Genomic DNA, 111620 nt, shown 5'->3' with positions numbered 1-111620 from the left:
CGTGACCAAGCGGCGTGACGACGGCGTCCGGAACGCTCCAGTCACGCTGGGCGGCGATTTCGTAGGCAGCCGTCGCTGTCCCGGCGAAGAAAGCGGGATTCCAGGCGTGGCTGGCATACCACCCTGCCCCGTCCTCCACAGCGTCGATACAGGCTTCGGTTACGGACTCTCTACTCCCCTCAACCCGGACGACATCGGCCCCGGTTCGTTCGATGCGGCGAACCTTCGCGTCCTTCGCGCTCGCGGGGACGTATATCTCCGCGTCCAGCCCCGCTCGCGCCGCGTAGGATGCGACCGCCAACCCGGCGTTGCCCGAGGAGTCTTCGAGCACGCGGTCGGCCCCAACTTCGAGCGCTTCGGCGATAACTGTCGCCGCGCCGCGGTCCTTGAAACTCCCCGTCGGGTGGAGTGATTCCAGTTTGAACGTGGCGTCCCACCCGGGCGCGTCGACCAGCGGTGTCCAGCCTTCGCCGAGACTGACTCGCTCGTCCATCGGGAGGAACTTGGCGAAGTCCCAGACGCCGCTGGTCCGTGAGAACTGCCCCGGTTGGCTGTCGGGCAGCGGCTGCATGGCGTAGTCAAGCGGTGCTCCGCAAGAACACCGCCAGGGTTCCGCACGCGGATACTCCCGGTCGCAGACGCTACAGGTGCGCATAGGGGTACTGGGGCACTGCCCGTTCAAAAACTGGCGGCATCTTCGGTCGAAGTCGTCGGTGTCTGTGGCCGCGGCGGAGTGCGCAGAGCGGCGGAGCGAACACAGCGGTGGCCGGGCGGCCGCTCCGTCGGCCGCCACGGGGAAAGGCAGGTTTGCGGGCGGACATACGCGGCGTTCTGTGCCAGTGAGCAGCGGGCGGTGCCCACAGCGGCCCGTTGCGCCGCAAGGACACCCCTGCAATAGAAAGTGGTTCTCAGTAGGTATCGATGTTCGTCCCGACCGAGCAGACGTACTCGCCCGTTGCGACCTGTGGGAGCCGGCGCGCACGCCAGAATACGCCACTGGAGTCGGCAGTGATTTCGGCCTTCGGATCGCCGAACACGTCGGTCACTTCAAACAGCGTCTCGCCACGGGCGACGCGGTCACCGAGGTCGGGCTTGAAATCGATGAGGCCGCCGACTGGAGAGCCATACTGTTCGAACCCGGTAGCGCGGGTCTGCGGGCGCGTGTCGTAGTGGCCATCGAGGAAGCCGTAGTGGTGCAGGACGTTGAAGACGCCGTCGACGCCCCGTTGGATGGAGTCCTCGTCCCAGCCGACACAGCCGCCGAGTTCGGGGTCGATTGTTGGCACGCCCTCGTCCGGGGCAGCGCGGGCCAGCTGTCCGTCGGGGCCTTTCTGGTCGAGGATGTAGCCACAGCCGAACACTTTGGCGAGTTCGAGACACTCCTCGTGGAGGCGGTGGCGGGTGCCACACCGGACCCGCACCTCGTCGATCATCTGCGAGGTTGAGCCCTGATGCAGGTCGAGCACGTAATCTGCGCTGATGGCGGCGTTGAACGTCGCCGCAGCGATGCGCTCGCTCGAGGTCCCTGTCTTGTCGCCCGGATACGCCCGATTCATCTTCGTGTCGTCGACCGGGTTGCGGTGCTCGGCGACCTGAAACGCGTGGTAGTTGACGACGCCACAGACCAGAATCGTCCCCGATAGCTCCATCGGGTCGAGCTGTGGGAGCGTCCGCTGGATGACGCCGACACCGTTCAGTTCGTCACCGTCGCTGGCCGCCTGGATGTAGAGCGTCCGTCCGTCGTCGATACCGTTGACGACGGCGACCGGTAGCCCGAACGTCGACCCGTCGCGGGTCTCACCGACCTCCAGCCGCCCCGTGTCTTTTTCACCGGGGGCGGCGGTCGCCGTACCGAAAGTAACCATTGTTCTCACGTTTGCCTTGGGAGCCTTTACTGGTTCGGATTTCGCCAACAGTTGCGCCGGACCGACGGCATCTTGGGGCCGCCGACCCTACCAGTCGGTGTGTCCCAGTCCGAGCCACAGAGCGGCAAAGCGGCGATGGTCGCGGCGCTGAACGTACCACGCAACGCGAAAATCGGCTTCGTGCTCGCTGGCCTGTTCACGGCGGGGCTGTTCGCCCTGTTCGTCCTGCCGGGAGCCCAGCGACCGATTGGATTCTACGTGGCGCTGGCGTTCGTCCTCGCGACATCGCTGGGCGGGTTGCTGACAGCGCTGTTTACGGCCGTCTCGGCCGTGCGACTCGCCAGACAGTAGATAACGCTATGCGCTCTTTGTCAGGTCCGTAAGCCGGTCGCCGCCGGTTCGAGTCCCCTTCGCGATGAGTACATCGCCCGTCTGAATCTGTGTTTCCGGGCCGGGCGAAACGACCCAGTCACCCCCCTCGCGTCCGGTCCGCTCGCTCTCCCCGGCGCCGCGCCGTATCGCGATGATTCGCATGCCTGTCGCTGTCTTGACCTCCGCGTCGCCGATGGTCGTTCCCGCGAGGTCGCTGTCGGGGTACACTGTGGTCCGGACGATGACCTCGTCGGACTCCTGTACGGCCTCGGTGACGACCGGATGCGTCGATAGCCCACGCAGGACGCCTTCGCTCATCTCCAGTGCGGCGTCAGAGATGACCTCAGTCGACCGGGCCAGATGGACAAGCCCTCGCAGGGAGACGGGGTCGTCGATGTCGGCGGCAGCCCGGAGCGTCCAGGCCTCGAACCGTGACTGCAGCGCGTCGACCTCGGCTTCGAGTTCGACGACTTCCTCGGCGACCTCCGTGCTGTCGAACAGGACTGCACCATAGGCCAGGTCGACGGCCAACTCGCCCATGTCTTTCATCAGGACGATGGAGTCAACGGCTCGTTCGAGGTCGCGGACGCCTCCTTCCGGCGGCTCCGGCGGTTCGTACACCTCGCCCGTCGCGTCCTGATACACCTCGGCGATACCGTCCTCCGGTCCCCGGAACAGCACCACGTCGCCCGCTTCGAGGCGCGTTTCCCGCTCGGGGTTGAGCAACCAGTTCCCCTGCCGGCGGATCGCCAGCGCGCGGACACCCGTCTCGGTTTCGAGGTTCAGACCGCCCAGTGTCTCGCCGGCCAGCGCGGATTCAGAACTGATTGTCGCCCGCACGAGCGTCTCGACAGCCTCGGGCAGGGCCGCCCGCATTGTATCCGGCAGGCCGATGTCCTCTAGCACTATTTTGGCGATGTCGCCAGCGGCGTCGCTGATTTTCTCCGCGGCCCCAACCATTCCCAGAACCGGGGCGAGCGATTCTGCGTCCGCCGTCGACCGGCAGGCCATCAGGAGACTCATGCGTGCGCGCAACTGGAGCACGTCCATTTTCTCCTCTAATTCCAGCACCTCCGCAGCCACGTCGTCGCTACCCAGCAGGACAGCCGAGTACGAGAGGTCAATGAGCAACTCGGCGGTGTCTTTCATCTCGGCCAGCACCTGCTTGACGCTGACCGGTTCGTACTCGACCGTCCCTGTCGGGTCCATAGCCGCCGATTCGATGGCCCCGAGCAAAAACGTTCCTCACTGTGGGGCGAGATAGCGCGCCCCGATATGGGGCGTGACTGGCCGTTTGCACACTACTATGGGTGATGTGTTGGAACACCGCCCCGGATTTGACGGGAAGCTGCTGGACAGTCGTCCAATAACTGTTCTCTGACATTGTGCCACACACGCTCAGAAAGAAAATGTTTTTCCCGGAAGGTAGGGAACTGATTGCGTATGTCCGACGACCTCAAGAAGGGACTCGAGGGTGTCATCGTCGCCGAGTCCGAACTCAGCGTTATCGACGGCGACGCTGGCAAACTCGTGTATCGGGGGTACACCATCGAGGACCTCGCGAAGGGTGCCAGCTATGAAGAGGTGCTGTACCTGCTCTGGCACGGCCACCTGCCGAACCGGGACGAACTCTCCGAGTTCAAGCAGGCGATGGTGGACGCACGCGGTGTGGACGACGACGTCATCTCGACTGTGCGACAGCTCGCCGAAGCAGACGAGAACCCGATGGCAGCGCTCCGGACTGCGGTGTCGATGCTCTCTGCGTTCGACCCTGCGCCCGAGGACGCCGAACCGACCGACGAGATGGTCAATCTCGAAACTGGGCGACGGATCACGGCCAAAATCCCGACGATCATCGCGGCATTCACCCGCATCCGCGACGGCAAGGAGCCTGTCGAGCCCCACGACGACCTTGACCACGCGGCGAATTTCCTCTACATGCTCAATGGTGAGGAGCCAGACGACGTGCTCGCCGACGTGTTCGACCAGGCGCTCGTGCTCCACGCCGACCACGGCCTCAACGCTTCGACGTTCTCGGCTATCACGACGGCGTCGACGCTGTCGGACGTTCACAGTGCGGTCACCTCCGCTATCGGGACGCTGAAGGGACCGCTCCACGGCGGGGCGAATCAGGACGTGATGGAGATGCTAAAGGAGGTTGACGACGCCGAATCCGACCCGCTCGACTGGGTCAAGAACGCCCTCGACGAGGGCCGCCGCGTCTCCGGCTTCGGCCACCGCGTCTACAACGTCAAGGACCCGCGGGCGAAGATTCTCGGCGAGCGCTCGAAGGAACTCGGCGAGGCCGCCGGGACGCTCAAGTGGTACGAGATGTCGACCACCATCGAGGACTACCTCATGGAAGAGAAAGGGCTGGCCCCCAACGTCGACTTCTACTCGGCGTCGACGTACTACCAGATGGGCATCCCCATCGACATCTACACCCCCATCTTCGCGATGTCCCGCGTCGGCGGCTGGGTCGCCCACGTCTTCGAGTACATCGAGGACAACCGCCTGATCCGCCCGCGTGCCCGCTACGTCGGCAAGAACACCGACGAGACGGAGTTCGTGCCGCTGGACGAGCGATAGGCCCGCTACCGTTACTGTTCGTCTGAAGAGTGGATTACTGATGGCCGTGAGCGCGTTTCATCGCGCGAACCGGGGAAGGGCAGGGCGGCCAGTATCCGGCGGCGACGCCGCCGGTGCCCGGAGTCAGTATAGAATCCTTCTCCTGTCGAACCTCTCTGATATCGAACGTTGTGGTAACGGACGCGTAGTGACTGTCCGCGAACGGAGTGAGCGGTTCACCGAACGCGAGCGTAGCGAGCGGTCGGCCTTTTTCGCCACCGAAAGACTCGCGAGGCTCGTCTTTCGAGCCTTGCATTGCTCCGCTCAGCAAGACCACGTTTTTGCGCCGAGGGGTGCGCGAAGCGCACCCGAGGCCGAAAAAGGTGGCTAGCCAAACACCGACTTGAACCGCGTCACGCCGTCGTCGGTGCCGGCGATGACGAGCTTATCAGTCGGTTCAATAGTCACGTCAGGACTGAGGTCGGTGATGACAGCGCCGTTACGCTCGATGGCGACGACCGTACAGCCCGTCCGTGAGCGGACATCGGCCTCGCCGATCGTCGTATTTCCGAGGCCGTTAGCGGCGACGCGGATGACTTCGACTTGCTGGTCCATCGAGATAACGTCCTCGTCTTCGAGAATTGTGGAGGCGAGCATCCGGCCACTGACTGTCGACAGCGCGAGGACGTAGTCAGCGCCTGCCCGGTACATCTTCTGGACGTTCTCGCTTTCCTCGGCGCGGGCGATGATTTCGACGTCCGGGTTGAGATCACGGATAACAAGCGTCGCGAACTCGGTATCGGTGTCCGCTGACAGGGCGAGAATAACCGTCCTGGCTGTGCCGACACCAGCGTGACGTAGCTCTTCGGGATCTGTGGCGTCGCCGACAACGTCGACCCCCGGCTCGTCAGCCTGGTCGAGCACCGTATGCGGCACTCCGGCGTTCGTAAGCGCCGACGTAATCGTCTGGCCGACCTCGCCAGCACCGATGATAACCGTTTCCCCGCGGCGGAAGCCACGCACGCTGGAGAGGGTCATCTGCTTGAGCTGCTCCAGTTGGGACTCGGTCCCCGACACCAGTAGGACCGTACTGCCGTCGAGTTCAGCGTCGGGGTCGGGTGGACTCACGAACTGGCCGCGGAACCACGCGCCGATGACGTTGACGCCGGTCTGCTCGCGGATGCCGCTGTCGGCCAGCGTCGTTCCGACGAGGTCGCTCCCGCGGTGGATCGGCAGTTCGGCGATGTCGAAGTCCTCGCCGATTTCTATTGAGTCCCCGAGCGTCGTCGAGACGCCGGTCGTGACCTTGCTCGCGAGGCTCTCACCGAGCAGTCCACGCGGCGACAGGACGGCGTCGGCGCCGGCGAGGTCGTGATACTTCGCGCGGTCGGGCTCCTTGACGACGCTGATAGTCTGAACGGACTCGTCGACCTCGCGGGCGGTGAGGATGATGCTGGTGTTCACCTGGTCGGAGGCGTCAGCGACGAGTGCGCGAGCGGATGACAGATGGGCTCGTTCGAGTCCATCGACGGACTGTGGGTCGGCGTGGATGACGTAGTACCCGTCTTCATAGAGGTCGTTGGCCAGGTCCCGGTCCGGTTCGACGATGACGTAGTCAACGTCCCAGGTGTCGAGTTCGGTGACGAGCGTCTCACCGCGGGGGGAGAACTGACAGATGACGACGTGGTCGCTGAGGCCGTTTTCGACGGTGTTCGGGGCCTTCGTCGCCATCGCCTCTTCGAACAGCGGAAACAGCAACACCGGCAACGCGAGAAAGATGAGCACGACGCCGGTGATGTCCATCACGATGACGAGCAGCCGCATCTCCGTGGTGCTCCACGGCGCGTCCGAGCCGTACCCGGTCGTAGTGAACGTTTCGACCACGACACGAAGCGACCGCAGGAACGGTTGCGGGTTGTTTTCGAACACTGCCATTCCGTAGTCGTATGCGAACGCATACCCCAGAATGATGCCGCCAAGCGCGACGATATACAGCAGCGTCCGTCGCAGCCAGGTATCCATCTACTACTTTCTGGGATACCGAGTGTAAAACAGTTCTGTCCGGCTAGCGAACTCCACCTCATGGGACGAGCAGTAGCGGTGTGCAACTGTATCCGACTGCTGTCTTGAACTTTCACTTTCACCGCGCTACGACGGGATTTAAGTCAATCGCGTTCGTTCTCCCGCGTGCAGTCACACGCTCCCCCCTTTCCGTTTCAGGACACTACCCGGGTAGTTGCGACTGTCCCAGCCGTCGCGACCGCATAGTCGGCCCACAGTATAACATGGTCCGGTGAATAGCCACTCCCATGCTCTCATTTGAGGATGTCCTCGCGGCACAGGACACCGTCTCCGAGACGGCCAGACACACACCGCTTGATTACTCGCACACGTTTTCGGCGATGACGGGCGCGGATATCCATCTCAAACTCGAACTGTTCCAGCGTACGGGGTCGTTCAAGATACGGGGTGCGACCAACCGTATCGCGTCGCTTTCAGATGCTGAACGGGAGGCTGGCGTCGTCACAGCGAGCGCCGGCAACCACGCTCAGGGGGTCGCGCTGGCCGCCACGCGAATCGGCGTCGACTCGAAGATTGTGATGCCGGAGCGGGCCCCGGTATCGAAAGTGAAGGCCACCCGGAGCTACGGCGGTAACGTGGTCCTTCACGGTCGGGACTACGACGCGGCCGCCGAACACGCCCACGAACTCGAACGCGAGGAAGGCCGGACATACGTCCATGCCTTCGACGACGAGAAAGTGATGGCAGGGCAGGGGACCATCGGACTGGAGATCTACGAGGACCTCCCCGGCGTTGATACGGTCGTCGTCCCTATCGGCGGCGGCGGACTTATTAGTGGCATCGCCACGGCGCTCAAAGGCAAGGACGAACGTATCCGCGTCATCGGCGTGCAGGCCGAGGGAGCGTCCAGCGTGGCCGAATCCCTGGAGAAGGGCCACCGCATCGAGCGTGACAGCGTCGAAACTATCGCCGACGGTATCGCCACCCGCACTGTCGGCGAGCAGACGTTCGAGGTCATCAGCGACCGCGTCGACGAGGTCGTGACGGTGTCGGACTCGGAAATCGCAGTCGCGCTGACGACACTGTTAGAGCGCTCGAAAACGCTTGCCGAGGGCGCGGGTGCCGTCGCGCTGGCTGCCGTCATGGAAGAGAAGTTCGACTTCGAGGACGACGAGACGATCGTTCCCGCGCTGTGTGGCGGGAACATCGACCTGAACACCCTGACCAACGTCATCATGCGCGGCCTCGTTGAGACTGGCCGGTATCTCAAAATCCGGACCGTCCTTCAGGACCGGCCCGGCGCGCTGGAAGAGCTCGTCGAGGTCCTGTCACGCGAGCAGGTCAACATCTACGGCATCGAGCACGACCGGACCAGTCGCGACGTGGCGATGAGTTCGGCCGAGGTCGAACTGGACCTGGAGACCCGCGGCCACGACCACGTCGCCGAACTCATCGACGCGCTCACCGACGAGGGGTATGAGGTCGACGTGCTCGTCTGACTGTTCCGCTCGATGCACCAGATGGCCTGCATATGAAAGCTCTGTTGGGCCAATAGAACCTGACGTATCAGTTCCCGCGCCATAGTGACCCAGCGGGACCGCTTCCGACCGGTTCCACTACACACTGCCCCGCCCTCGCAAGCACAACACTGGCGCTGCAACGGCCAGAACAGGTGTGTATGTCATCACTGGCATCGCTGCACACTAGTACTGCGCTCCAGCTTTCCCGACATCCCCGTAACCGGTGGTATGGATGGTAGCGCTCCCGTTCGCTGCGCCATCGACTGTGACCGTGCCGCTGCAGTCCGGTGGCGGGCTGTTGTACTACGCGGTCGTCTTGGTGATTCTCGCCGTCGTCGCTGGGATTGCCGGGTTCCGTGGCATCGCCGGGCTGAGCTTCCGCGTCGCGAAGTTCCTCATCGTCATCTTCCTCGTGCTGGCGCTCGTCACGTTCCTGCTCTGATTCCGGCGATGTTTTAGCCACAGCGACCACCGTTTCGTGTATGGGATGGCCTGCACGTACAGTACCTGCCGACACAACAGCACGGAGCGGAGGGCGCTGATGGACCCGCGAACGAAGGCCAGTCTCCTGTGGGGCGTCGTCGGGGGCCTCGCGTTTCTGGTTCTGATTCAGGGCTACGAACTGCTGGCCGGGGTACCGGTGTCGATACCGGCCAAAGCTGGTGTCGCCGTAGCTGTCGGTGTTGGGGCGACGCTCACCTCATACCGCATGCAACCGCGGCTGTTCGGAAACGAAAGCCCTTAATCGCCCGCCCTCACACTCTCGAAGTACGTGCCAGAATGGCCGAATCTGGTAAGGCGCACGCCTGGAAAGCGTGTTCCCATTTGGGATTCTGGGTTCAAATCCCAGTTCTGGCGTAGCGAGGTTCGAACGAAGTGAGCCGTGAGCGGGCGTTTTCTGCGACTGACTGCGAGTGAGGAGCGCCCGCTTCTGGCACATTGGTGTGTCTCTCGCCATCGAACCACCGCACCGTTTTCCCGCCCCCAGTACTGATACTTGCTCGATGGTCGAACAGCGCGACGGTGACGAGATAGACCTGCTGGATTCCTCGATTCGGACAACCAGTGGGGCACTGGTATCAACGACGCTGTTCGTTCTCAGCGGCATCGTCTACGCGTTCGTCACGTCGCCTGCAGCGACCGGGACGTATTTTTTTATCGCCCTCTCTGTCTCGCTGGTCCTGCGTCCGATTCGGGGTATCAGCCAGGCGCTGAAGAAGGTCGGCAGCGAACGGGGCGAACTCGTCGGCCCGTATCTCGGCCTCGCCGCGCTGTTTGCCCTCGGATATCTCCTCATCGTCGGTGTAATCGTGGCCGCACTGGCCGGCGTAATCGTCCGAAATACGGTGGTTTCGCCGGGGCTGCTCGCCCCCATCGGCCTGTTTGCGGTTTCGGTCGCGCTGTCGATGATTGTGTCGAGCCTGGTCGGTGCCATCGGCTACCCGAGCGTGGAGACATGGCTCACCAGTACGCAGAGCGCTATCCAGCTCATCATCCTGCTGGCGCTGGCCCCGACACTGGCGACGGCTGTGGACTTGCTGCTTGTCGTCGCCGGAGTTCGGCTGGCGGTGCTCGGTCCTGTCGCTGTCGCGCTGGGTGTCGTCCCGACCCTACCGGACCGACACGCTGTCGAGCGCGCCTGGGACTTCGCCAAGTGGAGCATCCCGGACCAGATTTTCGACCGCCTGTCGTACAACATGCCGGTGTACGTGCTGGGTGTCGTCGCGACCCCGGCGGCCGTCGGTATCTACGAGGCCGCCGACCGGTTTGCTGACTTCGGTGCGACGATTTCCTGGCATCTCTCCTCCCCGCTGCTTACGAAGGTCAGCGGGGACTCCTCTGTTGGCGACACGCACCTCGCCTATCTCGACGGCGCGGTCACCGGCGGCACGGGTGTCACTTTCGTCGTTTTCGGCTACTTGCTGGCCGCCCACGATGTGGTTGCGCGAATCGCCTTCGCCGGTTCGGAGACCGTCTTCTCGGCGACAGTTTTGCTTGTCGGGGGCGTGAACATTCTCCGCGGCTTCTGGACGCTCACCTCACACGCCATCGAGGGTGTCGGGAAACCGAGCGTGAGCTTCCGCACGAAGCTTTACGGACTAGTGTTCAGCGTTCCAGTCCCAGCGATATTCGGTGCGGAGTTCGGAGCCGTCGCCGGGGCCGCCGGATACGCCGTGATGAATTTAGTCATCTTCGGGTACGTCCTTTACTACTCCCGGTCTGTCTTTGGACGGATTCCGATCGAACCCAAGGTAGCAACAGCCCTCACCGTCGGCCTCGGCGTCTCGTTTGTACTCACGACCGGCGCCGTTGCGGGGCTTTCGCGTGCCGGCCTCTCCCCGATTGTCGTTGCCAGCGTGGCCGCCGTGACGTGTCTCGTCGGTTTCGGCGGCTTCCTCGTTGCCGTGTCCACATCGGCTCGACTCGTCGCCGTCCGGGCGGCAACGCTGTGGCGCAGTCGCGCTCGCTCGCTGTTCGGGTGACTATCACCCGCTCGTTCGTACGGACGCCGCTACTCAGAGCCAGTGGTAGAACTCCAGCGTGTACCCCTCGGGGTCCTCGACGAAGGCGGCGAAAGCGTCGGCGGCGTCGACTTCAGTCGGTTCGAGCACCGGCGCAGCGCCGGCGTCGATGGCCGTCTCGAAGGTTTCCGCAACATCGTCGACGGTGAACGCGATGTGGTCCACGTCGGCGCGGTTCGGCGCGACCGGGGTGGTTCGGTCGGGGTCGTGGCGCAGTTGCAAGTCTCCGTCGCCGTCCCGGCCGAGATAGACGTTCTCCACGCCGTCTAGCGTGAACCGATTCGTCTCCTCGAAGCCCAGTGCATCGTAGAACTCCATTGCCCGGTCGAGGTCTGAGACGCAGATAGCGGTGTGTGCGAGGTCCATGCCGCGGCGTTGTGGACGGGGCGAAATGAGTGTGCCGGAAACCCGGCTGTCACGGCCACTTAGAGCAGGTCGCCACGAGCGACGGCGACGACGCTGCCGCCGACTCGGACGCTGATATCCTCGCCGCTGCCGTCAGTCGAGAGATGCAACAGCGACGGTCGCCCCATCTCGTAGCCCTGCTCGACACGGGCCTCGACGGCAGGGCTGCCGAGCATCTCGTGTCGGGCGAGATACGCGGCCAGACAGCCGTTCGAGGAGCCAGTCGCGGGGTCCTCCAGTACGTTGTAGAACGGTGCGAACACGCGGACAGCGAGGTCGTTGTCGTCGCTCCGCGGCTCTCGGCAGACCGCCAGAACGTTCTTTGCGTCGCGGTCGCCGGTCACGGCGTCGTAGGCGTCGCGGTCCAGGTCGATGGCTCCCAGCGCGTCGCGGTCGGCCACCGGGACGACAATCGTCGCCAGCCCCGTGGAGACGATTTCGACCGGCCAGTCGTGGTCCAGTCGGTCAGCCGGCAGGCCGAGAACGGCGGCGAGGTCCTCGTGGGCCAACTGCTCGCCGAACTCGGGGGCCTGCTGTGTCATCCACAGGGTCTCGCGGCCGTCGCGCTCTCGCACTTCGACCGGGACCTCGCCGACAGGCAAGTCCAGCGTCACCGTTTCGGGATTTCCGTCGGCCAGATGATCCCGGATGACCTGGGCCGTCCCGAGCGTCGGGTGGCCAGCGAAGGGTATCTCGGCCGCCGGAGTGAAGATGCGGACCGGCCACGCACCGTCGGTCGGCTCGCCGGTAACAAACGTCGTTTCGGAGTAGTCCATCTCGGCGGCGATGGCCTGCATTTCGTCCTTGTGGAGGTCGCCGGCATCGGTCACGACGGCGAGCTGGTTCCCGGCGTATCGCTCCTGTGCGAACACGTCGACAATGTGGAACGGGTGGGACATACCTACTCGCTCGGCGTCGCTCCCAAAGAACACTCCGGATGCCTGTCGGATGGTACCGAGTCGCTTGAAGCCACCGGGCTATTTCTCGCCGTCAGCCGTATCGAGGGCATGGACACTGTTGCAATCGCCTGCTTCGACGGATTCGACGAACTGGATGCCATCGGCCCCTACGAGGTGTTCGAGAACGCGGCGCGCTTTGGCGCGTCGTGGGATGTGACGCTCCGTTCAGCCCGAGAGAGTGACATCGTCACTGCGAGCCATGGGCTCCGAATCGAACCTGACGGGCCGCTCGCCGACGTGGCCCCGGACCTGCTCGTCGTGGCCGGCGGCGGGTGGAACGACCGAAGTGAGGCCGGCGTCTGGACGGAGACCGAACGCGGCGACCTGCCCGACGCCGTCGCGGCGGCACACGACCGCGGCGCGACTGTTGCCGGCGTCTGTACCGGCGGGATGGTCCTCTCCCGGGCCGGCCTGCTCGATGGCCGGCCAGCGGTGACACATGGCGGCGCAATCGAGGACCTGCGGGCGACCGACGCGACGGTTGTCGACGCCCGGGTCGTCGACGACGACGACGTTCTGACCTGTGGCGGCGTCACGTCCGGGCTGGACCTCGCTGTCCACCTCGTCGAACGCGAGTGGGGCGCGGACGTGGCCGCCGCTGTCTGTGAAGAGATGGAGTACGAACCCCGTGGCGACATCTTCAGGGGCGACTCGGCCTAAGAGCGCCGGTGGACGGGCGTCTCAGGCGCTTGAGCGGGCGTCGTCGAGCAGCGCCTGCACGTCGACGGCCTCGCCGGTCGCGCTGCTCTCGATGGCGGCGAAGACGATAGCCATCGACTGGAGGACGCTGTCGACGTTCGTCGGCATCGGCTCGCCGCCATCGACCCAGTCACAGAACTGCTCGATGAGCCAGGCGTTCTTCCAGTGGGGCCGTTCGGCCAGCGGCACCGCCTCGCCGTCGCCCTTGCCGATGCTCTCGAAGTTCCCGGTGTCGTACGCGTCGGCGTGGAACCGCTCGACATCGCGGCGGTCGAGGAGGACCGTCTGGTCCGAGCACTCGGCGCGGAACTGCTCGTGGCCCCAGCCGTTCAGCGTCGTCGCGTTGGCGTAACTGCCCTCGTACTGTGCACGGGTCCCGTCGGCGAAATGCAGCGTCACGAGGCCGCTGCAGTCTCCGTCGTAGTCGGCCTCCTCGGGCGTCCACGTCTCGGCGTACACCCGCTCGCAGGGTGAATCGGCCAGCGACGCGAGGATGTCGAGGTGGTGGATTGCGCCGTCGAGCAGGAGCATGTTGTCCATCTCGTAGACGTAGTCGGCGTAGAAGCCGCGTTCGCGGACGTTGCCCGTGTACCGGGCCGTCAGATAATCGATGTCGCCGGCTTCCTCAACGGCCCGGCGGAACGTCGTCTTGTCCCGGTCGAACCGGTGGCTCATGGTGACGCCCATCTTCTTGCCGGCCTCCTCGACCTTCTCGGCCACGCGGACCGACGCCTCCAGCGTGTCGGCAATCGGCTTCTCCGAGATGATATGCAGGTCGTGGGCGAGTGCCGTCTCCACCACGGCCTCGTGGGTCGACGGCGGTGTCACGATAGAACAGATGTCGGCCGGCCGCTCCGAGAGCGCGGTTTCGAGGTCGGTGTAGCACTCCTCGGGCGACAGTCCGAGTTCTTGCTCTGCCAGCTCGTGTCGTTCCGGGTCGGTGTCGACCGCGGCGACGACCTCGATTCGGTCGTCGTGAACGTTTGGCGGAATCGCGTCTGTCGCCCAGGTGGACCCCTGGCCCCCCAGACCGACGTGGACTAATCTGTGTGTCATGGCTTCGTTATCGCTTCGAGGAATAAATGCTGCACTATCTCATCAGTACTCGTCTGCGTCCGGGAACTCGACACGGCGCTCCATCCCGTCTTCGGCGAGCACGACCTCGCCGTCGAACGCGTCTCGGGCTTCGTCGACTAGCTCGTCGGCGCTCGCGGCGTAGCGGGTCGAAATATGGGTCAGTGCCAGCGTCGACGCGCCGGCCTGCCGCGCCACGTCGGCGGCTTCCCGGGCGGTTGAGTGCGCCGTCGCCTTCGCTCGCTCTTTCCGGTCCTCGGCGAAGGTAGCGTCGTGGACGAGGAGGTCTGCGTCCTCGCTCGCTTCGATGACGCTCTCTGTCGGCAGCGTGTCGCCGGTGTAGACGAATCGCCGGCCGGGACGAGCTGGACCGACGACGGCCTCCGGCTGGATAGTCTCACCCTCGTGTTCGACGGCCTCACCGCGGTGGAGCTTGGAGTACTTCGGCCCTGGCGGGATACCGAACTCCTCTTCGGCTTTCTCCCGGTCGAACTTCCCCTTCCGGTCGTCCTCATCGAGGACGTATCCGACGCTAGCACAGCGGTGGGCTGTCTCGATTGCCCGAATCTCGTACTCCGACCGGTCGAGGACTACGTCGCCGGCCGACACTTCGTTGATGCGGACGGGAAACGAGGGGGTCGTCCCGTTGGCCTGGATGAGCTGTTTGATATTCCCGCGTGTGCCCGCCGGCGTGTGGATGGCGATGGCGCGCTCCCGTTCGTTGAAATCCCACGTCTGGAGCAGCCCCGGAATCCCGAGGACGTGGTCGCCGTGGAGATGCGTGACGAACAGGTGGTCGATAGCGAAGCCAGTGCCGTAGCGCATCATCTGTCGCTGTGTGCCCTCGCCGCAATCGAAGAGGAGGTAGTCGCCGTCGCGGTTGACGAAGATGCTGCTCGTGTTGCGCTGGGTCGTCGGCACGGCCCCACTCGTCCCGAGAAACGTCACGCGCATGGTCATCGCATCCTCTACTGTCGACGGGTAAACCGGTGTCGAAAGGACGGCGCTACGGGTATGGTAGCACTCATCGTCTGGTGCGGTCGGGTCGCTGGGACGGGTGTTTGTGTGTCCAGCGGTGAGATAGCTATTCGTACTGATCGCAATAACGGCTGCTTTCCGCCGTCTCTGGCCGTCTAGTGCCCTTCTCTGCCGAGGGTTTAATCACCAGCAAAACAATTTACCACTGGGTAAGTGTCGACCATCCTTACGTTACCGACCCGGATGTAACAAGGGAACGGCTTAGCAGGTTATTATGTTCTGTTGAACTGTCTCGCCAGTTTATCTGTTACTCATTCGTTGCAACGTTCGCATTGCCTTCCGATCACCGCAGAACCGAATCATGATACGCACTCGCACACTTGTCGTTTTCGCTGCGTTGCTCGTCGTCGGCGGCCTCACCGCACAGGTTGGGGCTGTACCGGGCGTGACAGCGCAACAGGAATCGCCGTTAGAACAATCTGGGAACACAGGGGTCGCTGTCGACTCTCTGACCGCACCGCAGAGCGTCGCCCCGAACTCGACTGCTGATGTGGCCGCGACGGTCACGAACAACGAGAACGCCTCGGTGACTGAATCCGTGGCGTTCCGGTTCGACGGGGCTGTCGTCGACCGGACGCTGGTCACGCTTGCGCCTAACGAGAGCACGACTGTCCAGTTCTCCGCGGACACGACAGACATCGAACCCGGTGACTACCGCCACGGTGTCTTCACCAGCGACGACGGGCAGGTCGCCCCTGTTACCGTCTCCGACTCGTTTACGCTGGAGACACTTGACGCGCCGACAAACGCCACCGCCGGCGATAACGTCACCGCTGACGCAACCGTCGCCAACCCAAACGACTTCAACACGACACAAACCGTCGAGTTCCGACTTGGCGGCCAGCCGCTCGCCTCCGAGTCCGTGACCCTCGACGCGAACGAATCTACGGACGTGACGTTCACCGTCGACACAACTGATATCGAGCCGGATACGTACACCCACAGCGTCTTCACGCGCGACGACGGTGCGTTCGCCGAGATCACCATCGAGTCTGCTATCGACGCGCCTGAAGAGCCGACCGAAAACGAGACCGAGGAGCCGCCAGCGGACGAGACCGAAGAACCGCCGGCGAACGAAACTGAGGAGCCACCCGCGAACGAGACTGAAGAACCACCAGCGAACGAGACCGAAGAGCCACCCGCAAACGAAACCGAGGAGCCGCCAGTGAACGAGACTGACGAACCGCCAGCGGACGAGACCGAAGAGCCGCCAGCGAACGAGACTGAGGAGCCACCAGCGGACGAAACCGAGGAGCCGCCAGCGGACGAGACTGAGGAGCCGCCAGCGAACGAGACTGAGGAGCCGCCAGCGAACGAGATTGAGGAGCCGCCAGTGAACGAGACTGACGAACCACCAGCGGACGAAACAGAGGAGCCGCCAGCGGACGAGACTGACGAACCACCAGCGGACGAGACTGACGAACCACCAGCGGACGAAACCGAAGAGCCGACCGAAAACGAGACTGACGAAACGGACAACGCGACCGAAGAAAACGCGACGACAGAAGGCTAACCCGCGCCACCCTGTCACCCGTTCACATTTTTAATGGTGGCCGTCGTACCGTAGTCCATGAAGTTCGTTATCGTTGGCTATGGCCGCGTCGGCATCCGGACCGCACGGATTCTACAGAGCGAGGGGCACGAAGTCGTTATCGTCGACAACGACCCTGTGAAGGTCGAACGGGCCACGGAAACCGGGTTCGAGACGATCCAGGGTGACGGCAACGAGGAAAGCGTCCTCGTCGATGCCGGTATCGAAAGTGCGGACGCTATCGGCGGTCTCACGGGCGACCTGAACACGAACTTCACCGCCTGCATGATCGGCAAAGAGTTCGGCTGTCGGACGGTCCTGCGGATTGATGCCGACTACCGCGAGGAGATCTACGAGAAGTACGCCGCTGACGTGGATGAGATAATCTACCCCGAGCGACTGGGCGCGGCTGGTGCGAAGACGGCACTACTGGGCGGTGACTTCAACGTCCTCGCCGACCTGACCGAACAGCTTTCGGTCGCGAGTATCCGCATTCCCGACGACTCGCCGTTCGTCGGAAAGCGGGTCGTCGAGGTGGACCTTCCCGGCGATGCTCACATCTACGCACACGGGACGGACCACGAACCGATGACGATTCCGCTCCCACAGACTAAAATCGAACCCGGCGACAGTGTCGCGATCATGGCTGATCCCGGCGGGCTGGACGACATTCGAGCGACGCTCCGGGGCGACGCGTCCGCCTGAGACTCTGGAAGTCCGGCCCGCTCTGTCGCAGTTTCTCTCAGACTGACGGTACCAGCTGTCTTTGACGAAAGCCGGGGGGAGTAGAATATGAAAGGGAGGATCGCGGTGTCCGGGCGCGCCTGGGGAGGATAGGATGGCACGCAGTGTCACCGACATCCACTGGGGCCGTGGAAGCGCGCCCGTACCGGGTGGAATGCTACCGGTAGGGATAAATGCCCGTCAGACAGGCGACAGACGGATGACAGACGGCACGGCTTTTTGCCCGTTCAGCCACTGACTCCCCCTATGACTTGGGCGACGCTGTTTGAACGTGCGGCGGACCACCAGACTACGGTCGACGCTGTCTGTGCAGCGCTCGACGAACATCGGGTGGAGGACGACAGCGATGCGTGAGCCGTCGCCGGCGCGTGTCGTCGCTGATGCCGACGTCCTCGCTGCCGACCTGCTGTGTGGACCAGACAGCGATGCACGTGCTGCCATCGACCATCTCCGTCGGCACTCATGGGTCACGCTTGTTGCGAGTGACCACCTGTTAGACGATGCCAGCGCCGTCATCGCCGACCTCGCCAACGACACCCTGGCGGCTGACTGGCGGGCGCGAATTGAGCCCGACTGTGACATCGTAGATCACCCTGCCGGCGACCATCCCGCGCTGGCCTCGGCCTACCGGGGTGGCGCACAGCACTTGCTTTCCTATGCGGACGACCTGCGTAGCGCACAGACCAGCGCGTCGCTCAACCGTCATATGTCGCTGAGTGTCAGACCGCCGGACGCTTTCGCTCGCCTGTTCGACCCAGAATCACTGTACCCCGTTGTCGAGAACGGCGAGTATCCCGGTCCAGACCGGGATCCACGCGCGTAGCGAGTAGCCCTGCTTAGTCGTCAGCCGTCGTTACCGTGGCTGTCGAGACTGTCTTCGATGGTCCAGCGCCCTCGGCGATATCGAACGCCGCAAGCACCTCACGCAGGTCATCGGTCTGGGCCGCCATCTCCTGTACTTCGGTGGTCACTTCGGTAATCGTCGCTGTTTGCTCCTCGGTGGCAGCGGCGACAGCCTCGGACTCCTCGTTGGTCTGTTCGCTCACCGCCGCGACCTCGTCGACCATATCGACGACCTCCTGCGTGGTCTCTGCCTGCTCGGCGGTGGCACCCGATATCTCCTGAATCGAGGCGTTTACCTCGCCGAGCACGTCGACGATATCCTCGAAGTCTCGGAGCGCAGACTCGATAGTCGCGGCACTGTCTGTCACCTGCTGGTTTGTCGCTTCCACGTTGCTGACGGTTTCGCTGGCCTCGTGCTGGACCGCTTCGATGCGGTCCGACACATCCGTCGCGGCATCGTGGGTCTCCTCTGCGAGTGTCTTCACCTCGTCGGCAACGACAGCGAATCCGTCGCCGCTTCCGTCCGCACGGGCCGCCTCGATCGAGGCGTTCAGTGCGAGCATGTTGGTCTGCTCGGCGATGTCCGTGATGACCTCCACGATGTCGTCGATTTCGCTGATCTGGTCGACCAGACTCTCGACCGCAACGGCGATATCGTCGATACGAGCCTCCATCTCGTCGAGTTCGTCGATCGCCTGCTCGGCGTCCGCACGCCCCTCTCGGCCTCGCCGTGTCGCCTTCTCGGCGGTGTCGGCCGCGTTTTCGGCGGTCGCGGCGATCTCTTCGACGGTGGCAGATAGCGTGTTCATCTCGGACGCGACGTCGTCGTGGCGCGACGCCTGCTGACTGGCTCCAGCCGAAATCTCCTGAATCGACCGGGAGATCTCGTCACTCGCGTCGTTGATCTCCGTGACGCTTCGGGTGACGTGGTCGCTCGTCTCGTCGACGTCCTCTGCGAACGCGGCGACGGTTGCGACCGTCTCTCCCAGCGTCGTCACGAGGTCGTTGTAGTTCTCGACGACGGCGTCAAACTGCTCGTCGTCGGCCGCGAACTCCTCGTCGATAGTGGCTGTCAGGTCCCCGTCTTTCGCCTGTTCGGCAGCGTCACCGAAGGCGACAACAAGGTCGTTGAGTGCCTGCGAGCGCCGTTCGAGGTCGCTGGTCATCGTCTGGAGTTCGGTGGTGTACTCGTCCATACTGGCGGCCATCTGCTCCAGTGACTGTCCGAACGTCCCAGGCACGTCCTCATCGAGAACATCGGCGTCGAACTCCTGCCGAGAGAGTGCGTCGGCCTGCCGAGACACTGTCAGCAGATAGGACTGCATCGACCGAAACGACGAGAGCAGTTCGGCGACCTCGTCGTCGCGCTCGCTCTCGGGCAGTTCGACATCGAGTTCGCCGGACGCGATGTGGTCCGCACCCGCGGCCATCGCTGTGACGGGTTCGACGAAGTCTTCGCGGGTGATGAACACCGTGTTGGCGAACGCGACAATAGCGCCAGCGAGCAACACGCCAGTGACGACGAACCGGACCGTCCCGGTGGCAACAAGCGAGACAACTGCCAGCGCGACCGAAGCGCCAAACTGCAGACCGACGGCTGCGAGCACCTTCCGTTCGACCGAACCGGAGACGCCAAAAACATCAAGCGATCCACGTATCACCGCTTTGTATTTTCTGATGGGGTCTGTGAGCATACGCACCTTTTTCTTACAGTGTTTAATAAGGTTCGAGTCCAATTCTCGGATATTGAAAAGGAATCAGTCAATGAAAAATCGACATGAGTGGATATGGGCGGCGAAACCAATGACAGTCTCGGAACTGATTCTCTACCGGTCCTGATTGACCAGCGCTGCAACGCGCCGGACGGCCCAGCGCGGTGTCACCCTCACCAATCGGTCGATAAGCCGCATCGACCGGCGCGGGATAACGATAGTCTCGCCAGCGGCGGCCCCCTCGTAGGCCGCTGATGCGACCGCATCGGGTGTGTTCGTGGCGACCGACCCGACCGTCGAGTCCGTCATTCCCGCTCGTTCCTGAAACTCCGTGTCGACCGGGCCGGGACAGACCACCGTCACGTCGACCGATGTCTTCCGTAATTCCTCAGCCAGTGCTTCGCTGAAGCTGTTGATGTACGCTTTGCTCGCGTAGTAGCCAGCGAGGTTCGGCCCCGGCTGGAACCCGGCGACTGAACCCATGTTGATAACCGCGCCGCCATCGTCGAACTCGTCAATGAACAGCCGGGTCAGTTCGACCGGGAGCATGACGTTCAGGCGCAACTGCGTTCGCTCCGCGTCGAGGTCGCTTTCGGCGAACTGGCCGTAGGTCCCCACACCGACGTTGTTGACGAGCACGTCGATGTCCAGACCGCGCTCGGTCACCTCCTCGTACAGCTCTTCAGCGGCCGCCGGGCGGTCGAGGTCCATCACGACAGAGGTCGCCGTGACTCCCCTCGTTTCGAGGTCCTCGGCCAGCCGCTCCAGCTTCCCCTTGCTTCGGGCGACCAGCACCACGTCGTGCCCGCGTGCGGCGAACTCCTGTGCCAGCGCTCTACCGATGCCCGCCGACGCACCGGTTATCAAGGCGGTGCCACCGGTCCCGACGACCGGTACGTCGCTACCGCTCACCGTACCACTCCGCGACCGTTGTCGCTTCGGGTTCCAGCGCCGTCGGTCCCTCGCCGCTGGAACTTCCGAGGGATGGGTCCCATCCCTCGACGGACGGTTCGCTACCGCTCACCGTACCACTCCGCGAACTTCGCTAACGCCCGGCCGCGGTGGGAGATCGCGTTCTTCTGCTCGGTGCTCATCTCCGCGAACGTCGTTCCGTCGTGCTCGAAGATGGGGTCGAAGCCGAACCCTCCCTCGCCGCGCGGGGCGACGATTTCGCCGTTCACGCGCCCCTCGAACAGTTTGACCGGGACTGTCTCGCTGCTCTGGGCCGCGCTTCCGTCGTGGACCTGCTCGTCCGTCGTCGCCGTGCCGCGGTCGTCAGCCGACAGGTCCTGTCCACGCCGGTCCTCGCGGTCGATACCGCCCGGGTCCGGCGTCGCTTCGAAGCCCTCGCCGTCACAGTAGGCGATGACCGTTTTGAACGCTGCACCGCGGTCGTCCTCCGGTTCGGTCATGCGCCAGACGCGTTCCACGCCGACAGTGTCCTCGACGTACGAGGAGTACGGGCCGGGGAACCCATCGAAGGCGTCGATGAACAGCCCCGCATCGTCGACGATGACCGGCCCGTCAGCCGCGCGGTAGGCTGCTCGCGCTCCCTTGGCCGCGACCGTTCGCAGGTCGTCGGCTTGCACCTCCGGGTAGTCGAAGTCGAACTGCTGGACGTCGTCGTCGAGATACTCGGTCGCCTCCCGGACTTTCCCGGGATTGGTTGTGACAAAATTGAGCATACCGGCACACAGCGACCGGCGATAAAAGAGCCGTCGAAACTCCGCGCAGGCGGACTGCTGTAGATTATTTCCGGCCGTGCCAGGCACGTACCGGTCCCTCGCTACACCCCGTCTCAGTCGACGACGACTTCGACCGGTTCGTCCTCATTCTCGGACTCGAACTCCTCGCTGCTGCCGCCGCGTTCGAGATACAGCATCACGCCAGCGACCGCCAGCACGACCCACGAGCGCCAGTTCGCCAGGTTCAGGGTGTAACCGATCCCGAACGGCTTCTCCACCAGCATATCATCGCCTGGCTTCCAATAGGACGACACCAACCGCTTAAGACTCGGTCGTTCAAAGTTGTACGGCACGCCGAACAACGTTCCCGACTGGGGTTTTTCTGCCATACTGCGTTCTATTCGGGCCGAGGTTAAACCATTTGTCCACCACCTTTTTCGTCGTCGGGTTTCCTCGCGGCGCGAAGCGCCGCTGCGGGAACCCTCCTCGAAAAACGTGGGCGAAAAAGGCGCGAATCGCTCCGCGATTCGCGTGAAACCGCGGCCTTCGGCCGCGGTATGCTTGCTCCGCCGACCGCAACTCAGCACCGCCCTTGGTTCCTATCCTACTGATACCGACCCCGGCCCTCGATGTCGTCGAGGCTAGCGAACACCGCGTCGGCGTGGTCGCTCTCGGTCCGGTAGGCGTCCTCGGCGGCCGACAGCAGCGTCTCGGGGTCGTCCGCGGTCCCGGCGAGCGACTGGGCGAGGACGTGAAGGTCCATCGCGTGGTCCTCGGCCTCCTGCGTGTAGTAGCCGAGTCCGAAGTCGATGAGGGTGGTCCGGTCCGCCTGCTCGTCACGGCCACCCACCCGGACGTTCCGGGTCGTCGGGTCGCCGTGCACGAAGCCGGCGTCGTGGATGCGAGCGAGCCAGCGGCCAACGTCCGCGACCCGCCCCTCGGACAGCCCCTCGCGGAGGTCTGTGTCGCCCACGCGCTGGAAGACAATGCGCGACTCCTGTGGGTCGACATCTCGGACCAGCGGCGTCGGGACGCCGTTGCGGCGCGCCTCGCTGGTGAGCCGGGCTTCCTGCCGGGTCCGCTCAGTCCTGAGACGCTCGTCCAGCGTCGGGTGGCGGTAGCTCCGCGGCACGCGCACCTTGATCACCCGGTCCCCATCGAAGTGGACGGTCGCCTCTGCGCCCTGAACTTCGTCGCCTCCCATCCGGTAGCTGTCCACCGACTCCTCGGGTCCCCGCCAGGTGACGGCCACTTCGTCGGGCCGGAAGTTCGAATCGATGCGGGAGTCCTCGATGGCGATGGTGTCGCCAGCCGCGTACATCTTCGCGCCGAGCATCGCTATCATCCCGGCGTTGTCCCGCAGGAAGCGGTTTTCCGGAGCGTAGAATTCTGCCTCGCGTTGCTCACACATCTCACCGAGCATCCGCTGGAGACGGGCGTTCTGGCCGACGCCGCCGCCAAGCACCAGTTCGTCGGCCCCGGTCAGCGACAGCGCCCGCTCGGAGACTTCCGTCAGCATCGCGAAGATGGTTTCCTCCATCCCGCGGCAGACGTTCTCGACCGGGACGCCGTCGTCGACTGCCTGCTTGGCGGCGCTCATGATGCCCGAAAAGGAGAAGTCCATCCCCTTGACGACGTAGGGCAGTTCGTGGTACTCGCCGTCCCGGGCGTGCTGTTCGACCTTCGGCCCGCCGGGATGGGACCAGCCGATGTGGCGCGTGAACTTGTCGATGGCGTTGCCGACGCCGGTGTCCATCGTCTCGCCCAGCACGCGATACCGGCCGTTCCGGTAGCCCAGAATGTGGGCGTTCGCGCCGGAGGCGTTGAGGCACACCGGCGAATCGAAGCCCGAGCGGTGGCGGCCCACTTCGAGGTGGGCGACCATGTGGTTCACGCCGACCAGCGGCACGTCGAACCGCTGGGCGACCGCCCGGGCGGCCGTGGCGACGATTCGCAAGCAGGGTCCCAGCCCCGGACCGCGGGCAAAGGCGACGGCGTCGATCGGTGCGCTGTCGTCTCCGTCCCTGCCGGCGCGCCCGTGTGTGTGTTCGATAGCCGTCTCGACGACGGTCGGGATGGCTTCGCCCATATGCTCGGCGGCCTCGCGCGGGTGGATGCCGCCGCTGTCTGGCGCGTACGCGTCAGTTTCGATGAAAACGTGATCGTCGTCGGTTACCCGGGCCGGGTCCGGCGTCTCAAACACCGAAGCACTAGCTGCCCAGGCGGTACCTTCGATACCCAGAATACGCATCGGGCGGCCTTACTTCCACTCGGTGTAGCCGCACTTCCCGCAGTGCTGGCGGTCCTCGTGCTCGGCGAGGACGGTGTCACCGCACCGGGGGCAGGTCTCGCGGTCGAGTTCGCCATCGTCGTTGTAGTACTCGTTGTGTGGCATCTATGCTTCCTCCGCTTCCTCTTCGCCGTCGGCGACGATCTTGTTGCGTTCGAGCATGTGGTCCTGCTCGACGTCACGGGCGTACTCGGGGTTGTCGTAGACCTTCGCGTAGCCGACCGTCTTCCGCATGCCGAACTTGGTGTCGAGCTTGTGGATGACGACTTCCTCGGCGTCCTTGTTCAGCGTGGCCGCAAGAGAGTCGCGGACAGAGAGACGGGATGGGGTGGCTTCGTCGTGGACGACCTCGAACCGGACGTCCGTGCGGTGCAACATGGGATTCTCGTCTTCTTCGATGATGTCGATATCCATGGTTCGTTGTCCGTATCTACCCGCCGAAGCGCGTAAAAGGATTTCGAAGCGGTTGACGCCGTCTCCGTCCGCGATTCCGTGTCACCGCGCTATCCCGCGGTTCGGTGATGAGACGGGAACGTGCTGCAGCGGCTAGCTGTGTCCGGTACAGCACTTCCAGAGCGATAGCGGCTGGACGCCGTCCCTTACCGCTCGCCCAGCTGTGCGAGGAGGTGCGAGAGATGGATCCGCTCGTTCGCCGCGTCGACGAGCGCCATATCCGTCTCGCCGGCCATCGTGTGAATCTCGGCCAGTCGGTCTCCGGAGTAGCGCGACCGGGCCACTTCTAGCACGTCATCGAGGATGTCGGACGCGCCGTACCCCTCGTCGACGAGCAGGTCATCGAGTGTCGACCGGGCGTCGGTAAAACGCCCGTCTTCGGCCGCGTCGACCATCTGCTCGACCTGGTCGTCGGCTTCGATGGCGTTGAGCGTCTCGAACGCGGCGTCCATCGTCACCTCGCCCTCGGCTTCGGCGGTGGTCTGGGCGGCCAGCACTGCCGTCCGGAGGTCCCCTTCCGCGTACCCGGCGACGTACTCGATGCCGTCGTCGTCGTGGTCGACGCCCTCTGCGGTGACGATATCCTCCAGTACCGACGCCGTTTCCTCGTGGGTCGGCTCGCGCATCACGACCGGAAAACATCGCGAGCGAATCGGCGGGATAACAGCCGAGGGCTGACGCGTCGCGATGACGAACTGCGTCGCTTCGTAGTACTGCTCCATCACCCGACGTAGCGCCTGCTGGAAGTCTTCGCGCATCCCCTCGGCGTTGTCCAGCAGAATGGTCTTGTAGCTGCCCGACACCGGCGAGTAGCTGGCGGACTCCTTGAGCACGTGGTTGATGAGGTCGGCCTTCGAGGACTCGCGCCGTCGCTTGCTGTCGATGAACGACGCGAACCGCGGGTCGTTCGAGACCTCTTTTTTTGTCATGCCGAACACGTCGGCCATGTTGAGTTCGGTAAAGTCCGCGTCGGGATTCTCGTGGACCTCCCGGGCAAAGGCCCGGACAGCGGCCGTCTTCCCGCTTCCCTTCGGCCCGTGGACCAGAAGATTCATCGGCTCCTCGATGGCTCCTTGCAGGTGCTCGCGGGCCTTCGGCTGGCGGATATCCGACAACTCCGGGGCGTGTGTCTCCGTCCACAGCGGCGCGTCCATCTGTTGGCTCTGGGTATGCCCGGCCCCGACAAGTATCCCGCGGTCCGCGGGTTGTGTCGCTCATAGCGGTAAACGACAGAGTGGAGTGTGCCGGCCGGGAATTGAACCAGACTCAGACGTTCCGGGTCGCTCACTGCGTTCGCTTTCCGGGCTGCGACTGATAGGGTGCAATTCACGGCTACTGCATTTACTGCTCGCGAATTACTCGCAGCAAAATGCGCCGGCCGGGAATTGAACCCGGGCTATTGCCTTGGGAAGGCAATGTCCTACCACTGGACCACCGGCGCTCGTTGCAGTCGCGCCGAGGCTCGCGGTTCCTGCGGAACCGTTCACCACCGGCGCGCTGTGGTAGACTGCAGGTCGGTCGGACCTGCGAACCCCGTACCGAACTGTCAACAGCGACTGCACTTGAACGTAGCGTTTTGACTGGACGCGTGTCCGAAAATATCAGGTCGATAGATGGGTATTAGTTCCGTCCGTCCAACTAGAAGACATGGCAACGGCCGAATCCATTGTCCGTGCCGATGAGCCGCTGAACCTGACGTTCTCCGAGGCTGAGTTGGAGGCGCACCGCGACCATATCACCTCGTTCATCGAGGCACAGGTCGACGCCGCCGGTGTCGACACCGTGGTGATGGGGCTCTCGGGCGGCATCGACAGCACGCTCGTCTCGCATCTGGCCGTCGAAGCGCTTGGCCGTGACGCCGTTCACGGGCTCGTAATGCCCAGCGAGGTCAACCGGGCTGACAACATGAGCGACGCCGAGCGGGTGGCTAACGACCTGCTCGGCATCGAGTACGACGTTATCGAGATCAATCCGCTGGTCGACACGTTCCTCGATGCATACCCCGACGCCGAGGGCGACCAGCTCGCCGTCGGCAATCTCCGTGTTCGCTGTCGGGCGGTGCTAAACTATCTCGTCGGCAACCACGAACAGGCGCTGGTCCTTGGGACCGGAAACCGCAGTGAGGCACTGGTCGGCTACTACACGAAATACGGTGACGGTGCGGTCGACTGCCACCCCATCGCGGCGCTGTACAAGCAACAGGTCCGACAGCTGGCGAAACACGTCGGCGTCCCCGACGACCTCGCCGAAAAGACCGCCAGCGCCGAGATGTGGGCCGGCCAGACCGACGCCGACGAGATGGGGATGGACTACGACACGCTCGACTCCATTCTCGCCCTGCACATCGATGGCGGTGTTCCGGCAGCCGGGACAGCCGACCAGCTCGGCGTCCCGCTCGATGTCGTTGAGACTGTCCGTGAGATGTACGAATCGAGCGCCCACAAGCGAGCGATGCCGCCGGGTCCGGACCCGCTGTACTGAGTCTGTTTTCGTTTCAGTCGCTATCGAACCGGGTTCTCCGGGCCGCGACCCAGATACTCCGAGAGGAACGCGTGGACCGTTTCGGCGTCGTAGCTGTCTATCGTTAGCTCGTGCTGCCACGCCGTCACAACGTAGGTCGCCCGTGGGTCGTCGTTGGGGTTCGGAACGGCGACGACGCTCCGCCAGGTACCGGTATGAACACTGGAAAACTCCCGGAGGCTCTGTCTGGCTTCGGGGGAAATCTCGTCGGGGTCGTAGTAGACGATGACCGCGCCGTGTTCCAGCGTATGGACGAGTGAACCGAGCAGCGGCGTCGCTTCGTAGAAGCCTGCACTCACCGTTGACGCATAGTGTGTCCCGGAGAGTGGCGGGACTCGCTGGTAGTCGATAGCACTGCCTTCTTCGACATGGTTGTTCCCCCGGTCCGGGAACTGTTCCACACTGGACAGTCGGTCACTGTCGCCGGTGTCGTCCAGTGACGACGCTTCGACCCCGGTGGCCTCGACCGCGGAGAGCGGCTGTGCACCTGTCGTCCCGACCAGGTCCGCGTCACTTCCGCTGCCGCCGTCGCCACCGCTCAACTGAGTCACGTACACTGTGAGCCCAATAGCGAGCACGACGACGACGCCGATAACAATCGGCCCGACCGGGAGGGCGTTCCCCTCTTCGCCACCGGTGTGCTCTTCGACGCGCCGTCGATCAATCGCGCCCAGTTCGCCGTCGTGGGCGTCGGCGAGATGGTCAAGGTAGGCGTTGTCGCCGTCGAACGATTCCCCGCAGTACTCACAGTCGACCATTGGCGGTCCGTATGCGAGGCGTCGTCTTGTACCCTTTCCTACTCGGTCTTCGCGTTGAGGTCGGCGAAGGCCTGCTGCTCGCGGCGCTCCTGTGTTTCCCTGTCTGCATCGTCTCGCATCCGTGCTTTCAGCACTCGAAGCGCGTCCGCGTCGACGGCTGCTATCTCTTCAGCCACAGCCCGAGGCTCCGCAGTCACCCGTGAGACCAGCCCCATCTGCAGCGCCGTCTCGGCGTCAAGCGTTCGGCCGGAGAGTGCGATGTCGAGCGCGTCGCCGGTCCCGACGATGTCGGGGAGCCGCGCCGTCCCGCCCCACGCGCCGAACAGGCCGAGTTTGACCCCTGTTTCGGCCAGCGTCGCGTCGGGCGTTGCGACACGGATATCACAGGCCAGCGCCAGTTCGACGCCGCCGCCCCGTGCTGCGCCGTCGATACCGGCAACAACAGCCCCATCGTAGGATTCCAGTGCGTGAGCGACGCGCTGGCCCAGCGCCGCGAACGCTTCGGCGCTCTCTGCATCGAGGGCCTTGACCTCGTCTAGATCCGCGCCGGCACAGAACGCCTCGCCAGCGCCATGGAGATACAGCACTGGTTCGGTCGCTGACTCGACGGCTGCTTCGAGGTCACGTAGCGCCGCACTGGTGAGCGCATTGCGCTGGTCGGGCCGGTCAAGCGTCAGGGTCCGGATACCATCGCCGTTCGTGGTCTGTACCATGGCTGCTGTGACTCTGCGGTTTCCAAAGGTCTTTGCCCTTCCCGTCGCTAGACCCTCATAATGGAGGAAGTGGCGGCAGTTCGCCGAGCGGCGTTGGCGGCAGTCGACGATGTCGAGCCTGACCGGCTTCACGAGCGGATCGACGCTCGCCTTGACGACGCGTCGCTGGCGCCCGGCGTCCTGACGCTCGTTAGCGCGGGCGCAACCAGCGACCCACCGGTTGACCTGGCTGACGGCGTCGCCGACAGAGCCGCCGGCGTCCAGCTTATCTACGAGGGGCTCTCGCTTACTCGCCAACTGGCCCACGACGACCCCTGGGTCAACGGCAACCGCGATACGGCCGACTTGGATATTCTCATCGCGGACATCCTCGTCTCGCGTGGCTTCTACTTGCTCGCCAGAACCGAAGCCGCCGATGCTGCCGTCTCTGTCGTCCGTTCGTTCGGCCACGACCAGACCGTCCGTCAGACGACCGACGACGAAAGCCTCGACACTGCGCTTGAAACGGACATTCTGGAACTCGCCGTGGTTGCCGGCGTCACCGCCGCTGGCATCCGCCCCACCCCGACACTCCGGGAGTACGCGACTGAACTGGCCACTGACGGCCTCCCGCCGAACGCCGAGTTGCTCGGTGAGGAAGTCGCCGACGCGCTCCGAGCCCGCGCGGGAGCCGAACAGCCATCCGGGGACGGAACCGAGGCCGCCGCCGACCACTGATACTAATCGACACACCGGTCTCGAATCGAAACGACTTTAGACAATTGCCGGATACACACTGTTGCGTGCCTGGGTAGCTTAGCGGTAAAGCGCGTCCTTGGTAAGGACGAGACCCCGGATTCAAATTCCGGCCTAGGCTTTTTCCAAGCGACTGACCCAGAGCGTCAGCGATGGGTCCGGAGCGCGTGAAACGCCGGATGCGGGATTTGAATCCCTGGAAGACGACCACTGAGAGTCTTCCTCTGGTTCAACCGGCCCATGCTTTCTGCAACGAACGAGCTTCGCGGAGGTCCATCTCTGCGCAACCTCGCCGTGTGTGTCCCGCTGAGGCTTTTTACGAGGAACCAACTGCGCAGGCTTCTGGCGGTTCGTAAGTGGATAGTGTGCCAGTGGCAGCTATAATCCCGAATATCGGTCTCCTATGAGGTTTTGAGGCCGTCAGTTCTGCTGACCCCTTGCAAAGGGATATACCGGAGTAGGCCTAACGTTGCATGTGAGTACCACGCAGGGAAAGGGAGACGCGGCGTCGCAATCGGAAAGCGACCGCCGCTCCGGCGTCCGTTGCGCTGGCGCTGTATTTCTACGCTGTCCGCGGCGACAGACAGTCGGGCCAGCTCCTCGGTTTCTGTCCGACAACCGTCTTCGGCCTCCCTCACTTCGCACCGCGAAATCAAACGGCTGCTCCAAGCGGACGCTAACTGAGCAGGGGTTGCCGTCGATTCACAGCAGTGTAGCAAACGACGCGTAAGCACGGCCCGACCAGCCACCACCACATGAGCTCAACCTTCACACAGACCATCGCACGCATTGACCTCGACACACGAATCCAGTACGGCATGATGCTCCTCTTCGGAGGGCTCTGTCTGATAGCGGCGGCCTCTCCACTTGGCACCCTCACCAAAGCTGTCGTCGTCTCCGCTCTGTTCGGATTTACCGGCGGACTCTGGGTATCGCATCTCGTACAGATTATTCAGGAGGCAGCGACGGCACAGTCTGAGGCCGACAATGAGTGAAGACGTCGTTGAGGAACAACAGCCACAGACGTCGGGCTTCCTCAATGGCCTCGAATTTCTCACCGGTGAGGACCCAAGCGCAGGCTCGTTTCTCCTGGTCGTCGGGATGGTCACCTGCGTATTTATCGCTGGCTTCCAGTTTCTGCTGAACCCACCGATTTCGACGCTTCTCACCGGGCTTGTTCTGGTCATCAGTGTCATCAGCTTCATCATGGGTGCGGTGCTGGATATGCTCGATTACTTTGAAACCCCGTAGCAGTCGCTACTTGACTGCAGAAAGCCGTATGGCCAAGCGACGATGTTTTGCTATCGGTTTCCGGGTGCTACCGCTCCGGCTCTTCTGCAAGTGCCGTTTCGCGCAACCGTTTGCACTCCTCGCTTTCGGCAGTTAGCTCAGGGACCGGCGTTGGTTTCCCGTCGTCGACTGCGACGAAGGTGGCGTACGCGCTGGTCGTCTCCTCTGTTTCGCCCGTGTGTGGCTCCTCGCGTGCGACCTCGATGCGGACCCGGACGCTGGTTCGGCCCGTGGCGTAGGCGTAGGAGTCGATGAGAGCGGTGTCGCCGATGGGAATCGGGCGCTCAAAATCGACGCGGGACATCTGTGCGGTCACGCAGGTCTCTCTGGCGGCCCGCATGGCCGACATCGCGCCGATTTCGTCCATCCACTTCATGACGATGCCACCGTGGGCGCTCTGGTAGTTGTTCGCGTGAGTGGGCTGGACGCGCTCGCGGTTGATGATGTGCGTCTCGGCGATGGTCGGCATACCTGCCTGTAGGGTCTGTTCCGGCAAAACGGTGTGGTGCGCCGCTGACGGGATTCAGCAGCGACCGTGTGCGCATTCACACTGTCGCCGTGTCGCGTCAGTGCCAGCCAAGCAGTCGAACTGCCGGCGTTACCCGGTGAACTGGTGGTATTCGAGGCCCTTGTGTTTCATCTCGTTGTGTTTGCGTTCGAGGAACGAGTAGACGGAGCCATGTGGCGCGCCGTCGAGAATCATCTCGGCGGCTTCTCGGACGGCGTCGACCTGCTCGGGGCCGCCGATGATGCCAAGCGTCGACCCGTAGATGACTACAGCCGCGCCGGAGAGTTCCTGCATGAGTTCCCGCGTCCGGCCACCCTCACCGATGAGACGCCCCTTCTGGCGACGGAAGTCGTTCTTGTTGCGGGAGGCGGCCTCGATGTCGATGAGTTCGAACATCATCATGTCGTCCTCGAGTAGCGCCAGCGCGTCGTCGGGGGCGAACCCGCGGCCGATGGCCTTCACGATGTCAGGGCCTTTCAGCGCCGTCACGGGGTCGCCGACGGACTCGACTTTCACTGTGCCGTCCTCGGAATCGATATCCAGCCGGACCTCTGCGCGCTCCTCGATCTCGCGCATGGTCTCACCTCCCTCGCCGATCAGCACACCGATACGGTCCTGCGGAATCTTCACGTGTTGCATAAGTATACTACCCCGTAGGAGGTTCTGCCTGTTTAAAACTTCGGCAGTCGCGTGACTGACAGATGCCGGGCGGCCGTCCGCCGGCAGAAGCCATTTCAGTCCAGAAACTCGACGCCGGTGATTTCGAACCGCGCGCCGCCCGTGTCGCTGTCGGTGACGAGGATGTCCCAGCCGTGTGCGCCCGCGATGGTCCGGACGATAGAGAGTCCGTAGCCGCTGCCGTCTTCGGCGGTCGTGAAGCCATGGTCGAACACGTCGTCTTTGATGTCTGCCGGGATGCCGGGGCCGTCGTCCTCGACGTAGAAGCCGTGGTCCAGCGGGCCGACGCGGACGATAACGGTGCCGTCGCTGTGTCGGATGCTGTTCTGAAAGAGGTTCTCGAACAGTTCGATGAGACGGTCGGCGTCGGCGCTCACCGAGCCAACATGGTCGTAGTAGAGCGTGGCTCGTTCGGCAGTTCCGCCGGCTCCTTCCCAAGCGGTGTCGACAACGTCCTTGACGTTCGTCGTTTCCGGGTCGGTGACGACGTTTCCCTGCCTGGCGACAGAGAGCAGGTCGTCGACGAGGCGAGCCATCCTGTCGCTCGTCTCTTCGAGCGCGTCGAGGTGTTCTTCGTCACCGGTTTGGCGGGCCAGATGCACTCGTGAGGAAATGACGTTGAGTGGGCTCTTCAGGTCGTGGGCGAGGATGTCGGTGAACTCCTTGAGCCGGTCGTTCTGTCGTTCAAGCATCTTGTCGTACTGGTGTTTCTCTGTCGTGTCCTGGCTGACTGCGACGAACCCTGTCAGCTCTCCGTCCTCGAGTTGCGAGAGCGAGAGGGTGGCCCAGAACACGGACCCATCAGCCCGCCGGTGCCAGTGCTGTGTCTCGACGGGGCCGCTCGCCACCTCGATCAACAGCGATTCAACGGTTGTCTCCATCTCCTCGGGGTCGGCAAACAGCATGTCAACGTGCTGGCCGACTGTCGCGTCCCGGTCGTAGCCGTATAGTGATGCTGCCGGCTCAGGCCACGTCGTGATGGTGCCATCTGTGTCGAGCATGAACACTGCATGCGAGGACAGCCCCTCAATGAGGCGTTCAGAGACCGAGTCGTCGCTGTCCGCTGTCTGTTGGTCCGAACTGCTGTCTGCTGGGTCGGTGTCCATCAGTCGCACCTACTCGGGCCAAACCAGTGACGACTCACCCGGCATGAGAAGCACTGTGACAGGTCACCCATGCTGAGATATACAACATCTAACAACTTACATACTGTGGTTTTCACAATCAAAATAAGTTGTGAGGAAATGGGTGAAAACCGCGCAGTACTGCGATTTCATCTCCAGAAAGCGTCGGAATGACTGGTACTGATAGCAATTCGCTTATCGCTACGGCAATACGTTCTCACCTACCGAAACCGATCCGTGCGAACAGAAAGCTGGTGACTACTCGTCGTCGCGGCGGTCGGCTGGTGTTCCCTGCGGGACGGCGTCGTCGTCGCTGCCCGGCGCGGTGTCGGCCTTGTCTTTCGGCGTCGCGTACTCTCGGACGTACGCGAGTAGTTCCTCCGGCGTGGCGTCGACGCCCTGTCTGGCGAAGAAGTTCGCGACGTTGCGGCAGTCCCGTTCCAGAAAGTCGTCGGCGTTAGGATGGTGGATGGTCACCGCTTGCCCGAGGTCGATGATATACAGCTGACCTTCGTGGAAGACGATGTTGTACTCAGAGAGGTCGCCGTGGACGAGGCCGGCGTCGTACAGCCGGCGGGTGTACTCCTTGACAACCTCGTAGGCCGTCTCGGGGTTCTCGATGTGAACCTCGCTGAGACGTTTGCTACGGCCCTCCTCGGTCCCGAGATACTCCATCACGAGAACGTTCCGCTCGACGGCGATGGGTTCCGGCGTCCGGACGCCGGCCCGGCGGGCGCGCTTGAGATTCGACGACTCTTTGCGGACCCACGCGGTGACGACCTTCTTTTTGTCCGAGCCGATGCCCTCGAAGCGGGGGTCGCCGTCGAGATAGCTCCGCATATCCTTGAAATCGGATGCGTTGATGCGGTATACTTTGACTGCGACCTCCGTCTCGCCCGACAGCGCCGTGTAGACGTTGGCCTCCTTGCCTGTCGAAATCGGCCCGCCGAAGGCGTCGATGTGGCCGTCCTGCACGAGCTTGTACAGCGCGCCGTAGGTGGCATCGTCGAAGACGCTGGCCTCGACCTTGAACTGGTCTGCGTCCTTGATGCGCTTGCGGAACTCGCTGAACTCGCGGTCCCGTTTGCGGGCGATACGGTCGGCTTCCGTGTCGGAAACGTCGACCTCTTCCCATTCGTCACCCGGTGAGTCGACGTCGTCCGTATCGAGCAGGCCGAACTGCCCCTCTGTCACGCTTGTGCCTCCGTCGAGCGCGCGGCCAGATACATATCAGGCTACTCCTGAATGTGGCCCTCCTCGCGCAGTTGGTCGGCGTCCTGTTTCTCATAGCGCCACGTGATGTCGGCTTTCTCGTCTTGCCAGTCCCATGGTTCGACGAGGACCACGTCGTCTTCGCGTATCCAGATCCGCTTTTGCATCTTGCCCGGAATCCGGGCTGTGCGCTCGACGCCGTCCATACAGCGTACCTTGACGCGGTTCGCGCCAAGCATGTCCATGACGACGGCGAACACCTCGTCCTCTTCCGGCATCCGCAGGTTCTTCCTGCTGTCGTTGTCGCTCATAGACGGTACTTCGACGGGGAGAGGTTTAAGGTTTGGAAAAGTTGGACCGTGAACCCGGTCCATGGCCCCCGTCACGGTGTGGGACAGACGCTGGGGCCGTACAAAAAAGCGCGGTCGTCGCGTCAGTCAGCGCCGAGGCAACCGACCCACGAGCAGTCGGTGCACGTCTCGATGCCTTTCGCTGTCGTCGTCTCGCCGCGACAGCGCGGACAGACGGACCCGACCTCCGGCGACTGGACGGACTTACTCATCGGTGATGATATCGGCTGACAGACCCTGTGCCATCTCGATGTCCTTGGAGTTGTTCAGCGTCCAGGCGGTACGCTCGGTGACGGCCTCGATGACCTCGCGGCCACTCGGGAGGCCGTTCCCGGACTTCTTGACGCCGCCGAAGGGCAGGTGGACCTCCGCGCCGATACACGGGAGGTTCCCGTAGGCGAGACCGATTTCAGCCTCGTCACGGAACTGGTTGATCTGGCGGTAGTCCTCGGAGATGATGGCGCCGGCGAGGCCGTAGTCGACGCTGTTGTGCATCTCCAGCGCCTCGTCGAAGTCACCCGAGTACTCAAGCAGTGCGACGTGGGGACCGAACACTTCCTCGTTGATGCAACGCAGGTCCTCGTCGTAGTCGACTTCGTAGACGAACGGGCCGACCCAGTGACCCTCCTCGTGGCCATCGGGAATCTCCTCGGCACCGAGGTCGGCGCGGTCGACGAGCACGTTCGCGCCCTCCTCGCGGGCGAGGTCGTTGTAGCGCTTGAACTTCTCGACCTGATCCTCCTCGATGAGCGGCCCCATGAACGTGTCTTCCTCCAGTGGGTCGCCGACGGCAATGTCCTCGGCGATGTCGACGAACCGTTCCTTGAATTCGTCGTAGAGGTCTTCGTGGACGATGAGGCGCTCCGAGGAGACACAGCGCTGGCCAGTCGTCTTGAAGCTCGACATCACGGCCGAGTGGACGGCGACGTCGAGGTCAGCTTCATCTGTAACGACGACGGCGTTCTTCCCACCCATCTCGCAGGCGGCGATCTTGCCGGGCTCGCCACCGACCTTGGAGGCGATCTTGTGGCCGACTTCGGCGCTCCCGGTAAAGAGGACCGTCTCGACGCGGTCGTCCTCGACGATGGCGTTGCCGGCGTCGCCATAGCCCTGCACGAGGTTGAACACGCCGTCCGGGATGCCCGAGTCCTCGAACATCTCGGCGATGATGTGGGCACACCACGGGGTCTGTTCGGCGGGCTTCCAGACGACGGTGTTGCCCTCGACCAGCGTCACTGCGAGGTGCCAGAACGGGATAGCGACCGGGAAGTTCCACGGGGTGATACAGCCGACGACGCCCTTCGGCTTGCGCCGCATGTAGGCGTCCTTGCTGGCGATCTCCGACGGTACCACGTCGCCGTGGGGGTGGCGGGCGTTGCCGGCGGCCCACTCGACCATGTGCCAGGACTCGGTGACGTCGGCCAGCCCTTCGCTGATCTCCTTGCCACACTCCATGGTGACGATTTCGCCGAGTTCTTCGTGGCGGTCACGCAGCTCGTGGTAGATGTCCCAGAGGTATTCCGCGCGGTCGATGTGCGAGAGCGAGCGCCACTCGTCGTAGGCGTCCTCTGCCGCAGCCAGTGCGTGGTCGACATCGTCCTCCGTTCCGCGGTGGAACGAGGCGAGGGCCTCGCCGGTGGCCGGGTTCTGACTTGTGAACGTTTCGTCGCCGGTGCCTGTCGTCCATTCACCGTCGATGTAGTGTCGACGTGAGTCGTCTGTACTCATGATAGGTACTGTACGCGTCCCCCACCAATATGTTCCACCGTCCATGGTCAGGGGTCGGCAATAACCTGATATATCCTCTACAATCCGGCATTATCTCCCATGGTCGGTGTTCCCCTTATCAACCGCACCTTTATTTGCGTCCATATCGTGACTATCCTTAGCACCCCTTCATACGGAGGGCGCTCAGTATGAGTAACGCACAATCACAACACGGGGGACTCCAACTCACCCTGAGCATCTGGCATCCTGACTGCTGGACGCTCGAAGTCACCGACAAGACGGCGGCGGGTCTGCTGGCCCACGGCGTGTACAACACACAGAACGGTAGCGTGAAGGGTCTGTTCACCGCGTACGCCGACAGTATTAGCGACGTTGAGGCGCTCATCGACGCGACTCGTGACTCATCACTGACTGACTCTGTGCTGGAGTTGCGCGAGCGTCACGGCGCGACTGGAACGGGCTCGTCGCCGGGGAACACGACCCGCGAGTTGTTCGTCGAGTACGATCCGGACAACACTATCAGCGACAGCCTGCTCTCGCGCGGGTTCATCCACAACGACCCGGTTCGGGTCCGGCATGGTCGCGAGCACTGGCCGGTGTTTTTCCCGGACTCCCGCGACGAAGCGGAGTCACTCCTCGACGAGATCCGCGAGGAGCAATCGGCCGATATCGAGGTCACACGAATCACGTCCGCTGGCGGCGGCAATCCGAAGCAGCTTCGCCGGATGGACCGGCTTTCGGACAGCCAGCGCGAGGCGTTCGAACTTGCCCGACAGGAGGACTACTACGCGTGGCCACGGGGTATCTCGACGCGCGAACTCGCGTCGAAACTCGGCGTTTCGAAGACAACGCTGCTCGAACACCTTCGGAAAGCAGAAGCAAAACTGCTCGACCCGGACCAGTAGTTTAGCTCAGCACGGCTCGGACGGCGAACAGCGCGTTTTCCTTGCGCTCGCGGACGCGCCGATAGAAGTAGGAGAACCACTTGTCGCCGTAGGGGATGTACTGCCACATCGGGATGCCCTCGGCGGCGAGGTCGCGTTGTTCGTCGTCGCGGACGCCCATCAGCATCTGCACCTCGTAGTCGGTGCCGTACTCGTCGTGGAGGTCTTTCGCGTAGTCTATCATCGCCGGGTCGTGGCTACCGACGCCGATGCCGCCCTCAAACTCCTCGAACATCAGTTCGAGACAGTCCCGATAGGCTTCGTTGACGCGCTCTTTCTTCTTGTAGGAGACCTCTTCGGGCTCGGAGTAGGCTCCCTTGACTAGCCGGACCTTCCCGGGAAGGGGTGCAAGCCGTTCGAGGTCCTCGGGCGTCCGCTTGAGGTTCGCCTGCGTACAGACGCCGACGCCGCCCTCGTGTTCTGTGACGAGCCGTTCGTACGCGTCGAGGGTTACGTCGGTCGTGGTGTAGTCCTCCATATCGACCCAGACGAAGACACCGTGGTCGTCACCCGCCGCGACGATACGTTCGAGATTCTCGACGAACACGTCGTCCCCAACATCGAGACCGATCTGTGATGGCTTGACCGAGACAGCGCAGTCGAGGCCGCTCTTGTCGATTTCCTGTATCAACTCGACGTACTGGTCTGCGTCCTCGTCGGCTGGCTGGCGCTCGTCGTAGTGTTCACCTAACAGATTCAGAATGCCCTTGACACCGTCGTCATTGAGCGAAGCGACGTGGTCGAGCGCCCCCGGCGCTGTCTCCCCGGCGACGAAGTTGTTCGCTATCGGCGGAATCATTATCGAAACTACGCCACTATATCAGCCTAAACGCACCCCCTACCAAAAAAATCACACACCTGAAGCCTGAAATCAAGAGAGAGTGAAACTGCCGAGCGTATCGTCGTCGTTCTGATAAAACGTGTGCTCGCCCGTAATATGCGCTGTGCCCGAAACGACTGGACTGGTCACGGTGACACCGCTGTCGACGCTGGTGTCGGTAATATACCCCTCGAACGTCGACCCAACTGGACCGGTAACTTCGACACGCTCGCCGACGGCGAGGTCGCCGTCGACATGATGGAGCGTCAACCGCGCACACGTGCCTGTTCCACAGGGGGAGCGGTCGACGGAGCCGTCGGCGAACACCACACAGCTCCGGTCGCTGTCGTCGCTAGCGGTGAGTTCGACCGCTGAGACGGTTGCCCGCGTTCCGGTGACTGGGTCCTTGGGTGCGGCGTCGTTGACTGCTCGGCGGAGTTCCAGTGCGGGGTCGATACACTGCGTGGCGTCCTCGCTGTTGAGCACGACCCCGAGGCTGTCAGCGTCGACCACGGCGAAGTAGTTCCCGGAATAGACGATACGAGCCTCGACCGGGACGCCATCCTGTTCGACGGTAACCGTCTCACAGACGTAACTGTCGACGTTTTCGAACGCAACGCGACGGACGACGCCGTCAGCTATCTTGACCGTCACGTCGACGAGCCCTGCAGGGGTTTCGACGGTCAACTCTGGCGCTTCGGGAAGCTCGCCCCGCTCGATGAGTGCGGTGACGACCCCGATGAGGCCGTGGCCACACATATCCAGATAGCCGTCAGTGTCCATGAAGAAAACCCCGAGGTCGGCCCGGTCAGTCGGGACCGGGACCGCGCCGAACATGTCCGCGTGTCCGCGGGGCTCCTGCATGAGGAGTTTCCGGACGCCGTCAGCCGTGGCTTCGAACCGGTCACGCCTCTCTCGGACAGTCTCTCCGGCAAGCGTGTCGGCCTCGATACCGTCGAGTACGATGCGTGTCGGTTCTCCGCCCGTGTGCGTATCTACTGTGATGAACTCCGTTCGTTCCATAGCCGTAGCGATACTCTATGCGGCAAACGCGTTCCAGAAGTATTAATTCACGGCTTCTCGTATGCTGTCCAGAACATGGTGCCTACCATGGACGGGGACACGGTTATACAGGGACTTGCGAAAAAGGATATCAGTATACCATGAACGAACATGACACGCGTTCGATTGACAGGCGAAGCGTAATCAAAGCTGCTGCCAGTGCCGGACTTGTCGGCCTTGCCGGCTGTTCCGGTGGTGCTCCCGACGAAGGTGATGGGGGCGACGGTGGCGACGGCGGCGACGGCGAATCGACGGATTCCTCGACGGACTCAGGCTCCGAAACCTACACCATCGGGATGGTTGACAGCCTTTCCGGTTCACTGTCGGCGTTCGGTCAGCGGAACCAGCGCGGCAAGGAAATCGCGCTTGACGATATCAACTCCGTCGGTGTTAGTGGCGGCGAACTGGCGATCTCACAGCAGGACGACCAGAGTACGAGCCAGGGTGGAGTCAGTGCAGCCCAGACACTCGTCAATCAGGAAGAGGTTCCGCTGCTCATCGGTACTGTCGGGAGCGGCGTCAGCACGGCCATCCACGAGAGCGTTGTCCAGAACACTGATGTCGTCCAGATCAGCCAGAACAGCACCAGCCCGAACCTGACGAACTTCCCGGACCTGCTCCGGATGCCGCCGGCCGGCAAGGCTCAGGCGGAAGCGATTTCATCGCTCCTCAACGAGGATGGTAATGAGTCCGCCGCGCTGGCCTGGATCAACAACGATTACGGGCAGTCCGTCGGTGAGGCCTTTATCGAGGCCTACGACGGAGAAATCGTCTACAACGAACCCCACGACCAGGGTCAGTCTTCTTACAGCAGTACAATCTCCTCGATGTCTGACACCGACGCCGACGCGTGGGTGTTCATCACCTACCAGCCGGAGTTCGCGACGATGTCCCAGGAGGCGTTCGACCTGGGTGTTACCGATCAGGCCGCCTGGTACGGCGGCGACAGCGTCAAGGGCCCGAAAGTCCTCGAATCCGCTCCCGAGGGCAGTCTCGACGGAATGAAAGCCGTGGTTCCGAGCGTCCCGCAGGACGCCGAGAACTACCAGGCGTTCGTCTCGGAGTTCCAAGAGCGCTTCGGCGAAGAACCCACGTCGTGGTCGGCCTACGCCTACGACGCGGTGGTCGTCAGCGCGCTCGCTATCGAAGCCGCCGACGAGTTCACGGGCTCGGCGCTCATGGAAGTCGTCCGGGACGTGACCCGTCCCGAGGGTGAGGAGGCGACCTCATACGAGGACGCACACGAGATTCTGGCGAACGGTGGCTCACCGTCGGACGTGGATTACACCGGCGTGAGCGGCCCCATCGACCTCGACGAGAACGGTGATCCCGTCGGGTTGCTGCAGGTGTTCGAAGTCGTGGACCACGCGTACGAATCCAGCGGCTTCATCGAGGGCTAAGGCGGCCACGACCCTTTTCCATTTTCACCAATGGCGCAGATATTACAGTACCTGGCAAACGGGCTCGTTTTCAGTAGTATCATCATCCTCGGGAGTATTGGGCTCTCGCTGGTCTACAGCATCGCCGACTTCGCGAACTTCGCACACGGCGATACGATGACGCTTGGTGCCTACGGGGCGTTCGTCGCGTTCGGTGTGTTTGGCGGCCTTGGCGGCACCGTTCTCGGTCTCCCGATCGGGTTCTTCCTGTCTCTGGCGGTCGGGATGGCGCTTGCGGCGGTCGTCGCCGTCCTCACTCATATTCTCGTGTACAAGCCCCTCGATACGGACTCGATCGGGCTGCTCATCACGAGCATCGGCGTGGCGTTCGTCTACCGCGCAGTGCTACAGGCGACCTTCGGGACGGACTTTCTACAGTACGATATCAGCCGCAGCGGACCGATTCCGGTGCTGCTTGACACGCTCAATGTCGCAGTCACACAGCGAGACGTGGCGATTATTGTCAGCGCGGCGGTCCTCGTCGCCGGCCTGCATCTCCTGCTCCAGCGGACGACGCTTGGGCGGAAGATGCGCGCGACGGCCGACAACCCCGACCTTGCACGCGTGAGCGGTATTCGAACTGACCGCGTCATTCTCGTCATGTGGGTTGTCGGCAGCGCCCTGGCCGCCGCCGGCGGCGTCTTCCTTGCGCTGTACAGCCAACTCGACCCGCGAATCGGCTTCAACATCCTGCTGGTCGTGTTCGCCGCAGTCATCCTCGGCGGTATCGGGTCGGTGTACGGCGCGATGCTCGGTGGACTCCTCATCGGGATGCTCCACGAACTGACGCCGCTGCTCAGCGATGTCGGCCTTCCGGTCAGCAACGCCTACGCGCCGGCTGTCGCGTTCGTCATCATGGTCGCGGTCCTGCTTGTCAGGCCCCGCGGCATCGCGGGTGATATGACATGAGCACACTCGATGTCGGTACGTACTCGCCGCGCGAGAAGGGTGTCGTAGGACTGCTCGGCGCGCTCGCCGCGCTCCTGCTCGTCGCGGTTTTGACCGGCTTCCTTGCACCAGCGTACCTGCTGTATCTCATCGGGCTGTCGGCGATGTACATGCTCCTCTCGATGGGGCTGAACGTCCAGTGGGGGTACGGTGGCATGATCAACTTCAGCGTCGCGGCGTTCTTCGGCCTCGGCGCGTACGGGACCGCATTGCTGACGGCGTCCGGCTCGCCTATCTCCGGCGGCGTCAGCCCCGTCATCGCGCTGTTTGGCGGTCTCGGACTCGCCGCGGTGCTCGCGGTGATTATCGGATATCCGACGCTGAAACTCCGCGACGACTACCTCGCAATTGCGTCGCTGGGCCTTGCAGAGGTCGTGCGTATCTTCATCCTCAACGAATCGCAGTGGACGGCGGGCAGTGCCGGTCTGACCGGCATCCCGCTGTTTTTCTCCGACTGGCCCGTGCTCGGCGACCTGACCTATCCGTACGTGTTCAACGTGGGGGGGACGCCGGTGTTCAACATGAGCCAGTCGGTCGTCACCAGCCTGCTGAACGTCGTTCTCGTCACGGTGATTGTCGCAGCGGTCTATCTGTTCCTCCGGCGCATCCACCAGTCGCCGTGGGGCCGCGTCCTCCGAACGATTCGGACCGACGAGGACCTCGCGGAGACGCTGGGCAAGAACACCTTCGCGTTCAAGATGCAGGCCTTTGTCATCGGAAGCCTCATCATGGCGCTTGCGGGCGTGTTCTACTCCCACCTCGTGTTGTTCGTCAGCCCGCAGGACCTCCAGCCGATCACGACGTTCTACGTCTGGGTCGCCGTTATCCTCGGCGGCACTGGCAGCGACCGCGGCGCAATGCTGGGTGGGTTCACTATCGTCGCCATCCAGCAGGGGACGCGCTTCCTGACCGACACCGGGGCGCTGCCAATCGGCGCGGCACCGCTCCGACTCATGCTGGTCGGTTTGCTCATCATCTTTATCGTCAGGCTCCGCCCGGAGGGGATTCTCCCGCCGGAGCGCGAACTTATCTGGCCCGACTCGATGGGTGGTGGTCGCGATGAGTGAGCAGTCGCTCGTCTCCGACGGCCCGGTTCTCGGGAAAGACGACCCCGTTCTCCGTGCTGAGGGGCTGGAGAAACGCTTTGGCGGCCTCGTGGCAACGGACGACGCGTCCATCGAGGTCGAACGCGGCACGATTACGGGTCTCATCGGTCCGAACGGGGCCGGCAAATCGACGCTGTTCAACCTCGTCTCGGGCTTCTACGAGCCCGATGCGGGCTCCGTCTCGGTCAACGGCGTTGACGTGACCGGCCAGAAGCCCCACGCGATCGCCGATCAGGGGATGATCCGGACGTTCCAGACGCCGCGAAAACCGGAGGGCATGACCGTTCGGGAGGCGCTACTGGTCGGACCACACAACCAGACCGGGGAATCGATTATCCCGCTGTTCACCTCGCCGAGTACCGTCGAACAGGAGGAACGGCGCTCGCTGGAACAGGCCCAGCAGATGCTCGAACGCTTCGAAATTGGCGATCTGGCGACCCAGCCCGCGACGGACCTCTCGGGCGGGCAGATGAAACTGGTCGAACTGGCCCGCGGGATGATGGCCGAACCCGACCTGCTGTTGCTCGATGAGCCGGTCGCCGGGGTCAACCCTGTGCTGGCCGACAAACTGGCCGGGTTCATCGAGGAACTCAACGAGGAGGGCATCACCTTCCTCATTATCGAACACGACATGAACTTCATTATGCGGCTCGCCGACCCGATTATCGTCCTCAATCAGGGGAGTGTCCTCGTCGAAGGGCCGCCCGAGGCGGTCCGGAGCGACGAGCGCGTCATCGACGCCTACCTCGGAGGGCCGTCGGAATGACCGACCCTATCCTCACCGTCGACGGCGTCGACAGCGGCTACGGTGAAGTGCAGGTACTCGATGACCTCTCACTGACGCTCGGTGAGGGGGAGATCGCTTGCCTCGTCGGCCCGAACGGGGCCGGTAAGTCCACCGTCCTCAAGACGGTGTTCGGCATGCTGGAGCCATGGACCGGCTCGGTACGTCTTGGCGACCGCGAAATCGGCGGGATGGCCCCGGAAGATATCGTCCGTATCGGCGTCGGCTACGTCCCACAGACCGAGAACGTGTTCGGCTCGCTGACCATCGACGAGAACCTCCGGATGGGTGGGGTCGCCCGCGACGGCGGCCTCGACGAGGTCGTGGCCGAACTGTACGACCGGTTCCCCATCCTCGACGACAAGCGCACTGCGAACGCGAAGACGCTCTCGGGCGGCCAGCGGCAGGTGCTGGCCTTCGCTCGCGCGCTCGTGATGGAACCCGACGTGTTGCTCATCGACGAGCCAAGCGCCGGGCTGGCACCGAACACCGCCAAGGAGGTGTTCGACGACGTGGAGACGGTCAACGACCTCGGCACGTCGATTCTCATGGTCGAGCAGAACGCCCGCGAGGGTCTGGGCATCTCCGACCGCGGGTTCGTCCTCGACCAGGGGACAGTCAAGTTCGAGGGCGAGGCTGACTCACTGCTCGACGACCCCGAGGTGTCTCGACTGTACCTCGGCGGCGAATCCCGCCGCTAAGCCCTCGTTTCGCTGTTTTCCTCGCGTTCTTCGCGGAGCCACAGCGACGATTTCCCGGGGGTTGCACTCGAACGGACAAGGCAACACAGAAAAGCCCCCCTTGCATACCGCCTGCCAATGACTGTGACGCTGCCGACCGAGGCCGACGACTGGGCCGCTGCGTGGCGCGACCGAATCAACGAGCGTGCTGCGTTCGCCGACAGCGCTGACGACTTCACCGCCGTATTCTGTTTCGAAATCCGCGCTGACGACGCCTATACCGGCGAACCGATACAGTTCGTCGTTGTCATCAAGGATGGTGCCTGTACCGCCGCTGGGACGGTCGCGGACCCCGAGTACGACTTCGCGTTCCGTGGCCCCTACAGCGAGTGGGTCACGATGCTGCAGGGCGACCTCGACATCTCCGCCGCCGCGATGGACGGAACCTTCGACGTTGAGGGCGACACGATGCGGCTGCTTCGCCGGCAGGACACCATCGCCGAGATGGTCGCGGCGGCACAGAACGTCGACACCGAGTTCGAACACTGACCGACGGGCTTTTGTCCGCCCGCTTGGCCTACACGGGTATGTTGGATAAACTCGGTGCGGTTGGTATCGGCGGCATCGTCGTGTTGCTCGCCGGCATCGGTCTGGTCGCGTGGAAGGCACCCATCGTCGCCGTCGGCATCGCTCTCGTCGTCGGGGGCCTCGGACTGGTCGTCTACGGCCTCGTCACGAGCCTGCTCGGCGCGTTCGGACTCGGTGGCGGCATGGGCGGTATGGGTGGCGGCGGCATGGGCGGTGGCGGTATGGGCGGCGACGGCATGCCCTGAGGCGGAGACGACTAACAGGCGGTGTCCGCATCAATATCGAACTCGAACCGTGCACCGCCGTGTTCTCCTGCTGTGGCACGTACTGTCCAGCCGTGGGCTTCGGCGATTGCCCTGACGATATAGAGACCGAAGCCGGTCCCGTCAGCCGCCCGTGACGCGCCCGGTTCGAACACCCGCTCCCGTTCGTCGGGAGCGATTCCCCGGCCGTTGTCCTCGATTGCGAAGCCGTCGGGCGTCGGTACGACGCGAATCGTTATCTCGGTGGTGTCAACTCCACTGTCTTCGTCAGATGTGCGTTCGTCGCGTCCAGGCCCGTGTGTCACGGCGTTGATGAAGAGGTTCTCGAACAGTCGAAGCAGCCGCTCCAGGTCAGCTTCGACCAGTATCGGCGGCGGCGGTTCCAGCACTGCGTTGCTGGTTTCGACGTGAACCCATGCCGTCGTTGCCACGTCAGCGATGTCGACCGCCTGCTCGTCGGTTGCAAGCGTTCCCTCTCTGGTCGCGGTTCGCATGTCCTCGATAATTGATTCTAACCGCTGTAACCCGTCTCTGGCGGCGTCGATACGCTCGGGCGACAGCTCCTCGGCAGCGAGTTCGAGGTGGCCGCTGGTGACGGCAAGCGGCGTCCGGAGGTCGTGTGCCAGCAGGTCGGCGAACTCCGTGAGCCGCTCGTTTTGTCGCTCAAGATGCCACTCCCGCTCGCGCCGGTCCGTGATATCTCGACCGACACCGCTGAACCCCTGAACTGTACCGTCGTCCCCCGTGAGGAGCCGGCCGCTGAGTTCGAACGTCACTACCCCCTCTGTCGTCTCCGCCCGCGCTTCGACGCTCGTTTGACCCGACTCGAAAACGTCCTCGATGGCTGCTTCAACGGCTGCCCGGTCGTCTGCAACGAAGAACTCGGTCGGGTCCATTCCCGACAGTTCGCCGTCCGTCAGGCCGAACAGTTCGTTCAGCCGAGCGTTCCAGTACGCAAGTTTGCCGTCTGCGTCGTAGACGTAGAAGACGTCGTCGAGAGTCTCGACCGCGGCCGCCAGAACACGACACTGGTCTTCCATGCGAGACAAACGCACCCGAAGACCATAACTACTCAGTACGGCTGGCTCGCCGTTGTGCCACCGACACACCGAACGGAGTGCCATGTCGCTCCGTCCTGTTCGACGGACGCCAGCGTCTAGTTCTCGCTCGTCGGCCGGTCGGCCCGGTGTTCGCTGATGATCTGGTCGACCATCTCCGCGTTCTGCTCCTTCCGGCGGTCGGCGGCGCGTTCTTCCCAGTCTTCGATTGCCGCCTCGATTTCGCCTTCACGGGCGACAGCCAGTTCGTCCACTTCCTGTACGGTGACCATCTCGGCTGGCGCGACGGGGATATCGTTGTCGAACAGCACCTGATCGGCAATGTCGGAGAGGTTCCCGTTCCGGAGGACGATTTTCGGGTCGATATTCGCCAGTTGCTGGGCCGTCGACCGGCCCGCACCCGAGGCGTCCCGGAACATGACGATGTCGTCCTCAACGAGGCCAAACCGCTCGTCGGCGTCGGCGATAGCGTCCTTGGTGAACTGTTCGACCACCTTGACCGGGGTCAGCCCCTCCTGTTTCTCCGAGACATCGGCGAAGTTCGAGTGGTCGAGCTTCCACAGCGCTTTCAACCGTTCGAGCTTGTCAGCCAGCGCCTCGCGTTTCTCCTGTTCGTCATCGACTTTCCGTTCGAGGGCCTCGTTGCGCCGCTGGAGCCGCGTCACCTCGCGGTCTTTTCTGACCTCGCGCCGGCCCTCGCTGCGGGCCTTCTCCAGTTGTTTGTCCTTTTCGGAGAGCTGGTCGTCCTTGCGCTTGATAGTCTCTTTGAGGTCGTCGACGTGTGACTCAAGGCGTTCGATGCGGGCGTTCAGCCGCTTGATTTCCTTCTCGTCGTCGGTGAGTTCCCGCGGTTCGTGGGCCGTTGTGTCCTCGTCCTCGCTGTCGTCGTCTTCGAGGTCCCGCAGCACTGTTTCGACGCTCTCCTCGCCGGCGACGACACGGTCGATGACCGGTCCCACATCGTACTGTGGCGGGACCTTGCCCGCGACACGCTCGAACTGGTCGGCGTGGTGGTCGAAGGCGTAGAGCGCGGCGGCCATCGCGTCGCGTTCGTGGTCGTTGTCGTACGCCTCCTCCCGAGTCCGGTGTTTCTTCTCGTCGACCGGAAGGTCGGTGTCGGGTTCCCAGCCGGCGGCGCTAAAGGAGCGCCGGAGTTTCTCGACGGTTTCCGGCATCGGCGTCACGTCAGCAGCGACGACGACGGGCCGCCCGCGCTCGATAATCCACTCTGTCGTCGCGGCGGTGTCGTCGGTTCGCGAAGAGTACACGTCCAGGACAGTGCCGTCCAGAGAAACGATGGCAACGGCCGTCGTCGTTCCGGGGTCGACGCCGACGACGACGTGGTCGCGCCGCTTTGCAAGCGGCTTGAACTCGATACCGTCCCGCCGCTGGCGCTCGATTTCGACGCGCGTATCGCCCGAACGCGCTCGCGACACCGGGATGTCCTGTGGACGCGCCGAGACCTGAAACACGGCGTTGGAGAACCCGCCGTACTTCTCGGTCACGTCCCGCTCGTACTCCAGACCGGCAGCGTCGAGCTCGGACTCGATTTCGCGCGCTCGCTTCCGGACTGCGCCGTGGATGCGCCGGGTGTAGCGGTCTTCTGACCACCCTCCCTTTCCGGTCGAGCGGCCCCGCGAGACCTTCACCTCTGTTGTATCGGTGAAGGCGGACACCTCCTGCCCGACGTTGGCGGCGGCCAGCCGGGCCGCGGCCTCGGCCTCCTCCATCGGGTCCTTGCCGTAGGGGACCCCGTGGCGCTTGGCGACCCGGGAAAGCGGCTCCGGCCGCTCGTCGCCGGTCACCTGCACCAGTTTTGTTTCGTCGGGGAGGGACCCGAGGACGTGGATCAGGGCATCCTTGTCCTCGGCGAGTTCGTACATGTTATCCGTCGCGACGATGGCCGGCTCCTCGTCCTCGATACGCCGGCGGAGCTTCCGCCGCGAGACCACGTCTCGCTCGACTGATTCCCCGTCGAAGACCACCAGCGCGTACGACGGTGCGTCACCGCGCACGTCGCCGCTCTGGATGTCGACACCGAAGACGACTGCGTCGAGCGCTGCCGTGCGGTTCACGAACCATGGTAGGCGACGGTCGACTATAAATCCGTTCCGGGCTAGCAGGGTGGGTCGTGTTTCGGGACGCGATGGCGACTTCGAACAGTCAGAAAGCCCCCCGACCCAAACATCTCTTACCGGGGCGCTCCGACAGCCCACTATGACCATCCCTCGCCGCGCCGCGAGAGAGACTTCAGAGGTGGGTCGGAATGGCGTCTGAACGGGAGAAGATGCTGGCGGGCGAGCGCTACGACGCGAGCGACCCAGCACTCGTTGCTGCCCGAGAGCGTGCGAACGAACTCACCCGGGAGTACAACCAGACCGACCCATCTGAGGCCGACACCAGACAGGCGCTCATCGAGGACCTCTTTGGCTCGGTCGGTGCGGACTGCCACGTCGAACCGCCCTTCCGGTGTGACTACGGCGACAACATCCACGTCGGCGATGGGTTCTACGCGAACTTCGACTGCGTCGTACTGGATGTCTGCCGGGTCGATATCGGCGACGACTGCCTGCTCGGGCCGGGTGTCCACATCTACACCGCGACGCACCCACTTGACCCGGATGAACGACGTAGCGGCGTCGAGTACGGGAAGCCGGTGACTATCGGCGACAATGTCTGGGTCGGTGGGCAGGCGGTCATCAACCCGGGCGTCACCGTCGGCGACGATGCCGTCATCGGGTCCGGTGCGGTCGTCACCGACGACGTTCCTGCTGGCGTCGTCGTTCAGGGGAACCCCGCGTCGGTCGTACGTGAAATCGAGGATTGACAGCGCCGGACAGTAGTTGCGGCCGAACGGGTGTGACCCGTCGCGGGGTTCTTCGCGCTGTGGCACGTACCGTCTCTATGGACACGACGACGGAACACAGCGTTCGGACGGTGGAAACGCGAGACGAACTTGACGACGTGCTGGCCACGGCCGACCACGTCTTGGTGATGGTCCGGACGACTGGCTGTACTATCTGCAAGTCCATGGAGCCGATACTCGATATCGCTGCGAAAGCCACTGACGCCACAGTGGTCGTGTTCAATCCGAAACACGACCTCGATGCCGTCGACGCGTTCGATGTCCGGAGTGTCCCGACGTTCCTGCTGTTTGCTGACGGGGACCTGATTCACCGCCGTGCTGACGGGTTCGTCCCGGCGGAGGACCTTATCGAGTTCGTCGAACGCGGGCTGGAATCGCGTACGTGAACTGGGTTGGATTGTCACACTGAGGCAACACTTTTGTCATTGCTTGTCGAAGCGGTCCGACGATGGCCCTCCAAATCGGCTCCGCCCTCGAAGAGGCGGGGTACCGGCTGTTCAGTCGTACCGGCGCGATACTACTTGTAGCGTTTTTTGCCCTGATGGCTAGCTTTCAAGTCCTGTTCAATTCAATCCTGGCGACGACCTACACCAGGATGGGATACGGCGAAATTGCCGCAGCCCTCCCGCTCACCTTCGACATCCCGCTTACTGTTGCTGGTGCCGGTATCGCTGTCACCTCCGTCGTCTCACTGTATCTCACTGTCGTGTCCTTCCGGACGTTTGTCCCCGGAGCGCGCGAGAGCTTCCCTGAGGGTGCGTTCACGCGGAACGTGCCACTCGCGCTGGTGAACGTGTTCGTCGGCGGGATCGTCTACAGCCTGCTGGTGTTCATCGGGTCGATCTTGTTCCTCATCCCCGGCATCTTCGCCTACGTCGTGTTCATTTTCATGATGCCGTACGTCATCGTCGAAGACCGGAACTTCGTTGCGGCGCTCAAAGAGAGCTACCGGCTCACCAAGGGTGACCGGCTCGCGCTGTTCGGCCTGCTGTTGATTGTTGGTGCCGCCGCGGCGGTCGTTGGCGGGATCATCGGATTCATCGGCTCGCTGGCGCTTTCGGGACCGGTTTCGCAACTGCCAACTATCGTTATCCAACCCCTGGCGTCGCTGTATGGCACCGCGATTATCGCAGTCGCGTTCGAGCAACTGCGGACGGCTGACGGGCGGCCGCCGTCGGCCCCGAGCGAGGACGACACGACGATGACGGCGCTCTGACCGCTGTCGTCCCCATTCGGGACGACTCTGTCGGACCGTGACTGTCTTATCCGTCCAGTTTCCTACCGGGAGCAATGCGACGGCATCGGGTCGGGACGAGCCTGTACGCTGGCGTGCTGTTCGTCGTCCTCGGAACGCTCGCGTGGGCGAGCGGCCAGCCATTCATCTTCCCGAGTCTCGGCCCGTCTGCGTTCATTCTCGCATTTCAGCGGGACGGCGACCGGACGGGGCTGGCCAGTGTCGTCATGAGCCATTTCATCGGCGGTGTTGCGGGGCTGCTCGCGTACAGCCTGCTTGCTGGCGGTGTCTCGCTCGTCGCGGACCCAACCGCATTCTCGATGGCCGGGCTTCGCCTCGTCGCGAGTGCGACCCTCTCACTCGTCGTGACGAGCTGGGGGATGATTGCAACAGATACGGTCCACGCACCGGCCTGCGCGACGACGCTCATCGTCTCGCTGGGGCTGCTCTCGACGCCGCTGCAGGTCGCAGTCATCGTCGTCGGTGTCGGCGTTCTCGTCGCGTTCCACGCGCTCGTGCTGTCAGCGTACCACCGAGCTACTGATCCGTCCCGGACAGCCCTGGTCGATGGCTGATGCGTCACACTGGCCCCTGTACCGTGCTCACTCGTCCGACAGCTGGACGGTCAGCACCGGCACCGGCGATTCGCGGACGACCGTCTCTGCAACGCTCCCAATGAGATAGTGGTCCAGTCCGGTCCGGCCGTGGGTCCCCATCACGACGAGGTCCGCCGGAATCTCCGTGACGGCGTCGACGATTTCCGTCTTCGGGACGCCCTCTCGCTGTGTGGTCTCGACCGAAACGTCGTCGGGTAGCTCGGCGACGGTCGCGTCGATGGCCGTCCCTGCGCGCTCGCGCTCTGCTTCGAGCCACGCGTCGGCCGAGAGGCCGCTCGACGGGCTCTCGAACCGGTTTCGGCTGTCGACGACAGAGAGCACATGGACCGTCGCGTCGAACCGGTCTGCAATCGTTCCCGCGTGTCTCGCGGCCGCACCGATACCGTCGCTGCCGTCGGTCGGGAGGAGAATCGTGTCGTACATCGTCTTAAACACCACCCGTCGCCATCAGGAACAGCGCTGCGGCGATGACTGCGAACAGCCCGCCGACGAACTTCTTGATGGTCCCGGTATCCAGTGCGGTCGAGACGTACGGCGCAATCTGGCCGCCGGTGACGGTTGCGGGCACGGTCCAGACGACCATGTTCCACGGCGTCGATGCGAGGTCGATGGAGTGCGCGCCCGGAACGAGGCCGCCGCCGAAGACGTGGACCAGCGAGGCGAGGACGGCCGTCAGCGCCACGACGATGTGGTTTGTCCCGATGGCGACTCGGACAGGGACATCGGTTCGGAGCATCGAGATGATGCCCAGTTCGCCGACGCCGAAGCCGGCCAGTCCCTGGAAGACGCCGCCGATGCTGTAGTTCGCGAAGCGTTCGAGATAGCCGCCGCGCGTGTAGCCGTAGTCGTTGCCGTCGCGGTCGACGCGCGTCACTGCTCCGTCGTCGGCCGTTTCGACGCCGGCCGGGCCGAGCTTGTTGTCGTCGTCGGGGAGTGTCGCGTCGCCCCCGTCAGCCGATACTTCCGGGTCACTGTCGCCTGCCTCGCCCGGTTCCTCGTGGCCGAGGTCGGCTTTGAAAAGCAGGTACGACGCGGCCAGCAGAGCGATGCCGAGCAGCGCGTGAAACAGCGGTTCCGGGATGACAAACGACAGCAGCGCGCCAGCGATGACAAAGGGTACGCTCCCGAGGACGAGGCTCAGCGCGAGCCGTCGGTCGACGAGCCCGTACTGGATGAACGCGAGTGCCGAACTGGAGAGGCCGAACGATTCGCTGATGAGTCCGACCTTCACCAGTGTCTCCGGTGTCAGCGTCTCCCCGGCGAGTAACGGGAAGATGAAGATGAGAAACGGGACGAACAGCGCCGACCCGCTGATACCGACCGTGTTGACGGTGGTCGCCCCGATGACGAAGGCGATGCAGAGCCACCAGTACTCGAACCAGTAGCCGGTGCCCGCGTCCGCGGGCGTCGGTGCGGCGGTGTACACACCGACGACGAACAGCAGTGGTGCCAGAAACACGAAGACGTGCTGGTACTTGAGAAACCCCTTCTGGAGCCGACTGGACGGTGACGACGTGGTCATTGACGCGTGAACCCAGCATTGTGAACTATCGCTTAAATCCCTTGTTGTCTGTACTTATTTCAAAAATGATGCAAAAAATAGGCGAAGACGGCAAAAAGGCACGAGGTCTCCGGTGGCCTAATATCCCTAATATTTATTTCACAGCCCGTGGTAACACATATCGTTATGAGTTTTCCAGAGGGACCGATGGAGTCGGGCGGCCGGTCGAGTTACGACGAAGACGTTCCTGCCGACGCCGCGGACACGGACGGGCTCTTTGGACCCCTGCGTCGGTTCTCGAAGCGCTGGTCCCGCCGCTACATCGAGATGCGTGTCGACGCGCTCGATAGTCGCTGGGGCTGATCGGTTCGACATTTCGCCGCGTTCCGGAAAAGGACTATACTGTCCCCGCCGCAGGGACGGACATGGATATCGCTAGAATCGCCGTCCACGAGTCAGTTGCGAAGGCCTGTCCGCTGGAGGCGATGGTCGCCGCGCTACAGGGACCCGATGTCCGCGTCGAGACTGTCGGTGATGACGCCTCATTCGATGCCAGTGACTGCGTCGTCACGTTCTCTCCGCGGGAGGCGTTTCTGGACGCCGCCTGGGTCCACGGCATCCGCGCGGGCTACGACGAGTTCGACGTGGACGCCTACGAGGCGGCCGGGACGGTACTGACGAACAGCACTGGTATCCACGGCGACACCGTCCCGGAAACCGTCGTCGGCTATCTGACGGCCTTTGCCCGCCGCCTCCACGTCTATCGGGACCGCCAGCGCGACAACGACTGGACGCAGGAACCGTACGACGCGCCGTTCACGCTGACCGGCGAGCAGGTGTGCGTGGTCGGGCTGGGCACCATCGGTCAGGGCGTCGCCGACCGGACCGACGCGCTGGGGATGGATGTTGTCGGCGTTCGCCGCTCCGGTGACCCCGCTGAGAACGTCGAGCGCGTGTACACACCCGACGAACTGGACGCCGCCGTCGCCGACGCACGCTTCGTCGTGCTGTGTTGTCCGCTCACCGAGGAGACCGAAGGCATGGTCGACGCCGCTTTGCTCGCGCAGATGCGGGCCGACAGCTACCTCGTCAACGTCGCTCGGGGACCGGTCGTCGTCGAAGACGCGCTACTGAACGCCCTCGATACCGGGACGATTGCGGGGGCGGCTCTCGACGCCCACTGGGCGGAACCGCTTCCGGACGACCATCCGCTCTGGAACCACGAATCGGCCATCGTAACACCACACGTCGCCGCGGCCACGAGCCGGTATCACGAAGACATCGCGGCACTCGTTCGGGAGAACGTCGAACGAGCCACACGCGGCGAGTCACTGCGGAACCGCGTCGCGTGAGATCGAGCGCAGGCGATGCCGCCTTGTGCCACGTTCAGCTACCTTCGACCAGCCGTTCGAGCTGCTCGGGCGGGACCGCGCCGCGGGCGGCGTGACCATCGTAGGCGAACGTCGGGACGCCGGTGATGCCCTGGCGCTTGGCCGCCGTGAAATTCTCGCGGACCTCTGACCGGAGGGCGCCGTCCGCGAGCGCCGACCGGATCTCGTCGCCGTCGACGCCCGCGTCCTCGGCCAGCTCGACCAGCAGGTCTTCGTCGCCGATGTCCTGTCCGTCCTGCCACAGCGCCTCGAAGACGGCCACGTCGAAGGCCAGCCACGTCTCGTAGTCGTAGTGCTCTTTGACGTAGTAGGAGGCAATCTGGGCGGGCAGCGAGTCGATGTCAGTGGCGATGTCCAGGTCCATCTCGACGTCGTATTTCGCCTGCAATCGGCGGACACTCTCTTTGGCCTGCTCGTAGTACTCGTCGTCCTTGCCGTCGTCGACGGAGTGGTCGATGGAGCCGTCGGGGTTGCGCTTCCCGCTCCGGAGGTCGAAGGGGTGCCAGTCGACCTCCAGTTCGTCCTCGCGCGTCGACTGGTACTGCCTGAGCGATTCGCGTCCGAGATAACAGAACGGGCAGACGTAGTCCGAGAAGACCGTAATCCGCTCGCTCGACTGTGTTTCACTCATACGTCCGGGTATGCGTTGCTCGCGGTTAAACGCGGCCACCGTCTGTGTCGAACCAGCGCACGACCGACTGACCGGCTACACGCTGTCCTCAACGGTCCCGTGGACGGTCTCCATCCGGGAGACAAGGTCGTCGGCGTCCGCTGCGAACAGTGTCACGCGGCCGTCAGTACCCACGCCCTCGCGGCCGACGACGGCGACCGGTGTCCCCTCGCTGGTCTCGAAGGCCCGGTCGACGCCCCACGCGATACCGTCGTCGGAAACCGCGTCCGGGCGCTCGTCGGGGTCGTACGCAGCGACAGGCCTGTTCAGCGACGACAGCGCGTCCTCAATGGCGTCGGCCAGTCGGCAGTTGGCGGCGAACCGGACCGCGGGGTCATGTTCACGGGCGGCCAGCAGGGCACGAGCCACCGTCGTGGACGCGCCGAAGCGGACGCCGCGGTTCGGCCGGATACCGTCCATCGTGCGGGCGATGCGGCCTTCGACGGCGGCGACCGCGTCCGGTGTCTCTGCGTATGGTGTCGCACCAGCGATTGTCATCCCTCGCTCTGGGACCAGCGCCGACACGTCCGCATCGACGAGGGCCGACACGGCTCGCTCGACGGCCTCGCTTGTCGGACGGCGCGCGGCGTCGTTGCGGGTCTGGACGAGGTGGTGGACCGCGCCCGGACCGTCACCCACGTCAACGTTGTACCGGACCGCGCTCGCAAGCAGGTCGATACTGCTTCCGACCGCCGCCGGCAGGTCGTCGCCGTGGGCCAACTGCGTCGCGATGGCTGAGGAGAGCGTACAGCCGGAGCCGTGGGTGGCCTCGGTGTCGATGCGGTCGTGGCGGAACGTCGTCACCCCGTCACCGGTCACGAGGGTGTCGACGACGGCGTCGCCCGGGACATGGCCCCCCTTCACGAGCGCGCTGTCGGCTCCCATCTCAACGAGGTCACGGCCCGCCTGCTCCGCGGCCGCAGGGTCGTCGACATCGCGCCCGGTCAGGACGGCGGCTTCGTCGGCGTTCGGCGTGACGACCGCCGCTTCGGCGATGAGGGTCTCGTAAGCGTCTTCAGCCTCGGCAGCCAGTAACCGGTCGCCCGAGGCCGCCACCATCACCGGGTCGACGACGAGATTCGGCAGGTCGGCGGCATACTCGGTGACCAGATCGATGACCTCGCTTGTCGCGAGCATGCCCGTTTTGACCGCGGCCACGTCGAAATCTCCCGTGACCGCCCCAATCTGGGCCTCAATTTCGTCGACCGGGAGCAGATGCTGGCCCTGCACGCCCGTGGTGTTCTGTGCCGTCACGCTCGTGATCGCGCTGGTCCCGAAGCCGCCACAGGCTTCGATGGTCTTGAGGTCGGCCTGGATGCCGGCCCCACCACCGGAGTCGCTGCCAGCGACGGTCAGCACGACTGGCGGCGTTACTGGGGCGTCCGTTCGTGTCATATCTGATGCCTTTGCCGGCGGCCACATATCGGTGCTGGTCTCTCAGTAGGACTATATTATGCGGACAAATCCTAGTATGCTAATAATACTTCATACCACATCTGAGAAACATTTATGTAGCGCTGTGTCGGATGTGCCCTTGTACCACAATGGAACCAGCGTCGCGCGATACTACCGACTCCGACGAGCAGTACGGCAGCTTCACTACTGGCGGCGGCGACGTCGTCGTCTACGACACCGAGAACCCGACCGCATGGCTTCAATCGAGCTATGCGGTACAGGTTGGCTGCTCCTCGGAACGAAAGTCGGCCTGACCTTTCTATCCGACCGATATCATTGCGATACCGACGATAGCCAGCCCCGCAGCGGCTAGGCGTGCTCGGAACTGCGCCTCGTCGAGAATAATCGCGCCCAGAATAACAGCAACGATAGCCTGCCCGTTGACGATGGGGGAAACGATACTCGCCGGGAGCAACTGGAAGGACAGCAACACGATGTGGTTCGCGTAGGCGACGAACATCGCCGCGACGACGAACTTCGGGAGGTCTGCCTGCCACCCCGGCGGGATCTGATACCGGAACGCGAACGGCGTCATCAACGCGGCGATGCCGACAGCCATCACCGGGATGTATGTCGTCGGTTCGATAGCCAGTTCCTGCATCAGCACCCGCTTGCTTACATCGACGAGCGCGAACGCCGCAGCCGACAGTAAGGCCAATTGCGCGGGCCGGGACTGCTGGGCCCGTTTGAGTGGGGCCAGTAACGCTGTGCCTTGCCAGTTCGCGACATAAACGGCGGCGGTCGCGACGACGACGCCGCCGACCTGCAGCGGCGAGAGGTGCTGGCCCAGCAGGCCGACTTCCAGCGGCAACACGAACACAGGAACGATTTTGCTGATCGGCGAGACGTAGGAGACTTCGCCGACGCGGATCGCCCGAAAAAGGGTGAGCAGTCCCACTGCCGTCACCGCCGTCACAGCGAGTATCGACAAGAGGACATTGACGCGGTTTCCCGCCGGGAGGAAGGGCTTGTTGCTGATGAAGACGACTGGGAAGTAGACGATGGGGACCAGGCTGTACGTAAGCAGCAGGAACACCGGCGACGGGTATTCGGTGAACCACCGCTTCATCACGAACAGGTACACCCCAAACACCAGCGCCGACAGGACGGCGTACGCGATTCCGACGTTCACGGTTGACAACGGCCGGCCGACCTCAATAACTGTTCCCTTCGGGCTCGTGTCAGGAACTACGCTGACGGGCAATCAGCGCCGCAAGTAACATTGCGAGACCCGTCACGAGCGCAGTAAAGCCGTTGCCCTCTCCGGCTGTAGTCTGTGTCTCTGTGAGTATCTCTGTCGGAGTCGACGTTGGTTCCGACGTTTCCGTCGAGACGACTACGTCGACCGCCGTCGTGGTCTGTCCGTCACCCGCTGACAGCGACACCGTTCCGGGTTTGTCGAGGGTGACCGTCCGCGTGACCGTTGTCGTCGTCTGTGGTGGGAGATACAGCCGCTGCTCGGCGAACACGACATCGCTACGGCGGAACTCGACCGTTATTGTCCCCGGAATACCGTTGTCGTTGGCGACAGTGGCGGTCACGTCGACCTTGTCTCCCTGTCTGACCTCTTTTGGACTCGCAGTGACGTTAGTCACACTGGCGGCTGCCGGCTCCGTCACCACGACAGTGACGGTGTCGCCGTCGACGCTGATGGCGTATCGGCCGGGGTCGGCAAACGTGTGTGTCACTTCGACCTCGGTCCGTTCCCCCGGTTCGATCTGGCCCTGTTTCGCGGCGACGACGGTCTCGTTGACTGCGAGCGTCACGTTGTACGCCCCCGCCTCACCACCGGCGTTCTCGACGACCGCGTCGACCGCGAGCGTCTCGTTGGTCACCAGCCGGATCGGTTCGCTCCCGCCAACCGGTGCGTTCGGCCGGTAGAGACTATCTGCACGGTAGGCATCTGCCCGGTCGACCGGTGGCAGGCCGTAGCCGATACGGGCGGGAATCATACCGAACAACTGTCGGTGTGTCGTCCCGTTCCACATCGTCACCGTTGCTGTCGTTTCAGTCTCCGTCGCGGTCGTGTTCCGGACGGTTTCCCCGCCAGCGGCCTCGACTTCGGTGAGGAACTGCGATTGCGTGACCGGGTCACGGTAGCCGTTCAGCGACTGAAACACGCTCTGGAGTGTCTGGTTGCGGCCAGTAGCCGAGCGGATATGGACGTCTGCCCGCCCGGCGACGAGCGCGCCCTTCCTGTAGTTCGCGTTGCTCGTCCAGCTTGCCCTGTCAGTCAATGTCACGTCGCTGTAGACCGGCCGTCCACCCACCGCGAGTTGTTCCCGGAATTCGTCAAACCCGATTCGGTTCTGTTCCAGCGTCAGGACAGCGGCGTAGTACGTCGCCCAGCCCTCGACCGTCCACCGCGTCTCCTGTGTCGTCTCGTAGGCCTGCCGGCTGTGGACGTACTCGTGAAGCCAGACGTTGTTGGCGGTGTCCAGCGTTTGCCGGGACTGGACCCACATATCAGCGTCACCGATCTGATACCCCTCGACGCCCCACTCTACGGCCCCAGACGGCGCGGCGACGACGAACACCTGCTCGTCACGGTCGCCGACCCGGAGAGCGTTCGATGCGTTCGCCATCGAGTCGAGAACCGAAATTGGCGAGGCCGTCATTGCCGACCGCTCTGGCACAGCCAGCGTGAACGTCTGGTCGTGCGCTGTCTCCTCGAACGTCGCCACTTCGCCGAGGTACACGATTTCCTCGCCAGCCGCACCCGGGCCTGCCGTCCGGAGCGTGCGGTTGTACCTGACGGGGTCCTGACCAGTGTAGCGCCAGCGCGTCGGCGTCAGTGACCGTGTGAGCAGCGCCCACTCGCCCGTATCGACGCTGAGATATCGGCCCTCGGACCCCTCCGGACCACTCTTCTCGATGGTCTGGTTCGGGTTGATGCGGTAGCTGATCGTCGCCGTATCCGTCGTTTCTTCCCACTCATACACGGACTCGTTGACGCGCTCAAACCCGTCCGTTCCGGTCACCGTCGCCGCCGCCGGGACGTGCGTTTCGAGGTCAACGACCCGGTCCGGGACTTCGTAGGCCACGGTCACCGCGACTTCACCCGGCTCCTCAGGCACGCGCGCGTAGGTCTGTGTCTGCTGAATCACGTCACCGTCCTTGGTCTGTGTTGCACCCGACGTGGCCGTCCCTGTCTCCATGCTGGCCGCCGCTGGGGCTGCCGTTCCGGCTGTGTCCCCACCCTGTCCCCGCGGCTGGCGTCGATGCATGTCGGCGCTTCGTATCCGGACCAGCGAGCCATTCGACTCGGTCGTGGCTGTCGGCGACTGTACTGTCTCAACTGCCGGCCCACGCTGACCCGACGCCGTCTCGGCTTTGTACGTGCAGTTCTCACCGACGCCAGCCGCCGCTCCGTCGCTAGCCCCGGTCACCGCCCCGTGGTCGGCGGTCGCCGCCACCGGGAGCGACGCGATTCCCCCACCAAGGAGAAGGACCACGAGTCCGACGGCCACCACCCGCCGGGGTACACCGAACATTGCAAACAGTTACCGCCCCGTGGTTGAAATACTTGACCGCCGATTATGCGTGCTGGTATCATGCAACAAATTCTGTCTCTACCGGTCGCTACCTGAATCTCCCACGACGGTAAAAAGCAGCCAGACCTGAACCACTCATAGCAGATCGCAGCGCACACTCGCACGCAGACCGAGCTGAAAAGCTGGCGAGCAGGTCACAGCAGCGGCTTGCCACGGCGCTCTCACGAGAACCGTTGGCAGTCAGGAGTTCAGGCGACGTTGAAACCTTTGTCGCGGAGGAAATCCTCGACGCGGCCCGTGTGATTGCCCTGGAGCTCTATCTGCCCGTCCTCAACAGTGCCACCGCAGGCAAACTTCGATTTGAGGTCTGAGGACAGCGAGTCCATGTCGACGTCTTTCGGGTCGAATCCCTCGATAATCGTTACCTCCTTCCCGTAACGGCGCTCGTCGATGCGGATGTTAATCTCCTGGGACTCCTTAGCGACGTCCTCACAGACGCAGAGCTCCTCAGGCAGCCCGCACGTCGAGCAGACTTCCGACATTACAATCGCGCCTACGAACACGACCTATTAAACACTGTCGGGGACTATCGCTCGGAGACGATCCCGTCGGCGATTTCGACGGCCTCGTCGGCCATTGCCTCGCTCACTTCGCCGCCGTACCGGAGCCGTTCTCGTAACGTCGCCAGCCGCCTGACCCGGTCGTCGGCCCCTATCGCGTCGAGATACGCCCGTACCGTCTCGCCGCTTTTGCGGCCCCGGTGTTCCGTCGCAAGGACGTACATGGCCCGCTGGAACGCCCGCTCAACGTCGGTCTCGGGGTCCACGCGGCGCTGGTAGCGCAGCCACACCGCCCGGTAGGCTCGCTCGCTGAGGCCGGACCGGCGCGCGCCCGCTGCGATGCCGAGCAACGCGACGACGCCCAGCGTCAACTCCTCGCGCGACGGGAGGTCCGGGATGCTCAGCTCCGTCCCCTCGTCTGTGTCCGACGCCTCTGTTGTGCCGGTGGGTGTGTCCGTTCCGGTGGCCGTTGGTGTCTCCGTCGGCTCGGTCTCGGTACCATTGGTCTCGGTCAGTGGGGCAGGCGTTGACGTGTCGGGTGGCGTGTACCGTTCTACCGGGTTGCCGTCGCCGACAGTGGGCGACGATCCGTCCGAACTCGCGTCTTCGATACGTTGCTGTCTGACTGCCTCTCGCGGCCCGGACGGCGTCGGGTCGAACTGTACCCAGCCCTGACCGGGGAAGTACACTTCGACCCAAGCATGGGAGTTGAGCCCGCGCACGACCCACTGGTCTTCGTCGATGCGCTGGCCGGAGGTGTACCCGACGGTCATGCGCGCCGGGATGCCCTGGGTCCGGAGCATCGTTACCATCGTCGTTGCGAAGTAGACGCAGTACCCTTCGTCCATCTCGAAGAGGAAGGTGTCGGCGACGTTGAAGTCGGGTCGGTCGACATCGAGTGAGTAGCCCTTGGTGTCCTGCAGCCAGCGCTCGACGACCAGCGCCGTCTCGTAGGGGTTCTCGGCGTTCGCGGTGAGAATAGCCGTCCGTTCCGCCACCCGGGCCGGCGTGCTGTCGGGAAGCTGCGTGTACAGCTCCGCAGTCGTATCGTCGTAGTCAGTGCCGGCCGCACGCAGCCCGTCGGGCGTCGCCACGAGCAGTTCGCTCCTGACCTCGTAGGTGTCGCCAGTCGACAACGGGCCGTCTGGCTGGAACCCGCCCTCGCTTGAGACCGATACCGACGGCTCCCCAGAGTAGTGGACGGGCTTCCAGGCGGCCGGGACGGTCCCGATGGTCGACTCCGCCCGGAACTCCTGTCGAAGCGTCCGGGTTTCACCCGGTGGGCTGTCGAGGCGCTGGTCGTCGTACGGGCGGGGGTTGCCCGTCCGCACCCACCCGTTGCCGGTGTAGCGGTCGTAGGAGGCGACCCGCCAGTAGCGCGGTTCCTCGCTTTCGACCGTGTACCGGATCTCCGGCGTCAACGAGATGCTCCCGCGTACTGAAAGGGACTCCCCGGCGTCGAAGAGGCTCCCTTCGACGGTCTGGCCCTCCGACTCGTCGTCGTAGGACAGCAAACTGTCCCGGGTGATCGGCACCTGTGACAGCGCCGCCGGGACGACGATTATCGCCGCCAGCTGTTCGAGGACAGCGCGCCGCCCAGCGTCGATGCCGTTGTCGTCATCGTCCGCGCGCTCCGTCCCGTCACTGTCAGTCATCGCGTCCGGTCGCTTCGTCAGGTCCGCCGGCTCGTCCGTCGACAGCGTATCGAGCGTTCCGAAGCCGATCGTCGCTGCGATGCCGACCACACCCAGCAGTGTCGTCACCACACCGGCGTCAGTCGTCAGGGCGAAAAACGCGAGGGCCGTGCCAGCCGCCACCGTCGCCGTGACGTACCAGCGCCGCAGCGCGAAGTACCACGTCAGAAACACCGGTGCCGGCGCGAACGACAGCACCCACAGCCTGACCTCGGCTATCTGGAGCAGCGACCGTCCGGTCAGCAGGGCGACGGTGTCGCTCAGAAGCTCCGTTATCGCCGGATTCGTCGAGAGGTTCAGGATGTACGCCCCGAGCCCGCCGGCGAACAGCACTGCGCCGACAGCAACCGCGAGGGGCGGTCTGAGCACGCGGGCCAGCAAGGTCGCACCCACGAACGAGAGGGCGGCCAGCGCCAGAAACAGGGTGGGGTCGCCGACCACGTCGCTGAGATAGTACATCGTCCGAAGCGGCGCGCCGATTGCCAGCGCCGTCGCAAGCAACGCCAGTATTCGTGACCCGCCCCAGGGGACCCGGTCGCGGACACGCTCTGTGACCGGGGCGCTCATCCGTTCACCTCGCCTGCGATGGGGTTGTCCCGACTGGCGGTCACAGCAGCGAAGGACTGGCGGCGGCCGTCGACCGACACCGTGACCCCGTCGCCGTTGGCTGTGACAATCACGTCGGCGTCGTCTGTCCGGCCGGTCTGGCCCGCGTCAGCCCGGGCCAGCAGTTCGAGCAGTCGCGTTCGGTGGGTGTCGCCGTACCCCTGTTCGACCGCGCCGTTCGGGACGGCGAGTTCGACGGCGAGACCACTCTCCAGCGCGGCCATCGTGATCGTCGCCGCCGCGGCGGCCATCTCGTCGGCGTGGCCCCGCTGGGCTTCCGCGGCAACGAGCAGGGTCCGGTCGCTCCGGTTGTCAGTGAACTCCTTGACTAACAGGTCCTCGCGCTTGGCGCTGGATTTCCAGTGGACGTTCCGCAAGGAGTCGCCGCTGACGTACTCTCGCAGTCGGTCAAACGACTGCCGGTCCTCGTTCTCCGGTGTGAACGTCCGCGCGAACGCGTCCGTGCCGCCCAATCGGTAGACGGGCGGATACACCAGTACGTCGGCCTTGCTCTCGATGGTATAGCTCTCTTTGATGAGTCCCAGTGCGTCCGTCACCGTTGCCTCGATGGGGCCGACCCGTTGCTCACCCCGGGCCGTGTAGGTGACCCGGTATGTCACCGCCGCTGGCAGAGACTTGGTGACTGTCGTCTTTCCATCAAGCCCCTCGGAAAGCCGAGCGGTGACCGTCGCAATGCCACTCCCGTCGACGTGGAACTCCACGGGCTTCGTCTCGCCGGGAAACCCACGGCGGAGGTGGCCCAGTTCGACGGTCGGCGCGCCGCTCCAGCGAACCTGCACGGCGGCGGCGAACACGCCGGCGAACAGCGGGCCGGCGACGGCGGTGAGCCCGGGCTGGCCGAACCTGGCACTGACCAGGAGGCCGGCGACGGCGACAGCGAGGACGGCGAAGCCGCGTCGTGTCGGTCTCATTCGACGTAGACGGTATCGAGTGCCTCCGCGACGAGTGCCCGGGCGTCCTGCTCGCTGCTCTCAGTGCGGATACGGTGTGGGAGGACAACCGGCGCTTCCGTCTGTACGTCGTCGGGAATAACGTAATTGCGGCCGTCGAGCACGGCCCGGGCCTGTGCTGCCCGGAGCAGCGAGATGCTGCCCCGCGGGCTGACGCCCAGCTGTGCGTTCTCCCGCGTGTACCGCGCCAGCCGGGTCGCGTATGAGCGGATAGGCTCCTCAACGGCCACGTCGGCCACCGTTTCCCGGGCCGCGGACAGCGCATCGAGGGTGGCGACCGACGTGAGATCCTCGATGGGATGGTGGCCCACCACGTCACCCAGCATCTCCGTCTCCGCCGCCTCGTTCGGATAGCCGAGATGCAGTTTCGTCATGAACCGGTCGAGTTCGGCCATCGGCAGGTCATAGGCCCGGTTCTGCTCAACCGTGTTCTGCGTGGCGATGACGGTAAACGGCTGTGGAACGGGATGTGTGGTCCCGTCGACGGACACCTGCTGTTCCTCCATGGCCTCCAGCAGCGCCGACTGCGTCTTCGGCGGTGCACGGTTGATCTCGTCGCCGAGGACGACGTTGGCGAAAATCGGACCCGGCCGGAACTCGAACTCCTGTGTCTTCTGGTTGTAGATGTTGACGCCGGTCACGTCGGTCGGGAGGAGGTCCGGGGTGAACTGGACGCGCTTGAACTCGCCGTCGAAGGACGCGGCAACAGAGCGAGCAAGCATCGTCTTGCCGACGCCGGGGACGTCCTCAAGCAGGACGTGGCCGCGGCCGAGCAGCGCGATGACTATGTGTTCGATGGCGGCGTGTTGCCCGACGATGACCTGCTCGACGTTTTCGATCACCTGATTGGCGACGCGTGTGGCGTCGCGGAGGGGACTGTCCGACTGTTGACTGTGTGGGGTATCAGTGTCTGTCATAGTCGCGCTCTCGTGGGACGACGCCTCGGCACGGGGACTGGTGGGATACTCTGCCCTGTCGACCAGTAAGTGTCTTGTGTGAGTGCCACATCCTCCGGGCCGTTCAATTGTAGCTACGATTACGGCGTGAGCGTATGTAACTCTGTGGATGGGTGAGAACAACACACATCCGTTTGACGGCCGGTAGCGCCGTTCACCAGGACTTACAGGCCCCACAGACGAGGTGTCCGTCCTGTGTCCACCGCCGCTCGACGACCTCGCCACACTCGGCACAGGCCGCTCCGTCGGGCGACCACGCGTAGGTCGTCACGGCCGGGTCGACCGCGTCGGTCGAAGCTTCAGAGCCGGAGGCTTCGCTTTCTGGCTCTGTAGTATCGTCTCCCGCAGACGCACCACTCTCTTCCTCGTCCTCGCTTTCGTCGCCGGCGTCAAGAAAGTCCTCCAGCGAGGTTTCTTCGGCCATACTCCTTGATATTGCCCGCGGCTACAAAATACCCTGTCGGTCGTTCCACTCGTAGTCCGCGTTTTGACACGCCGTCCGGGCCGTTATTCGGTGGCGACGCCGACGGTCAGCAGCGTCCCCAGTTCGCGGTAGCGCTCGACCATCGCCTCGCGCGTCTCGAACTCGTCCGTGGGGAACGTGTCTGCCGGCGGAATCTCCACCTCGCGGTCGGGGATCGTGTCCTGTGCAGCTACGGCCAGACCCGCTTCGCGGAACGCCTCGCGGTACTCGTCGGCGCTCCAGCGGGTCATCTCGATGTCGATGAACTCCTGCCACTCGTGGGAGTGGACGTTCTCCTCGTAGTAGTTCACCGCGATGTTGGCGGTCCCGCCGGGTCGCAGCACCCGCGCGATCTCTTCGAGGGTGTGTGGCGGGTCACTGGCGTAGTAGAACGCCTCCATTGAGAACACGTGGTCGATGCTGTCGGTCGCAAACGGCAGGGCGTCGAAGTCCCCACGCAGGAACCCGATGCCGTCGTCGTCCGTGTACTCACGGGCGTTCCGGAGCATCTCCGGCGACCCGTCGAGGCCATAACAGGGACCGGCGTCGTTGGTGTCTCGGAGCGCACGGAGTGCGTAGCCCGAGCCCGTCCCGAGGTCAAGCACCGTGTCACCCGGTTCGACCGGCATCCGAGCGAGAACGTGCTTGGCGGTGTGCCAGTGCCGGTCTTCCATGCCTCTGTCTTTGCCTTCGGCCGCCCACGCGTCGAATTCCTCGCGAACGCTCATACGTCCCTTCAGCAGTTGCGGCCTCAAAATGCCCGCTATTTCGGCCTCATAGCAACACGTGTCCACCGATAGCCGTACCCGTCTGGTGATGGACATCTCAGCCCACTTCCGTACACAAAATATCAGGCGGGAGATAAGTCGGTCGGCGTACTGCGACACAGTATGCGCTCGTACAAGGCCAAATCGGTAACCTCGATACAGCTTCCGCCCCGTGAGCGACGTGAGACCGTGCTCACCGAGGCCGGGCACAACGTCTTCAACCTCGCTGCGGATGACGTCTTTATCGACTTGCTAACCGATTCGGGGACTGGCGCGATGAGTGACGACCAGTGGGCGGCCGTGGTTCGAGGGGACGAGGCGTACGCCGGTTCGCGCTCGTTCAAACGCTTCCGTGAGACGGTCGCCGACGTGATGGGGTTCGACCGCGTGGTCCCGACACACCAGGGCCGCGGCGCGGAGAACGTCCTGTTCGGGGCACTGCTGGACGACGGTGACGTCGTTCTCAACAACACGCATTTTGACACCACCCGCGCACACGTGACGAATCAGGGTGCAATCGCGGCTGACTGCCCGGCAGAGACGGACCTGACCACTGATACTGTCGGGACGTTTGCCGGAAACTTCTCCACAGACCGGGGGTGGGACGCCGTCGAGGAGCACGGGCAGGACGCTGTTTCGGCCGTCGTTCTGACGATCACGAACAACTCCGCCGCCGGCCAGCCGGTGTCGATGGCGAACATCCGCGAGACAGCCGCCTTCGCCACGGAAATCGATGCAACGTTCGTCATCGACGCCTGTCGGTTCGCCGAAAACGCACAGTTCATCAAGCAACGGGACCCCGAATACGCCGATACGCCCCTCAGCGAGATTGCTCGCGAGCAGTTACGTCCCGCGGACGCAATCACGATGAGTGGCAAAAAGGACGCACTGGCAAACATCGGCGGGTTCACGGCTGTCCGAGACGCTGCCCTGTTTGAACAGTGCAAACAGCGCGCGATCCTGTATGAAGGATTCCCGACCTACGGTGGCCTCGCAGGTCGTGATCTTGAAGCGATGGCGACCGGCCTGCGGGAAGCGGTTCAACCGCCGTACGTCGCCGAGCGAATCGAACAGGTCGCGACCCTCGGGGACCTCCTGCGTGATCGAGACATCCCGATAGTCACGCCAACCGGCGGTCACGCCGTCTACATTGATGCGGCCGCCCTGTTCCCGGATATTCCCGCCGACCAGTACCCCGGGCAGCGACTCGTCTGCGAACTCTACCGCGAGGGCGGCGTCCGGACAGTCGAACTCGGCTCGTTTGCCTTCCCCGGGACTAACCGTCCGGAACTCGTCCGTCTCGCCCTTCCTCGCCGGACGTACTGGCACGAACACCTCGAACACATCGCGGAGACTGCTGCACGAGTTCGTGACCGCCGCGACGAGTACTCCGGTCTGGAAATCGTCTGGGAGCCCCCAATGGAAGAACTCAGACACTTCTCAGCGGAACTTGAGCCTGTTGCGTAGGGTCATTCGCCCGTGGCGCTGCGCGACAGCAGCTCCCGGGAGTCCACGTGGTAGCCGGGAACGCAAACGCAAAGTAGGGCCACGCTAACGTTCAGGTAATGCAAGGACTGCTGTCGGAACTGCTCCAGAGCATCATCGACATGCCCGGCTGGTTCCTCGGCGTGGCACTGAACGACCCGCTGGCGGCACTCATGCTCGCTGTCGGGGCCGTCATTACGACCGTCTCGGTCGCCGCCTTCGGGTATCTGTCGCTGGGGGCCGCGCTCTCGCTGTTCAGCGGCTCCGGCGGTCGAGGACCGCCCCAAGCAAATCGATAGCCGTCTCGACATCCGGCCCAAGCGGCGACGCGAACACCACGCTGTCGGCGTGTTCTTCTAACGCCGCTGTCCGTTCGGCCACCGCTTCTGGCGTCCCGGCGATACAGAACGCGTCCAGCATCGCCTCGGTCACGCCATCGAAGGCGGCCGTGAACTCGCCGGCCGAAATCGCCTGTCCGATGTCGTCGGCGGCCTCGTGGTCGATGCCGTGGCGGTCGAGCACCGGCGGTGGTGACCCCGCGGCGACGAACGCGACCGGTGGGCGAGCGGCCTCCCGCGCTTCGGCCTCGTCTTCGGCGACCGAGACGCTGGCGTAGGCTGCGAGGTCGAACTCACCGTATTCTTCGGGTCGCTCGTCGGCCATCTCTTCTACTTGCTCGCGTGCCCACGCGAGATCTTTTGGATGCGCGCCGTTGTACAGCGCCCCGTCGGCGTGTTTCGCCGCCATCCGGGTCATGTGCGGCCCCTGCGCGCCGACGTACACCGGAATCTCATCGACCTCGTAGTTTAGCCCGGCGTCGACGGCCTCGAACGTCCCGTCGTGGTTGACTCGCTCGCCGTCCCAGAGCTTTCGGGCCGTCGTGAACGTCTCAAGGACGCGTCGCAGGGCGTCGTCGTGGTCGAAGCCGAGGTTGCTGAGCGTCGATTTATCCCCCGGCCCGATGCCGAAGACGGCCCGCCCGCCGCTCAGTTCGTCGAGCGTTGCGACCCGCGAGGCCAGCGTCACCGGGTGCGTCTCATACGGGTTGGCGATGCCGGGGCCGAGCAGCACCTCATCGGTCCGCTCGGCCATCGCGGTCAGCGACATGAACTGGTCGCGGTTGTTGTAGTGATGGCTGACGTACACGGCATCAAGCGCGTTCGATTCGGCCTGTTCGGCAAACGAGGCGAGCTGTGCGACCGGGTGTTCCGGGGTGAGTTCAATCGCGTACATGGGACCACTCTCTGAGTGCTTGTCTGACTACGTCCTTCTCCGGGTCGCGGAACAGCTGCTCGCTGCCCGCGTGGTCGCCGAAGTCGAAATCGCGGACGACTGCGGCGGGTGTTCCGCCGTCGCCTTCGCCGGTGACGAGGTTGGCTGCGGCGGCGAGTTCGTCAACGACGGCCTGAACGGTGGCTTCGAGTTCGCGGCCGTCGCGGTCGTGTTCGCCCCGCCAGTCCCGCGAGGCGGAGAGCCCGGCCCAGCCTAGCGCGACGCCGCGCTGGCCGAGGCGAAACGGCCGCCCCGACGTGTCGGTAACGATGACGCTGGGTTCGACTCCCGCGTGTTCGCGGATGCCGTCGCGGATCGCTTCGGCCTCTGCCGTCGGGTCCTCGGGGAGCAAGAGAAGGTCCGCGCCGGGCACGTTCGAGCGGTCGATGCCCGCGTTGACGGTGATATGCCCGAACTTCGTCACGCCGAGGATGAAGGGGGCTTCGACCAGCACCTCCTCGCACTCGTCGAGAATCGCCTGTGCCATCCGCGGGTCTTTCTCCTCGTCGGCGATGTCTTCGATGGTTGCCGCAATGCGCTCAGCACGCCCGCTTGGCTCGTACGATGACAGCGACCGCCCGCGTCCGTTGGCCTTGGAAACGATGGTGCTGGCGACACAGACTACGTCGTCGTCCTGCAGGTCGGCCTGCTCGACGAGCAGTTCGGCCACATCATCGCCAGGGCGGACCTCGGGCACCCCCTCGACCGCGAAGACTTCCATACCGCTCCTGCGGTCTCTGCCGGAAAAAGACCCGCGTTCGCTGCAAAGCCGGCCAATAGTGGCAACAGCTGCCGGTACATCTCGGGCGTGACGGCGATCACCCACCCGCGCTACAGTTCGTGCTGGGCCACGCTGAGCGTCCCGTCCTCGACTGTCGCGGTCAGCATCGTCGGGCGGTCTGCCGGCGAGGCCCCTGTGACGCTGCCGGGGTTCAGGAGCCGGACGCCCTCGTAGACGATGTCTGTCTGTTCGTGGGTGTGGCCGGCGACGCCGATGGCGTTGCTGTCGGCCGCTTCGCGGACCGCAATGGCGACACGGTCCGCCCAGCCTTGGTGTGGTCCAGTGCCGTGTGTCACGACAAACGTGACGCCGCCGAGTTCGACTGTCGCCCGCTCCGGCAGCCCTATCTGCGGGTCGATGTTGCCCGAAACGGCGGTCAGTTCCGTCGCCATATGGCGGATGTCAGCGAGCGCGCCTTTGCTGTCGAAATCACCGGCGTGGATGACGTGGTCGGCGACTTCGATGCGTTCCCGGAACGACGGGGGAATCTCATGTTCCCGGGACGGGATGTGCGAATCGCTGATGAGAGCGACATCCATACCGATGCATCACGTCGGCGTTCGAAAAGGGTTACTGCCACGGAAACGGGTGCCGACTGGTCGTCCGGCTATTCTGCGGACGCAAACACGTCTCGCAACCCGTCCAGCTGTTCGACCAGCCGGTCGATGCCGTTGTTGATCGTTGCGACTCGCTCGTCGATGTTGTCCACCGGAATCGCCCCCTGCGGTGTCGGCTCGATGAGTTCGTCGTCTTCCAGCATCCGTAGCGAGTACCGCACCTTGTGTTTTGGGACATCTGTCTCCTCGGCGAGCCGAACGATACCGATCGGCCCGTTCTCGATGACGGCTTCGAGGATCGACAGGTCCCGCCCCTCCTTCTCAACCTGATCTTCTAGTCGGTCCATTCCCATAGCAAATCGTACCTGTGCATTTACGGTCGTGACACATAAACGCCCCAGTTGCGGCACTGTGATTCGGGTTTGCTCTCTGTCCCGCTCTGTGCCTCTGGTTTCGAACCGTCAGTCCCTATTCGTCTGAAACCGGCGTCCGCCGAAGCTCGTCGAGCTGGTCCCGGAGCTTGCTCAGCTCTGTCTCTAGTTCTTCGCGGCGGTCAATAAGCGCGCTCAGCTCTTCCGTGTTGACCGAGTAGTCGTTGTCCATCGCCACATCCAGCGCGTCGGTCGTTGCGCTCGTGAGGTCGGACGCGACCCGCAACACCTCGCTTGGCGTCCCGCGGGACTCGTACAGCTCCTGTTCGCCCGATAACGGGCTGTATGTCACCATTGGCGACTCAATGCCGCGGTGGTAGCTCACCGCGTAGCTTGTGTCCGTCACCGGATTGAGCCGGTCGTCCGCTCGCTCCGTCCGAACGATATTGAACGGCTCGGCCAGTGCGGGAAACGTGTCGGCGAGGTCCCGGAGCCGGTCCGCAGCGGTCACGTCCAACTGTGCTTCCACGTCGCCGAAAAACTGCCGCGAGTTGGTGAGACTGAACGCCACGGTGTAAAACACCGACTCGTCGCTGTCTGCCAGATTGCGAACACGGTCGCGGACCTCCTCGTGGCGGCCCTCGATAGTGAGCTTCTCCAGTTCCTCAAGCAGCGCCCGAACGCCCTCCTCGCGTTCGAGGAACGCCTCGACAATCGCGCCAGGCATTTCCTCGCCATCCACGTCCTCCATGGCCCCTCTTTTGCGGGGCCTCGTAAACAGTTTGTCGCCCGCAGTCGCTTATCGGCACGTCTTACAAGCAACACAAAACATATGCCAGCCCCCGTGGAGTGATAGCACGTCCGACCCCGGTGGACGGACACTATGACAGGCCAAGGGGGCACTCCCCGGCCGTCTGCTGTTGCCCTGCTCTTGTAATATCAGTATGTGCCGTTTTCTCAGCAAGTATGCGGTGTTTACTGCCTACTGAATAGCTACTAACGCGTGTACTGGGTTGAGATGTAGAACGAAAGCGACGCGATGAAACGCATCGTTTGTCGAGTTAAAATCAGAAAAACGCCCGGAGCGGGATTTGAACCAGAGCAAGACGTGCTCGCTCACTACGTTCGCTGTGCGCGACTTCCAGGATTCAAATCCCTGTTGCGCGTGTCATCGCTCACGATAACGGGCACACGCTAAGCGGTGCTCGTCGGGATTGTTCACAATAGGAACGCCCGGAGCGGGATTTGAACCCGCGTCACGACCGTGACAGGGTCGTATGATGGGCCACTACACCATCCGGGCAGACTGCGAGCACACACCGCATGGCGCTCGCCAGTTTGGTTGCAATAGGAACGCCCGGAGCGGGATTTGAACCCGCGTCACGACCGTGACAGGGTCGTATGATGGGCCACTACACCATCCGGGCCTTCGTTGCATTTCTTCGTACCTTGGTGTCGGTATTAAGACTTTCCAAAGAGACCCGCCCCGGGATGAGTGCACATGACGGGACCCAAAGTTCTATGTCCGGTCTGCTGCATGTGGTTGGTAGGAGCAACCACGCCCGCAGTCCGCGAGGGTGGGCGGGTCCGATAGCCACGGCAGAGCGACTTGGTAAGTGTTATATGCACCCCGGCAGTACGGCCCTGTAGTATCTCGTGACAGCCACCTTCTCCAGCAGCAGGCCAAACGCACACGCACACACATGGTAGATGTAAGTCAACACGACCTCGTCCCAGACCACAGCGTCGTCGACGAGGATGACCTCGAAGCAGTACTCACTGAGTATGAAATCAAGAAGACGGACCTTCCGAAGATCAAGCGTACCGACAAGGCGCTGCCCGATGACGCCGAAGTCGGTGACGTGGTCCGGATCGTCCGCGACTCCAGAACGACGGATGAAGCCGTCGTGTATCGACTGGTGGTAGAATAATGGACACACAAGATCGCCGCGCTATATCGCGTGAATATTTCGCCAAGGAACGGCTCGCCGAACACCACTTCCGCTCGTTCAACGCATTCCTCGACCGGGGAATGCAGCAGGTCGTCGACGAGAAAGAGACCATCGAGACCGACATCGGTGACAAGGAAGGGCAGGAACCGGTATGGGTCGAACTCGGCGACGTCCGCGTCGTCACTCCACGGGTCCGCGAGGCTGACGGCAGCGAGGAACTGCTGTACCCGCAGGAAGCCCGACTCCGAAACATCACCTACTCCGCGCCGGTGTTCATGGAGATGGCCATCGTTCGCGGTGGCGAGGAAGAACCGGAGGAAGTCGTCGACCGGACGGAGACCAAGATCGGGCGAATGCCCATCATGGTCGGGTCGAACAAGTGTAACATCGCGGGCTTCACCGACGAGGAACTCATCGACATCGGCGAGGACCCTGCAGACCCCGGTGGCTACTTCTGTGTCAACGGCTCCGAGCGGGTGCTGATGACCAGTGAGGACCTTGCCCCGAACAAGATTCTTGCCGAGTACGACACCAAGTACGGCGACGAGGTGCAGGTCGCCAAGACGTTCTCCCAGCGCCGTGGGTACCGCGCACTGGTGCTGTGTGAACGAACGCGGGACGGGCTGCTGGAAGTCTCGTTCCCGTCCGTTTCGGGCAGTATCGACTTCGTCACGCTGGTCCGCGCGCTGGGGCTGGAGTCGGACGAGGAGATCGTCCACCGCGTCAGCGAGGACCCGGAAATCGTGAAGTTCATGCTGGAGAACTTGGAGGAGGCCGAAGTCCAGACGACCGAGGAAGCCATCGAGACGCTGGGCAAGCGTGTCGCCTCCGGGCAGGGCAAGAACTACCAGCTCAAGCGAGCTAACTACGTTATCGACCGCTATCTCCTCCCGCATCTACATGAGGAAGGCGTCGAGGAAGAAGAAGTCCGCATCAACAAGGCGTTCTACCTCTGCCGGATGGCCGAGGCGTGTTTCGAACTGGCACTGGGCCGCCGCGAATCTGACGACAAGGACCACTACGCCAACAAGCGGCTGAAGGTCAGCGGCGACCTGATGACCGACCTGTTCCGGACGGCGCTGAACAAGCTCGCCCGGGACGTGAAATACCAGCTTGAGCGGGCCAACATGCGAAACCGCCAGCTGTCCGTCTCGACGGTCGTTCGTTCTGACGTGCTGACTGAGCGACTCGAACACCCGATCGCGACGGGGAACTGGGTCGGCGGCCGTTCTGGCGTGAGCCAGCTGGTTGACCGGACAGACTTCATGGGGGTGCTGTCACACCTCCGGCGACTGCGCTCGCCGCTCAGTCGCTCCCAGCCACACTTCGAAGCACGGGACCTGCACGCGACCCAGTGGGGTCGTATCTGTCCCTCGGAGACGCCTGAAGGCCCCAACTGTGGGCTGGTGAAGAACTTCGCCCAGGCGATGGAGCTGTCACAGGACGTATCGGACCCACAGGGTCTCAAACAGGAACTCGCAGAGATGGGGGTCCAGGGCATCCCCGGTATCGAGTCGATCGAACAGCAGCCCGCGGACGATTAATATGAGTCAGGGACGCGAAGCCAAGGTATACGTAAACGGTAGTCTGGTTGGGACACATCCCGACCCGGAACAGCTCGCAGAACAGGTACGACAGGCGCGACGACGGGGGGACGTCTCCCAGATGGTCAACGTCTCGGTCAAGAACCGGACCGGGGAAGTCATCATCAACGCCGACGCTGGCCGTGCCCGACGCCCGCTGCTGGTCGTCGAGGACGGCGAGCCGCTGATGACCGACGAGGAGGTCGAGCAGGTCAAAGAGGGCGAGCTCGAATTCGAAGAGCTCGTCGAACGCGGCCTCGTTGAGTTCATCGACGCCGAGGAAGAGGAGGACATCCTCGTCGGTGTCGACGAGGGCGAACTCACCGACAACCACACGCACCTGGAAGTCGACCCGCAGCTGATGTTCGGTATCGGTGCCGGGATGATTCCCTACCCCGAACACAACGCCTCGCCCCGGATTACGATGGGGTCGGGGATGATCAAGCAGTCGCTTGGCCTGCCGTCGGCGAACTACCGAATTCGCCCGGACACGCGCCAGCACCTGCTGCACTACCCGCAGCTGTCGATGGTCAAGACCCAGACCACCGAACAGATCGGCTACGACGACCGCCCCGCGGCACAGAACTTCGTCGTTGCCGTCATGAGCTACGAGGGGTTCAACATCGAGGACGCACTCGTGATGAACCAGGGGTCGGTCGACCGCGCGCTCGCCCGTTCACACTTCTTCCGTACCTACGAGGGCGAGGAACGGCGCTACCCCGGCGGTCAGGAGGACCGCTTCGAGATTCCTGACGACGAGGTTCGTGGCGCACGCGGCGAGGAAGCGTACACGCACCTCGACGACGATGGCCTCGTCAACCCCGAAACGAAGGTCGGCGAGAACGCCGTCCTGCTCGGCAAGACCAGCCCGCCCCGGTTCCTCGAAGAGCCGGACGACATGGGCGGTCTCTCACCGCAGAAACGTCGGGAGACGAGCGTGACGATGCGCTCGGGCGAATCCGGCGTCGTGGACACGGTCACGCTAATGGAAGGCGAGGACGGCTCGAAACTTTCGAAGGTCTCTGTGCGTGACGAGCGCATCCCCGAACTCGGGGACAAGTTCGCGTCACGGCACGGCCAGAAGGGTGTCGTCGGCCACATCGCCCCGCAGGAGGACATGCCCTTCACCGAGGAGGGTGTCGTCCCGGACCTCATCATCAATCCGCACGCACTGCCGTCGCGGATGACCGTCGGCCACATCCTTGAGATGATTGGCGGAAAGGTCGGTGCGCTCGAAGGCCGCCGCGTCGACGGTACCGCCTTCACCGGCGAGGACGAGGATGAACTCCGTGGCTCGCTTGAAGAGCACGGCTTCGACTCTAGCGGCAAGGAGACGATGTACTCCGGTGTGACCGGTGAGAAGATCGACGCGGAGATCTTCGTCGGCGATATTTTCTACCAGAAGCTGTACCACATGGTCTCGAACAAGCTGCACGCCCGTTCGCGCGGGCCGGTGCAGGTCCTCACCCGCCAGCCGACCGAGGGGCGCGCCCGCGAAGGTGGCCTGCGTGTGGGTGAGATGGAACGGGACGTGCTCATCGGGCACGGTGCGGCGATGGCGCTCAAGGAGCGCCTGCTCGATGAGTCCGACCGCGAGTGGATCAACGTCTGTGGACAGTGTGGGATGACCGCCGTCGAGAACGTCGAGCAACGGCGCATCTACTGTCCGAACTGCGAGGAGGAGACCGACATCCACGAGGTCGAGATGTCCTACGCGTTCAAGCTCCTACTCGACGAGATGAAGGCGCTCGGAATCGCCCCGCGGATCGAACTGGAGGACGCAGTATGAGCTCACAACAGACACCCCAGGAAATCGGGCAGCTCAGCTTCGGGCTGATGGACCCAGAGGAGTACCGAGAGATGTCGGCCACGAAAGTGATTACGGCCGACACGTACGACGACGACGGCTTCCCCATCGACATGGGGCTGATGGACCCGCGACTCGGTGTCATCGACCCCGGTCTAGAGTGTAAGACCTGCGGGAAACACAGCGGGTCGTGTAACGGCCACTTCGGCCACATCGAACTCGCTGCGCCCGTCATCCACGTCGGGTTCGCGAAGCTCATCCGCCGACTCCTGCGCGGGACCTGCCGGGAGTGCTCCCGGCTCTGTCTCGACGAGCACGAGCGCGACGAGTTCGCTGACCGACTGACACGGACCCAGGACCTCGGTCGCGACCTCAACGACGTGACCAAGGCCGCCATCCGGCAGGCCCGCAAGAAGGACCGCTGTCCGTTCTGTGGCGAGAAGCAGTACGATATCAAACACGAGAAGCCGACCACCTACTACGAGGTGCAGGACGTGCTGGCCTCGGACTACCCCGAGCGGATCGCCGCCGCGATGGAGGAGTCCGAGGACCCGATCTCGCCCATCGAGCTCTCCGAAGAAACCGGCATCGACAGCAGCCGCGTTCAGGAGATTCTCAGCGGCGAGTTCCGACCCCGGCAGGAGGACCGCAAGGCCCTAGAGAAGGCGTTGTCGGTTGACCTGACCGAGGAGGACATGAACAAGCTCATGCCCAGCGATATCCGAGACTGGTTCGAGGACATCCCGGACGAGGACATCGAAGTGCTGGGGATGAAACCGGCCCGCTCCCGACCGGAGTGGATGATTCTGACGGTGCTGCCGGTGCCGCCGGTCACCGCTCGCCCCTCGATTACGCTGGACAACGGCCAGCGCTCCGAGGACGACCTCACCCACAAGCTTGTGGACATCATCCGCATCAACCAGCGGTTCATGGAGAACCGCGAGGCGGGTGCGCCACAGCTGATTATCGAGGACCTCTGGGAACTGCTGCAGTACCACGTCACCACCTTCATGGACAACGAGATTTCGGGCACGCCGCCGGCGCGACACCGCTCCGGCCGGCCGCTGAAGACCCTCTCCCAGCGCCTGAAAGGCAAGGAGGGCCGATTCCGTGGGTCGCTGTCCGGGAAACGCGTGAACTTCTCCGCTCGGACCGTCATCTCGCCGGACCCGACGCTCTCGCTGAACGAGGTCGGTGTGCCGGACCGGGTCGCCAAGGAGATGACCCAGACGATGAACGTCACCGAGCGCAACCTTGAGGAAGCGCGACGGTACGTCTCCAACGGGCCTGAAGCCCACCCCGGCGCGAACTACGTCAAGCGGCCGGACGGCCGCCGACTGAAGGTGACCGAGAAGAACTGCGAGGAACTCGCGGAGAAGGTCGAAGCGGAGTGGGAAGTGTCCCGCCATCTGGTCGACGGTGACATCATCATCTTCAACCGCCAGCCGTCGCTGCACCGGATGTCCATCATGGCCCACGAGGTCGTCGTGATGCCGTACAAGACGTTCCGGCTGAACACGACGGTCTGTCCGCCGTACAACGCTGACTTCGACGGGGACGAGATGAACATGCACGCCCTGCAAAACGAGGAGGCCCGGGCCGAAGCCCGCGTCCTCATGCGCGTGCAGGAACAGATGCTCTCCCCGCGCTTCGGCGAGAACATCATCGGCGCGATTCAGGACCACATCAGCGGGACCTACCTGCTGACCCACACCAATCCGAAGTTCAACGAGACGCAGGCGCTTGACCTGCTCCGGGCGACCCGCATCGACGAGCTGCCCGAGGCCGACGGCGTCGACGAGGGCGGCGAGGAGTACTGGACCGGCCGCTCGCTGTTCTCGGAGCTGCTGCCGGACGACCTGAATCTGGAGTTCACGTCCTCTGCTGGCGACACTGTCGTCGTCGAGGACGGCCAGATGACTGGCGGCACTATCGACGAGGACGCCGTCGGGGCCTTCGGCGGCGAAATCGTCGACACCATCGCCAAGGACTACTCGCGGACCCGTGCCCGGATTCTCGTCAACGAGGTCTCGGCGCTGGCGATGCGGTCGATCATGCACTTCGGGTTCTCCATCAGCATCGACGACGAGTCTATCCCACGAGAAGCGGAAGAGCAGATCAACGACGCCATCGACAGCGCGTACGACCGCGTCGAGGAACTCATCGAGACCTACGACCGCGGCGAACTCGAATCGCTGCCTGGCCGGACCGTCGATGAGACGCTCGAAATGAAGATCATGCAGACGCTGGGCAAGGCGCGTGACTCCGCCGGTGACATCGCCGAGGACCACTTTGGCGAAGACAACCCGGCCGTCATCATGGCCGAATCCGGTGCGCGTGGGTCGATGCTGAACCTGACCCAGATGGCCGGCTGTGTCGGCCAGCAGGCAGTCCGTGGCGAGCGGATCAACCGTGGCTACGAGAACCGAACCCTCTCACACTTCGAGGAGAACGACCTGTCGGCCGACGCCCACGGCTTCGTGGAGGCCTCCTACCGCTCCGGGCTCGGCCCGAAGGAGTTCTTCTTCCACGCCATGGGTGGCCGCGAGGGGCTGGTCGATACGGCCGTCCGGACGTCGAAGTCCGGGTACCTGCAGCGCCGGCTCATCAACGCCCTGTCTGAACTCGAAACGCAGTACGACGGGACCGTCCGGGACACTTCGGACACCATCGTCCAGTTCGAGTTCGGCGAGGACGGCACGTCGCCGGTCGACGTGTCCTCGAATCAGGACGGGGACATCGTGGATGTCGAACAGATCGCCGACAGCGTCCTCGACGAGGAGTTCGAGAGCGAGAAGCAAAAAGAGAGCTTCCTCGGGACCCGCACCGAGCGGACCAACCTCTCGGAGCACGCGGACGACTGGTGGATGGCCGAGGGTGACGACTAACAATGACAGCACACGACGTATCAGCAGACATCGAAGCCGTCGTCGAGGACACTGAGCTGCCGCGACGGCTGAAAGACGAAGTGTACAGCACCATCGAGGAACGTGGCGTCGGCGTCGACGACGCCGACCGCATCGCCAAGGCCGTCGAGACCCGCTACCTCGACACGCGCGTCGACCCACTTGACCCGGTCGGGACCGTCTCGGCTCAGTCCATCGGCGAACCGGGAACGCAGATGACGATGAACACGTTCCACTACGCGGGGGTCGCCGAGATCGACGTGACACAGGGCCTGCCACGGCTCATCGAGCTGGTGGACGCCCGGAAGACGCCGGACACCCCGATGATGACGGTCCACCTTGATGAGGAGTACGCGACGGACCGCGAGCGCGCCCACGAGGTCGTCTGGAAGATCGAGGCGACGCGCATCCTCGCGCTGGGTGACATCTCGACGAACGTCGCGGACATGCTCGTCGAGATCGACCTCAACGAGGACACGCTGCTGGAGCGGTGGCCGACGGTCAACGACACGGACGCCATCGCCGAGGAGATCGCCGAGACCATCGAATCGAATCTCGGCGTCTCGACCCGGCAGGCCGGCACGCTCATCGAGTTCGGCCCGGAGGAACCCAGCTACCGCGACCTCTTGCAGCTGGTCGAGGAGCTACGGGAGATCGTCTTCAAGGGGATCGAGGAGATCACCCGCGTCGTTATCCGCAAGGAGGAGACGGACAACGGCGAGGAGTTCGTCCTCTACACCGAGGGCTCGGACTTCGGCGAAGTGCTGGACATCGAGGGCGTCGACGCCTCCCGGACGACGTGTAACAACATCCACGAGATCTACCGGGAACTCGGCGTCGAAGCGGCCCGCGAGACGCTCATCAACGAGACGATGAACACGCTCGAAGAGCAGGGGCTTGACGACGTGAACGTCCGGCACCTGATGCTCGTGGCCGACATCATGACCAACGAGGGGACTATCGAGTCCATCGGCCGCCACGGCATCTCGGGGTCGAAAGACTCCGTGCTCGCCCGTGCAGCGTTCGAGGTGACGGTTAATCACCTGCTCGACGCCGCCATCCACGGCGAGGTCGACGAACTCGACGGCGTCACGGAGAACGTCATCGTCGGGAAGCCGATCAAACTCGGCACTGGTGATGTCAACCTCCGGATGGGTACGACTCAGGACTGATGCGGGTCGAACTCTCGGACGAAGCACGTCGACTGGTCGCCCTCTTCGAGGACGAGGCAGCCGTCACCGTCCGGGATTGCGTCGTCGATGAGGACCACGACCAGGTGGTGTATCTGGTCAAACGGGGGCAAATGGCCGACGCCATCGGCCCGGGCGGCCAGACGGTCGAGCGCGTCGAGGAACGCCTTGGCCGCGAGGTCAAACTCGTTGAAGCCGCCGAGACGGCCGAGGACTTCGTGGCTAACGCGCTCGCGCCGGCTGCGGTGTACAACGTCACCGTCTCGGAGAACGACGACACCGTTGCCTACGTCGAAGTGGCACAGGAGGACCGCGGAGCCGCGATCGGCCGTGAAGGGCGTAACATCGATGCCGCCCGGCAACTGGCCAAGCGGCACTTCGAAATCGACGGCATCGAACTGACCTGAGCAGGGCGACCTGTTCAGTTCGCCTTTTTCAAAACCGGACTGGAGAACAACCGCCGTTCAGTCGTCGCCCACTGAGACGTCCGACGCGTCGTGCTCGTACACGTCGGTATCGCTGTGTGTGGTTCCGCTATCGACATCGAACGTCTGCAGGAGTTCGCTGAGGTCGCCAGCCTGATCCGACAGGGATTCGATGCCGCTGGTGACCTCATTGATGGTTGCGGTCTGTTCCTCCGCGGCGGCGGCGACGTTCTCGGCGCTGGACGCGGTTTCCTCGCTGATTGTTCCGACTTCGTCGGTCATCGCCACCACCTCCTCCGTCGTCGCGGCCTGTTCGTCGGTAGCGTCGCTGATGGACTGAATGCCGTCATTGACTTCCTCGACCCGGTCGACAATGGCCTCAAGCGATTCGATTGCGTCGTCGACGGTATCGATGCCGTCCGTGACGGAGTCGCCCATCTGTCTGATGTCGGTCACGGCGTCACCGGTGGTGTCCTGCACGTCCTCGATAACCGTTGAGACCTCTTCGGTGGCCTCGGTCGTCTCCTGGGCGAGGCCTTTGATTTCATCGGCGACGACGGCGAACCCTTCACCCGCTTCACCGGCTCGGGCGGCCTCGATAGAGGCGTTCAGGGCGAGCATATTGGTCTGCTCGGCGATGTCGTCGATGAGGTCGACGATGTCGCCTATCTGCTCCATCTCGTCGTCGAGCGACTCGACGCGGTCGATTGTTTCGTCTGCTCGCGTCTCGATGTCGTTCATCACTTCGATAGCCTCTGATGCGCGCTCGCTGCCGGTTTCACCGATTTCGGCGGCTTCGTTCGATGTGGTCGCGACTTCGTCGGCCTGTGCTGCGACCTCTTCGACCGTCGCGGAGAGGCCTGACATCTCGTCGACCGTCTCCTCGATGTTCTCGTACTGCGTCTCCGCGCCGTCGGCGATCTCCTGGACGGATTCACTGACCTCCTCGCTGGCGCCACGGACCTCAGTAGCGCTCGCGGTTATCTGGTCGGCGGAGCCGTCGACGTCGTCGGCGAACTCCCGGATTCGCATGACCGTCTGGCCGAGCTGGGCGAGCATATCGTTGAACGCAGCGGCGATGTCGGCCATCGCGTCGTTGTCCGTGTCGGTGTCGAGTCGCTGGGTGAGGTCGCCGTCGGCTGCCTGCCGCATGACGGCCGAGAACTCTTCGGCCTGCTGTTCGAGCGTTCCTGCTATCTCTTCTGCCTCTGCTTTGGACTCTTCGGCCTCCTGCTGGGCCTGTTCGAGGTCGCTGATGAACGATTCGAGGTTCCCGTGCATACTCGATAGCGACGCGCCGAGTTGACCGGGCACGTCCTTGTCGAGCGCCGGGTCGTCGAACGCCTGTCTGGAGAGTGCGTCGGCCTGTGCGGCGACGGTGTCGAGATAGGTCTTCATCTCGTAGAAGGCGTTCTGGACGTCGCCGACCTCGTCGAGGCGGTCAGACTGTTTGATGTCGGTGTCGAAGTTCCCCACTGCGAGGGCTTCCGCCTGCGTCGAGAGCCGTCTGAGCGACTGCATGATGCCACGACCGACGACCACGCCGATGACGGCGAACCCGGCCAGTGAAACACCGATGATGGCGATGAAACTCCCGATAATACTGTCACGCAGTGCGAAGGCGGTCGATTTCGGGGCCTGCTTGACGACGATCCACGGCGTATCATCGACAGACTCCGCGGCGACCAGGTACGGCCCGCTCCGGGCCACGCCGCTGTCTCCCGTTGTAAGTGCGCTCAGGTTGGCGGAGACGTTGTACTGCGTGCCGATGGTCGAGGCGTCCTCGGCGAACTGGACCGTCCCGTCCTGTCGGACAATCCGCGTTTCACCGCCGTCGATGGAGTTGCGGAACTGGGCCGTCCGTGCGGTCACGTTGTGGACCACAACGACCAGTTTGTCGCTCCGGGCGACCGGGCTCGCGAAGGCGATGTATTTCCCTCCGTCGTAGGTGTACACTGTCGACATATCGACCGAGTTCGACCCGGTGACCGAGAGGACCCCGCCCTCCCACTCGAAGTCGTCCGTCCGGAGCGATGTCTGGCGTCGGTCGCTCAGCGACGACTCCTTGATTTCTAGAGTCTCTTCATTGACGTAGTGGATGGCGTACACCGACTCCGGCTGGTAGAACGCTTGCCGCTGTAACGCGCCACGGATCATCGTCGGGCTTCCATCCTGGACGTCGGACAGCGTCGAGAGGGTTCGTGCGGCGTTTCGCTGGCTCCGAACCCAGTCTGCCGTTGTCGTGGCTGTCTGGACGGCCCCGGTCTGCAGTTCGTTCTCGCGCTGTTCTGTCAGTTCGTCTGCAACCGTCCGCTCCGCGGTGACGCTCACACCCGCAACGAGCAGGGCGATACAGAGAATGATAAGCGCCAACTTCCGGAGATACGTTTGCCGGACGACATCTGGGAGACGTTGTTCAAGTTTCATAGCTACTACGGCAGGTCTGTCTGAATAACTCAAGTGCCGCTACTAGAAACCATCTGCCCAGTTATCACACCTGATTCCGTGCACGCGCGCCATCGCCCTGTTAACGGGTTGTGGCACCGGGACCTGTGGCTTCTGAGACACAGACTGTCGGCTGTACGGCTGCGAAGGGGCTTGTCAATTCAGGCTAACACATCCATCGAACCAGTCACCGCCGATAGTGTCAGCCGACTCCGGCGTGCGGTCGAAGTCGTGGTGCGTGGGTTCCCGACGAACAGTGGAAGTGCCGCACTGCGCCTCACACCCGACTGAAACACCGTGCTGACCGCTTCTTTCCCGTTGTCGTGGCACTCCCCTCACGTTATCTGCCGCACTTTTGACCTGTCTATGGCATAGAACGCCACACACACCGGCGCTACCGGCTGAGTCCGAAAGAGGAGTCTTAAGTACCTCCGAAAGGTACCAGTGCCTACTATGGCGAACGGCAAGTACGCCGCGCGCAAGCTCAAGAAGGACCGCCAGAAGCACCGGTGGTCCGACACTGACTACGCGCGTCGCGAACGCGGCCTGGGCAAGAAGTCCGACCCGCTCGAGGGTGCGCCCCAGGGACGAGGTATTGTACTGGAGAAAGTCGGAATCGAGGCCAAGCAGCCTAACTCCGCTATCCGGAAGTGTGTCCGCGTCCAGCTCATCAAGAACGGTAAGCAGGTCACCGCGTTCTGTCCCGGTGACGGCGCTATCTCTTTCATTGACGAGCACGACGAGGTCACGATCGCAGGTATCGGCGGGGCGAAGGGCCGCGCGATGGGCGACCTCTCCGGTGTCAACTACAAGGTCGAGAAGGTCAACGGTGTCTCTCTCATCGAACTCGTTCGCGGGAACGCGGAGAAACCGGTCCGATAACCATGAGTGCAGAAGACACACCTGAGGCTGACGCTGACGCGGCTGAGGAAAGCGAGCCGGAGACGGCCCGTGCGAAGCTGTTCGGCGAGTGGGATATCACGGACATCGAGTACTCCGACCCCTCGACCGAGCGCTACATCACTGTCACGCCGATCGCCCACACGATGGGGCGCCACGCGGACAAGCAGTTCAAGAAAAGCGAGATCAGCATCGTTGAGCGGCTGATCAACCGCCTGATGCAGACTGACGAAAACACGGGCAAGAAACAGCTTGCGACCTCCATCGTCACTGAGGCGTTCGAACTCGTTCACGAGCGCACCGACGAGAACCCGATTCAGGTGCTCGTCAGTGCTGTCGAGAACAGCGCCCCCCGAGAGGAGACCGTCCGCCTGAAATACGGTGGTATCTCGGTCCCGAAGGCCGTCGACGTCGCGCCACAGCGCCGCGTTGACCAGGCCCTGAAGTTCCTCGCTGAGGGCGTCTACGGTGGCTCGTTCAAGACCACCACGACCGCCGCCGAGGCGCTCGCACAGCAGCTCATCGGTGCTGCCAACGACGACGTCCAGACCTACGCGGTCAACCAGAAAGAAGAGAAAGAACGCGTCGCGGCTGCCGCTCGCTAACTCGGCTGTCTCCGACATCTTTATTCTTCCATACTCGGCAGAGAAATCTATGCGAAACCCCTGCCGTGACGCCCGCTCCCGCCGCCAGTATCTCGCCGCGCTTGGCGGTATCGGGGCGACCGCACTGGCCGGTTGTCGCGGTGAGTCCGGGACACAGACGGAGCCTCCGGATCCGACGCCAACAACCACAACGGCGGCAGGCCCGACTCGGGCGCTAGATCGCTACGACGTATCCCTTAGCCACGAGCGTAGCCAGTTATCCGACACCAACTGGACGGCCCCGACCACGTCGCCAACGGACACGCCGCTCGCCACCGAACCACTCATCGAGGATCTGGAGATCCCGTGGGACCTCTCATTTGCCGCTGACGGCACGCTATTTCTCACTGAGCGGGTCGGTCGCGTTCTCTCGTTTGTGGACGGCAGCGTCCGAACAGTCACCGAACCGGCGGCAGTCATCGACGCGGAGTCGAGCGACGACGGCTGGTGGGTCACCGGCGGTGAGGGCGGCACGCTCGGCGTTGCCGCACATCCAACGTATCCCGATCCGCCGGTGGTGTACGTCTACTACACGACGATGACTGACGACGACGAGCGGGTCAATCGGGTCGTCGCAATGGACGTGTCGGCCGAGGACCCGGCTGCCACGGAGTCCGTCCTCGTCGACAACATTCCCGGGAGCAAGATACACAACGGCGGGCGGCTCACGTTCGGCCCCGAGAACTACCTCTGGATTACGACGGGGGACGCGGGCGACGGCGAACTGTCTGCCGACACCGACTCGCTCGGCGGGAAGGTCCTCCGCGTGACGCCTGCGGGGGACCCCGCTCCCGGGAACCCGGAGCTGGGCGGGGACCCGCGGGTGTTCACCTACGGCCACCGGAACCCACAGGGACTGGCCTGGCTCCCCGACGGAACGCTCGTCGCCTCCGAGCACGGCCCGACCGGGCGGGACGAACTCAACCGCCTCGAAGCTGGGGGCTACTACGGCTGGCCCGACACTCGCAAGCACGCGGAGTACCTCGATGCTGACCCCGAGGTCCGCCGGCCGCTCGCCAACACGGGCAACACTGGTGGGTGGGCACCCTCTGGCTCGCTGTTTTACACTGGCGATGCCGTGCCCTCGCTCCGGAACCGACTGCTCACCGGCGGCCTGAATGGGCAGACACTCCTCGTGACGACGCTAACACCGGCCGGTGCGGACCTGCCACCGGGTGCCGACGCCGAGGTGTATGACGCGGACTGGACCGACGACGCCTACACCGCGACGACCCACTCCCTGCTGGCCAACGAAATCGGTCGGATTCGCCACGTTGAGCAGGGGCCAGACGGCGGGCTGTATCTCGTTACGTCGAACCGCGACGGGCGGGCTGGCGACGGCTTCCCGCGGGAGCACGACGACGAGCTCGTCCGCGTCTCCCCGGCCGAGTGAGCGACGCGCGCGCCCAGCGGAAACGCGCTCCGTGAACCACTGGCTATATTTCGGTTGACGAGAGAGAGAGACCCATGGCAACAGAGCAATCCGTCGACCTTGTTGATGACGACACTGTGGGCTTGTTCACGAAGGCGGTGCTGCTCGCGGCGCTGACCGCGGCGCTCGCACAGATATCTATCCCGCTCCCGGGGACGCTGCCGCCGTTCTCGCTGCAGCCCTTCGGGATGTTCTTCGCCGGCCTGCTACTGGGGCCGCTGTGGGGCGGCGTTGCCCTGCTGTTGTACGTCCTTGTCGGTATCGCCGGCGCGCCGGTGTTCTCGAACGCGAACGCGGGCCTGGGCTACGTCATCGCCGGGCAGGGGACCGGTGGCTTCCTCGTCGGCTTCCTCGTCGGTGCGGTCGTCGCTGGCGCTATCGCACACCGGAGCCTAGCGCCGAAACCGGTCGCTGACCTCTCTGTTCCGGTGCAGGTCGTCGCGTTCGCCGCAGCAATCGCCGTCGTGTACGCTATCGGCATCCCGTGGCTGGCAGTGGTCACCGGACTGCCGCTCGCTCGCGCCGCGGCTGTCATGGCTCCGTACATTCCGCTTGACCTCCTGAAGCTCGGTATCGCGATCGCCATCGTGCAGGGTGGGTATCTCGCCGGTCGATGATCGAGGTCAGCGACCTGCGCTATCGGTACGGCGATGTCGATGTTCTTGACGGGGTCACGCTGTCGATACCTGATGGCCAGTACTGTCTGCTCGTCGGCCCGAACGGGAGCGGCAAGACGACGCTCGTCCGGCATCTCAACGCCCTGCTGACCCCCGACGCCGGAACGGTCACCGTCGACGGGACGGACGTGACGGACGACCCCGTCGTCGCCCGGACACGTATCGGGATGGTGTTCCAGCACCCACGCGACCAGTTCGTTGCTGCGACCGTGGCGGCTGACGTGGCCTTCGGCCCGGAGAATCTTGGGCTCGACAGGGCAGAAATCGACCGCCGAGTCGAAACGGCGCTTGACGCTGTCGACCTCGGTGATGCCGCCGAGAGCCGTATTGACGCCCTCTCCGGCGGCGAGCAGGCCCGCGTCGCCATTGCCGGGGCACTCGCCATGGAGCCGGACTACCTCGTGCTCGATGAACCGCTCGTCGGGCTCGACTGGCCGGCACGGAAGTCAGTACTCGACCACCTCGATGCGCTGGTCGCTGATGGCACGGGCGTCATCGTCGTCACCCACGACCTCCGGGACCTCCACGAGCGGGCCGACCGTCTCGTCGCGCTGCACGCGGGGGAAGTCGTTCTCGACGCGTCGCCAGCCGAAGCGCTCGATGCCCTCCCGGACCTCGGCATCCGAGACCCGCGATGTTGAGCTACCGGCCCGGTTCGACGTTCGCGCATCGGCTGGACCCGCGGTCGAAGCTGCTGGTCCAGTTCGGGCTCGCTATTGCCGCTGTCGCCCACCCCACGCTCCTGTGGCTTATCGGGACGACCGCGTTTGCGCTGGGCACGCTCGCGGCGGCGCGACTCTCGCCGCTGGCCGTCCTGCGCTCCTATCGGGTTGTCCTTGCTGTGCTGGCGCTGGCCCCGTTCGTCGCCGGCGTAGCGCTTGGCCCACCGTGGTTTCGAGTCGACCCGGCGCTGCGCTCGGCGTTGCACGTCGGGCGCATCCTCCCGGTGTTGCTCGTCAGCGCCGCCTACCTCACGTCGACGCCGGTTCGGGACACGCGGGCGGCGGTCCAGCGTCTGATACCCGGAAAACCCGGCCAGATTCTCGGCATTGGGATGGCGCTCGTCGTCCGATTGTTCCCGCTGGTGCTCGCTGACGTTCGCGAGGTGCGCGACGCGATCCACGCCCGTGGTGGCGAGGCTCGCCCGCTACGGGACCGCGCTCGGCTGCTCGCCGTCCGGTCGCTAGAACGGACGCTCGACCGCTCGGACCGGCTTTCTGTCGCCCTGCGAGCTCGCTGTTTCGCGTGGAACCCGACACTTCCGCCGCTTGCCTTTGACCGACGCGACTACCCGGTGCTCGCCGTCGGCATCGCGCTGGCGGCGTCGCCGCTCATTCCGATGTAGCTGTTCGACACTCTCTCACTCGACGATATCGACACCGGTAATTTCGAACCGTGCGCCGCCCTCGCTACTCTCGCCGATGGTCACCGTCCAGTCGTGGGCGTCGGCGATCTCCGCGACGATCCAGAGCCCGAATCCAGTTCCGGCGTCCGACGTCGAGTATCCGGTCTCGAACGCGCGCGACCGGTCTTCCTCGTCGATACCCTCGCCGTTGTCCTCGACGTAGAAGCCGTCGTCAAGATCGCCGAGCGTGACGGTCACGTCGTTGCCGCCGTGTTCCACGCTGTCGTCGGCCCCCGGCCGACTGCTTGTGGAGCCATGCTCCACACTGTTGCTGAACAGGTTCTCGAGCAGTTGTTCTAATCGGCTCCTGTCGGCACGAACGATGGCGTCCGTCTCGACAGTGAGTTCGGCCTCGTTGGTTTCGACGTTGTGCCAGCACTGCTCGGCCGCATCCGAGAGCGCCACTACGCCGGTGTCAACCGCCGACTGCTCGTCGCGTGCAGCCGCGAGCAGGTCGTCGATGAGCGTCCGCATCCGCGCGAGTGCGTCGCTGGCGCTGTCGAGGTGCTCACTGTCGTATTCCTGCTGGGCCAGTTCGATGCGTCCCTCGGCGACAGATAGCGGGTTCCTGAGGTCGTGGCTGACGATGCTGGTGAACTCTTCGAGGCGCTCGTTGGTCTCCTCCAGTTCCTGTTCGCGGCGCTTGCGCTCGGTGATGTCACGGTCGATACCGAGTGCCCGAACCGGTGTCCCGTCGCTATCGGATTCGACGCGCCCTTTCGCCTCCATCCAGCGAACCTCGCCGTCACGGATGATCCGGAACTCGGCTTCGTACATTCCGGTCTCGGCCGCCGATTCGATGCGGGTCGCCACCTCCGCCTGATCCTCGGGATGGACCAGCGGTAAAAACTCGTCCAGCGACTCGATGTCAGTGCCATACAGCGTCTCGGACCCGGGGTAGTACGCCAGGTCGCCGGACTCGAACTCTCGGTCCCAGACGACCGTCTTGGTCGTCTCTAGCGCGATCTCCATTCGTTCGCGCGCGCCCTCAAGTTCGCGCTCCCGGAGCTTTCGGTCGGTGATGTCCTGGACAGAGCCCCGGAGTTTGACAACGTCGCCGTTCTCGGTGACCGGTTTACACAGCGCGCGAACCCATCGGTAGTGGTCGCCGTCGCCGATACGCACCTCCATGTCGTACCCCTCGGCCGTTTCTATCGCCCGATGGAACTCAGTCCTGACAGTTTCCCTGTCGTCGGGGTGGTACAGATCGATGATAGAGTCGATTCTCAGTTCGTCGTCCGGCGTCAGCCCGTGTATCCGGTAAAACTCGCTTGTTACCGTCATTTCGGGGGGGTCGCTCGTCACGTCTACCTCCCAACCGCCGACGCTTGCGATTCGCTGAGCCTGGCCGAGAAGTTCCTTCGTCCGCGTAAGTTCCTGTTCGCGTGCCTGCCGTTCAGTGATGTCTCGGCCGATGCCGGCGAGCATCGGATTCCCGTCGGGGTCCTCGACACGGGTCGCCGTGAATTCGTGCGGGATCTGGTCCCCCGATTTCGTTATAAACGGCACTTCCACGCGGGTGGTCCCGCCCTCAAACACCGATTCGATAGCGGCCGAAACGAGGTCTCGATACTCCTCTGGGAAGAACTCGGCACCGTGAGTCCCGGCTACTTCCGCGGCTGAGTAACCGGTCACGTTTAGCAGACTCTCGTTCCAGCGCCGGAAGCAGCCGTCGCTGTCGAGGACGTAGAACACGTCGTCGATGGCATCCAGCATCTCGTCGGTGTACTCCTTGTATCGTTCGAGGCGCTGCTCGCGCTGCTGGCGTTCGAGTTCGTAGCTCACCCACTGCGTTGCGAGATGGACGAACGTCTTCTCCTCCTCTGTGAATGGGCTCTTTCGGGGTGAGCGGTCGACGAAACAGAGCGTCCCTGAATGCGCGTTACAGACACGGACCTCGCTGCTGATGTACGTCTCGTATTCCCAGCGGTCGTATGCCGGGTCCGAGGCCCACCCCTCTTCGGACGCTTCCGCGATTGCCATGACGCTCCCTGTGTCAATCATCTTCCGGCAGTACGCCTCCGACAGCGGTGTGACGGTTCCTGGCTTGAGCCGTTCGTCGCTCCCGCTCGCATAGCGGACGGTGAACTCGTCGCGGTCAGTATCGTTCGCGGACAGGAACGCGCCAGCGGTCCCAAGGCGCTCCCGACCGAGGTCCAAAACCGCCTGTATCTTCTCTTCAAACGAGGCGTCGGGGTCGGCGCTGATCTCGTAGAGCTTCCGGAGCGTCTGGTTGTGCTCAGTGAGCTGGTTCTTGGTGGCTTCGAGTTCGCGCTCGTGGTTCCGACGCTCGGTGATGTCACGAGCGAATCCGGCCACGCGAACTGTCTCGCCGGCATCGTTCGTGATCGGCTCGCCCTGTATCCAGACCCACCGTTGATACTCCTCTGTTGCGTTGACACGGCACTCGACGTCAGCCGACTCGCCGTCCATGAGGCTCTGCATCGTGTCTTTCATCAGTTCGCGGTCCTCGGGATGGATACCGTTCAGGAAGTCGTGGGGGTTCTCCCGGAGCTTGGCGACTGACCGTCCCCAGATGTCCTCGTAGGCGGAGTTGATGACAAGAACCTCGCTCAGGTCGGCTGTGAACTCCCAGAGGATATCGTTGGTCGCTTCCGTGAGTTCGCGGACGCGGCGCTCTGACTTGGCGGCCTGTTGCTTCGCGCGATACTCGGAGACCGCGTTTTCGATGCGGTTCGCCAGCAGTTCGTACACCTCGACACCGAACGACTTCTGCAAATAGTCGGTTACGCCCACCGAGATGGCTTCGCTGGCTACCTCTTCGCTCCCTTTGCCGGTGAACAGAATGAACGGTAGATCCGGGTTTGTCTCCCGAATCGCATCGAGCAGTTCGACGCCGTTCATCTTGGGCATATCGTAGTCGGAGACGACAGCATCGAACCCGTTCTGGGCGAGCCGGTCGAGCCCGTCTCGTGCGCTAGTCGCGGTTTCAACGGAGATTCGGTCGTCCGCGGCCTCTAGAGAATCCGCTGCGACAGCCACGAAGTCGGGGTCGTCATCGATGTGTAGTACCCGAATTCGGTCGCCGACAACATCGGTACCCCCGCCGAGATGCCGACCACGAAGCGCCTCGGTCATAGTCAACTAGTTCACAAGTCCACGCAAAAACAGTTCTGCCCGCTACTCTACGTTTGCGCGTGAGCGAAGCCTGCAGTCAATGATGACGAGAGCGTCACCTGTGTGTGACAACAACGGACCGTCAGCGACCCGATAGGACAGGGATATTCGGCTTCAGTCTGCTGCGCGGCTGCCGCCGCCAGCGTATGCGCGAGTCACGTCGACGAGCGCCTTCCGGAACTCGGACTCATCTGGCTCGGGCGAGAGTGCTGCGAAGTGGCGCTTGAACTCCGTCAGATCGACTGATTCGGCGTCCTGGGCCGCGGCATGGGCGAGGTCGTACAGCCGGTGGTCTGTCTCGACCAGGTCGTGGCGTTCACACAGCGCAAGGGCGAACGCTGCGTTGACGGCCGTGATATCCGGGTCTGCAGCGGGCGTCAGCCGCGCGGCCGGTTCGCTTGGCTGTCGCACCCGGGTTGACGATGTCGAGCGGTCCCACGTCGGTGGGTCGCCGGGCCGGTCCGCGACGGCAGCCGCGAGGCTGGCTTCCAGAAACGGCACCAGTTTGTCGCCGGGCACCACTGGCATCCAGATATCGTCGGCGTAGACGTCTTTCATGTGGTTGGCGATCTGGTAACAGTGCGTGAGCTTTCGCTGTTCGACCGAACGCCCTGCCAGCGCGAGGTAGATGGCTTCTCGCGTCGATTGTGTGTGCGATGGATGCCCGCATTCGTGGTGGTGCATGTGTGCGTACTCGTGTAACGCCAGCTCGCGGGCCATCGCGCTCGTCGCGGCCTGACGGGAGATTGTCAGCCGGTGGGCGTCGTCGCTGTGGCTGACGCGGGTACGTTCATCAGGGTCCTCCCGGACCCGGACTGTCACTGGTCGTTTCAGGTCGTGTTCCGTCGAGAAGAGGTCCCTCGCTCCGAGAAACGGTTCGGCCGGCCCACCCTGCACGTGCACGTCCATGTGTCACTTTCTCATGGGCCACAGAGCTATTAATCCACGGGTGGGGGCAGCGTTCGCACGCAGCGCTCAGGACTCAAGCGCCGCGAAACCGCGCTCCAGATCCGCCCGGAGGTCCTCGACATCCTCGATACCGACTGAAAGGCGGATGAGCGTATCAGAGATGCCGAGTTCGTCCCGCGCCGCCGGTGAGAGCGGTTCGTGCGTCATCGCCGCCGGAAGCTCCGCCAGGCTTTCGACGCCGCCAAGGCTGACTGCCAGCGTCACCGTCTCTAGAGCTTCGAGAAATTGTTTTGCGTCGGCCATGTCTCCGGCCAGTTCGAACGAGAGCACGCCGCCAAAGCCCTGCATCTGCTCGCGAGCGAGGTCGTGCTGCGGGTGGCTCTCTAACCCTGGGTAGTGGACCGTTTCGACGTGCTCGTGGTCGTCGAGGTACTGCGCAAGGGCCATGGCGTTGTTCTCGTGGCGAGTCATCCGAACGCCCAGCGTTTTGATGCCCCGCGAGATGAGATAGCTGTCGAACGGGGCGAGCATATTCCCGAGGGCGATTTGCTGGCGGAACTCTACCCGCTCGGCGACCTCGGGGTCGTCGGTAATCAATGCGCCGCCAACAGCATCGCTGTGGCCGTTGAGGTACTTCGTTGTGCTGTGGACCACGAGGTCCGCACCGAGCGACAGCGGCTGTTGGAAGTACGGACTCGCGAAGGTGTTGTCGACCCCGACCGTCGCGTCGTAGTCGGCGGCGACGGCCGCAATCGCATCGATATCACACAGTTTGATGCGTGGGTTCGTTGGTGTCTCGACCCAGACTAGCTCTGTTGCCGGCGTCATCGCGGCCGCTACAGCGTCGGCATCAGTCGCATCGACGAACTCCACGTCGACACCAAGCTGGTCCCGGAACAGCGTTTCGAACATCCGGCGCGTGCCCGCGTACAGGTCATCAAACGCAACGACATGGTCGCCCGGCTCGACCAGTGAGAGCACCGCTGTTGCAACGGCTGCTGTCCCCGAACTGAACGCATAGGCCCGCTCGCCGCCTTCGAGCGCGGCTAACTCCTGTTCGAGGCCGTGTCGTGTCGGGTTCGACAGCCGCGAGTAGAGAAACTCCCCGTCCCCGGGGTTGATGTCTTCTAGAGACAGGTCCGTGTCGAGCCCGGCCAGTTCGTAGGTCGAGGAGAGATGTATCGGGAGCGTGACATCCCCTGCTGCTGACGTCGTCTCAGTATCGACTGCGATTGTGTCGAGGTGTGGACGTCGAGTCATACGCTCCCGTCTGCTGGCTGGCGCTAATACCTTTGCAATCATTACTCATCTGCCTGCAAATAATTATAATCGCTGCGCATACCTCTCTGGCTACCGACGGGCCGGAATGCCAGACCATGCCACGCGAACGGCCGAATTTCGAGCGGTCACGGCCGTAGTGAAACACTATCCTTTTGACCCTGCTGTTGATAGAAAGCTGTATAATGGGCCGACGTAAGAAAATCGTCCAAGAATGTGAGACACTGATGGACGATCCGGAGCACATCCGGAACATCGCCATCGCTGCTCACGTCGATCACGGAAAGACGACACTGACAGACAATCTGCTGGCCGGTGCCGGCATGATTTCTGACGACACTGCCGGCGAACAGCTGGCGATGGACACCGAAGAAGACGAACAGGAACGTGGGATCACCATCGACGCGGCTAACGTTTCGATGACCCACGAGTACGAGGACCAGAACCACCTCATCAACCTTATCGACACCCCTGGCCACGTCGACTTCGGTGGCGACGTGACCCGCGCGATGCGTGCCGTCGACGGCGCGCTGGTGGTCGTCGACGCCGTCGAGGGCGCGATGCCCCAAACCGAGACGGTGCTCCGGCAGGCGCTCCGCGAGGGCGTCAAGCCGACGCTGTTCATCAACAAGGTCGACCGCCTCATCTCCGAACTTCAGGAAGGCCCTGAAGAGATGCAGAAGCGCCTGCTCGCGGTCATCCAGGACGTCAACGACCTCATCCGCGGCATGACCGAGGAGATGGACGACATCGAGGACTGGACGGTCTCCGTCGAGGAAGGGACCGTCGGCTTCGGCTCCGCGCTGTACAAGTGGGGTGTCTCGATGCCGTCGATGCAGCGGACCGGCATGGACTTCGGCGAAATCATGGAGCTCGAACGTGCGGACAACCGCCAGGAACTCCACGAGCGCACGCCGCTGTCCGACGTGGTGCTCGACATGGTGTGTGAGCACTTCCCCAACCCTGTCGACGCCCAGCCGATGCGCGTTCCGCGTATCTGGCGTGGTGACGCCGAATCCCAGCTCGCTGACGACATGCGGCTGGTCAACGAGGACGGCGAAGTCGTCCTGATGGTTACTGACATCGGTGTCGACCCTCACGCCGGCGAAATCGCCGCCGGGCGTGTCTTCTCCGGCACGCTGGAGAAGGGTCAGGAGCTGTACGTCTCCGGGACTGCGGGCAAGAACCGCATCCAGAGCGTCGGCATCTACATGGGTGGCGAGCGCGAGGAAGTCGACCGCGTCCCCGCCGGAAATATCGCCGCCGTCACGGGCCTCAAGGACGCCATCGCTGGCTCCACCGTCTCAAGCGAGGAGATGACGCCGTTCGAGTCCATCGAGCACATCTCGGAGCCGGTCATCACGAAGTCCGTCGAGGCACAGAACATGGACGACCTGCCGAAGCTCATCGAGACGCTCCAGCAGGTCGCCAAGGAAGACCCGACCATTCAGGTCGAAATTAACGAGGATACCGGCGAGCACCTCATCTCCGGGCAGGGTGAACTCCACCTAGAAGTCATCGGTCAGCGTATCGAGCGCAATCAGGGCATCCCGATCAACACCGGTGAGCCGATTGTTGTCTACCGCGAGGCCCCGCAGGAAGACAGCCGCGAAGTCGAAGGTCGGTCGCCAAACAACCACAACCGCTTCTACATCAGCATCGAGCCGCTCGGCGAGGACATCGTCGAGACGATCAAGATGGGCGAGGCGTCGATGGACATGCCGGAACTGGAGCGCCGTGAAGCGCTGCAGGAGGCCGGTATGGACAAGGACGACTCCCAGAACATCGAGCACATCCACGGGACCAACATCCTGCTTGATGAGACGAAGGGTATCCAGCACCTCAACGAGACGATGGAGCTCGTCATCGAAGGTCTCGAAGAGGCCCTCGACGACGGTCCGCTCGCGTCCGAGCCGGTCCAGGGGTCGCTCATCCGTCTCCACGACGCCCGCCTCCACGAGGACGCCATCCACCGCGGTCCGGCCCAGGTTATCCCGGCCGTCCGCGAGGCTGTGCACAACTCCCTCATTGACGCCAGCATCAAGCTGCTGGAGCCGATTCAGCAGGTCCGCATCGACGTGCCCAACGACCACATGGGCGCTGCGAGCGGCGAGATTCAGGGTCGCCGTGGCCGCGTCGACGACATGTACCAGGAAGGCGACCTGATGGTCGTCGAAGGCGTCGCCCCGGTTGACGAGATGATCGGCTTCTCCTCCGACATCCGCTCCGCGACCGAGGGCCGTGCCTCCTGGAACACCGAAAACGCCGGCTTCCAGGTCCTTGCCGACAATCTCCAGCCCGACAAGATCAGCGAGATCCGAGAGCGCAAGGGGATGAAGCAGGAACTGAACCCGGCCATCGACTACTTCTAAGTACCTTTTTACTTCGTCGGGTTTCCTCGCGCCGCCGACGGCGGCGCTGCGGGAACCACTCCTCGTAAAAATCTACGCTAAAAACGACCTCCGAGTCGCGCTCTGCGAGCGCGCTCGGAGCGAAACCGCGCGCCGCCGGCGCGCGGTATGCCGTCTGCCCGCTTTCTCTTGTCTCTCCCCCGCTACAGGACTGCTCTCATTCTCCCGCTTGTTCCCGTAACCGGTCGATTCGGTTCCCCAGCGGTGGCGATTTCGAGAACGGGTTCGCGAGTCGTCGTCGGGGCGGCTCCATGTCGTGGACGTCGGCGTACCGTTCGAGGGCGTCCGCGACGGTATCCGGGCCAACGCCCTCGGCCGCGTAGTCGTCGGCTGCCCGGACGCCGCGGCGAGTGACCCACAGGGTGACGACGAGCAGTCCGAGACTCGCGCCGACAAGGGGCCACAGCGGGCCGATGTCAGCCAGTGCCGCGAACACCGGGACCAGCGCGATGAGCAGGCCACCGATAAGTCGAGCACGCACGCGGGCCTCCTGACGGCCAGCCTGAACTGCGAGCAGGGCCGTTGCCATCTCGTCGTCAAACACGTCGAGGAACGTGCTCGTCACGAACAGGCGACGGTAGCCCGGGGCTCCACGGACAATCACGTTCGCGGTTCCTTCCTGTTCGGTGTCAAGCACCCGAACGTCGCGGACGGTCAGTCCTGCGCGCTCCCGGAGTCGGTTCAGTGTTTCCGTCGTCTGGTCGTCCGGCGTATCTACCGACCGCACTAGTGGGATAAACCACGGGGCAATGACCTGTACGCCGATGCCGAAAGCGGCAAGAAGTGCCAACAGCGCGACTGACGACAGTCCGGCCTCAAGCGGTGCGACGACGACAGTCACCAGCACGGTGATTCCGAGGATGTACCGACCCATCCGGATGACCGCCTGACTGGTCGATAGTTTGATCTCCCGAACGCTGCGGATGCCCGGGACAGCTGGCGCGTAGGCGGCCAGCCCGACGAGACCAGCTGCGAGCAGTTCGGCGAACGTCGCTAGCACCGCTCCGACGACTCCGGTCTGTCCGCCGGCAATTAAGTGGCCGAGTCCAAGTAACAGAAAGACGACGTACGACAGCAGCGTGAACGGGAGAACGATACCGAGCAACAACTGCCGGTATCTGACGACGGGGTTCGAGAGGCGCTGTACGACCGTGCTTCCGATCCCGCCGATGCCTGCTCCGACGACAGCGAACAGTCCGAAGACGAGCAACGCTGCGCCTGTCGACACTGATGTAGCTTGGAGGGCGTACACATACGACTCCCTCTGCCCTGAGCCAAAAAAACGTAGCGTTCACCTGTCTGTATCCGGCACGAGCGTGGTTTGCCCCACGTTTAGGTCCATCGGCGCTGAACAGAGCGGTATGAGCGACCGCCTGCATCAGATTGTGGACCTTCTCGTGGCTGCTATCATCGCCGGCACGTCGACGTTCATCTGGAGTTTCGTTCTGCCGACGGGGCTGGCGCTGACGCTTGCGGGGATGTTCGCGGCGATGTACTACTTCTCACGTAACCCCTGGGGGTCGCCTCGCGGCGAGGCGTACAACGAGTGGATCGATGACCTGTATGACCGGTTTCTGCCCTGAGACCAAACGAACGGTTTCTTATACGTGCCCCTGCTGAGTCATCCACAATGAGCCGAGATACTCAGGAGGTGAGCGGGCGATGAGCGACTCGACCGACGAGGTACGGTCCTACACAGTTCGGCTGGAACTGGTCGACGAACCGGGCGAACTGCTGCGGGCGCTCGAGCCCATCGCCACGAACGGCGGGAACCTCCTCTCTATCTTCCACGAGCGGGGGAACGTGACCCCGCGGGGGCACATCCCCGTGGAGGTCGACTTGGAGGCGACCCCCGAGCGGTTCGACGGGATCGTCGACGCACTCCGGGACGCAGGTATCAACGTCATTCAGGCCGGAGCCGAGCAGTACAGCGAGGCGCTGACGATCATCCTCACCGGCCACCTCGTCAACACTGACCTCTCCGATACACTCTCGCGGATTCACGAATCGACGGACGCGACCGTGACCGACCTCTCGCTGTCGGCCCCGGAGGGCACCGACGATGCCTCCAGCGCGCGCATTCGCCTGGCGACAGAGGAAGGGGCAGTCGACGAGACGATGTCCGCCATTCGTACCGTTGCTGACGAGAAGGGACTCCACGTCATCGAACCGCTTGCGGCGGGAGGTGAAGCATGAAACTCGCCGTCATCGGAGCCGGCGCCGTCGGCTCCTCCGTCGTCGAACTGGCGAGCGACCACGGCCATTCAGTTACTGCATTTGCTGACTCCAGTAGCGCCGTCATCGACAGCGCCGGTATCGACACCGCTGCGGTTCTCGACCGGAAACGAACCGACGGCGTCGTCGGGAGCGGTGCACCCGAAGACGCGCTTTCGGCTGAGTACGACGTGCTTGTCGAGGCAACGCCGACGACGCTCGGCGACGCCGAACCCGGCTTCGGACATATCCAGGCCGCGCTCGAACGGGACCGACACGCCGTGCTGGCGAACAAAGGCCCGGTCGCCGAGCGGTACGCAGACGTTCGCGCGCTGGAGCGCGAAAGCGAGGGGAATGTGCTGTTCGAGGCGACTGTCGGTGGTGCGATGCCGATCCTCTCGACCATCGATGACTTCGACCCGAGCCATATCACCGCCGTCCGTGGGGTACTCAACGGCACGGCGAACTTCATTCTCTCACGGATGGCGACTGAGGGCCTCGATTACGAGCACGTCCTCGCGGAAGCGCAGGACTTGGGCGTCGCCGAGGCCGACCCGACCTTCGACGTGGACGGCACCGACGCGGCGCTGAAAGGCGTCATCATCGCGAACGTCCTGTCCGATGACGAGACGGAGTACACGCTCGATGACGCTGAAGTGACAGGGATTCAGGAGATATCCGGTAGCGCGCTCGAACTCGCGCGGGCGGACGGTCGGACTGTCCGGCTCATCGCCGAGGTGGTTGAAGGCTCCGTCCGCGTCGGCCCGCGACTCGTGCCGGACAACGCGCCGCTCGCCGTCTCCGGGACCCGGAACATTGCGCAGCTAGAGACCGAACACGCCGGCCAGCTCAACATCTCCGGTCGTGGTGCCGGCGGCCCGGAGACGGCGAGCGCGGTGCTCGCCGATATCGGCCGACTGTAGCGCCGAGCCGAACAGTTCCGTTTTTAGCGGCGTTGTCTACCAGAAACGCCTTTGAATCAGCCTTATTTACGAGGATAGAAAGTATTATTTCACACGCTATTATATTGAACTATATGACAAGTAAAGCGACGGTAACGAATGTGGGTGCGGAGGCCGACGATGTCGTGTTCGGTCTCTCGGCAACCATCGCTGCGGCAGTCGCCTACCTCCTGCCGTTCGGTATCATCTTTCTCCTCATCGAGGACGACAACGAGTTCGTCAGGTACAACACAGCACAGAGTGTTGCCTACACCCTCGGACTGTACCTGTTCCGTTTTGCCCTCAACTTCGTCTTTGGCATGATGCCAGGGTTCGTGTCTCTGCTGGTCGCGCCGTTCATGATGGTATTTAACCTCGCCATCTTCGTCGGCCTCGTGTTCATGGCGTACAAAGCCTTCTCCGGTGACCTGTTCGAGGCTCCGGTCTTCGCCGACATGGCGCACTCGCTCGAAGAATCGATTTAACCGGCCGCCGTCTCTTTTGCTACCGTCGAACGACTGTCTCACCAGTCCGATGTCTGTACCTGAGAGTCCCTGAAAACGGCTGACACTGGCGCTACCGGTCAGTTGTCGAAACACACGCTCCGGGTGCCACACTACCATGCCATGGCGTGCCGAATCGCAAGAAAGCGACGGCCTGACGCTTACACGCTTTCGAAATCGTTTTATGAACCACCAGCTAATAAACCCGATACAGCGCCTCTGCGCGTGAGAGATAACAATGAGCGACGAACAACACCAGAACCTGGCCATTATCGGCCACGTCGACCACGGGAAGAGCACGCTCGTCGGCCGACTCCTGTACGAGACAGGATCGGTACCGGAGCACGTCATCGAACAGCACAAGGAAGAAGCCGAGGAGAAGGGCAAGGGCGGCTTCGAGTTCGCCTACGTCATGGACAACCTCGCCGAAGAGCGTGAGCGTGGTGTCACCATCGACATCGCCCACCAGGAGTTCAGCACCGACACCTACGATTTCACCATCGTGGACTGTCCTGGTCACCGCGACTTCGTGAAGAACATGATTACCGGCGCGTCCCAGGCCGACAACGCCGTCCTGGTCGTCGCCGCCGACGACGGTGTCCAGCCGCAGACCCAGGAGCACGTGTTCCTGGCCCGCACTCTGGGCATCGGTGAACTCATCGTTGCCGTCAACAAAATGGACCTCGTCGACTACGGCGAGTCCGAGTACAAGCAGGTCGTCGAAGAGGTCAAGGACCTCCTCACTCAGGTCCGCTTCGACTCCGAGAACGCCAAGTTCATCCCGGTCTCCGCATTCGAAGGCGACAACATCGCCGAGGAGTCCGAGCACACGGGCTGGTACGACGGCGAAATCCTGCTGGAAGCACTCAACGAGCTGCCGGCACCGGAGCCGCCGACGGACGCGCCGCTCCGACTGCCGATTCAGGACGTCTACACCATCTCCGGTATCGGTACGGTCCCGGTTGGCCGTGTCGAGACGGGTATCCTGAACACGGGCGACAACGTCAGCTTCCAGCCGTCTGACGTCTCCGGTGAAGTGAAGACCGTCGAGATGCACCACGAGGAAGTCCCGAAGGCCGAGCCCGGTGACAACGTCGGGTTCAACGTCCGTGGCGTCGGCAAGGACGACATCCGACGCGGTGACGTCTGTGGTCCGGCCGACGACCCGCCATCGGTCGCCGAGACCTTCCAGGCCCAGATTGTCGTGATGCAGCACCCGTCCGTCATCACCGAGGGTTACACGCCGGTCTTCCACGCTCACACGGCACAGGTCGCCTGTACCGTCGAGTCCATCGACAAGAAGATCGACCCATCCTCCGGCGAGGTCGCCGAGGAGAACCCTGACTTCATCCAGAACGGGGACGCTGCCGTCGTGACGGTCCGCCCACAGAAGCCACTCAGCATCGAGCCGTCCTCCGAGATTCCGGAGCTCGGCTCGTTCGCTATCCGCGACATGGGTCAGACCATCGCCGCCGGCAAAGTCCTCGGCGTCAACGAGCGATAACGTATGTCCCAGCAGGCACGCGTTCGGCTCGCGGGCACAAGCCCCGAGGACCTCGACGACATCTGCGCGGACGTGCGAGAGATCGCGAACAAGACCGGCGTCGAACTCTCCGGTCCGGTTCCGCTCCCAACCAAGACGCTGGAGGTTCCCAGCCGCAAGTCCCCTGACGGTGAGGGGACTGCAACGTGGGAACACTGGGAGATGCGCGTCCACAAGCGGCTCATCGATATCGACGCCGACGAACGGGCACTGCGCCAGCTGATGCGCATCCAGGTTCCCAACGACGTCTCCATCGAGATCGTCCTCGAGGACTGATCCCCGAGGGCTGTCGCTTCGCGACAGCGTCGGTGTGCCACCCGTCCGAACCGCTGGCCGGGACAGTGTGAATCGCTATCGAAGGCCGCTCTCACGCGCAGGGTTTTTATAACTCCGCGTTCGAGTGGCAGACCACGCGGGCTCGTAGATCAGTGGCAGATCGCTTCCTTCGCAAGGAAGAGGCCCCGGGTTCAAATCCCGGCGAGTCCATAGCGTTACTTCGTTCTGGCGAACTATCCCGAAAAGCGCCAGTTCCGCCCTTCTATCTGAATCTTTCTCGCAGATCCATCTGCGTATAAACTCGAAATCAAATCGAACCACGAACGGTTACGCATCATCTGGGGTGCAGTCTTGCGATTTTGCGAAGGATTTGGCCGCTTCCTGGGCGGGGGTGGTTTCTCTTGAGTAACCGACTTGTCGAGAACGCAACTATCGAGAAGTCGAACTGCCGGCACTGCGGGGCACACGTTTCGCGTGACTTCCGGCGGACCTTCGGCGATGGCGATGATATCGCCCACCGCTGTCCAGCCTGTGACTGTATGCCCCGCATCTCTCGGGGAACTGCAGCTGGGAAAGAACTCGACTACCCAGACCCGCAAGACCAGCCACAGCGGAACCAGGGAGGTCGAGTGGAAGCACGAACTGACGGGGGTGAGAGCCTGTGAGTCCACAGTCCTCTCTCTTCGATTACGAACCGGACCTGTCGCCACTGACTGATGCCGAGAGAGAGGTGTACGAGGCTGTGGGCATGGGTCAGTATGGGCCACGGGAGTACGCTCGCAGGACTGGCCGTTCACCCGGTACTGTGGGCAACCTCCTTGCTCGTGCTCGTGAAAAAATGGAGGTGGTTCCGGCGTGACTGGGTTCGTCCGCGCCGCAGAATTGTACGACGTCGAAGCGGGTGAACCCCTTCAGTTCGACTGGACGAATCTCCAACCGCTTGCGGAGAGTCAAGCCGAGGTCGAGCGGGCGGTGGCTGCCGTCAAGACTGATGGGGGGCGATGCGAACGATAGGGCTGGCCCCTCACGAACTCCACGCCAATCTCCTGTTCAATAGCGACGGCCTTGCGCCGTTTTTCGCACTGGACAGTGAGGTCAAGGCTGGTGAGGGGTCAAAGAGCGGCGAGTTCCTGCAGGACGGCGAGCGGTGGGTCGTTCGTCTCTCCTACCAGGACAGCAATATCGTTCACCCCGGCGAGCGGACACCACAGGGAACGGACTGGCAGCTGCAGAATATGCGCGAGTACCGGCTGAAGGTCGCTCGTCATCCCGAAGAGGATTCGGTCGGTCAGCAGGATTTCGTAGCCCATGTTGCCCCACGCTGGCCCGCGATGCAGGGCGAGCGTGACGACGGCAGCCGTATCGAGATTCCCGTTCCGGACGGCTTCGGCGAAGGTGTAAATGTCCGCGTGAAGGGCTCGAATATCGAGTTCCATCGATATCCCGAGCTACTGCAGCGGGCAGCCATCGAGATCGGGGTCACCGGTCGGTACTTCGAGGAGCCACACCTCTACAGCAACGTTCAGGACGCAGAGAAGTACGCCCGGATTCATCGCGACGCCAGTGGACCGGTCCATGCTCGCGATGGGCCGATTGCGGCGATGGGCCACCTGTTAGAATCCGACCGCCGCGGCTATCGGAAGGTCGTCCAGAACGATGACGATGAGCGCGGGCGGAACCTGCCAGGATACTACCACACGGCCACACTCGGACCGAAGCGGATTCGAGAAGCGTTCCCCGACCACCACCTCCCCAAGGAGGTGAAGCACTACTACGCCCGTGAGGCGCTGTCTGTGCCCGACGACCATCCGCTATCCCACCCGAAGGTCGGTTCGTCCCTGCAGGCATCGCTACTGGATGATGACGAAACTGTCCGGTGGCGCGACTTGGAGACGCTAGAACGGGAGTTAGATCAGACTGTGTTGTCTGTACTGGCCGATGCGGGTATCGACATAGCACCATCTGGTTCCGGCCCATTTGTCGAAGATTCGTACTTCGAGCCGGAGTTGGACCATTCCGGTCCCGAACCGGTGGGCTTGGATCTGACGCGAGTCGAGCAGAAGCAGGAGAGTGTCGTCGTGCGCCATCTCTCAGACGGGCTCTCGCCGGTGCAGTGGGAAGCCCTGGAGATGTTGGTAGCAGACGGCGGGCAGGTTGCTCCGGCGGATATCGCCGACGAGTACGGCCGTCATGTCGAGAGTGTCCGTCGAGCGCTTCGAGAGATGGAAGACTTGGTGATATCGGACTACGCCGATGTGTCCCTCCGGTCGGAGTACGTCGCAGAGATGGTTCACGCCGCCGTCGACGAGGCGCGTGAAGCCACTCGCCGTGCTGTCGATACCGCGGCGAAGGCCGCGGAAGCAGCCGAACGTGGGCTGGAGAATACGATGAGCGCGTTCATCGCGTGGGCAGCTCGCCATGGTATCGATGTAAAGGACGCCCGAGAGGCACAGATGACCCTGCGGTTCGGGGAGATCGAGAAGCACGGGAAAGCGATTCGCGAAGGCTTCCGGGTGTGGAAAGACGCGGGAATGCCAGAAGAACGCTACCGGCAGGCCCAGGTCCAACTCTCGGACGGCTCGCGAGGGACGGCCTGGCGCTGGCTGGCTACCGAGTAGCGGCCCGCCCGCTGAGAGGCATCACTGTCCAGCACCCCGGAAACACCACTTGTTTTGCCGATTTCTCCCACTGTCCGGCACGGTCGCCGACGTGATTGAGGCTTGATCGGGCCAGTGGCCCGCCCATCGCCTGAACGGAATCAAACCCGGGGGGTTGTGATTCCGTTTAGAGGTGTGGCTAAGGCCACATCATCAAAATACATCCCACAGCCATCGCAATCTCACTCCTATAGGCTCGTCACTTGCCTTTGATTGTGGGTTCTGGGGAAAAAGTATATATATGAATCCCACAATTAGTGGCATGTGGTTCGAAACATATGAAACAAACCCTTACTCGAAAAGCCGACGACCGTGGTAGAGTTTCGCTGGGACCAGACTTCGCTGAGGAAGATATTGAAATCTCAATCGAACGTTCAGTAAATGTCAACCAGTTACCTGTGATGCGGGCGGTTCATTTTTTCGCTCCATCTGATAGAGCTAAAGCCCGCATGTACGCGGGACACGATATCCCAGAGGCCGATGCTACATTCGGTATCCATTGGAATACCGGTCCAGTTTGGTCAAAAAGTGCATACCAGAACGACGATCATGGAAGTGCAATAAAGGATTACAATGCAATGGAGGCAGCCTCTGATGGGGCTCTTGTTTCTGCTTACTACGGAGAGAGGAGCGAAAACTTGGACGATCCGGACCCATACAACCTCAACAAATATATTAAAATTGGCATTTCGCCCCCCAATTCCAGTGTGACGCCAATCCCATATGAAAAAGATGCCAACTCAGACTACTATGTTAAGTCGCTACCACTTGTCAACGCGGTGGAAGTTTCCCGTGATGAGTATCCGAAATTATTCCAAGATAATGTAAAAGGACTATCTGTTTATCGATCGTCGGATAAGGAGAACTTGATCCGGAAAGTGTACGACGAAAAGACGAATTAACACCTACTAAACGCTCTTTATTTACTCTGCTGAAGATAGAAATTCTTGTAGTTTGATTTTGGCTTGACGAGCATCTCTGTGTTCGCCACCCCCGTGCCACTCTAACCGAGGTAATCTCGATGAATGACGAACGTTCCACTCCAGCACCTCCACACCTCGGCCACGAACCCGATACACACCGAAGACATACCATCCATTCGCCGCCCGTAGCCGCTCGTGGTATTGATCATAGAGCTTGAACGTACCGGGCTGCCCATCTGCGTGCCGATGCATCGCGGATTTGATTTCGACCGGCGCTCCGTCCGGTCGTTTCGCGTCATGCCAGCTGCATCGATCTAGTTCGAGGTTGTACCGCTCGGCGGCTTTCCGCTCGACGAGCGTGCCGTAGTGATTGGCCTTGTGGCTCCGACTCATTCGCGCACCTCGCGTGCGTCATATATAGATACTCCTCCGGGCTGTTCGCGGCCGTTGCCCATGGCTCGCGCGTGCTCGCACCGCGAGCGCACGCCATGGGCCAATAACAGGGCTGCGCCGGGGGGTTGGTTGTTGTTGGGTTGCTCGAATCCTGCCGCTGTCATGCGGTTAGCTCCGTCACCTCACCAACTACGTTTCGGTGCTTTCCGTTGTCCTGATACTCGTTCCAGCGCTGACGGACCCACTCGGCGCTGTACGGCACGAAATCGGCGATTTCGTGATTTGGTCTGTCCGGTTCAGATTCCTTCGCGGTGATGACTGTATAGATCGCGAGCTTTCGAGAGAGGTCTTCCGGGTCCACTTCGTCATCGTCATCCTCGCCGCTCGACCACGACCACGTAGTCGGTTCCTTGTCGTCATATCGCCAGTCCGTTTCGGGGATGCCCGATACTGAGAAGATCGGGTTGACGCCCTTCCGGTTTCGTACGTCTTCGTAGAACGTCGCTTCTTTTAGCCCCTCTTTGTGGACGCACACACCGAGTTCCCGAACGAGCGGGTGGACGTCGCGGCCGTCGTGGCCGATGATGATGAGCGAACCGCCGTACTTCCGGATCTTGTACGTGAGCGGCCCGAGCTTGGTTTTTGTGTCGTAGCCGTCTTTCCCGCTTCCGCCCGCGTTGCTGCTGGCCTCGTCAAAGATGAATAGCTTCGGAACCTGTTCGTTGTGCATCGGGTCACCGTCCTGTTTCAGCCACTCGTTCAGTTCGCCGTAGTTCGCCAGCCAGCCGTCACGACGGTCGCCGTCAGAGTCGGTCCACTCATCAGTTTCTTCGAGAGTTCGAATATTCGAAGCGACCAAAGCATCCGAGGGCCTGTTCCTCCCAGAGCTGTCCGAGTAGACAGGCGAAGTTTGACTTCCCTGTACCGGGTTCGGCCCATTCGTAGAACATCGGTGCGGGGCCGGTCATCTGTGCCCGTAGCTGATCGATGGCTTTGATTCCCGAGATATCGGCCCGTTGGCCGGCGTCTCCGGTGAAGTGCTTGAGTGACTGCATATCGCCATTCGCCATGGCTCGCCGTGCCGTTTCGGTCCCTTCGATGCGGACGATTTCCCGAACGTGTGAGAGGTCCTTGGCCTGACCTGGCATCTTCTCTGGTCGGTCACAGTGTCGCGGGTCGTAGTGGGTTTCGAGAATCGAGAGGTAGCGGGATAGCTTCTCATCGCGCACGATTCCGGCGTGTTGGTGTACCTCGTCAGGATCACGTTGGCCGTAGCCGTCCTGATACTCGCGGAACTGTGCGGGCGTGTAGAGGTCGCTGTCGTCAGTCATCGTTTAGTTGAGGGTCCTGCGGTTGCTCGTTGGTCGGTTCGTCCTGCCCATAGCCCACAGCGGCGTCCGCCGTAGGGTCGGGCGCGTCGGTGAGGTCGTGGATGGTGGGTGCGTCTTCGGGATTCTTGCCGTCTTCGATGAGGTCGCCGAAGGTTTCCTTGGCAGCTGTTTTCTGAATCATCTGGCCGCGCTCGTTGGCTTCGGCGTCAGCAGTGACGAGCTTCTTTTGCAGCTCGACGCTGCCGCGACTCCATCGGCCACGGATAGCAGCGAGTTCTTCGGCGCGGTCGATGAGCCAGCCGTGGATGTCCTGCATCTGTTTCTTGCTGGTCATCAGCTGGGTGTCTTGGCAACCTTCGAGCCAGACGCCCTCGACGCGGAGCTGGCCGATGTCTTCGAGATACTCGTACTCGCGGACTGCCCACGCACTGCCGCCGTTGACGGGGTACGGATCGGGACCGTCGATTTCCTTCTCCCGCCAGAGTTCCGGCGGGACGTAGTACTTCTCGGTGGTGTCCTCGACGGCGTTGACGTGATGGACTTCGACCCAGTTGCGGCGACGGAGCCAGCGGGCGATCTTCGCACCGACGAGATAGCAGGGGATCGCCAGCACGAGCCAGCCGACGGCGACGGCGGGAATCCACGTCGGCAGGGTCGGCAATTGTGGCTGGTAGTAGGCGAACAGCACGGCCGCACCGGCGAGCATCCCACCGATAAGTAGCTTGTACTCGGCCAGCAGGTAGACAAGCCGGTCGCGGTTGTTCTGGAAGGTGGGTGCGGGCTTCATGCTACCTCCGGACGGCCATTCTCGCCGCGAATTACGTTGTAGCCGGCGACGATCATCCAGACGAACGCGACAGTTGCCCCGGCGAGCCACGCCTGTAACGACGAGAGCGCACGGAGTATGTCGAGTCCGCCACCGGAGGGCTGTTGTACGATTTCGGCGTACAGTGGGGTGTTCGCCGTAGAAATGGCGACACCCACGTAGCCGTCTTTTTCGGTGACGGGAATCTCGACAGTAGCGGTGTCGTCCGAGCGCATGGCAACCGTGCGGACGGGAATCTTCCCGCCTTCCTGGAAGCGGCCGGCGTCGGAGATCGTCACGGTTTGTACCGCGCTCGACCGGAGGGTGATGCGAGCGATACCCTCGTCTGGTAGATACTCCGAGCCGATAATCTCGGTCTGTCCGTCGATACGGGTGGTGTCGGTAGCGTTGGCTGTGGGCTGTGGGCCGGGTGTTTCGGCGGGGAGGTTGCCCGCGGACTGTGCGGCGGTCGGGGCGCTGACGCAGCCGAGGCTGACCACGAGCAGCGCGACGAAGAAAATGGAACGCATGGGTGGGTTAGTTCTGGAGAACGACGATAGCCAGTAGCGTGCCGATGACGGCCAATGCAACGACGGGCGGAACACTGCCGCCACCGAGCAAGCCACCGCCAGCGGACTGTTTCAGGGCCTTCTCACGGGCTTCGATCTGTGCGCGCTTGTATGCCAGATCCTCGTACTGTTGCTTGAGTTCGGTGACGTTCGAGGTTTCGTACGTCGTTTTCTCGATTGTGACGTTCTGGACGGTCTGGCCGTCCTGCGTCGAGATACTGTCGATGGTGAACTCACCATCCAGTTCGACAATGCGATCCGAGGTAACGACGTACTGCGTGCCACCAATGTTAGACGTGTTGTAGGTCGTCCCGTTCTCGAACTGACCGCTGGCTGGGTTCTCCTGCGAGAACAGAACGCCCTCGTACTGCGTGCCGGATTCAGTGGTGACGTTGAAGCTCCCGATCTGGTCGAAGTTCTCGGGGCTGTTGGTCCCGAGCAGGGTCAACTGCGCAGCGGTCCAGCCCTGAAAGTCGTCGCCCGGTGACTGCTGGGACGAGAGCATATATGGGTCCACGAGGTCGCTACTGTTGATTTCGCCCTGCTGATAGGCGCTATACGTGTTCTCTGCCAGCGTGTCCATGTTAGATTCAACAGTATCGCTCTGGGACTCTATTGCCGCGTATGAGGTCTCATAGTCCTCGAACACGACCATCTTAACGGGTCCGTCCGTGGTGTCAGTAGACGAGACACCGAGCCATCGGGTATCAATATTGGAGTCAAGCACACCGGACTCGATGCCGACCGTTTCCTGATTGTTGATTGTCGTACCGCCATCATCAGCAACCTCCTCGACCTCGAAGGTCGCGGAGTCAACTGTGGTTCCGTTAACGAGAGTCTTGGTTTCAGTGCCGCTATTGCCAGTATAGCGGTCATAATAGGTGTACGGTTCACTGTAGTAGTCCGCATCATCGACGCGGACAAACCGCGAATCAATACCGGACTCGCTTTCAGCAGTGCTACGGAGATACTTCCAGTGTTCGATTTGAGTGTTCCACTCAGCAATTAGATTCTCCTGTTTTACGGAATAGTAGTCCTGTACTGCCTGTTTTGCCTCAGTCTTGGCCGCAGACTTGCTACTACCGTTGTTCAACGACCTGATATAGGCGTTCTTGCCGATAATCCGGGCCTGAGTCTTTGTATCCGACAGGTAGTTATCCAGCGTCGTCTGGTAGTTGTCAGCTTGTGCCTTGCTGTTCTGAGCGGATTGGTAGATATCTAATTTCGTCTGCTGGGCGTCCGTACCGGTCGTGTTGACAGTGGTAGTGCCCGGATTTGCCGTACAGTCGAGTTGTGTGAAACCAGAGTCAACTGCTCGGCCAATGGATTCCATAATGCCACACTGTATATCGGCGTCTCCGCCGGTCCCGCCAAGCATGGTGTAGCCGTCAGGCATGACGGCACGCCCGCCGTGGGTTGAGGTCGTGGGCGTTCCCTCTCCTTCGACAGTCGCGGTCACAGTGTCGTATGCGCCGAGATTAGCCATCGCCACGCCGTCGGTTGTCGTGGTGTCGAACTCCTCTTTGACGAGCGGTTGAGAACTGCCACCGGACCCTTCGACTTCCTTCGTTGAGAACGTGACAGTGACGGTTCCGCTCATATCCGTCGTATCCACGACTAAGATGTTCTCACCGCCGTTAAACTCCAACGTGGTAGTGTCGGACTGGGGCGTATCTGTCTCCGTCGTCTGTGCCAGCGCAGGACCGGCGGCCCCGATGACGGCGGAGCAGACGATGAGCGCAGCGAGCAAGACCGAGCCGGCGCGGGTCACTGTTCTCGCCCCCCGTCGGCTTCGACCTGCTCGACGCTGGCGCGAACCTCCTGATCGTCAGCGCCGGCGGCGGTATCCTTCTGCTGTGCGTGGTGCGCGGCGATCACGCCGCCGGCGACGACGGTGGGACTGACAACGGGGAGCGGGGAGCCGATGACAGCCGCGGCAATTGTGGACCCAGAGACGCCGATGACGCCCATAAGCCCATAGCTGAGTATGCGGTCCATCGGAGTCACCCCAGGTAACTGATGACGTAGTAGCCGGCGGCCTCGACGGCAACGACGACAAGGCCGATAGCGGCCGACCCAACCACGATATCCTGCGCGCCGAGGATGTTCAGCCCGGTGAACAGGACGATGACGAGCGTCCCGAGCGCGAGGTAGGTTTCGACAGTGGCCGAGCCTTTAGCGATCTCGACGAGATCGGTGTCGAGCTGGTAGTTCTTGTTACGACTCTCGTTGACGCGGTTGGTGGCGTATGCCATCGCCAGGGCGGCGAGCGATAGCAGAAACGCGAGGTCGATGCTCGTTCCCTGGGCAGAGAAGACAGCTGCCGAGAGGTCGTAGCCGAGCAGACTGATCGAAGCGATACCGTTGGTGACGAACGCGCTGGCGGTGAAAATCACACCGGCCAGAGCGTCTTCGATGTCTATCTTTCCGAACATGGGTTGCACCGGCCGTGGGTACGACCGTATTCCGGCCGTGCAGTCTGCTGGCTAGAAAGCACCGAATCGTAGTATTCCCGGGACTCAGTAAATTTTAGTATCGGGACTGCACCGCCGGTGGCATGGAGATGCGAAAACTCTCCCCGGCAGGCGGCTGTGTGACCGTCTCGATACCGATAGACGATCTTCGCGAGCGCGGTGTCGTCGACGAGGATGGGGAGCTGGTGGGTAACCACTGGGCCAAGGTTGAGAGCCTTGGTGAGGAAAGCGATGGTGACTATCGACTAGAATTGGTTAGTCCAACGATGTAAAAAACCTCCAGACTGCTCATACCGACCCAGAGAATCACTGGTTATTCTCCGAATTATATTTAGAAAGTGTATCTGTAATGAGCCCCTCTCTCTTTTTATTGGACAAAGATTCCCAAACATCTAACCGACTCTTTTTGCTGAATTCTTTCTCCAAATAATCTCGGACTTTTTCGCGACTAATTTCATCCTCCGGAAACAATATGAGAATAGTACTAATCTCCTCAGATACTTTATTTATAACCTCTCTATCACTAAGCGAGTTCCATTTGCTTTTCTGATTTGCTTCCCTTACTAATCTAAAGCATTTCTCCATTGTCCAGTCTATATCCCACTGAGAGGTATCTATCTGAGAAGTCCACATGAGATATCCTGTTAGACCTGCTTTGTGTTGTATGCTCTCACCTTCTATATCGTCCTCACCATGACAGCGATCCCAAAAGAAATCAACCGTTTCAGCTATCTCCCACCAAAGATCAAATACACTCTCATATTCTCTCTCTGTTTCTTCCAACCGACCAAGGTGAATATTGATTATTTTGTCTGCATTTTTTGCAGTTCCCATCTCACGGAGGACCTGACGCTGTCTGTTCGATGGGGCTCCTTTCCCTTTTATTTCTCCCTGTTCAGCGACGTAGTTGCAGAATTTGGCACCTCGGTCGTCAGATCGGCCTGTGTCTGGATCTGTCGGTACAATCAGAATCGACTTGGTAACTTTATCAGGTGCTGGATTGACTTTCTTTTTTAATTCACTATCTGTAATAGTCACATTGTTTCTATCACTTCCTCTGTAAAATATTTGAGGGAGATAACCTGATAAGAGGGACAGCCAAACCCTTCTGATGTTGTGTAGTCTGATCTATCCCCAGGGGTCGCAGTTCCAGAGAAACAAATCACCGATATTGCACACACAGATCAACCGTGGCGTGTGCAGAAACGTCGGTTCGCAATCACTGACAAATCTTGATCTACAATCAATGGGAGATTCTGACGGGGATTCACCCGATATGACCGTTTGAGTTCGACGAAAAATCTAGATGTGAGGGGGACGTGTGCAATTCTATGCGCTTGCGAGTAACCGACCATCGAGAACGCATGTTTGACGCGTTGACTGATGCAACCGGTGAGAAGACCAAGAGCAAAGCCATCGACAGAGCGGTTGACCACTACTGTAAGTGTGCTGGCGCGAATGCTGCCCATCCCACCGGAACTTACGAGGAACTGATGAACCAAGCTGTGGAACAGGGCAGTCTAACACCGGGACAGATTGCTGAAATATTACATACGGAGAGTCTGCCTGTCCAGCATACTCAGGAGTACTGTATTGGAGAAGATGAGTAGTTAGTCCCGTGACTCACGCTGCCATTCCTGCAGATGTGCAGTGATTTCTGTTGAGGTTTCTGGATCAAATCTTTCTGCATTTGCCTCGAGCTTCTCATCCACGGCATCGAGAAGATCTATTTCGAGTTCACTTGCCATGCTGAGTGCGTAGATCACCACATCCGCAAGTTCCTCTCTGATCTGGTCCCGCAATTCCGGATCCTGGTTTATTCGCTTAGCGGAGACATTGTCGTGCCAGAGGAAGCATTCCAAAAGCTCACTGGCCTCGACCGACAGCGCTTGTGCGATGTTTTGAGGTGTGTGAAACTGCTCCCATCCACGTACCGTCTTGAATTCTTCGTAGCGTTCGCGGAGCTCAGATAGGGACCGATCCGATGCCATGCGGGTGGATGTCGGCCCTCAGCACTTAATCATGTGCGTCGCGACTGTCAATGGTCTCTATGATTGCATCTTCAACAGCTGTTTCTATAGTGTCAACAAAACTCTCGAAACTTGCTGAATAATCTTCCGTAGGTAGCTCAACAATCTTCAGTTCCCATTCATTCTTGATTTGATATTCTCTTTCAGCTGCTCCATCTTGTGCAGGATAGAATACAATACCTGGAGCTTTACGCGCCAAAACGTACGAAGTCAGCTGGTAAATATCGTCGTTCGAAACTGAGCCAGTCTTCCATTTGGCGTCTCCCACAACCACTGTCTCGTCCCCATCATCGGTCTCAGTCTCTACGTTGCTAACAGCAAAATCTGGATACATATTGACCGTCGGAGTGCCACTAATGAGATTTGTCGTATGTGCCTGCCCTGTCGCCTCCCAACGGTCATGTGACTCAGCCACAGATTTGACTGCTCGCTCAATCACCCGCTCGTAGACAGTATTCATATTCACCAGCAGGGAGAACGATTGTCGGTGGCCGATTTCGAGGTTGTCGACGTGCAGATTACGTAGTACTGGCTCAAC

The 111620-nt window shown here is 62.8% G+C and carries 116 protein-coding genes, 6 tRNA genes and 2 pseudogenes (2 of these 124 only partly in view); 59 read left to right on the top strand and 65 right to left on the bottom strand.

Annotation, left to right across the window (positions count from 1 at the left end):
- Both RR_RS15260 and RR_RS15255 read right to left on the bottom strand, forming a co-directional pair.
- Positions 1–655, bottom strand: partial view of a pyridoxal-phosphate dependent enzyme gene (locus tag RR_RS15260; protein ID WP_011224271.1) — the 5' portion only. Its footprint begins 416 nt before the window's first position; the window shows 655 of its 1071 coding nt (coding positions 1–655); it begins with the start codon at positions 653–655; its stop codon lies off the left edge, out of view.
- 253 nt (positions 656–908) lie between these two features.
- Entirely contained in the window at positions 909–1865 is a 957-nt protein-coding gene (locus RR_RS15255) for a succinylglutamate desuccinylase/aspartoacylase family protein (protein WP_004959449.1), read from the bottom strand.
- A 135-nt stretch (positions 1866–2000) separates the two neighbouring features.
- Here RR_RS15255 and RR_RS15250 point away from each other — a divergent pair, with 135 nt between their 5' ends.
- Complete coding sequence (locus RR_RS15250) at positions 2001–2216, top strand: DUF7536 family protein (protein ID WP_004959447.1); 216 nt, start codon at positions 2001–2003, stop codon at positions 2214–2216.
- Between the two features lie 6 nt (positions 2217–2222).
- Here RR_RS15250 and RR_RS15245 read toward each other — a convergent pair whose 3' ends face one another.
- A complete protein-coding gene (locus RR_RS15245) occupies positions 2223–3446 on the bottom strand; it encodes a potassium channel family protein (RefSeq protein WP_011224270.1) in 1224 nt (407 codons plus the stop codon).
- 234 nt (positions 3447–3680) lie between these two features.
- Here RR_RS15245 and citZ point away from each other — a divergent pair, with 234 nt between their 5' ends.
- On the top strand, positions 3681–4826 hold the full coding sequence (citZ, locus tag RR_RS15240; RefSeq protein ID WP_007189458.1) for a citrate synthase: 1146 nt from the start codon (positions 3681–3683) through the stop codon (positions 4824–4826).
- 366 nt (positions 4827–5192) lie between these two features.
- Here the strand turns inward: citZ and RR_RS15230 are convergent, their stop codons facing one another.
- Positions 5193–6827, bottom strand: a complete 1635-nt coding sequence (locus RR_RS15230) for a potassium channel family protein (RefSeq protein WP_011224269.1) — start codon at positions 6825–6827, stop codon at positions 5193–5195.
- Between the two features lie 287 nt (positions 6828–7114).
- Between RR_RS15230 and ilvA the strand changes: the two genes are divergently transcribed.
- From ilvA to RR_RS15205, 5 genes are all read left to right on the top strand, one after another.
- Positions 7115–8326, top strand: coding sequence for a threonine ammonia-lyase (gene ilvA / locus RR_RS15225; protein ID WP_007189455.1), 1212 nt, complete (start codon positions 7115–7117; stop codon positions 8324–8326).
- A gap of 253 nt (positions 8327–8579) precedes the next feature.
- Complete coding sequence (locus tag RR_RS15220; protein ID WP_011224268.1) at positions 8580–8789, top strand: DUF1328 family protein; 210 nt, start codon at positions 8580–8582, stop codon at positions 8787–8789.
- A gap of 99 nt (positions 8790–8888) precedes the next feature.
- Positions 8889–9092, top strand: a complete 204-nt coding sequence (locus tag RR_RS15215) for a hypothetical protein (RefSeq protein ID WP_004959429.1) — start codon at positions 8889–8891, stop codon at positions 9090–9092.
- Positions 9093–9121: 29 nt separating this feature from the next.
- Positions 9122–9205, top strand: a tRNA-Ser gene (locus RR_RS15210).
- A gap of 146 nt (positions 9206–9351) precedes the next feature.
- Positions 9352–10830 (top strand): transporter, encoded by a 1479-nt coding sequence (locus RR_RS15205; RefSeq protein ID WP_011224266.1) that lies wholly within the window; start codon positions 9352–9354, stop codon positions 10828–10830.
- Between the two features lie 33 nt (positions 10831–10863).
- On the opposite strand, the gene RR_RS15200 is transcribed toward RR_RS15205, so the two are convergent.
- Together RR_RS15200 and RR_RS15195 are read right to left on the bottom strand one after the other, a co-directional pair.
- The gene (locus tag RR_RS15200) at positions 10864–11235 is read right to left on the bottom strand and encodes a VOC family protein (protein WP_004959424.1); all 372 of its coding nucleotides are present in this window, start codon (positions 11233–11235) and stop codon (positions 10864–10866) included.
- A gap of 59 nt (positions 11236–11294) precedes the next feature.
- Positions 11295–12173 (bottom strand): PhzF family phenazine biosynthesis protein, encoded by an 879-nt coding sequence (locus RR_RS15195; protein WP_011224265.1) that lies wholly within the window; start codon positions 12171–12173, stop codon positions 11295–11297.
- Here RR_RS15195 and RR_RS15190 point away from each other — a divergent pair.
- Positions 12165–12893, top strand: a complete 729-nt coding sequence (locus tag RR_RS15190; RefSeq protein WP_079890996.1) for a DJ-1/PfpI family protein — start codon at positions 12165–12167, stop codon at positions 12891–12893. The two genes, RR_RS15195 and RR_RS15190, sit on opposite strands and share 9 nt — an antisense overlap.
- A 21-nt stretch (positions 12894–12914) precedes the next feature.
- Here RR_RS15190 and RR_RS15185 read toward each other — a convergent pair whose 3' ends face one another.
- The gene (locus RR_RS15185) at positions 12915–13988 is read right to left on the bottom strand and encodes a Gfo/Idh/MocA family protein (RefSeq protein ID WP_011224263.1); all 1074 of its coding nucleotides are present in this window, start codon (positions 13986–13988) and stop codon (positions 12915–12917) included.
- Positions 13989–14030: 42 nt separating this feature from the next.
- Positions 14031–14966 (bottom strand): ribonuclease Z, encoded by a 936-nt coding sequence (gene rnz, locus RR_RS15180; RefSeq protein WP_004959414.1) that lies wholly within the window; start codon positions 14964–14966, stop codon positions 14031–14033.
- Positions 14967–15345: 379 nt separating this feature from the next.
- Here rnz and RR_RS15175 point away from each other — a divergent pair, with 379 nt between their 5' ends.
- The 3 genes from RR_RS15175 to RR_RS15165 all read left to right on the top strand — a co-directional run bounded on the left by RR_RS15175 (position 15346) and on the right by RR_RS15165 (position 18142).
- Positions 15346–16557, top strand: coding sequence for a hypothetical protein (locus RR_RS15175; RefSeq protein ID WP_011224262.1), 1212 nt, complete (start codon positions 15346–15348; stop codon positions 16555–16557).
- A gap of 57 nt (positions 16558–16614) precedes the next feature.
- Complete coding sequence (locus tag RR_RS15170; RefSeq protein WP_004959408.1) at positions 16615–17280, top strand: potassium channel family protein; 666 nt, start codon at positions 16615–16617, stop codon at positions 17278–17280.
- Between the two features lie 385 nt (positions 17281–17665).
- Entirely contained in the window at positions 17666–18142 is a 477-nt protein-coding gene (locus RR_RS15165) for a PIN domain-containing protein (RefSeq protein ID WP_004959402.1), read from the top strand.
- Positions 18143–18155: 13 nt separating this feature from the next.
- Here RR_RS15165 and RR_RS15160 read toward each other — a convergent pair whose 3' ends face one another.
- The 10 genes from RR_RS15160 to RR_RS15120 all read right to left on the bottom strand — a co-directional run bounded on the left by RR_RS15160 (position 18156) and on the right by RR_RS15120 (position 25743).
- On the bottom strand, positions 18156–19856 hold the full coding sequence (locus tag RR_RS15160; protein WP_011224261.1) for a methyl-accepting chemotaxis protein: 1701 nt from the start codon (positions 19854–19856) through the stop codon (positions 18156–18158).
- A 132-nt stretch (positions 19857–19988) separates the two neighbouring features.
- On the bottom strand, positions 19989–20786 hold the full coding sequence (locus RR_RS15155; protein WP_049939010.1) for an SDR family NAD(P)-dependent oxidoreductase: 798 nt from the start codon (positions 20784–20786) through the stop codon (positions 19989–19991).
- Positions 20776–20898, bottom strand: a complete 123-nt coding sequence (locus RR_RS23015) for a hypothetical protein (RefSeq protein WP_269764278.1) — start codon at positions 20896–20898, stop codon at positions 20776–20778. The genes RR_RS15155 and RR_RS23015 overlap by 11 nt, the downstream gene beginning before the upstream one ends.
- Positions 20888–21559 (bottom strand): non-canonical purine NTP pyrophosphatase, encoded by a 672-nt coding sequence (locus tag RR_RS15150; RefSeq protein ID WP_011224259.1) that lies wholly within the window; start codon positions 21557–21559, stop codon positions 20888–20890. Before RR_RS15150 ends, RR_RS23015 begins: the two co-directional genes overlap by 11 nt.
- A 113-nt stretch (positions 21560–21672) precedes the next feature.
- Positions 21673–21948 carry a DUF5808 domain-containing protein gene (locus RR_RS15145; protein WP_007189444.1) on the bottom strand — a complete coding sequence of 92 codons (276 nt, stop codon included), beginning with the start codon at positions 21946–21948 and terminating at the stop codon, positions 21673–21675.
- A gap of 215 nt (positions 21949–22163) precedes the next feature.
- A complete protein-coding gene (locus tag RR_RS15140) occupies positions 22164–23810 on the bottom strand; it encodes a bifunctional N(6)-L-threonylcarbamoyladenine synthase/serine/threonine protein kinase (protein ID WP_011224258.1) in 1647 nt (548 codons plus the stop codon).
- Positions 23811–23819: 9 nt separating this feature from the next.
- Positions 23820–23954: a 30S ribosomal protein S27ae gene (locus RR_RS15135; RefSeq protein WP_004516109.1), complete on the bottom strand. Its 135-nt coding sequence runs from the start codon at positions 23952–23954 to the stop codon at positions 23820–23822.
- A complete protein-coding gene (locus tag RR_RS15130) occupies positions 23955–24263 on the bottom strand; it encodes a 30S ribosomal protein S24e (protein ID WP_004516108.1) in 309 nt (102 codons plus the stop codon).
- Between the two features lie 185 nt (positions 24264–24448).
- On the bottom strand, positions 24449–25456 hold the full coding sequence (locus tag RR_RS15125) for an AAA family ATPase (RefSeq protein ID WP_011224257.1): 1008 nt from the start codon (positions 25454–25456) through the stop codon (positions 24449–24451).
- A 216-nt stretch (positions 25457–25672) separates the two neighbouring features.
- Positions 25673–25743: transfer RNA gene (locus RR_RS15120), tRNA-Gly, on the bottom strand.
- Between the two features lie 206 nt (positions 25744–25949).
- Between RR_RS15120 and RR_RS15115 the strand changes: the two genes are divergently transcribed.
- Positions 25950–26783, top strand: coding sequence for an NAD+ synthase (locus RR_RS15115; RefSeq protein WP_011224256.1), 834 nt, complete (start codon positions 25950–25952; stop codon positions 26781–26783).
- 20 nt (positions 26784–26803) lie between these two features.
- Here RR_RS15115 and RR_RS15110 read toward each other — a convergent pair whose 3' ends face one another.
- Together RR_RS15110 and RR_RS15105 are read right to left on the bottom strand one after the other, a co-directional pair.
- Positions 26804–27580 carry a DUF3105 domain-containing protein gene (locus tag RR_RS15110; protein ID WP_011224255.1) on the bottom strand — a complete coding sequence of 259 codons (777 nt, stop codon included), beginning with the start codon at positions 27578–27580 and terminating at the stop codon, positions 26804–26806.
- Between the two features lie 38 nt (positions 27581–27618).
- A complete protein-coding gene (locus tag RR_RS15105) occupies positions 27619–28293 on the bottom strand; it encodes an enoyl-CoA hydratase/isomerase family protein (protein WP_004959376.1) in 675 nt (224 codons plus the stop codon).
- 60 nt (positions 28294–28353) lie between these two features.
- Between RR_RS15105 and RR_RS15100 the strand changes: the two genes are divergently transcribed.
- The 4 genes from RR_RS15100 to RR_RS15085 all read left to right on the top strand — a co-directional run bounded on the left by RR_RS15100 (position 28354) and on the right by RR_RS15085 (position 30279).
- A complete protein-coding gene (locus tag RR_RS15100) occupies positions 28354–29010 on the top strand; it encodes a DUF7114 family protein (RefSeq protein ID WP_007189438.1) in 657 nt (218 codons plus the stop codon).
- Positions 29011–29077: 67 nt separating this feature from the next.
- Positions 29078–29149, top strand: a tRNA-Thr gene (locus RR_RS15095).
- 634 nt (positions 29150–29783) lie between these two features.
- A complete protein-coding gene (locus tag RR_RS15090) occupies positions 29784–30023 on the top strand; it encodes a hypothetical protein (RefSeq protein WP_004959240.1) in 240 nt (79 codons plus the stop codon).
- The gene (locus tag RR_RS15085) at positions 30016–30279 is read left to right on the top strand and encodes a hypothetical protein (RefSeq protein WP_004959237.1); all 264 of its coding nucleotides are present in this window, start codon (positions 30016–30018) and stop codon (positions 30277–30279) included. Before RR_RS15090 ends, RR_RS15085 begins: the two co-directional genes overlap by 8 nt.
- 67 nt (positions 30280–30346) lie before the next feature.
- Here the strand turns inward: RR_RS15085 and RR_RS15080 are convergent, their stop codons facing one another.
- The 7 genes from RR_RS15080 to RR_RS15055 all read right to left on the bottom strand — a co-directional run bounded on the left by RR_RS15080 (position 30347) and on the right by RR_RS15055 (position 35918).
- Positions 30347–30787 carry an acyl-CoA thioesterase gene (locus tag RR_RS15080; RefSeq protein ID WP_004959235.1) on the bottom strand — a complete coding sequence of 147 codons (441 nt, stop codon included), beginning with the start codon at positions 30785–30787 and terminating at the stop codon, positions 30347–30349.
- A 129-nt stretch (positions 30788–30916) separates the two neighbouring features.
- Positions 30917–31465 (bottom strand): KH domain-containing protein, encoded by a 549-nt coding sequence (locus RR_RS15075; RefSeq protein WP_004590591.1) that lies wholly within the window; start codon positions 31463–31465, stop codon positions 30917–30919.
- A gap of 95 nt (positions 31466–31560) precedes the next feature.
- Positions 31561–32610: a two-component system sensor histidine kinase NtrB gene (locus RR_RS15070; RefSeq protein WP_011224254.1), complete on the bottom strand. Its 1050-nt coding sequence runs from the start codon at positions 32608–32610 to the stop codon at positions 31561–31563.
- A gap of 276 nt (positions 32611–32886) precedes the next feature.
- Positions 32887–33822, bottom strand: a complete 936-nt coding sequence (rio1, locus tag RR_RS15065; protein WP_004959225.1) for a serine/threonine-protein kinase Rio1 — start codon at positions 33820–33822, stop codon at positions 32887–32889.
- Between the two features lie 41 nt (positions 33823–33863).
- The gene (gene eif1A / locus RR_RS15060; protein ID WP_004516096.1) at positions 33864–34151 is read right to left on the bottom strand and encodes a translation initiation factor eIF-1A; all 288 of its coding nucleotides are present in this window, start codon (positions 34149–34151) and stop codon (positions 33864–33866) included.
- Between the two features lie 122 nt (positions 34152–34273).
- Positions 34274–34402 carry a hypothetical protein gene (locus RR_RS23010; RefSeq protein WP_007189436.1) on the bottom strand — a complete coding sequence of 43 codons (129 nt, stop codon included), beginning with the start codon at positions 34400–34402 and terminating at the stop codon, positions 34274–34276.
- Positions 34395–35918, bottom strand: coding sequence for an aldehyde dehydrogenase family protein (locus RR_RS15055; protein ID WP_007189435.1), 1524 nt, complete (start codon positions 35916–35918; stop codon positions 34395–34397). The genes RR_RS23010 and RR_RS15055 overlap by 8 nt, the downstream gene beginning before the upstream one ends.
- Positions 35919–36106: 188 nt before the next feature.
- Here RR_RS15055 and RR_RS15050 point away from each other — a divergent pair, with 188 nt between their 5' ends.
- Positions 36107–36823, top strand: a complete 717-nt coding sequence (locus tag RR_RS15050; protein WP_005537081.1) for a helix-turn-helix domain-containing protein — start codon at positions 36107–36109, stop codon at positions 36821–36823.
- A 1-nt stretch (position 36824) separates the two neighbouring features.
- Here the strand turns inward: RR_RS15050 and RR_RS15045 are convergent, their stop codons facing one another.
- Together RR_RS15045 and RR_RS15040 are read right to left on the bottom strand one after the other, a co-directional pair.
- Entirely contained in the window at positions 36825–37661 is an 837-nt protein-coding gene (locus tag RR_RS15045; RefSeq protein ID WP_011224249.1) for a proline dehydrogenase family protein, read from the bottom strand.
- 72 nt (positions 37662–37733) lie between these two features.
- Complete coding sequence (locus tag RR_RS15040) at positions 37734–38705, bottom strand: proline racemase family protein (protein ID WP_011224248.1); 972 nt, start codon at positions 38703–38705, stop codon at positions 37734–37736.
- A 140-nt stretch (positions 38706–38845) separates the two neighbouring features.
- Between RR_RS15040 and RR_RS15035 the strand changes: the two genes are divergently transcribed.
- From RR_RS15035 to RR_RS15005, 7 genes are all read left to right on the top strand, one after another.
- Entirely contained in the window at positions 38846–40144 is a 1299-nt protein-coding gene (locus RR_RS15035; protein ID WP_049939009.1) for an ABC transporter substrate-binding protein, read from the top strand.
- Positions 40145–40174: 30 nt separating this feature from the next.
- Positions 40175–41092, top strand: a complete 918-nt coding sequence (locus RR_RS15030; RefSeq protein ID WP_011224246.1) for a branched-chain amino acid ABC transporter permease — start codon at positions 40175–40177, stop codon at positions 41090–41092.
- Positions 41089–42198 (top strand): branched-chain amino acid ABC transporter permease, encoded by a 1110-nt coding sequence (locus RR_RS15025; protein ID WP_011224245.1) that lies wholly within the window; start codon positions 41089–41091, stop codon positions 42196–42198. Before RR_RS15030 ends, RR_RS15025 begins: the two co-directional genes overlap by 4 nt.
- On the top strand, positions 42191–43003 hold the full coding sequence (locus RR_RS15020; protein ID WP_004959188.1) for an ABC transporter ATP-binding protein: 813 nt from the start codon (positions 42191–42193) through the stop codon (positions 43001–43003). Before RR_RS15025 ends, RR_RS15020 begins: the two co-directional genes overlap by 8 nt.
- Complete coding sequence (locus RR_RS15015; protein ID WP_011224244.1) at positions 43000–43722, top strand: ABC transporter ATP-binding protein; 723 nt, start codon at positions 43000–43002, stop codon at positions 43720–43722. The genes RR_RS15020 and RR_RS15015 overlap by 4 nt, the downstream gene beginning before the upstream one ends.
- A 117-nt stretch (positions 43723–43839) precedes the next feature.
- Positions 43840–44250, top strand: a complete 411-nt coding sequence (locus RR_RS15010) for an SCP2 sterol-binding domain-containing protein (protein WP_004959170.1) — start codon at positions 43840–43842, stop codon at positions 44248–44250.
- Positions 44251–44288: 38 nt separating this feature from the next.
- The gene (locus RR_RS15005) at positions 44289–44534 is read left to right on the top strand and encodes a DUF7470 family protein (protein ID WP_004590621.1); all 246 of its coding nucleotides are present in this window, start codon (positions 44289–44291) and stop codon (positions 44532–44534) included.
- An 11-nt stretch (positions 44535–44545) separates the two neighbouring features.
- Here the strand turns inward: RR_RS15005 and RR_RS15000 are convergent, their stop codons facing one another.
- A complete protein-coding gene (locus RR_RS15000; protein ID WP_049939008.1) occupies positions 44546–45592 on the bottom strand; it encodes a sensor histidine kinase in 1047 nt (348 codons plus the stop codon).
- A gap of 116 nt (positions 45593–45708) precedes the next feature.
- Positions 45709–47685 carry a DUF460 domain-containing protein gene (locus RR_RS14995; RefSeq protein ID WP_049939007.1) on the bottom strand — a complete coding sequence of 659 codons (1977 nt, stop codon included), beginning with the start codon at positions 47683–47685 and terminating at the stop codon, positions 45709–45711.
- 191 nt (positions 47686–47876) lie between these two features.
- Between RR_RS14995 and RR_RS14990 the strand changes: the two genes are divergently transcribed.
- The 4 genes from RR_RS14990 (at position 47877) to RR_RS14975 (ending at position 50285) form a co-directional block, all read left to right on the top strand.
- Positions 47877–48437 (top strand): sugar O-acetyltransferase, encoded by a 561-nt coding sequence (locus RR_RS14990; RefSeq protein ID WP_004959160.1) that lies wholly within the window; start codon positions 47877–47879, stop codon positions 48435–48437.
- Between the two features lie 77 nt (positions 48438–48514).
- Positions 48515–48862: a thioredoxin family protein gene (locus RR_RS14985; RefSeq protein WP_004959159.1), complete on the top strand. Its 348-nt coding sequence runs from the start codon at positions 48515–48517 to the stop codon at positions 48860–48862.
- A gap of 62 nt (positions 48863–48924) precedes the next feature.
- Positions 48925–49692, top strand: coding sequence for a glycerophosphoryl diester phosphodiesterase membrane domain-containing protein (locus RR_RS14980; RefSeq protein ID WP_004959158.1), 768 nt, complete (start codon positions 48925–48927; stop codon positions 49690–49692).
- A 74-nt stretch (positions 49693–49766) separates the two neighbouring features.
- Positions 49767–50285, top strand: a complete 519-nt coding sequence (locus tag RR_RS14975; RefSeq protein ID WP_011224241.1) for an HPP family protein — start codon at positions 49767–49769, stop codon at positions 50283–50285.
- 27 nt (positions 50286–50312) lie between these two features.
- Here the strand turns inward: RR_RS14975 and RR_RS14970 are convergent, their stop codons facing one another.
- The gene (locus tag RR_RS14970) at positions 50313–50750 is read right to left on the bottom strand and encodes a universal stress protein (protein WP_011224240.1); all 438 of its coding nucleotides are present in this window, start codon (positions 50748–50750) and stop codon (positions 50313–50315) included.
- A gap of 4 nt (positions 50751–50754) precedes the next feature.
- Positions 50755–51849 carry a sulfite exporter TauE/SafE family protein gene (locus RR_RS14965; protein ID WP_011224239.1) on the bottom strand — a complete coding sequence of 365 codons (1095 nt, stop codon included), beginning with the start codon at positions 51847–51849 and terminating at the stop codon, positions 50755–50757.
- A gap of 165 nt (positions 51850–52014) precedes the next feature.
- On the opposite strand from RR_RS14965, the gene RR_RS22490 reads away from it, so the two are divergent.
- Both RR_RS22490 and ddh read left to right on the top strand, forming a co-directional pair.
- Positions 52015–52191 (top strand): hypothetical protein, encoded by a 177-nt coding sequence (locus RR_RS22490; protein ID WP_011224238.1) that lies wholly within the window; start codon positions 52015–52017, stop codon positions 52189–52191.
- Positions 52192–52253: 62 nt separating this feature from the next.
- On the top strand, positions 52254–53180 hold the full coding sequence (ddh, locus tag RR_RS14960; protein WP_011224237.1) for a D-2-hydroxyacid dehydrogenase: 927 nt from the start codon (positions 52254–52256) through the stop codon (positions 53178–53180).
- Positions 53181–53214: 34 nt separating this feature from the next.
- Here the strand turns inward: ddh and RR_RS14955 are convergent, their stop codons facing one another.
- Positions 53215–53850, bottom strand: coding sequence for a DsbA family oxidoreductase (locus tag RR_RS14955; protein WP_011224236.1), 636 nt, complete (start codon positions 53848–53850; stop codon positions 53215–53217).
- Positions 53851–53925: 75 nt separating this feature from the next.
- The gene (thiD, locus tag RR_RS14950) at positions 53926–55311 is read right to left on the bottom strand and encodes a bifunctional hydroxymethylpyrimidine kinase/phosphomethylpyrimidine kinase (protein ID WP_011224235.1); all 1386 of its coding nucleotides are present in this window, start codon (positions 55309–55311) and stop codon (positions 53926–53928) included.
- Positions 55312–55433: 122 nt separating this feature from the next.
- Here thiD and RR_RS22485 point away from each other — a divergent pair, with 122 nt between their 5' ends.
- Positions 55434–55598, top strand: a complete 165-nt coding sequence (locus RR_RS22485) for a DUF7331 family protein (RefSeq protein WP_004590650.1) — start codon at positions 55434–55436, stop codon at positions 55596–55598.
- 5 nt (positions 55599–55603) lie between these two features.
- Here the strand turns inward: RR_RS22485 and RR_RS14945 are convergent, their stop codons facing one another.
- The 8 genes from RR_RS14945 to RR_RS14910 form a co-directional block, all read right to left on the bottom strand.
- Complete coding sequence (locus RR_RS14945; RefSeq protein ID WP_007189423.1) at positions 55604–56485, bottom strand: DMT family transporter; 882 nt, start codon at positions 56483–56485, stop codon at positions 55604–55606.
- A 40-nt stretch (positions 56486–56525) separates the two neighbouring features.
- Entirely contained in the window at positions 56526–58838 is a 2313-nt protein-coding gene (locus RR_RS14940; protein ID WP_011224233.1) for a CARDB domain-containing protein, read from the bottom strand.
- 248 nt (positions 58839–59086) lie between these two features.
- Positions 59087–59380 carry a stress response translation initiation inhibitor YciH gene (gene yciH / locus RR_RS14935; RefSeq protein ID WP_004516073.1) on the bottom strand — a complete coding sequence of 98 codons (294 nt, stop codon included), beginning with the start codon at positions 59378–59380 and terminating at the stop codon, positions 59087–59089.
- Positions 59381–59424: 44 nt separating this feature from the next.
- On the bottom strand, positions 59425–61659 hold the full coding sequence (locus tag RR_RS14930; protein WP_011224232.1) for a transglutaminase domain-containing protein: 2235 nt from the start codon (positions 61657–61659) through the stop codon (positions 59425–59427).
- Entirely contained in the window at positions 61656–62630 is a 975-nt protein-coding gene (locus tag RR_RS14925; protein WP_011224231.1) for a DUF58 domain-containing protein, read from the bottom strand. The genes RR_RS14930 and RR_RS14925 overlap by 4 nt, the downstream gene beginning before the upstream one ends.
- Positions 62627–63586 (bottom strand): AAA family ATPase, encoded by a 960-nt coding sequence (locus tag RR_RS14920; protein WP_004959140.1) that lies wholly within the window; start codon positions 63584–63586, stop codon positions 62627–62629. The genes RR_RS14925 and RR_RS14920 overlap by 4 nt, the downstream gene beginning before the upstream one ends.
- Before the next feature lie 193 nt (positions 63587–63779).
- Complete coding sequence (locus RR_RS14915; RefSeq protein WP_011224230.1) at positions 63780–64049, bottom strand: DUF7573 domain-containing protein; 270 nt, start codon at positions 64047–64049, stop codon at positions 63780–63782.
- An 83-nt stretch (positions 64050–64132) separates the two neighbouring features.
- On the bottom strand, positions 64133–64816 hold the full coding sequence (locus tag RR_RS14910) for a class I SAM-dependent methyltransferase (protein ID WP_004959132.1): 684 nt from the start codon (positions 64814–64816) through the stop codon (positions 64133–64135).
- Positions 64817–64978: 162 nt separating this feature from the next.
- Here RR_RS14910 and RR_RS14905 point away from each other — a divergent pair, with 162 nt between their 5' ends.
- Positions 64979–66322, top strand: coding sequence for a tryptophanase (locus RR_RS14905; RefSeq protein WP_011224228.1), 1344 nt, complete (start codon positions 64979–64981; stop codon positions 66320–66322).
- Between the two features lie 98 nt (positions 66323–66420).
- The gene (locus tag RR_RS14900) at positions 66421–66639 is read left to right on the top strand and encodes a hypothetical protein (protein WP_004959128.1); all 219 of its coding nucleotides are present in this window, start codon (positions 66421–66423) and stop codon (positions 66637–66639) included.
- Here RR_RS14900 and RR_RS14895 read toward each other — a convergent pair.
- The 7 genes from RR_RS14895 to RR_RS14865 all read right to left on the bottom strand — a co-directional run bounded on the left by RR_RS14895 (position 66596) and on the right by RR_RS14865 (position 70748).
- The gene (locus RR_RS14895) at positions 66596–67573 is read right to left on the bottom strand and encodes a 5,10-methylenetetrahydromethanopterin reductase (protein WP_011224227.1); all 978 of its coding nucleotides are present in this window, start codon (positions 67571–67573) and stop codon (positions 66596–66598) included. The genes RR_RS14900 and RR_RS14895 overlap by 44 nt on opposite strands.
- Positions 67560–68333 carry a coenzyme F420-0:L-glutamate ligase gene (locus RR_RS14890; RefSeq protein WP_007189416.1) on the bottom strand — a complete coding sequence of 258 codons (774 nt, stop codon included), beginning with the start codon at positions 68331–68333 and terminating at the stop codon, positions 67560–67562. The genes RR_RS14895 and RR_RS14890 overlap by 14 nt, the downstream gene beginning before the upstream one ends.
- A 110-nt stretch (positions 68334–68443) precedes the next feature.
- Positions 68444–68932, bottom strand: a complete 489-nt coding sequence (locus RR_RS14885) for a metallophosphoesterase family protein (RefSeq protein WP_011224226.1) — start codon at positions 68930–68932, stop codon at positions 68444–68446.
- A 68-nt stretch (positions 68933–69000) separates the two neighbouring features.
- Positions 69001–69297, bottom strand: a complete 297-nt coding sequence (locus RR_RS14880) for a winged helix-turn-helix transcriptional regulator (RefSeq protein ID WP_004959120.1) — start codon at positions 69295–69297, stop codon at positions 69001–69003.
- Between the two features lie 121 nt (positions 69298–69418).
- Positions 69419–70072, bottom strand: a complete 654-nt coding sequence (locus RR_RS14875; RefSeq protein ID WP_004959117.1) for a hypothetical protein — start codon at positions 70070–70072, stop codon at positions 69419–69421.
- Between the two features lie 479 nt (positions 70073–70551).
- Positions 70552–70624 (bottom strand) — tRNA-Asp (locus RR_RS14870).
- Between the two features lie 51 nt (positions 70625–70675).
- Positions 70676–70748, bottom strand: a tRNA-Asp gene (locus RR_RS14865).
- Positions 70749–71024: 276 nt separating this feature from the next.
- On the opposite strand from RR_RS14865, the gene RR_RS14860 reads away from it, so the two are divergent.
- Genes RR_RS14860 through RR_RS14835 form a run of 6 tightly spaced genes read left to right on the top strand, consistent with a single transcriptional unit; the run spans position 71025 to position 79166 of the window.
- Positions 71025–71252, top strand: a complete 228-nt coding sequence (locus tag RR_RS14860; protein WP_004959115.1) for a DNA-directed RNA polymerase subunit H — start codon at positions 71025–71027, stop codon at positions 71250–71252.
- On the top strand, positions 71252–72817 hold the full coding sequence (locus tag RR_RS14855) for a DNA-directed RNA polymerase subunit B'' (protein WP_004959113.1): 1566 nt from the start codon (positions 71252–71254) through the stop codon (positions 72815–72817). The genes RR_RS14860 and RR_RS14855 overlap by 1 nt, the downstream gene beginning before the upstream one ends.
- 1 nt (position 72818) lies before the next feature.
- Positions 72819–74645 carry a DNA-directed RNA polymerase subunit B gene (gene rpoB / locus RR_RS14850; protein ID WP_004959111.1) on the top strand — a complete coding sequence of 609 codons (1827 nt, stop codon included), beginning with the start codon at positions 72819–72821 and terminating at the stop codon, positions 74643–74645.
- Positions 74642–77551, top strand: a complete 2910-nt coding sequence (locus RR_RS14845; protein ID WP_011224224.1) for a DNA-directed RNA polymerase subunit A' — start codon at positions 74642–74644, stop codon at positions 77549–77551. The genes rpoB and RR_RS14845 overlap by 4 nt, the downstream gene beginning before the upstream one ends.
- Before the next feature lie 2 nt (positions 77552–77553).
- Complete coding sequence (gene rpoA2, locus RR_RS14840; protein ID WP_005537132.1) at positions 77554–78741, top strand: DNA-directed RNA polymerase subunit A''; 1188 nt, start codon at positions 77554–77556, stop codon at positions 78739–78741.
- Positions 78741–79166 (top strand): NusA-like transcription termination signal-binding factor, encoded by a 426-nt coding sequence (locus RR_RS14835; RefSeq protein WP_004959102.1) that lies wholly within the window; start codon positions 78741–78743, stop codon positions 79164–79166. The genes rpoA2 and RR_RS14835 overlap by 1 nt, the downstream gene beginning before the upstream one ends.
- Positions 79167–79223: 57 nt before the next feature.
- Here RR_RS14835 and RR_RS14830 read toward each other — a convergent pair whose 3' ends face one another.
- Complete coding sequence (locus RR_RS14830; protein WP_011224223.1) at positions 79224–81611, bottom strand: methyl-accepting chemotaxis protein; 2388 nt, start codon at positions 81609–81611, stop codon at positions 79224–79226.
- 471 nt (positions 81612–82082) lie between these two features.
- Here RR_RS14830 and RR_RS14825 point away from each other — a divergent pair, with 471 nt between their 5' ends.
- From RR_RS14825 to RR_RS14800, 6 genes are all read left to right on the top strand, one after another.
- A complete protein-coding gene (locus RR_RS14825) occupies positions 82083–82511 on the top strand; it encodes a 30S ribosomal protein S12 (protein ID WP_004515440.1) in 429 nt (142 codons plus the stop codon).
- Between the two features lie 2 nt (positions 82512–82513).
- Positions 82514–83134 (top strand): 30S ribosomal protein S7, encoded by a 621-nt coding sequence (locus RR_RS14820; protein ID WP_011224222.1) that lies wholly within the window; start codon positions 82514–82516, stop codon positions 83132–83134.
- A 49-nt stretch (positions 83135–83183) separates the two neighbouring features.
- On the top strand, positions 83184–84566 hold the full coding sequence (locus RR_RS14815) for a PQQ-dependent sugar dehydrogenase (protein WP_011224221.1): 1383 nt from the start codon (positions 83184–83186) through the stop codon (positions 84564–84566).
- Positions 84567–84640: 74 nt separating this feature from the next.
- Positions 84641–85222, top strand: coding sequence for a biotin transporter BioY (locus RR_RS14810; RefSeq protein WP_011224220.1), 582 nt, complete (start codon positions 84641–84643; stop codon positions 85220–85222).
- Complete coding sequence (locus tag RR_RS14805) at positions 85219–85923, top strand: energy-coupling factor ABC transporter ATP-binding protein (RefSeq protein ID WP_007189411.1); 705 nt, start codon at positions 85219–85221, stop codon at positions 85921–85923. The genes RR_RS14810 and RR_RS14805 overlap by 4 nt, the downstream gene beginning before the upstream one ends.
- Positions 85917–86627, top strand: coding sequence for an energy-coupling factor transporter transmembrane component T family protein (locus RR_RS14800; RefSeq protein WP_011224219.1), 711 nt, complete (start codon positions 85917–85919; stop codon positions 86625–86627). The genes RR_RS14805 and RR_RS14800 overlap by 7 nt, the downstream gene beginning before the upstream one ends.
- Before the next feature lie 15 nt (positions 86628–86642).
- Here the strand turns inward: RR_RS14800 and RR_RS14795 are convergent, their stop codons facing one another.
- The 3 genes from RR_RS14795 to RR_RS14785 form a co-directional block, all read right to left on the bottom strand.
- The gene (locus RR_RS14795) at positions 86643–89786 is read right to left on the bottom strand and encodes a PAS domain S-box protein (RefSeq protein ID WP_011224218.1); all 3144 of its coding nucleotides are present in this window, start codon (positions 89784–89786) and stop codon (positions 86643–86645) included.
- A gap of 153 nt (positions 89787–89939) precedes the next feature.
- Positions 89940–90734, bottom strand: coding sequence for a DUF5781 family protein (locus tag RR_RS14790; RefSeq protein WP_004959085.1), 795 nt, complete (start codon positions 90732–90734; stop codon positions 89940–89942).
- Between the two features lie 66 nt (positions 90735–90800).
- Positions 90801–91994 (bottom strand): trans-sulfuration enzyme family protein, encoded by a 1194-nt coding sequence (locus RR_RS14785; RefSeq protein WP_004959083.1) that lies wholly within the window; start codon positions 91992–91994, stop codon positions 90801–90803.
- Positions 91995–92197: 203 nt separating this feature from the next.
- Between RR_RS14785 and RR_RS14780 the strand changes: the two genes are divergently transcribed.
- Positions 92198–94384: an elongation factor EF-2 gene (locus RR_RS14780; protein WP_004959082.1), complete on the top strand. Its 2187-nt coding sequence runs from the start codon at positions 92198–92200 to the stop codon at positions 94382–94384.
- Between the two features lie 196 nt (positions 94385–94580).
- On the opposite strand, the gene RR_RS14775 is transcribed toward RR_RS14780, so the two are convergent.
- Positions 94581–95633, bottom strand: coding sequence for a peptidase (locus tag RR_RS14775; protein WP_049939181.1), 1053 nt, complete (start codon positions 95631–95633; stop codon positions 94581–94583).
- A 151-nt stretch (positions 95634–95784) separates the two neighbouring features.
- On the opposite strand from RR_RS14775, the gene RR_RS14770 reads away from it, so the two are divergent.
- The 12 genes from RR_RS14770 (at position 95785) to RR_RS14730 (ending at position 103459) form a co-directional block, all read left to right on the top strand.
- Positions 95785–96006: a hypothetical protein gene (locus RR_RS14770; RefSeq protein ID WP_049939005.1), complete on the top strand. Its 222-nt coding sequence runs from the start codon at positions 95785–95787 to the stop codon at positions 96004–96006.
- Between the two features lie 79 nt (positions 96007–96085).
- On the top strand, positions 96086–96619 hold the full coding sequence (locus RR_RS14765) for an amino acid-binding protein (RefSeq protein WP_004959075.1): 534 nt from the start codon (positions 96086–96088) through the stop codon (positions 96617–96619).
- Positions 96616–97560 carry a homoserine dehydrogenase gene (locus RR_RS14760; RefSeq protein ID WP_011224214.1) on the top strand — a complete coding sequence of 315 codons (945 nt, stop codon included), beginning with the start codon at positions 96616–96618 and terminating at the stop codon, positions 97558–97560. The genes RR_RS14765 and RR_RS14760 overlap by 4 nt, the downstream gene beginning before the upstream one ends.
- Before the next feature lie 113 nt (positions 97561–97673).
- On the top strand, positions 97674–98063 hold the full coding sequence (locus tag RR_RS14755) for a DUF4870 domain-containing protein (protein WP_011224213.1): 390 nt from the start codon (positions 97674–97676) through the stop codon (positions 98061–98063).
- Positions 98064–98319: 256 nt separating this feature from the next.
- Positions 98320–99585 (top strand): translation elongation factor EF-1 subunit alpha, encoded by a 1266-nt coding sequence (gene tuf, locus RR_RS14750; protein WP_007189404.1) that lies wholly within the window; start codon positions 98320–98322, stop codon positions 99583–99585.
- A gap of 3 nt (positions 99586–99588) precedes the next feature.
- Positions 99589–99900: a 30S ribosomal protein S10 gene (gene rpsJ / locus RR_RS14745; RefSeq protein WP_004590697.1), complete on the top strand. Its 312-nt coding sequence runs from the start codon at positions 99589–99591 to the stop codon at positions 99898–99900.
- 138 nt (positions 99901–100038) lie between these two features.
- Positions 100039–100110 (top strand) — tRNA-Ala (locus tag RR_RS14740).
- A gap of 191 nt (positions 100111–100301) precedes the next feature.
- The gene (locus tag RR_RS21560; protein ID WP_079890995.1) at positions 100302–100565 is read left to right on the top strand and encodes a DUF7563 family protein; all 264 of its coding nucleotides are present in this window, start codon (positions 100302–100304) and stop codon (positions 100563–100565) included.
- Complete coding sequence (locus RR_RS21555) at positions 100562–100759, top strand: helix-turn-helix transcriptional regulator (RefSeq protein ID WP_079890994.1); 198 nt, start codon at positions 100562–100564, stop codon at positions 100757–100759. The genes RR_RS21560 and RR_RS21555 overlap by 4 nt, the downstream gene beginning before the upstream one ends.
- On the top strand, positions 100756–100914 hold the full coding sequence (locus RR_RS22480; protein WP_170221567.1) for a hypothetical protein: 159 nt from the start codon (positions 100756–100758) through the stop codon (positions 100912–100914). Before RR_RS21555 ends, RR_RS22480 begins: the two co-directional genes overlap by 4 nt.
- On the top strand, positions 100902–102518 hold the full coding sequence (locus RR_RS14735; protein ID WP_011224212.1) for a MarR family transcriptional regulator: 1617 nt from the start codon (positions 100902–100904) through the stop codon (positions 102516–102518). Before RR_RS22480 ends, RR_RS14735 begins: the two co-directional genes overlap by 13 nt.
- Before the next feature lie 317 nt (positions 102519–102835).
- Entirely contained in the window at positions 102836–103459 is a 624-nt protein-coding gene (locus RR_RS14730) for a hypothetical protein (RefSeq protein WP_137440624.1), read from the top strand.
- 21 nt (positions 103460–103480) lie between these two features.
- Here the strand turns inward: RR_RS14730 and RR_RS21550 are convergent, their stop codons facing one another.
- The 7 genes and pseudogenes from RR_RS21550 to RR_RS14700 form a co-directional block, all read right to left on the bottom strand.
- Positions 103481–103873 carry a hypothetical protein gene (locus RR_RS21550; RefSeq protein WP_079890993.1) on the bottom strand — a complete coding sequence of 131 codons (393 nt, stop codon included), beginning with the start codon at positions 103871–103873 and terminating at the stop codon, positions 103481–103483.
- 160 nt (positions 103874–104033) lie between these two features.
- A pseudogene (locus RR_RS14725) lies at positions 104034–105204 on the bottom strand (hypothetical protein).
- The gene (locus RR_RS14720) at positions 105197–105991 is read right to left on the bottom strand and encodes a hypothetical protein (RefSeq protein WP_011224209.1); all 795 of its coding nucleotides are present in this window, start codon (positions 105989–105991) and stop codon (positions 105197–105199) included. The pseudogene RR_RS14725 and the gene RR_RS14720 overlap by 8 nt, the downstream one beginning before the upstream one ends.
- Positions 105988–106539, bottom strand: coding sequence for a hypothetical protein (locus RR_RS14715; protein WP_011224208.1), 552 nt, complete (start codon positions 106537–106539; stop codon positions 105988–105990). Before RR_RS14715 ends, RR_RS14720 begins: the two co-directional genes overlap by 4 nt.
- Positions 106540–106546: 7 nt before the next feature.
- On the bottom strand, positions 106547–108349 hold the full coding sequence (locus tag RR_RS22475) for a hypothetical protein (protein ID WP_049939003.1): 1803 nt from the start codon (positions 108347–108349) through the stop codon (positions 106547–106549).
- Positions 108346–108576 carry a hypothetical protein gene (locus RR_RS14705; RefSeq protein WP_011224206.1) on the bottom strand — a complete coding sequence of 77 codons (231 nt, stop codon included), beginning with the start codon at positions 108574–108576 and terminating at the stop codon, positions 108346–108348. The genes RR_RS22475 and RR_RS14705 overlap by 4 nt, the downstream gene beginning before the upstream one ends.
- A gap of 5 nt (positions 108577–108581) precedes the next feature.
- Positions 108582–109013 carry a hypothetical protein gene (locus tag RR_RS14700; protein WP_011224205.1) on the bottom strand — a complete coding sequence of 144 codons (432 nt, stop codon included), beginning with the start codon at positions 109011–109013 and terminating at the stop codon, positions 108582–108584.
- A gap of 122 nt (positions 109014–109135) precedes the next feature.
- Between RR_RS14700 and RR_RS14695 the strand changes: the two genes are divergently transcribed.
- A complete protein-coding gene (locus RR_RS14695) occupies positions 109136–109324 on the top strand; it encodes a hypothetical protein (RefSeq protein WP_011224204.1) in 189 nt (62 codons plus the stop codon).
- Between the two features lie 34 nt (positions 109325–109358).
- On the opposite strand, the gene RR_RS22110 is transcribed toward RR_RS14695, so the two are convergent.
- The 3 genes and pseudogenes from RR_RS22110 to RR_RS14675 form a co-directional block, all read right to left on the bottom strand.
- Positions 109359–110090, bottom strand: coding sequence for a hypothetical protein (locus RR_RS22110; protein WP_137440623.1), 732 nt, complete (start codon positions 110088–110090; stop codon positions 109359–109361).
- Positions 110091–110662: 572 nt separating this feature from the next.
- Positions 110663–111043 carry a nucleotide pyrophosphohydrolase gene (locus RR_RS14680; RefSeq protein ID WP_049939000.1) on the bottom strand — a complete coding sequence of 127 codons (381 nt, stop codon included), beginning with the start codon at positions 111041–111043 and terminating at the stop codon, positions 110663–110665.
- Between the two features lie 25 nt (positions 111044–111068).
- A pseudogene (locus RR_RS14675) lies at positions 111069–111620 on the bottom strand (restriction endonuclease) (its annotated part continues 231 nt past the right edge of the window); the annotation flags it as partial.

The organism is Haloarcula marismortui ATCC 43049, from assembly GCF_000011085.1.
GTDB lineage: Archaea > Halobacteriota > Halobacteria > Halobacteriales > Haloarculaceae > Haloarcula > Haloarcula marismortui.
Note: the sequence above shows the minus strand (reverse complement) of the source record. Positions and strands in the feature narration are given on the sequence as shown.

Coding starts and splice junctions, on each gene's coding strand:
- RR_RS15255 (WP_004959449.1), bottom strand. CDS start 1,865: ATGGTTACTTTCGGTACGGCGACCGCCGCCCCCGGTGAAAAAGACACG.
- RR_RS15250 (WP_004959447.1), top strand. CDS start 2,001: ATGGTCGCGGCGCTGAACGTACCACGCAACGCGAAAATCGGCTTCGTG.
- RR_RS15245 (WP_011224270.1), bottom strand. CDS start 3,446: ATGGACCCGACAGGGACGGTCGAGTACGAACCGGTCAGCGTCAAGCAG.
- citZ (WP_007189458.1), top strand. CDS start 3,681: ATGTCCGACGACCTCAAGAAGGGACTCGAGGGTGTCATCGTCGCCGAG.
- RR_RS15230 (WP_011224269.1), bottom strand. CDS start 6,827: ATGGATACCTGGCTGCGACGGACGCTGCTGTATATCGTCGCGCTTGGC.
- ilvA (WP_007189455.1), top strand. CDS start 7,115: ATGCTCTCATTTGAGGATGTCCTCGCGGCACAGGACACCGTCTCCGAG.
- RR_RS15220 (WP_011224268.1), top strand. CDS start 8,580: ATGGTAGCGCTCCCGTTCGCTGCGCCATCGACTGTGACCGTGCCGCTG.
- RR_RS15215 (WP_004959429.1), top strand. CDS start 8,889: ATGGACCCGCGAACGAAGGCCAGTCTCCTGTGGGGCGTCGTCGGGGGC.
- RR_RS15205 (WP_011224266.1), top strand. CDS start 9,352: ATGGTCGAACAGCGCGACGGTGACGAGATAGACCTGCTGGATTCCTCG.
- RR_RS15200 (WP_004959424.1), bottom strand. CDS start 11,235: ATGGACCTCGCACACACCGCTATCTGCGTCTCAGACCTCGACCGGGCA.
- RR_RS15195 (WP_011224265.1), bottom strand. CDS start 12,173: ATGTCCCACCCGTTCCACATTGTCGACGTGTTCGCACAGGAGCGATAC.
- RR_RS15185 (WP_011224263.1), bottom strand. CDS start 13,988: ATGACACACAGATTAGTCCACGTCGGTCTGGGGGGCCAGGGGTCCACC.
- rnz (WP_004959414.1), bottom strand. CDS start 14,966: ATGACCATGCGCGTGACGTTTCTCGGGACGAGTGGGGCCGTGCCGACG.
- RR_RS15175 (WP_011224262.1), top strand. CDS start 15,346: ATGATACGCACTCGCACACTTGTCGTTTTCGCTGCGTTGCTCGTCGTC.
- RR_RS15170 (WP_004959408.1), top strand. CDS start 16,615: ATGAAGTTCGTTATCGTTGGCTATGGCCGCGTCGGCATCCGGACCGCA.
- RR_RS15165 (WP_004959402.1), top strand. CDS start 17,666: ATGCGTGAGCCGTCGCCGGCGCGTGTCGTCGCTGATGCCGACGTCCTC.
- RR_RS15160 (WP_011224261.1), bottom strand. CDS start 19,856: ATGCTCACAGACCCCATCAGAAAATACAAAGCGGTGATACGTGGATCG.
- RR_RS15150 (WP_011224259.1), bottom strand. CDS start 21,559: ATGCTCAATTTTGTCACAACCAATCCCGGGAAAGTCCGGGAGGCGACC.
- RR_RS15145 (WP_007189444.1), bottom strand. CDS start 21,948: ATGGCAGAAAAACCCCAGTCGGGAACGTTGTTCGGCGTGCCGTACAAC.
- RR_RS15140 (WP_011224258.1), bottom strand. CDS start 23,810: ATGCGTATTCTGGGTATCGAAGGTACCGCCTGGGCAGCTAGTGCTTCG.
- RR_RS15135 (WP_004516109.1), bottom strand. CDS start 23,954: ATGCCACACAACGAGTACTACAACGACGATGGCGAACTCGACCGCGAG.
- RR_RS15130 (WP_004516108.1), bottom strand. CDS start 24,263: ATGGATATCGACATCATCGAAGAAGACGAGAATCCCATGTTGCACCGC.
- RR_RS15125 (WP_011224257.1), bottom strand. CDS start 25,456: ATGGACGCGCCGCTGTGGACGGAGACACACGCCCCGGAGTTGTCGGAT.
- RR_RS15115 (WP_011224256.1), top strand. CDS start 25,950: ATGGCAACGGCCGAATCCATTGTCCGTGCCGATGAGCCGCTGAACCTG.
- RR_RS15110 (WP_011224255.1), bottom strand. CDS start 27,580: ATGGTCGACTGTGAGTACTGCGGGGAATCGTTCGACGGCGACAACGCC.
- RR_RS15105 (WP_004959376.1), bottom strand. CDS start 28,293: ATGGTACAGACCACGAACGGCGATGGTATCCGGACCCTGACGCTTGAC.
- RR_RS15100 (WP_007189438.1), top strand. CDS start 28,354: ATGGAGGAAGTGGCGGCAGTTCGCCGAGCGGCGTTGGCGGCAGTCGAC.
- RR_RS15090 (WP_004959240.1), top strand. CDS start 29,784: ATGAGCTCAACCTTCACACAGACCATCGCACGCATTGACCTCGACACA.
- RR_RS15085 (WP_004959237.1), top strand. CDS start 30,016: ATGAGTGAAGACGTCGTTGAGGAACAACAGCCACAGACGTCGGGCTTC.
- RR_RS15080 (WP_004959235.1), bottom strand. CDS start 30,787: ATGCCGACCATCGCCGAGACGCACATCATCAACCGCGAGCGCGTCCAG.
- RR_RS15075 (WP_004590591.1), bottom strand. CDS start 31,465: ATGCAACACGTGAAGATTCCGCAGGACCGTATCGGTGTGCTGATCGGC.
- RR_RS15070 (WP_011224254.1), bottom strand. CDS start 32,610: ATGGACACCGACCCAGCAGACAGCAGTTCGGACCAACAGACAGCGGAC.
- eif1A (WP_004516096.1), bottom strand. CDS start 34,151: ATGAGCGACAACGACAGCAGGAAGAACCTGCGGATGCCGGAAGAGGAC.
- RR_RS23010 (WP_007189436.1), bottom strand. CDS start 34,402: ATGAGTAAGTCCGTCCAGTCGCCGGAGGTCGGGTCCGTCTGTCCGCGC.
- RR_RS15055 (WP_007189435.1), bottom strand. CDS start 35,918: ATGAGTACAGACGACTCACGTCGACACTACATCGACGGTGAATGGACG.
- RR_RS15050 (WP_005537081.1), top strand. CDS start 36,107: ATGAGTAACGCACAATCACAACACGGGGGACTCCAACTCACCCTGAGC.
- RR_RS15045 (WP_011224249.1), bottom strand. CDS start 37,661: ATGATTCCGCCGATAGCGAACAACTTCGTCGCCGGGGAGACAGCGCCG.
- RR_RS15040 (WP_011224248.1), bottom strand. CDS start 38,705: ATGGAACGAACGGAGTTCATCACAGTAGATACGCACACGGGCGGAGAA.
- RR_RS15035 (WP_049939009.1), top strand. CDS start 38,846: ATGAACGAACATGACACGCGTTCGATTGACAGGCGAAGCGTAATCAAA.
- RR_RS15030 (WP_011224246.1), top strand. CDS start 40,175: ATGGCGCAGATATTACAGTACCTGGCAAACGGGCTCGTTTTCAGTAGT.
- RR_RS15025 (WP_011224245.1), top strand. CDS start 41,089: ATGAGCACACTCGATGTCGGTACGTACTCGCCGCGCGAGAAGGGTGTC.
- RR_RS15020 (WP_004959188.1), top strand. CDS start 42,191: ATGAGTGAGCAGTCGCTCGTCTCCGACGGCCCGGTTCTCGGGAAAGAC.
- RR_RS15015 (WP_011224244.1), top strand. CDS start 43,000: ATGACCGACCCTATCCTCACCGTCGACGGCGTCGACAGCGGCTACGGT.
- RR_RS15010 (WP_004959170.1), top strand. CDS start 43,840: ATGACTGTGACGCTGCCGACCGAGGCCGACGACTGGGCCGCTGCGTGG.
- RR_RS15005 (WP_004590621.1), top strand. CDS start 44,289: ATGTTGGATAAACTCGGTGCGGTTGGTATCGGCGGCATCGTCGTGTTG.
- RR_RS15000 (WP_049939008.1), bottom strand. CDS start 45,592: ATGGAAGACCAGTGTCGTGTTCTGGCGGCCGCGGTCGAGACTCTCGAC.
- RR_RS14990 (WP_004959160.1), top strand. CDS start 47,877: ATGGCGTCTGAACGGGAGAAGATGCTGGCGGGCGAGCGCTACGACGCG.
- RR_RS14985 (WP_004959159.1), top strand. CDS start 48,515: ATGGACACGACGACGGAACACAGCGTTCGGACGGTGGAAACGCGAGAC.
- RR_RS14980 (WP_004959158.1), top strand. CDS start 48,925: ATGGCCCTCCAAATCGGCTCCGCCCTCGAAGAGGCGGGGTACCGGCTG.
- RR_RS14975 (WP_011224241.1), top strand. CDS start 49,767: ATGCGACGGCATCGGGTCGGGACGAGCCTGTACGCTGGCGTGCTGTTC.
- RR_RS14970 (WP_011224240.1), bottom strand. CDS start 50,750: ATGTACGACACGATTCTCCTCCCGACCGACGGCAGCGACGGTATCGGT.
- RR_RS14965 (WP_011224239.1), bottom strand. CDS start 51,849: ATGACCACGTCGTCACCGTCCAGTCGGCTCCAGAAGGGGTTTCTCAAG.
- RR_RS22490 (WP_011224238.1), top strand. CDS start 52,015: ATGAGTTTTCCAGAGGGACCGATGGAGTCGGGCGGCCGGTCGAGTTAC.
- ddh (WP_011224237.1), top strand. CDS start 52,254: ATGGATATCGCTAGAATCGCCGTCCACGAGTCAGTTGCGAAGGCCTGT.
- RR_RS14955 (WP_011224236.1), bottom strand. CDS start 53,850: ATGAGTGAAACACAGTCGAGCGAGCGGATTACGGTCTTCTCGGACTAC.
- thiD (WP_011224235.1), bottom strand. CDS start 55,311: ATGTGGCCGCCGGCAAAGGCATCAGATATGACACGAACGGACGCCCCA.
- RR_RS22485 (WP_004590650.1), top strand. CDS start 55,434: ATGGAACCAGCGTCGCGCGATACTACCGACTCCGACGAGCAGTACGGC.
- RR_RS14940 (WP_011224233.1), bottom strand. CDS start 58,838: ATGTTCGGTGTACCCCGGCGGGTGGTGGCCGTCGGACTCGTGGTCCTT.
- yciH (WP_004516073.1), bottom strand. CDS start 59,380: ATGTCGGAAGTCTGCTCGACGTGCGGGCTGCCTGAGGAGCTCTGCGTC.
- RR_RS14930 (WP_011224232.1), bottom strand. CDS start 61,659: ATGAGCGCCCCGGTCACAGAGCGTGTCCGCGACCGGGTCCCCTGGGGC.
- RR_RS14925 (WP_011224231.1), bottom strand. CDS start 62,630: ATGAGACCGACACGACGCGGCTTCGCCGTCCTCGCTGTCGCCGTCGCC.
- RR_RS14920 (WP_004959140.1), bottom strand. CDS start 63,586: ATGACAGACACTGATACCCCACACAGTCAACAGTCGGACAGTCCCCTC.
- RR_RS14915 (WP_011224230.1), bottom strand. CDS start 64,049: ATGGCCGAAGAAACCTCGCTGGAGGACTTTCTTGACGCCGGCGACGAA.
- RR_RS14910 (WP_004959132.1), bottom strand. CDS start 64,816: ATGAGCGTTCGCGAGGAATTCGACGCGTGGGCGGCCGAAGGCAAAGAC.
- RR_RS14905 (WP_011224228.1), top strand. CDS start 64,979: ATGCGCTCGTACAAGGCCAAATCGGTAACCTCGATACAGCTTCCGCCC.
- RR_RS14900 (WP_004959128.1), top strand. CDS start 66,421: ATGCAAGGACTGCTGTCGGAACTGCTCCAGAGCATCATCGACATGCCC.
- RR_RS14895 (WP_011224227.1), bottom strand. CDS start 67,573: ATGTACGCGATTGAACTCACCCCGGAACACCCGGTCGCACAGCTCGCC.
- RR_RS14890 (WP_007189416.1), bottom strand. CDS start 68,333: ATGGAAGTCTTCGCGGTCGAGGGGGTGCCCGAGGTCCGCCCTGGCGAT.
- RR_RS14885 (WP_011224226.1), bottom strand. CDS start 68,932: ATGGATGTCGCTCTCATCAGCGATTCGCACATCCCGTCCCGGGAACAT.
- RR_RS14880 (WP_004959120.1), bottom strand. CDS start 69,297: ATGGACCGACTAGAAGATCAGGTTGAGAAGGAGGGGCGGGACCTGTCG.
- RR_RS14875 (WP_004959117.1), bottom strand. CDS start 70,072: ATGGAGGACGTGGATGGCGAGGAAATGCCTGGCGCGATTGTCGAGGCG.
- RR_RS14860 (WP_004959115.1), top strand. CDS start 71,025: ATGGTAGATGTAAGTCAACACGACCTCGTCCCAGACCACAGCGTCGTC.
- RR_RS14855 (WP_004959113.1), top strand. CDS start 71,252: ATGGACACACAAGATCGCCGCGCTATATCGCGTGAATATTTCGCCAAG.
- rpoB (WP_004959111.1), top strand. CDS start 72,819: ATGAGTCAGGGACGCGAAGCCAAGGTATACGTAAACGGTAGTCTGGTT.
- RR_RS14845 (WP_011224224.1), top strand. CDS start 74,642: ATGAGCTCACAACAGACACCCCAGGAAATCGGGCAGCTCAGCTTCGGG.
- rpoA2 (WP_005537132.1), top strand. CDS start 77,554: ATGACAGCACACGACGTATCAGCAGACATCGAAGCCGTCGTCGAGGAC.
- RR_RS14835 (WP_004959102.1), top strand. CDS start 78,741: ATGCGGGTCGAACTCTCGGACGAAGCACGTCGACTGGTCGCCCTCTTC.
- RR_RS14830 (WP_011224223.1), bottom strand. CDS start 81,611: ATGAAACTTGAACAACGTCTCCCAGATGTCGTCCGGCAAACGTATCTC.
- RR_RS14825 (WP_004515440.1), top strand. CDS start 82,083: ATGGCGAACGGCAAGTACGCCGCGCGCAAGCTCAAGAAGGACCGCCAG.
- RR_RS14820 (WP_011224222.1), top strand. CDS start 82,514: ATGAGTGCAGAAGACACACCTGAGGCTGACGCTGACGCGGCTGAGGAA.
- RR_RS14815 (WP_011224221.1), top strand. CDS start 83,184: ATGCGAAACCCCTGCCGTGACGCCCGCTCCCGCCGCCAGTATCTCGCC.
- RR_RS14810 (WP_011224220.1), top strand. CDS start 84,641: ATGGCAACAGAGCAATCCGTCGACCTTGTTGATGACGACACTGTGGGC.
- RR_RS14805 (WP_007189411.1), top strand. CDS start 85,219: ATGATCGAGGTCAGCGACCTGCGCTATCGGTACGGCGATGTCGATGTT.
- RR_RS14800 (WP_011224219.1), top strand. CDS start 85,917: ATGTTGAGCTACCGGCCCGGTTCGACGTTCGCGCATCGGCTGGACCCG.
- RR_RS14795 (WP_011224218.1), bottom strand. CDS start 89,786: ATGACCGAGGCGCTTCGTGGTCGGCATCTCGGCGGGGGTACCGATGTT.
- RR_RS14790 (WP_004959085.1), bottom strand. CDS start 90,734: ATGGACGTGCACGTGCAGGGTGGGCCGGCCGAACCGTTTCTCGGAGCG.
- RR_RS14785 (WP_004959083.1), bottom strand. CDS start 91,994: ATGACTCGACGTCCACACCTCGACACAATCGCAGTCGATACTGAGACG.
- RR_RS14780 (WP_004959082.1), top strand. CDS start 92,198: ATGGGCCGACGTAAGAAAATCGTCCAAGAATGTGAGACACTGATGGAC.
- RR_RS14770 (WP_049939005.1), top strand. CDS start 95,785: ATGAGCGACCGCCTGCATCAGATTGTGGACCTTCTCGTGGCTGCTATC.
- RR_RS14765 (WP_004959075.1), top strand. CDS start 96,086: ATGAGCGACTCGACCGACGAGGTACGGTCCTACACAGTTCGGCTGGAA.
- RR_RS14760 (WP_011224214.1), top strand. CDS start 96,616: ATGAAACTCGCCGTCATCGGAGCCGGCGCCGTCGGCTCCTCCGTCGTC.
- RR_RS14755 (WP_011224213.1), top strand. CDS start 97,674: ATGACAAGTAAAGCGACGGTAACGAATGTGGGTGCGGAGGCCGACGAT.
- tuf (WP_007189404.1), top strand. CDS start 98,320: ATGAGCGACGAACAACACCAGAACCTGGCCATTATCGGCCACGTCGAC.
- rpsJ (WP_004590697.1), top strand. CDS start 99,589: ATGTCCCAGCAGGCACGCGTTCGGCTCGCGGGCACAAGCCCCGAGGAC.
- RR_RS14735 (WP_011224212.1), top strand. CDS start 100,902: ATGCGAACGATAGGGCTGGCCCCTCACGAACTCCACGCCAATCTCCTG.
- RR_RS14730 (WP_137440624.1), top strand. CDS start 102,836: ATGAAACAAACCCTTACTCGAAAAGCCGACGACCGTGGTAGAGTTTCG.
- RR_RS21550 (WP_079890993.1), bottom strand. CDS start 103,873: ATGAGTCGGAGCCACAAGGCCAATCACTACGGCACGCTCGTCGAGCGG.
- RR_RS14720 (WP_011224209.1), bottom strand. CDS start 105,991: ATGAAGCCCGCACCCACCTTCCAGAACAACCGCGACCGGCTTGTCTAC.
- RR_RS14715 (WP_011224208.1), bottom strand. CDS start 106,539: ATGCGTTCCATTTTCTTCGTCGCGCTGCTCGTGGTCAGCCTCGGCTGC.
- RR_RS14705 (WP_011224206.1), bottom strand. CDS start 108,576: ATGGACCGCATACTCAGCTATGGGCTTATGGGCGTCATCGGCGTCTCT.
- RR_RS14700 (WP_011224205.1), bottom strand. CDS start 109,013: ATGTTCGGAAAGATAGACATCGAAGACGCTCTGGCCGGTGTGATTTTC.
- RR_RS14695 (WP_011224204.1), top strand. CDS start 109,136: ATGGAGATGCGAAAACTCTCCCCGGCAGGCGGCTGTGTGACCGTCTCG.
- RR_RS14680 (WP_049939000.1), bottom strand. CDS start 111,043: ATGGCATCGGATCGGTCCCTATCTGAGCTCCGCGAACGCTACGAAGAA.